The organism is Arthrobacter sp. TJ-58 (assembly GCF_058269295.1).
In genome coordinates, this window is the sequence record NZ_JBZCNM010000001.1 from 512,205 (window position 1) to 626,463 (window position 114,259).

The following is a 114,259-nucleotide window of genomic DNA, read 5'->3' on the forward strand; positions in this document are numbered from 1 at the left end:
GGCTGGCCATGATCTTCCTGACTCCTGTAGCGCTGCTGATGACCGGTTTCGTGTCAAGCCAGCCGGTCTGGGACCTCACTGTGGACCGGGCGGTGGAAACCACCATCGGCGCGGCGGTCGCCGTCGTCGTTGTCCTGCTCACCACCTCCCGCAAGGCGAAGGCATTGCCCTCCACAGCCGTCACGCAACCGGCAATTGGCCCCGGCCAACCCCCAAACCGGCACTGACACCGGACCCGCCGCGTGTCCGGCCAATAGACTTTCGGCATGACGGACCGACCCCGGATCCTCGTCGTGGAAGATGACCGCCGGCTGGCCAGGATGCTGGCGGACCTCCTGAAATCGGAGGGTTATCTGGTGACGCTGGCCTTTGACGGTCAGCGCGCACTGCACGAGGGCCTGACCCAACCCTTCGACGTCCTGCTGCTGGACCGCGGCCTGCCCGCTATCGAGGGACTGGACGTTCTCACGCGGCTGCGCAGCCGCGGTGTGCTGACACCGGCGCTCATCCTCTCTGCCCTGGGCAATGCCGCGGACCGGGTGGAAGGCCTGGACCGCGGGGCCGAAGACTATATGGCCAAACCGTTCGACATCGACGAGCTCCTGGCTCGGTTGCGGGCGCTGCGGCGACGGAATATTGCCCGGGTTCCGGTGCTGCCCGTGCCCGGCGGCACCCTGGACACCACCGGCCGCACGGTCACCACGGACGCCGGGGACGTGGTGCTGCTCTCTGACCGGGAAGGCGCACTGCTGGAGCATCTGGCCCGCCGGCCCGGTCAGGTGTTTCCGCGTGCCGACCTGCTGGAAGCGGTCTTTCCGGAAGCCGACGACGACGGCGTGGTGGACACCTATGTGCATTACCTGCGGCGGAAATTGGGTAAGGATGCTGTGCTGACGGTGCGCGGCATCGGCTACCGGCTCGGCGCCCGCACATGAGGTTCGGGCGGCCGGCGGCGAAGCGTGCCGCCGTGGCCCGGAAACAGCGCAGCCCGGAGGAAGCCGAGCTGCGGCAAGCCACCGGGCGCCTGGCAGCCCAGTTCACGGCGCTGACCGTCGTGCTGCTGGGTCTGGCCGCCGTCCTGGTTTACGGGTTGGTTTCCACTCAAACCCGTGAGGCCGCCGAGCAGACTTTGATGTCAGCGGTGCAGTTCGATTCTCCGCGGGAGGCGCCGCTGGACGTCTTCCTGGCTGTGTACGACGACGGCAGGCTGGCGGTTTCCCGCAACATGCCGTCGGGCCTGCCGGACCAGGAAGCGCTGGCCGAGGTTGCCGGTACGGACAGATCCCGGCGGGACACCGTGTCCGCCGGAGACCGGACGTACGAAGTCCTCACTGTGCGGCGCGGCGGTGATGTGGTGCAGGCCGCAGTCGATACGCATGAGGCCACGGAACAGCTCCGCCGCCTGGCACTGGCGCTGGTGGTGTCGGTGCTGGCTGCCGGGTTGGTGGCGGGCGCTCTTTCCGCCGCAGCGGCACGGGCTGCCATGCGGCCCATGGCTGAAGCGCTGGCTTTGCAGCGTCGGTTCGTGGCCGACGCCAGCCATGAACTGCGGACACCGCTGACCCTTCTCAGCACCCGTGCCCAGTTGCTCCGGCGCCGGTTGTCGAATTCCTCTTCGTCCTCAGCGACCCCCTCCGGCGGGGAGGCTGATGACTTGCAAGACGTCACTGTGAACGAGGGAGCACTCGAGGCTGCCGATGACATCGTGGAGGACACCAAAGTACTCACAGGCATCCTCGAGGACCTGCTGATGTCCGCGGATCCCCGGCACTCCGGACCTCCGGAGCCGGTTAACCTGGTGCCTCTGGCGCGGTCCGCCGTGAGCTCGCTGGAGCCCGAAGCCCTCCGGCGCGGGTTGACGCTCGAGCTGGACGCCCCGGCTCCCGAAATAACCGTGCTGGGCGGACAGTTTGCGCTGCAGCGGATCTTCACGGCGCTCGGGGCCAACGCCCTGGACTATGCCCGGTCGCTCGTGCGGTTCTCCGTGGGGAGCAGCGGACGCGTTGCTGTGATTCGCGTCGCCGATGACGGAGCCGGATTTCCGCCAGGCTTTACCCGGCAGGCGTTTGAACGGTTTGCCTCCGTACGAAACCGGGAAACGGGTGGCGCAGAGGGCGGCAGCGCCGACGGAGACGGCACCGGCACTGAAGGGAACGGCACTGAAGGGGACGGAACCGAAGGGGACGGAACCGAAGGGGACGGCACTGAAGGCAACGGCGCCGGCGTAGGAGAAGACAACGTGGCGCCGAGACACTACGGGCTGGGGCTCGCCCTCGTAGCGGAAATCGCTGCCCGCTATGGCGGCAGTGTCCGCGCCCTGCCGGCCGGGGGAGAACCCGCAGCCGTCGGCCGCTCCGGCGGCGTGGTGGAAGTTCGCCTTCCCCTGGCCGGGGGACGGCGCGGGGTCTAAGAATCTTCGAAGAATCGGCTCCGAAAATAAGAGTGTCAGCACATCCACTCTTCGAAAGGTGCATGAAACGATGGCATTTCGGGACAAGGCCAGGGGCCCGCTGGGATGGATCCTGGGCGTAGTTGGCGGTCTGGTCCTGTTGGTCGGCTCCTTTTTTGCCGGTATGGCCACGGCCGACACAACTGCGGATTCGGAACAGGCCTCTGTGACTGAACAGCAGCAGGAGCAGCAGGGCCAGGAGTCCGAATCGGAGTCTGAGTCCGACGCCGAGACGCGGCACGAGCGCGACGGCGGCGGCGACAAGGCAGAGAAGGACAAGGCAGACAAGCCAGACAAGGCGGATAAGGACAAGACGGATCAGGGAACTGAGACAGACCCGGACACCCAGGAGGAGAACTCAGACGGGGAATCCGCGCCGGATCAGGGCAGGAACGACGGCGACCGCAAGGTGCGCGACGATGACGGAGATGTCCGCGGCGACGGCGACGGGCCTGCCCGCGACGGCATGATCGAAGACGGTCCCGGGCACGGCCACGGCGGCCGGCATCACTCTGACGCCCCGGACTCCCAGGAACAGCAGGATGCCCCGGACTCCCAGGAACAGCAGGACAGCCCGGAACAGCAGGACGGCCAGACCGGTCCGGAAGCCTGACTTCCGGCGGACCTGACACTGCGCGCACATCCGCGCACGTCAAAGTAAACGCTCAACGGCAAAAAGGAACGCCCGGCCAGCTGGCCGGGCGTTCCTTTTTATGAATCCATCAGATTGCAGGTCCGTTCGCTTCCCGCGCTCCGATGGGAGCTAGTGCGTGATTACGCTACGCGGTAGTACACGGCGCCGGAACCAACGTTGGCGCTCTGCAGCACAGTCTGGTTGCCGCCCCATCCGCTGTGGATGGCCTGGCCGTTGCCTACGTAGATGGCGATGTGGGCAACGCCCATGCCGCCGTCGGCGTAGTAGGCGATGTCGCCCGGCTGGGGGTCGGAAACCGGGGTTCCGTAAGCAGCAAGCTGCGCGGGAGCCAGGTCGCCAACCGAGTGGCCGGCTGCCCGGAGGGCAACCTCAACCAGAATGGTGCAGTCCTGGACGGCACCCATCTGGGCGTATGCGGAGCTGAGCATGATGGCGTTGGTGCCGCTAGCAGCGGGAGCGGCAGCCGGCGTCACGGAGGAAGCCTGCGTGCTGAAGGTGCTGAAGTCGGCCACGGCGGCGGTCTCTTCCACCGGAGCGGCGTAGGAGGCTGCAGCGGGAGCGTCATAGGACACTGCTGCAGGAGCATCGTAGGACACTGCAGCCGGTGCGGCGTAAGCAGCTTCAACAGCAGCGCCGCCGGCGTACGTGATGACATCGCCGGGGTAGATGATGGAATCCAGCGAAAGGCCGTTCAGCGCCAGGATGTCGTCAAGGGTGACGGCGTAGGTGCTGGCGATGGCGCTCAGGGTGTCGCCGGACTGGACCACGTGGGTGGATGCTGCGGCGGGGGCAGGAGCCTCAACCGGAGCAGCTGCGGGAGCTACCGGAGCAGCCGGAGCGGCTACAGCAGCAGGGGCGGTGTAGGACTCGGTCGAGTCGTTGGCGACGACGCCTGCCGAAGCGGGGCCGGCCATGCTGAGGACCAGGCCGGAGCCTGCTGCCAGGACAGCTGCTGCGGTGCCGATGGTGCGGGCCTTGCCGGTGGTGGCGTTTGCAAGTGCAGTCCACAGTCCGGTGTTGTCGGCGCTGTGGGTTCCACGAGTATTGTTCAACAAAATAAGTTACCTCTCCCGATACCTGCGAGGTGAGCTGTCGGATGCGGATGGGAGTCATCCGGTCCGCCGAAGAAACCTCGGCTGACTTAACCCCAAGGATTCATAAGGAACCCGTAAGTGGTTCCCCCGCCTCTGCCGAAGTGTGAAATCTGTGGACCTTGACCAGCGGCAGAGCTAGGTAACAAGTCAAGGGAGCCGCTTCAGATAACGGCATGAGTACTACCGTACAAGACGGTTACGGGATGGTAACTATTTAGTAACGAAGCTCGCACGGAGGCGTGAGTGGCACCTCTGGAGTGGCCTGTGGGTGCCGGCACAGGAGGTTCCCGAACCCGCGTCAGCACGGGGATTTAGTGCCGTTTAGGTCCCCGGATACGCCTGGGTCCGCAGGTACGGCTAAGTCCGCAGATACGCCAACGTGGCCAGTACGCGGCGGTGGCCGCTGTCCGACGGCGAGAGGCCCAGTTTCGCGAAGATGTTGCCGATGTGCTTGCTGACCGCTGTCTCGGATACGGAGATGGTCCGGGCAATGGCGGTGTTGCCCAGGCCCTCGGCCACCAGCCCCAGCACTTCAAACTCGCGGGGAGTCAGCGACCGGATGGGGTCACGGGTGCTGCGCCGGCTGAACAGCTGGGCGATGACCTCCGGATCCATGACGGTTCCGCCGGCCAGGACCCGGCGCAGGCCCTCGACAAAATCGCCCACTTTGCCCACGCGTTCCTTTAAGAGGTAGCCCACACCCTGGGCGCCGGAGGCCAGCAGCCGGCTTGCGTACCGGTCCTCAACATAAGCGGACAGGACAAGGACCGGAAAGTCCGGCACCCGCGAGCGAAGTTCCAGGGCAGCGCGCAGCCCCTCGTTGGTGAAGGTCGGCGGCATCCGCACATCAAGGACGGCGCCGTCGGCACTGCCGGGTTCAAAGCCTGCCAGCAGGTCCTCGGCATTGTCCGCGGAGCCAACCACCTCAAATCCCTCGCCCTGCAGCAGCAGCTCAAGCCCGGCGCGCAGCAGAGCATCATCTTCGGCGATCAGAAGGCGCATGGAAGCTCCACCCTTAGTTCGGTTGGCCCGCCGGGCGGACTGGTCAGATACAACGTGCCGCCAAAGGCTGCGGCGCGGCGGGCAATTCCGGCCAGGCCGGTGCCGGACCCGGCCGCCGGATCGCCGGCACCCGCAACGGCAGCGCCGCCGCGCCCGTCGTCGTTCACCCGGACCACCAGCACATCCTCGCGCGGTGCGGTTTCTGTGCGCAGGAGCACTTCGATGTGCGAGGCGTCGGAATGTTTCGCGGCGTTGGTCAGGGCTTCGGCCAGGACAAAGTAGGCGGCGGATTCCACCGCTGCGGGAGCACGCTGCAGTCCCTGCACGTCCAGCGAACAGCTGATGGGGGACCTGCTGGTCAGTGCAGATGCCGCTCCGCCCAGGCCCAGCTCATCCAGGACCGGCGGATAAATGTCGTGCACCGCTTCCCGCAGACCGGCCAGGGCTTCGGTGGCGGCGTCCTGGGCACGCCCGATAAAAGGCATTGCGGCAGCCGGATTGGTCTCCGCCGCCCGCTGCGCCAGCCCGAGCATCATCACCACTCCCACCAGCCGGTTCTGCGCTCCGTCATGCAGCTCACGTTCGATGCGGCGCAGCTCTGCTGCGTGGGCCGTCAGTGCGCTGGCGCGGGCTGCGGAAAGATCCTGGATCCGGCGGGCGAGTTCGTCATACCGGCGGGGCGAGAGGATCGCCAGCGTGCCGCCGCTGAGCCGGCGGGCCATCCACGGCGGCAACAGCCAGGCGGCAACGCCGTAGACGAGGCCCAGCAGGACGGTGAATCCTGCGGCGGGCCAGCTGGTCACGGGAACTACAAAATCGAGCGGCGCGGACTGCGGAAACAGCGGCCACCACGGTGCCGTCCCTATATACAGCACGGCGGCCAGCGGCAGGGCCACCGCAAGGCAGCCGGCCAGCAGCGCAAAAGCACAGTGGAACAGCAGCCAGGAAACATCCCGCTTGGTTTCCGGTGCACTGACCAGCGCCGCCAGCTCGCCGAAATTCTTCCTGCCCTCCAGATAACGGCGGTCAAAGGGCACGACGGCGCCGGCATAGCGTGCAGCGCGGCCCTGGGCCCGGGCAGCGAGCAGATTGAGGGTTCCCAGCAGGCGGGGAACCGCGTACAGGCCAACGCCCAGCGGCAGGAACGGAAGCAGCACGACGCCGGCTACGAGGATTCCCAGCGACGCCGGCCAGTTCATGGCCTCGCGCAGGAGGAAGCCAATATCCCGAAGACGGGACTGCAGGCCGGCGCGGGAAAGAAAGCTCACCTGCCCGATTATGCCCTGCCCCCGTTCCACCGTGGGTATAGCCAGCTATACCCCGGATTGGGGTGTTGGCTGTATCGGCCGGCGCGGTCCTTCTCCGTAGCGTCAATGGCAGGAGAAAAGCGGCGGCAGCAGACCGCCCGCCAGAGAAGAGGATGAAGCCCATGTACACCGATACCACTGAGTTTTCCGGACCGGCTGCCCTGCAGCTGGAGGCGGTGGCCAAGAGCTACCGCACGGGAACCGCACGCGTGACCGCCCTGCATGAGGTGTCCCTTGCTGTTCCGGCCGGAACCTTCACTGCCGTCATGGGCCCGTCCGGGTCCGGCAAGAGCACCCTGCTGCAGATGGCCGCGGGACTGGACACTCCGGACAGCGGGCGGGTGCTGCTGGGGTCCACTGACATTTCGAAGCTGCGCCGGAGGGCGCTGACGGCGTTCCGCCGGGACCATGTGGGATTCGTGTTCCAGTCCTACAACCTGCTGCCCCAGCTGTCCGTGTCCCGCAATGTCACGCTGCCGCTGCTGCTGGGTGGCCGCAGCGTGGACCGGGAGTGGCTTGGCTATGTGCTGGAAGCTGTGGGGCTGAGCGGGCTGAATGACCGGATGCCGCAGGAACTTTCCGGCGGGCAGCAGCAGCGGGCCGCGATTGCCCGGGCGCTGATTACCCGGCCGGATGCGGTATTTGCCGATGAGCCGACCGGAGCTCTCGACTCGGGAACAGCCCGGCAGGTGCTTGACCTGCTGCGGCACACCGTGGCGGATCTGGGCCAGACCGTGGTGATGGTGACCCATGACCCGGTGGCCGCCTGCTCCGCCGATACCGTCATTTTCCTCGCCGACGGGCGCCTGGACGGCAGCCTGGCCAATGCCAGCGTCCGGGATGTCACCGAACGCGTGGCTTACCTGGGGGAGCGGTAGACATGCTGGCACTTGCCAAATCATCCATCCGGCACAACCGCGGCGGGTTCGCCGGCGTCTTTGTGGCCGTGTTCCTGTGCGCGGCGCTGATCACCGCCATGGGAGTCCTGATTGAATCCGGGCTGCGCGGAGGAACCGCGCCGCAGCGCCTTGCCGGTGCCGACGTCGTGATCGGGGCTCCGCAGTCGATGCCCGTTCCGGAGGACGTTGCGGTGCCTTTCGCCGAACGCGTCCTGCTTCCGGCCGACACGGTTTCTGCCGTTGCCGCCGTACCGGGGGTGGAGCGGGCGATCGGCACCGTTAGTATCCCGCTGGTCAGCGCCGAAGGCCGGAGCGTGGAGGCCGCGGCCTGGGAATCGGCGGAGCTGGCCCCGTATGCGCTGGTTTCCGGCCGTGCCCCGCAGGGAGCCCGCGAGGTTGTGCTGGACGGGTCCTTCGGAGTTGAACCGGGCGCACGTATCGTGCTGTCCCACGGGGGAGAGCCCGCGGAGTACCTGGTGTCGGGAGTAGCCGCCGCCGAGGATGCAGCCGAACAGGATGCCGCCGGCGCTGCCACACCGGCCGTCTTCCTCAGCTCCGCAGGCGCGGCTGCCTTGTGGCCGCACGGCGACAGCGTTGCCACGGTGGGTGTGATCGCCCGGGAGGGAACAACACCCGAAAAGCTCGCGGCGGCCATCGAAACGGAAGTGGGCGGCGTCGTCGGCTACACCGGAGACCGCCGCGGAGACGTGGAAACCCTGGGCGGTGCCGGCCGTTCAACACTGCTGCTGCTCAGCACCTCACTGGCGGGAACCGCCGTGATGACGGCGCTCTTTGTGACCGCCGGAACCCTGTCACTGTCCATCCTGGGCCGGCGCCGGGAATTCGCCCTCCTGCGTGCCGTGGGCGCCGGGGCGGGCCAGACCCTGGGCATGGTTGTTCGCGAGGTGCTGCTGGTGTCCGGAGCTGCCGCAGTCCTGGGGGCGCAGCCCGGATTCTGGCTGGCCCAACTCCTGGCACGGCAGTTCGCAGCCGGCGGTGTCATCCCGGAAGATTTCGCCCTTGCCTACAGCCCGCTTCCGGCCCTTGCGGCCGTGGTGCTCGCCTGTGCGGCCGCGGCTGGTGCCGCTTTGGTGGCAGCGCGCGGAGTGGTTCGGGCCACTCCAACGACGGCGCTTCGGGAAGCTGCCACTGAAACCCCTGCGCTGGGAAGGAAGCGGACGGTCACGGGACTGGTTCTGCTGGGTGCCGGACTGCTGGCGGCGCTCACGCCGCTGGCTGTTCCCGGATTGGGCGGGCTGGCCGCAGCAGCGGGAAGCGTTCTGCTGCTGATCATCGCTGCCGGCGTGCTCGGCCCGTGGATTGTTACCGGGATCCTCAAAGCAGTGCATCCGCTGCTGCGCCGCAGCCCGTCCGCGTCGATGGTTCTGGCCGAGGCGAATGCGTCGGCGTTTCCGCGCCGGCTGGCGGCGGGCATTGTTCCGCTGGCGCTGGCAGTGGCCCTGGGATCAGTGCAGCTGTTCATGCCCGCCACCGTGGAAAGCGAGGCCGTACGGCAGTCCCGCGACGGCATGGTGGCCCAGTACCTGGTGTCCGCTCCGGGCTCGGGGATCTCCGCGGATCTTGCCGGGGAGGTTGCTGCAGTGCCGGGAGTGCGGGCGGCAACACCCGTTGCCCGGTCGGCAGCCCTTGTCCCGACCACATTCATGGGAGTGGAGGAAACCGTTGAGAGCTACATGATCTCCGGATTGGGAACGCAGGATCCGGAGTCCGCGCTGGACCTTGGCGTACATGACGGATCGCTGAACCGGCTGGCCGAGCCGGGAACGGTGGCCCTCAGCGAAGACCTCGCCAGATCCACCGGCACTGACGTGGGCGGAAACTTCACCTTCTCCTACGGAGACGGAACCGAAGCAACCGCCGTCGTCGCCGCGACCTATTCACGGGGGCTGGGCTTCGGGGATCTGGCGGTGGCCAACGGCACGCTTCGCGAACACACCACGACGGGGCTGAGCGATTACGTGCTGGTGACCGCGGAGGACAATACGGACGCCGCACAGCTGACGGCGGACATTGCCGCGCTGGGCCTGAACACATCAGACAGCGGCCAGCTGGGTGCCGCCGGCGCTGCGGAACGCAAAGCCGAATCCTGGATATCCGTAGTGGGACTGCTGGTCCTGCTGGGATACGTGGGACTGTCCGTGGTCAACAGCCTGGTCATGGCCACGGCGCGGCGGCGTCCGGAGCTGATGCTGCTGCGGGCACTGGGCGCATCCAACAGCCAGCTGCGGCGAATGACGGGAATGGAATCGCTGCTGCTGGTGCTCGCCGCCGTCGTGCTGGGAACCGCCATGGCCCTGCCGCCGCTGATGGGTATTGCCGTCAACGTGTCCGGGTTGCCGCTGCCCACCATTGTGCCGTCCGTTTATCTTCTGCTGGCCGGAACGACGGCGGCGCTGGGCCTGGGGTCCGTCGCCGCCGCCACCCATGCAGCGCTGCGCGGGGCGCGGGAATAAACCGGTCAAAGAGCAGGTTGCCGCCTAGGCGGCGCCCTTACGGGAGCCGCCTGGGATTGCATCCCGGGCACGCCCCGATTTGACCGCACACCACTGTGAACAGGATTCCACCCTTTTGAGTATTGACCCGTCTTCCGTCGCCACCTCCGCGCCGCCGTCGTCCGGCACCTCCAAGCGCCGCACCGCCCCCGCCGCACCTGACGCCTTGGACCCGCGCACCAAGACCGTGATCGGGCTCCTGCTCGTCTCATCCTTCGTGGTCATCCTGAACGAAACCATCATGAGCGTGGCACTGCCGCGCCTCATGGCGGACCTGGACATCACCGCCGGCACCGCCCAGTGGCTCACCACCGGCTTCATGCTCACCATGGCCGTGGTGATTCCCTCCACCGGCTTCCTGCTCCAGCGCTTCTCCATGCGCGGCCTGTTTATGACCGCCATGTCGCTGTTCAGCGCGGGCACGCTGCTGGCCGCCCTGGCACCGGGGTTCGGTACGCTGCTCGGCGGCCGCATCATTCAGGCAGGCGGAACTGCCATTATGCTGCCGCTGCTGATGACCACCGTCCTGAACGCTGTCCCCGCCCACCGGCGCGGGCAAATGATGGGGACCATTTCCATTGTTATCGCCGTGGCTCCTGCCATCGGCCCCACCGTCTCGGGCATCATCCTCAACGCGCTGGACTGGCGCTGGATGTTCTGGCTCGTCCTGCCGATCGCCCTGCTCTCCCTGGCCGTGGGCGCCTGGAAGGTCCAGAACCTGACCGAGCCCCGCAAGGTTCCTTTTGACGTGCTCTCGATTGTGCTTTCCACCTTCGCCTTCGGCGGGCTGATCTTTGGCCTCAGCAGCATCGGCGAAGCCGCCCAGGGCAAAGCACTGATGCCGCTGTGGATTCCCCTGACCGCCGGAGTGCTGGCCATGGCCGGGTTCATCCTGCGCCAGCTGGTGCTCCAGCGGAAGGACCAGGCCCTCATGGACCTGCGGACTTTTGCCAGCAAGCCCTTTGTGGTTGCCATCGTCATGGTCCTGGTGTCCATGATGGCATTGTTCGGCTGCCTGATTGTCCTGCCGCTCTACCTGCAGAATGTTCTGGAACTGAGCACGCTGGACACTGGTCTGCTGCTCCTTCCCGGCGGCGCCGTCATGGCGATCCTGTCGCCGGTGGTGGGCCGGCTCTTCGATAAGTTCGGCCCCCGGCCGCTGGTCATTCCCGGTGCACTGATGCTCAGTGCCGCACTGTGGGGCATGACGACGCTGGACGAGACCAGCCCCGTCCCCGTGGTGATCGCGCTGCACTGCCTGCTGAATGCCGGCCTGGGATTCATTTTCACGCCGCTCTTCACCTCGGCTTTGGGCTCATTGCACAAGTCGCTTTACTCGCACGGCAGCGCCATTATCAATACGCTTCAGCAGCTGGCCGGGGCGGCGGGCACCGCGGTATTCATCACCCTGATGACGGCCGGCACCACCGCAGCAATCAACGACGGAGCAGCCGCTATTGAGGCCGCTGCTGCCGGTGTGCATACGGCATTCTTCTGGGGTGCGGTCATCTCCCTGGTGGCCCTGGCGGCGTCGTTCTTTGTGCGCCGGCCCGTCAATGAACTGCCCGACGGCGTGGCGGTCCACTAGGCCCGGAACATAACTGTCCGGAGCGGCCTTCCCGGTTAGTGGACACGTGCTTTAGACGGGTTCCACTTCCGGGAAATACTTGAGCATTTTCCTTTGCGCCGCCGGCCCGGTTCTTCCCGCGGCCGGCGGCCTGGGGGCCCTTTGGGGATTAGTTATCCACTGTTAAAGCTGAATTAGCCCTGCAGCCTATTCTGAGTGAGCCCGACGACTAAGCTGAATGACAGGGGTGGTTCAGGATTATCAGAAGAGGGACAAGATCACGTGGCCCAGAAACGACAAATCCTATTGATTGATGACCTTACCGGGGAAGATGCACAGGAAACTGTGCGGGTGGCCCTGGACGGTGCACAATACGAAGTTGACCTGACATCGGAGCATGCAGCTGAACTTCGGGAGAAACTGAGTCCCTATATTTCCGCCGGGCGCCGCCTGCGCGGCGGTTCAACCGGACGCAGTGCGCGGCGGGACGCCGCGCCCCGCAGCGATGACAGCCGAAAGATTCGTGAGTGGGCTACTGCCAACGGCTACAAGCCGAGTGCCCGCGGACGAATCAGCCAGGAAATCCGCGAAGCGTACAGCGCAGCGCAGCACTGAATAGCTCCGTATCTTTTTCCGCGGCAGTCAGCGCGGCAGCCCCGTCACGCGTTCGTTCGTGAGGCCGTGGACTGCCGCGCTGCGCCGTATTACCGAGCAGGGCAGTTTTACGGAGTTGGGCCGAGCAGGCCGTTTTACGGAGTTGGGCCGCTTTACCGAGCTGCGCAATACTCCGCCATATTTCTTGGGGTGCCGGTCATATAACGCGCCATTGGGATTTTTGGTCCCGTTCGGCCATGCTGGCTGCTAAGCCCTTCCGCTCGGCACCCGGGGAAACCCGGGGAGGGGACGCACCCGCGTTGCCGGTGGGAAAATTTAGTCCCACACCATCCAGAGCAGCTGAGAGACCTGCCTCCGCGACGCTGCAGCTTCCCCCGGGATATTCCTCCCGGAAAGGTGCTAATGGCAGGAACGATGGAAGGAATATGCCATGACGCACGACCACATTCCCACGAGCCATGCCGGTTCCCTGCCCCGGACACCGGAGCTTATTGCAGCCAATGCTGCGCGGACCTATGCCGACGACGGTTTCACCCTGGCGCGTACACCGGAGTTTGAATCATTGTTGACCGATGCCGTTGTTGACCTCGTCCAGCGCCAGAAGAGCCTGGGGATTACGATCCCCGGAGACGGGGAATACGGCAAGGCGATGTCCAATGCCGTGGACTACGGCGCCTGGTGGACATACAGCTTCCAACGCACGTCCGGGTTGGAACTTACCGAATTCAATCCCATCACGGCCGGCCCCCTCCGCAGCGAACCCGGAAACATTCGGCTCACGTCGTTTGCCGACCGGCGGGACTGGACCCGATTCTCCGGTGCCTACTCCGATCCGGAAAGCGGAATTCAGCTCGGCCGGAACGCCACGGCATTTCCCACAGCAACCGGACCCATCAGCTACAGCGGACATGACGCGCTGGCCGCTGATATTTCCAACCTCAAGGCCGGCCTGGAAGCTGCAGAACTTTCCACCGGTTTTATCACCGCCCTGTCACCGGGCTCGGCCAGCCGGATCGGCAATCAGCACTACAAGAGCGAGGAAGAGTTTATCTACGCGTGGGCTGATGTCCTGCGCGAGGAATACAAAGCCATTGTTGATGCCGGATTGACCGTTCAGATTGATGACCCCTCCATTGCGGAGAACTGGGACCAGATCAACCCCGAGCCCAGTGTCGAGGATTACCGGAGCTTCACGCAGATCCGCGTCGAAGCCCTCAATTACGCGCTGCGCGGGCTGCCGGAGGAGCAAATCCGCTTCCATGTGTGCTGGGGATCCTGGCACGGGCCGCACACCACGGACATTGAGTTCAGGCACATTGTGGATGTGGTGCTGGGAATCAACGCGGGTTCCTATTCCTTCGAGGCAGCCAATGCCCGCCACGAACACGAATGGGCCATTTGGCGCGAGACTGCACTGCCGGACGGGAAGCTCCTGGTTCCCGGTGTGGTGTCGCATGCAACCAACGTGGTGGAGCATCCGGAGCTGGTGGCGCAGAGGATAGAGCGGTTTGCCGGCCTTGTTGGCCGTGAAAACGTTATTGCGGGGACGGACTGCGGCCTGGGCGGACGCATTCATCCCGATATTGCCGTAGCCAAGCTGGAATCCTTGGGCCGCGGCGCGCAAATCGCAACGGACCGGCTTTTCGCCGGTGCATCGTCCATCCGGTAGCTGAATCGCCAGAGTGCGGGAGCCGGCCTTGCGGCTGTCTCCCGCATCTGCGGCGGCGGAAGGGCAGCCGCCCGCTCCCGCCCTGCACATCGGCCCTTGACGGCTCCCGGCATCACCCCCATACTCGGTTACTAAACGATCAGTTACCACTCAACGATGCGCTGGAGCCGACATGACGACCGCCGAAACAACTGAGCAGTTTGAGACCTTCGAGCAGCCGGAAAACACCGGTTTCAGCTTTGACCCAACGAACGTGCAGGACGTCGACAGTGACCTGTACCTGCTGGACAATCTCCTGGACGACCAGGCCAAGGACGTCCAGCGCCGGGTTCGCGCCTTCGTGGACAATGATCTGTTGCCGGTCATCAATGAGTACTGGGAGCGTGCAGAGGTTCCCTATGAACTGATTCCCAAGCTCGCCGCCCTGAACATCGCCGGCGGAACCATCAAGGGTTACGGTTGCCCCGGACTGACCCGGCTGGCAGCCTCCACTGCTGCTGCCGAACTGGCCCGGGGAGACGGTTCAATCAACACGTTCTTCGGTGTCCACTCCGGCCTGGCCATGGGCAGCATCGACATGCTCGGCAGTGACGAGCAGAAGCAGCGCTGGCTGCCGTCCATGGCCCGGTTTGAGAAGATCGGAGCGTTCGCACTGACCGAGCCGGGGCACGGATCCGACTCCGTTTCACTGGAAACGTCCGCCCGCCGCGAGGGGGATGTTTATATTCTCAACGGCAGCAAACGGTGGATCGGCAACGCAAGCTTTGCCGACGTCGTCGTCATCTATGCCCGCGATGAAGCCGACGGCGCGGTGAAAGCTTTTGTGATGGAAAAGGATGCCGACGGCAACCATCCCGCCGGCTACAACGCCACGGTTATTACCGGAAAGATGGGCAAGCGTGCGGTGCTCCAGCCCGACATTGTTATTGAGGGACTGCGGATACCGGCGGAAAACCGGCTGGAAAACTGTCATTCCTTCAAAGACGTCAATAAGGTGCTGGCAGCCACGCGCGGGGGAGTGGCTTGGGAAGCGCTGGGACATGCTGTTGCCGCCTATGAGATCGCCGTGTCCTACGCTAAGACGCGCGTGCAGTTCGGCAAGGAAATCGGGCGTTTCCAGCTCGTGCAGAACAAGCTGGCCAACATGCTGGCCCAGTTGACCGCCATCAAGCTGACCTGTTTTCGATTGAATGAGCTTGGCGACGAGGGCAATATGACCGGACCGATGGCTTCAATGGCTAAGATGTTCGCCGCGCGCCAGGGCCGCTGGATCTGCTCGGAAGCGCGCGACATCATGGGCGGCAACGGACTGCTCCTGGAGAACCACGTGGCCCGGCATCTGACGGACATGGAAGTGGTCTTCACGTATGAGGGCACGGACAGCATGCAGTCGTTGATCCTGGGGCGGCACATCACGGGGTTCTCGGCTTTTGCCTGAGGAGCCTTTGCCTGAGTGAGGGGCGCGGCGGTTGTTGAGCCGCCGAGCAGATTAGGAGAGCAGGCGCGGTCCGCGGAGCCATCCGAGGGCCGCGCCTCCCCTTTATTCATTTCGTATCCATTTCCATCCATTCATATCCAATTATCCGGATATAGCCTCATGTTCCAAACCGTGCCGAAACAGACAACGCGCACGACCCCCTCCACACCGGCACAAACATTTCTCTGACGGCGGGATCTTCTGGGTAGGCTGAGCGCAGAACAGGGAGCTGCAGATCGCCTTCAGGGAACGCAGGGGAGACATGGCTGATTGGAATGAAGTGCTCGCAGCGGTGGGTACAGCGCTTGGCGGGGACACCGTGGAAGGCAAACGGGTGCTCACGGCAAGCTGGGACAACACTGGGCGACGGATACCTCCGCCGTGGGCAGGTTGAACTGGCGGGCGAACACTGGGAGGCCGGCACATCGCACTGCCCGGATCTGCCGGAGGACGGGTACGGCGCTATGATCCGGAACGGCCTGGACAATCTGGGGAAGCGTATTTCCGGTGCCCGGGATCGAGAAACATCCGGCGGTGTCAGCCGAGCAGTTCCTTGACCGCCTGATCTATGAAGGCCGTATCGGCGGGGTTTTTCCCGCCGCCGGCAAAGTGTCCCCAGATGCCGGGAATTACCCGCACTTCGCTGTTGGGGATGTATTCGGACGCCCACACCTCATCCTCCGGCGGAAAGTAGAGGTCCTTTTCCGCCGGCATCTGGAGGGTCCGGGCTCGGATGGACTCAAGCGCGGCAATCGTGTCCCCGTCGAAGCCGGGTGTCTTTCCCACATCTCCGTGCTGCCAGGTCCAGAGCATAGTGAGCAGGTTGTTGGCGTCCCGGTTGTCCAGGAAGAAGTCTTCCCAGAAGCCCACCAGGAAGTCCTCCAGCGAGGTGAACCCCAGCTTCCGCCATTCCTGGTGCCAGTAGAAGGCCTGGGAAAAGCCCCAGCCGGCGTAAACGCGCGCAGCCGCCCGCAGGCCGATCTTCGGCTCGGCCTGGTACCACCCCTGCTGCCACGCTGAATCAGCGGTGATGGCCGCCCGGACCGCTTCGAGGAAAACGATGTTGTGCGGTGCCGTTCGGGGCGAGCCGCAGAAGGGAAGCAGTGCGTCCATCATGTCCGGATAGCTGACGCCCCATTGGTAGGTTTGGCCAGCACCCATGGACCAGCCCAGCACCAAGCGCAGATGGTCAATTCCGAAGTGCTCCGTCACCAGGCGGTGCTGGCAGGCGACGTTGTCAAAGAAGGTGATGTCGGGAAAACGAGGACCGTTTGAGGGCTCGGGGAAATTGCTGGGGGAGGAGGACAATCCGTTGCCGAGCATGTTGGGCACCACGATGAAATACTTGGTCGGGTCCAGTCCCATTCCTTCCCCGATAAGCCATTCATTGTCCCAGTGGCGACCGGAGAACCAGGTGGGGTAAAGGATGGCATTGCTGCGGTCGGAATTCAGAACGCCGTACGTTTTGTAAGCCAGTTGCGCGTTCCGCAGCGACATGCCGGACTGCAGCAGTACGTCACCGAGATCGTAAACGTCGTGATCCATGGTCATCGCGTCCCTCCCCTGTGGCTGCGGAGTGTCCGTGTCACTGCGGACGCAGCGGCATCAGCCGATGTTCCACAGCATGATCCCACCCTCATCCGCCGGTTACGTCAAGGGTGGATGCGCTCCTGGGCGCCCTTTCCCTGACCGGGCTCCACTGCGGTGTCGGCTTCGGCAACCCCGAGCAGGCGCAGGGCCATGCGGCTGTGGTGCTCACCGAGTTCGGCGGCACTGAGCCGCCCGTCTTCCCGGTACCACCGGGACACATCGATGCACAGGGACAGCAGGGTGACCACCGCCATTCCCGCATCCGGAACTGCGAATACGCCCTGTTCCAGGCCTGCCTCGACAAGCGCGCGGAATTCTTCTTCCACCTCATGGCGCATTCGGAGGACTTCGGCCAGATGCTCGGCGCTCAGAGCAGGAAGCTCAAAATTCACCACGCGGGAACTGGTGTGATTGGCCGCCTGCCACTGCACCAGGTTTCGCACCAAAACGGCCATTCGCAGGGCCGGGTCACCCGCTACGGAAGCGCTTTCCCGAACCAGGGAAAGAGTTTTCTCGTGGCCCAGTTTTGAAATGCTGTAGAGGAGATCTTCCTTGGAATTGTGGTGCACATACACGGCACCCGGAGTTACTCCGGCACCGTTGGCGATATCCCGGGTTGTGGTGCCATGGAAACCCTTGGAAGCAAAGGCGGCCGTGGCCGATGAGAGCAGCCGCTGTGCCGTATCAGTCATGGCCGATGCCCTCCCGTTGTTCCGGTCTTACAAGTTGCAGTCGTCGCAGTTCCGATTGGCGGCATTGCGTCCGCACGGCGCCCAGGCGCACTAACTAAGCGATCAGCAACCACCCTAGCAGTGGCACCTGCTCCTGGCACCGCCGTCGCATCCTCACCGCTTCGGCGCTTTCCCTAGCCGGAACACCTTGTGGTTCCGACCCGGAGGACTAAACTTCTCCGATATTACGCATCAAGGATGCACCGAGCCCGGAGGGCGCCGCCACGAACGGCAGCCGCCGGGAAATTCCTCCACCGGCCCTCGTCTCCGAGGTGCAGGCAGCATCCTCGCTAACGGCACCAACGGATCCAGACAAGGAAGTCATCCATGAAAATTCGTTCGCTTGCCGCGGCCGCGGCCATCAGCACGCTTGTCCTGACCACCGCCTGCAGCGGCGGAGACAGCGGCGATGGAGGTTCCTCCGACGCCGCCGGCAGCGGCGGGGAAACCCTGACTTACTGGGCCAGCAACCAGGGCACAAGCCTGGACAATGACAGGGAAGTACTGACTCCCCAGCTGGAAAAGTTCACCGAAGAAACCGGCATACCGGTGGAACTTGAGGTGATTGGCTGGAATGACCTCCAGACCCGCATCCAAACCGCCGTCACCTCGGGCCAGGCGCCCGACGTCGTCAACATCGGCAATACGTGGGCCGCGTCCCTGCAGTCCACCGGCGCCTTCATGCCCTTTGACGACGAGGCATTTGAAGCCATCGGCGGCAAGGACAAGTTTGTCCAGGCAGCCCTGGATACCGGCGGAGCACCGGGGGAGGACCCCACCTCGGTTCCGCTCTACGGTTTGGCCTACGGGCTGTACTACAACAAAGCCATGTTTGAGGAGGCGGGGCTGACTCCGCCCACTACATGGGAAGAACTCGTCACCTCCGCGAAGGCCCTCACCACCGGCGACCAGTACGGACTGGCACTGGCCGGAGGCAGCTACACCGAGAACGCACACTTTGCCTTCATCAATGCGGCCCAAAACGGTGCTGACCTCTTCGATTCTGATGGCCAGGCAACGTTTACATCCGACGGTGTGGTGGACGGCATCAAGCGCTACCTGGATCTCATGCAGACCGACAAGGTAGTCAACACCTCCAACGTCCAGTATGAAAACGCCATCCGGGCCGTCAATGACTTCGCCACCGGCAAGGTGGCCATGATCCTCAACCAGAACAACGCGAACAACAGCATTGCGGCCAACGGAATGACCGCCGATCAGTACGGTGTGGTGGCGTTCCCGGCGCCGGCTGATTCCGACACGGATATTGCCAGCCATGTCGCGGGCATTAACCTCTCCGTCTTTGCCAATACGGACAACGAAGACGGAGCCATGAAGTTCGTGGAGTTCATGACCAGTGAGGACACGCAGACCGCACTGGGACGTCCGTTTGCATCACTGCCGGTCCTCACCGGTGCACAGCCCAATTTCACGGACAATGCCGAAGAGGCCGCAACCTTCGCGGATATCTACGCCACCAAGTCCAAGCCGCTACCCCTGGTACCGGCGGAAGACCAGTTTGAAAGCACCGTCGGCAATGCGATGAACCAGATGTTCGCCACCATCGCCTCGGGCGGAACGGTGAGCACTGACGACATCCGCAACGCCATGCAGACCGCGCAGGAGCAGGTAGCAGCGGCAGGCTGATCCAGTGTCCCGGGTCCGCGAGCGCGGACCCGGGACGGCTTTTCCGGTGCAGGCAAGGAAAGGGGAGTGGGCTGTCATGGCCACTGCGATATCCGCTGAAGAAACCAAGGCTCCGGACGGCCCGGTCCGAAAGCCCCGCAGGCCTCGGCCGGCCGGATGGTGGCTGCCCTACGCACTGTTGGCCCCCGCCGTCGTTTTTGAACTGCTGATCCATGTGATTCCCATGTTCACCGGTATATGGATGAGCTTCCTCAAACTCACCAGGGCTTTCATTGCCAATTGGGGAGAGGCTCCCTTTGTGGGCCTCGCCAATTACCAGGTGGCACTGGACTTCAATGCGGCCGTGGGTGAAGCGCTGCTGCGTTCTTTCCTGATCACGTGCGGCTTCACCGTCCTGGTGGTGGGACTGGCCTGGGGCATGGGTATGGCGGCGGCGGTTGCCCTGCAGAGGAAGTTCCGGGGACGCGGCCTGTTCCGCACGCTGTTCCTGGTTCCCTACGCCCTGCCCATGTACGCCGGCATCATCGCCTGGAAGTTCATGCTGCAAAAAGACACCGGCGCCGTGAACCACTTCCTCTACGACAACCTGGGGTTGGGCGGGGACAAGCCCTTCTGGCTGATCGGTGACAACGCTTTCGTCTCCATTGTGGTGGTGGCCCTGTGGCGGCTGTGGCCCTTCGCCTTCCTGATGCTCATGGCCGGCCTGCAGTCCATTCCCGACGACGTCTACGAGGCTTCAGCCGTTGACGGCGCCAAGCCGCTGCGCCAGTGGGCTTCCATCACGCTGCCCATGCTCCGGCCGGTGAACCTGGTACTGATCCTGGTCATGTTCCTGTGGACGTTCAACGACTTCAACACACCGTTTGTCCTCTTCGGCACGGCCCAGCCGCCCGCCGGTGACCTGATCTCCTTCCACATCTACAACGCGTCCTTCCTGACCTGGAATTTTGGCTCCGGCGCCGCGATGTCGGTGCTGCTGCTGATCTTCCTGCTCATCGTTACCGGCATCTACCTGCTCACCATCAACAGGAGGTCACGCCGTGCGTGAAACAACCGGGGCAAAATACTTCCGCATTGTGGTCATCACTGTCCTGACCATCTTCACGGCTGTTCCCGTATACGTGATGATCACCTCGGCGCTGAAGCCGCTCTCCGATGTCCAGGGACCCTTCAGCTGGTGGCCGTCCAGCCTTACCTTTGCCCCGTTCATCGACATGTGGAAGACCGTGCGGCTGGCCGACTATTTCGTGAACAGCCTCATCGTCTCCGGCGCTGCCACCATCCTGAGCCTGGTGATAGCGATCTTCGCCGCCTACGCCATCTCCCGGTACCGCTTCCGCGGCCGGACCATCTTCTCCACCACGGTCCTGTCCACACAGATGTTTCCGGGCGTGCTGTTCCTGCTTCCCCTGTTCCTGATCTTCGTGAACATCAACTCCACACTGGGCGTCCAACTGGTCGGAACCCGGCTGGGACTGGTCATCACCTACCTGACGTTCTCCCTGCCGTTCGCCATCTGGATGCTGTCCGGATACTTTGACGGCATTCCCCAGGAGCTGGATGAGGCAGCGAAAGTGGACGGTTGCGGGCCGATGGGCGCACTGCTGCGCGTTGTTCTTCCCGCCGCCCGTCCGGGCCTGATTGCGGTGGCCATCTATGCCTTCATGACGGCCTGGGGAGAGGTCCTGTTTGCCTCCGTGATGACCACTGACGCGAACAGGACGCTAGCGGTGGGGCTACAGCTGTATTCAACGCAGACCAATGTCTATTGGAACCAGATCATGGCTGCGTCCCTGGTGGTCAGCATTCCCGTGGTGGTGGGATTCCTCCTGCTGCAGCGCAGCTTCGTTGCCGGCCTGACGGCGGGAGCCATCAAGTAGGCGGCGGCTATTTGACCCGCAGTCCCAGGATGCGGCCGGTGTTCCCGGCGGCGGGGTCCATGACCTGGGGCCACTGGGCCGTCATGATGAACAGGAGACCGCCGTCGTCGCCCCCGGCGGCACAGGAGAAACAGCCCTGCTCCAGCTGGACCGTGTCCCGAACTGTCCCGCCCCGGTCAACCCGGACGCAGCGCTCACCGGGCACTTCGGCAACCCAGATGCCGCCGCTGCCGTCCCAGCTGATGCCGTCCGGAGCGCCTCCTGCCAGATCCGCCCACACGGAACCCTCACTGAGGCTCCCGTCCTCCAGAATGGTGAATGACGTGAGACGTCCGGCATTGGATTCCGCCACCACCAGCATCCTGCCGTCCGCGGAGACCAGCATGCCGTTGGGGAAAGCCAGTCCCTCGGCCACCTGGTCCAGTGAACCGTCCGGCCGGAGCACGGCAATAACCCCGTTGTCCTGCGCATCGCCGGAATAGTCGTAGCCGATTCCGTTGACGTAGAGGTTCCCCGAGGGATGTGCCGCGATCTCGTTCCACGGATACTCGGAGATTCCCTGCAGATCGGCCAGGGGAACCAAGCCGGCATGGGGAATCTCCAGGAGGACCGTTGCATCGCTGCCGGACACCACGGCCATGCGTCCGTCCGGCAGCCAGTCAAAGCTGATGGGGGAGGACGGCACGCCCGCAACCCGGCGAACGGTCCCTTCAGCGTCCAGCGCCGAGATGGTTCCCGCCATCCAGTCCGCGAACCACAACTCGCCGAGGTGCCAGCGGGCAGATTCTCCCATTCCGAGTCCTGATACGAGGGTTTTCGCTTCGGCCATTTCCGCGCCTCTTTCCGTCCGTCACGGTGAACCCGCCGTGGAATTTCCAGTATGGCGCGGGAGCATGCCCGCGAACAGGGCAGCGCAGGAACCAGCATTTTCGAGAAACCGGCTCTGTCCCCGCACCCGATATGATGAGTGGCTGGTCAACGGGAGCAACCCGACCGCGCGGTCTTTCGCCCGCCGGCACCGTTCACCAGCTTCCATCCCCGAGAGGACACCCCCGAATGAGCCTGATCCGGCTGCAGGACGTCACCGTTGGCTTCGACAAGACGCAGATCCTGCGTGAGGCCTTCTTCCGCCTGGAACCGAAGGACCGGGTGGGGCTGATCGGCAAGAACGGTTCCGGCAAGTCCACGCTGCTCAAGCTGATCCTGGAACAGGTGGTTCCCGACTCCGGCACGGTCACGCTGGAACAGGGCCTGAAGATCGGCTACTTCTCCCAGTTCTCCGAGCTCAACGGTGAATCCACCATTACCGAGGTCCTGGACGCCCTGTTTGTGGAGATTAAGGCCACCGAAGCCGAGCTTGCCTCCATCGACGAGGCCATTGCCGCAGATCCTGAGCCCAAGGCGCTGGACAAGCTGATCCGCCGCCAGTCGGAACTGTTCGAAACCATGGACCGGCTGGACGGCTGGGACTATCCCCGGCGGATTGACGCCGCGCTGACCACTCTGGGTTTCAGTGAAGCGCACCGCACCTGCCCCATCGACGCCCTCTCCGGCGGCTGGCGCAACCGCGCTGCCCTGGCCAAGATCCTGCTGGAAGCCCCGGACGTGCTGCTGCTGGATGAGCCCACCAACTACCTGGACGTAGCCGGCGTGGAATGGCTGGAAGGGTGGTTCCGCGACTTCCGCGGCGCCGCCGTCGTCGTCTCCCACGACCGGAAGTTCCTGGACGCCGTGGTGACCCGCATCATCGAGGTGGAGAACTACCATCTGCACGAATACCCCGGAAACTTCGGCGAATATGTGATCCAGAAACAGTTCCGGCTCAAGGCGCTGGCGTCCCAGTTTGTGCACGAATCCGAGCTTCTGGCTTTTGAGGCCGAAGGGATTTCGGACCGACGAGAGGCAGCTAAATCCGGCAGCGGCGCCCTGGACAGCAAGCTCGCGAAGATCAAGAAGGCCCGCGCGCCGCGGCCGGTGGACCAGATCATCACGGAAATCTACGGCGGGCTGCACGTCAAGGACAACCTGTGCCGGGTGGAGTCCGTGGCCAAGTCCTACGGGGACAGGACGCTTTTCCAGGACCTGAGTTTCGAGATCCGCCGCGGTGACCGGCTGGTGGTCCTGGGTTCCAACGGCAGCGGCAAAACCACGCTGCTGCGGGTCCTGACGGGCGAGGAAAAGGCCGACGCCGGCAAGGTGGTGTGGGCAAACGGGGCGAAGATGGTCTCCTACAACCAGGTGCTGGCGGAGCTCGACGACGACGACACCGTCACCCACTCGGTCAACGCCATGCCCGACAGCTTGGCACTGACCGCCACCAAGAAATCCGTCAACCGGTTCCTGACCATGTTCCAGTTCTCCGAGGCGGACCTGAAGCAAAAGATCGGCAACCTCTCCGGCGGGCAGAAGGCGCGGGTTGCCATGGCCCAGTGCCTGCTCTCCGGCGCCTCCGTGCTGCTGCTCGATGAGCCCACCAACCACCTGGACCTCTCCAGCACGCAGGTCATGGAACGGGCACTGCTGCATTTCCCGGGAGCCGTGGTGGTGGTCAGCCACGACCGGTTCTTCACGGACAAAATCGCCAACCGGCATCTGGTGTTCGGTGCCGACGGCGCCGCGCCCGGAGAGATTGACCTGCGCGTCGCGTAGGCGGTCCTTCGGCGGGAGGCCGTCTCTCATGGAGAGCCGGCGAAACTTCTTTACCGCCACGTCATCGCTGTGCGTCACCGGACCGGGGGGCCGGGCCCATATCCTTTGCCTCGGCGGCGGCATCCCATCGATGGTCCTGGGTGTGGTGAAAATTTCCCTGCTGGTGGAAGTGTCCGCGGCCGTGCTGCTGACCGCCCGCTTCTGGCTCGGTTACAGCCAGCCGCCGGCGGAGGCCCTGTGGCTGCCGCTCCTCTGGTCCATGAACGCCAGACTTATCCTGGCCGGAGCAGCGGCGCCGTAGACAGCTCGTTCAATCATCGCCGCCGAAATCCGAGGCCGGCTGTATCTCCAGGTGCTCAATAAGACCCTGCCTCTCCAACCAAGTACTGGTCCAGATGGGCATATCGAAACCGCACCGTAGTTCCATGCCGCCACGGTAGGTGGCATCAATGAGTGCTCTTCGCCACATTCTTCCGGACGGATTTGACCTTCTCACTTATGGGAAGGTTGCACGATTGTTTCGTGAGTTCCCGAGATCTGTCCGCTCTGCCCGAGCCTGCTGTCGCGCACGAGCGGATTTCGGCCCCCACACAGCGCATCCACAACTCGCAGAAGTCTTTTCGACGATCTGGTGGAACGCAGCTCGACTACTCGTTCCCGAATCGCCCCCCATGCACGCCGGAAACTCGCCGTCGAGTGCGGATACACGATCCTGCGGCCGACTCCGTTTCCGAGACCCTTCCACAATCAGGAGAGCCCCATGCCGGCACCAAGCCCAAACGAGTCCACCTTAGAAGCCACTCCTCCAGGGACTGCTGACGGCACCCGCCCCGTCGGGTCCGATGATCGGATGGCGCCAGGCAGCGCGATGATCATCGGGCTGCTGATGGTTTCAACCTTCGTTGTCCTGCTGAACGAAATGATGCTCGGCGTAGCCCTGCCGACGCTGATTGCCGACCTGGACATCACTCCCACGACCGGTCAGTGGCTGACGACGGGTTACTTGCTGACATTGGCCGTGCTTATTCCTGCTACCGGGTTCGTGATGCGAAGGTTCACTACCCGTGCGATCTTCCTTGGTTCCATGACGCTGTTCCTGATCGGTACGGTCATCGCCGTTATCGCTCCGGGATTCAGTGTCCTCTTGGCCGGACGCATCATCCAGGCGGTAGGCACCGCGGTGTTCGTGCCTCTGCTCATCACGACCACCATGCGCCTGGTGCCCGTCTCGCGCCGGGGCAGGATGATGGCCCTGGTCACGGCGGTTCCCGCCATCGCCCCGGCGGTCGGCCCCGCGGTCTCCGGGCTGATCCTGTCCCAGCTGAGCTGGCGGTGGCTGTTCATCCTCATGCTGCCGATCATCGTCGCGACATTGATCCTCGCTGCCGTGAAGCTGCGGAACGTCACCGTACCTGAGCGCGTAACTCTGGACGGGGTCTCTCTGCTGCTGTCCATCATCGGTTTCGGCGGCTTGGTCTTCGGGCTGGCATCCATCGGCGAGTCAGTCTCCGGCCATGCACCTGTCGCGCCGTACATTCCGATCCTCATCGGAGTGATCGGCATCGGCGCGTTCGTCTATCGTCAGATCAGGCTGCAGAGGCACCGGGAAGCATTCCTGGACATGCGAATCTTCAAGACACGCGGCTACGTCCTGCCGACGATCGTGATGACCTTCGTCGCAATGAACGGCTTCGGAGTTGTCCTCGTTCTACCTTTGATCCTGACCGCCGTCCTCGGACTGAACACCCTGCAGATGGGCCTGTTCCTCTTCCCCGGGGGAGCCATGATCGCGATTGTCTCTGCACTGGGCGGGCGAATCTATGACAAGGTGGGGCCGAAGCCGCTGGCGATTCCCGGCTCGATCATCTGGGCGGCCTCCATCTGGTTCCTGACCACCATCAACGAAAACACCAGCGTATGGGTGGCTCTGGGTACGTATCTGGTGATCACCGGAACTCAGGCCTTGATGTGGGCTCCGATGACCACGTCAGCCCTGGGCTCATTACCAGCCGAGCTGTACTCCCACGGCACCGCGGCCTTCTCTACTGTCCAACAACTGGCCGGCGCCGCCGGCGGCGCGATCCTCATCTCCGCCTTCACCATTGGAGCGAACGCAGCCCACGCCGGAGCGCTCGACCTCGCCCAGAGCACCGCCGCCGGACGAAGCGCATTCACCGTCGCCGCGGTTCTCGCACTCGGTGCCGTCATCGGCACACTGTTCGTCAGTAAGGCCCGCCCCGCGACAGACGAATCCTGAGCAGAGCTGTGACGACAAAGCCGGAAGCGTCAGCGAGACGCTTCCGGCTCACTTGCCTCGGGATATCAGTGCTCTATCCCGCATGTGCTGATTGGTGCGGAGAGACGGCAGCACGGTCGATCGCTTCGATGTATCGGGTAATCGAGTCGCGGTTGTGAATGAGGAAGTCGATCTTCTCCGTCATGCGGTCCCGCTCCGTGGACAGGAGCTCGCGCAGCCCGGGTTCGGCGTTCCTCACAACGATCGTTTGTGGCTTATCGAGGCACGGCAGGATGTCAGCAATGATGCGCGTCGGGATTCCGGTATCCACCAGGCCCCGGATTTTCATCACTCGATCAACCAAATATTCGTCATACGCCCGGTAGCCATTAGCTAAGCGACGCGGTGAAATGAGGCCCTGTTCTTCGTAGTACCGCAGCATCCGGGCAGGAACGCCGGTCTTCTTCGCGAGCTCACCGATACGCACAAAACCCTCCCCGAATCTCCGCACCCAGCACAATTTGACCTTAACACTAATGGCAACGTTGACACTGGACAAGCTGGACATCCCTAAGGCGAATCCGTGGGGCCTCATTCCCGCCACATCCTGGACACCACACCAAGCACGACGTCGAACACCATCACAAGCAGCACATGAGAACAGCTGTACGAGGAGAGCCAATGACCAAGTCACACATGATTCTGGGTATGCATCTGGGTAACGGATATGGATCGCAGGGCTCCGCCTGGCGTGCACCAGGTGTGGACCCGGCAAACTACACCAGCTTCGACGCTCAGGTCCGCTACGCCCAGGCCGCCGAACGCGGGAAGTTCGCTTTCCTGTTCCTTCCGGATTTCCCCGGTCTGCAGTCCGGTCTGGATCTCGAAGCCCCCCAGATCACCCTCGAACCCATGATGACCCTTGCAGCGATCGCCCGCGCCACGGAGCGCATCGGTCTTGTCGCCACCGGCTCTACAACGTTCAACGAACCCTTCAATCTCGCCCGCCAGTTCAAGGCCCTTGACGTGATGAGCCACGGCCGTGCCGGGTGGAACGCCGTGACGACCAGCGACCCTAACGCTGCAGCGAACTTCGGACAGGCCATCGCGCCCCGGCCGCAGCGATACCAGCGCGCCCACGAAACCATCCAGATCGCTCAGGCTCTCTGGGGAAGTTGGCAGCAGGATGCGTGGATCAAGGACCGGGATACCGGTCGCTTCGCCGACCCCTATAAGATCCAGCCCATTAACCTGCAAGGTGAGTATGTCGCCTCACGCGGGCCGCTCCCCATCCCGCCCTCTGAGCAGGGCCAACCCGTCATCTTTTCCGCCGGTGGAGGCAAGAACGGGCTCGAACTGGCCGGCCGCTACGCAAACGGCGTCATTGCAGCAGTGTTCACCATCGAGGAAGCCCGCAACCAACGCCAGGCCTACCGTGATGCCGCCCAAAGGGCAGGCCGGAGCCCGGACGAGATCAAGTTCTTCGCAGGAGTGATGCCTGCCATCGGCAAGAACAAACGAGCCGCACTCGACCGACGTGTCCAATTGGGTGTGCTCACAGCAGCATCACGCGTGCCCTACCTCGGCTCGATGCTGAACCTGCAGCTCGACGCCGGTCAACTCGATGAACCCCTGACACCCGCCCAGCTGCAGACCGCCTCACCGAGTCCTTTCGATCCCCGCTCCGCTCGAGCACTGCAGGTAGCACGGGAAGGGTGGACTATCCGCGACATTCTGGCCCACGGGGTCATCGATTACCACCCCACCCCTGTCGGTGACGCGTCGGCCACCGCGGATCACATGCAGGAATGGTTTGACGCGGGCGCCTGCGACGGTTTCTGGGTCTCTATCGACGTCAACGAAGATGGCATCGACACCTTCGTTGACGAGGTTGTCCCCCTTCTGCAGGACCGCGGAATCTACCACCGGGACTACGAAGGCAGCACCCTCCGCGACCACCTCGGTGCACCAGCCCAGTACGGGCTCGACACACGCCTCACGGATCGCGTCACATAGCAAAATCCGCTTCGATCCATTGGCAGAGGAATCGTGTTCCGGTGCGGCGGCCTACTCAGCGATCCGGGTTGCCCGCACGACGACGTCGTGAAGGACATGGCCCGTTCCGTCCGGTCCCACCACGGTGCGCTCGTGCTCTTCCGCGGTATCGAGAAGCCAAATGGCAGGGTCCAGGGCGGCGGCCACGTCGGAGACCGTGACGGTTGCTTCCGGCGGTGGCTGTTCTCCGTGTCCTGCGCCGCCGTCGTGCCGGTGCCCGACAATGAGCACCGTGCCCCCGGGGGCGACCCAGCCGGCCACGCGCCGGTAGAAGGCCAGCTGCTCCATCACCGGGTGCGCATAGTGGGTGGTGACCAGGTCGAAGGGGTGCTCGGGTTCCCAGGACACGAGGTCCGCCTCAATCCAGGTGACTTCACCGCCCAAACCCTGTGCTGCCGCCCGGGCGGCAGCCTGATCCAGGGCCGTCCGGGAAATGTCGGCACCGGTCATCTTCCAGCCGTGTTTGGCCAGCCAGATGGCTTCAGTGCCGGTTCCGCAGCCGGCATCCAGCGCCGTGCCCGGCGTCAGGTCGGCTGTCTCGTGATCCAGGTACGGATTCGGTTGGTCCGCTTCCGGTGTTCCGGGCTCAATGCCGGGCTGGGCTTCGGCGCCCTGTTCCCAGTGATGTTCCCAATAGTCTTTGTCGAAATCGTGCACCATGGCAGATCCAGCTCCTTCCGGTCCACACGGCGCGGGGAGGGGGAGCGCCGGTCGACTCATCAGCTTTGATCGTCCCGAATCCACGAGCCTTTCTGCAAGCCGCCGTGCCATAACGGCAACCTGCAATTTCGGGCGCAAATCTGCGTCTGGGCTTATCCACAGCTCTGTCATAGGTCCCTGCGACAGGATGGTTCAGCACCTCACCTGACCTTTTGAAAGAGCCATTAATGAATATCCTGATCATGGTTGCGGCGGATATCGCCGCAATTTTTTTGCTGACCTTCGGCCTGTACCTCCGCCGTCACCGCCGCCGGGACTTGGCTGTCTCTTATCTGGGCATCAACATCGGAGTGTTTGCCGTGGCGGCATCGCTGAGCGGGTCAGCGGCGAGCGCCGGTCTCGGGCTGGGACTGTTCGGTGTGCTTTCCATCATCCGGCTGCGTTCCACCGAGCTGGAGCAGCATGAGGTGGCGTATTACTTCTCCGCACTGGCTCTGGGCCTCATCTCCGGTATCGGCAGCAGCCCGCTGTGGCTGGCTCCGGCGCTGATGGCACTGATCCTGGCCGTCATGTTTGTGGGCGACCATCCCTGGGTCCTCCCTGCCTACCGGCATCAAACCGTTGTCCTGGACCGTGCCATTGCAAGGGAAGACGAGCTGCATGCCCGCCTGGCCGAGGTGCTGGGCGGAAAGATCCATGCTGCCACCGTGACCGAACTGGACCTGGTCAATGACAAGACGTTCGTCAACGTCAAGTTCTCCATCCCCGCCGTTCCGTCCGGTTCTTTCAGCTCCGCCACGGATCCCGCGTACTCCCGGGTACCCGGCGCAGCACCTCTGGCCGACGACGACGCCGCCGGCGAGCGGGCGGATCCAGCCTTCCCCGCCCGCATCTCATGAACACGGCTCCTGCGTCCGGTCCGAACCTGCGGCTGACCTTTGCCGATACCCTCCCCGCCGTCGGGCTGGAGGAACTCAACGGGGCCGCAGCGCTCCAAACCCGGGTGGACCGTAAATATCTGGTGGATGCCGCTCTCGCAGACCGCATTCTGGGGACCCTGCCGGACCGTGCACTGGTCCTGGAAATGGGCGGGAGACGCTCCTTCACCTACGACTCCGTATATTTCGATACTCCCGGACTGGACAGCTATCTGCTGGCGGCATACGGCCGGCGGCGCCGCTACAAAATCCGCACCCGAACCTATGTGGACAGCGCAACCAGTTTCCTTGAGGTCAAGACCGAAGGAGCCCGTGCGGCCACCGTCAAGGAGCGGATTCCCTACGCCGGAGAAGACCGCAGCCGGATCACCGCCGAAGGGCTGGAATACATAGCGGAAACCCTCGCCGCTGCCGGGCCCCTGCCGGATCTTGGTGCTTTGCAGCCGGTGCTGGAAACCGGTTACGCGCGGACCACTCTGTATCTTCCCGGGTCAGGAAGCCGGGCCACCATCGATTCCGATGTCACCTGGGCCCTGCCGGGACGCCCCGGCTGGACGTTGGACCGGAAGGTGGTTGTCGAAACGAAATCGGGCTCCACCGCCGGAGCGCTGGACCGCCATCTGTGGGAATACGGTGTCCGTCCCTCCCGCATTTCCAAATTCGCCACCGGCCTGGCCGCCCTCACTCCACGACTGCCCGCCAACAGGTGGCACCGCACTCTCATGCGTGATTTTCCGCTGCGTCCGGCAACTGCCATTTAACTTTCTTTCCCCCTGCAAGGAGCAACACCGTGTTTTCATCCCTTTCGGCTTCCCCCGGATCCGCACTCAGCAGAGCAGTCCGTACCCCCTGGCCGCGCACCGTCCTGACTGCCACTGCCCTGGCCGCTGCCCTGGGTCTGGCCGCCTGCTCAACCTCCGGAGCCGGCAATTCCACTGGAGCATCCTCCAACGGAACATCCACCGGTGCAGCCTCATCGGCAGCAGTGGCTTTTTTTGACGACAGCCAGGTGCATGACGTGAGTGTGCACTTCAACGACGAGGACTATCAGGCAATGCTCGCTGCCTACTCCGAGTCACAGGACAAGGACTGGATTTCCGCGACGGTGACGATCGACGGAACCACGCTGGAAAACGTGGGGCTTCGGCTCAAGGGCAACTCCAGCCTGATGGGCCTGTCCGGCGGGCAGGGCGGCCCACCCGGTGCCGCTGGGGCCGATTCAGCGGCTGAAGCCCAAACTGGGACCGAAACCGAAACACAGACCGAGGCACCGGCGCCGGACAGCGGCGACGGGGACGGCACGTCTGACTCACCCGAAACGCTTCCCTGGCTTATCCGCACCGACAAATTCGTGGACGGGCAGCAGTACCAGGGGCGGACTGACCTGGTGGTCCGCGGCAACAACAGCGAGTCGTCCCTGAACGAAGCACTGGCCCTGGAGCTGACGGGCGCCGCTGATCTTGCAACACTCGAGGCCTCCGCCGCACGGTTCAGCGTCAACGACAGCAAGCAGGAGCTGCGCCTGATCATCGAGAACCCGGACGATGAGGAATGGAACGAGGAGACCTTCGGCGGGGACGGCAGCATCTACAAGGCTGAAAGCGGAGGCGACTACAGCTACCGCGGCGACAATGCCGAGGACTACAAGGATGTCTTTGAGCAGAAGACGGGCGAGGAGGACCTGCAGCCCGTCATGAAGTTCCTCGACTTCATCAACAACTCCTCCGATGAGGACTTCAACAGCCGGCTCGGGGACTATCTGGACACTGACGCTTTCGCCGCTTATCTGGCTGCCCAGGACCTCATGGGCAACATGGATGACATCGATGGGCCCGGCAACAATTCCTATCTGCGCTATGACTCCGGCACGGGCCTGATGACGGTTGTCACCTGGGACCTGAACATGACCTTCGGATCCATGGGCGGCGGCGGCATGCCGGGTGGAGCAGAGATGCCCGACGGCGGGCAGCGGCCGGAGGGGATGCAGCTCCCCGAAGGGATGCAACTGCCAGACGGGATGCAACTGCCAGACGGGATGCAGCTCCCCGAAGGAGCAGCACCGCCCGAGGGGATGCAGCCGCCCGAGGGCATGGGCATCCCCGGCGGTGCCGGCGGCGCCGGGATGAGCAAGGAGAACGCCCTGGCCAGCCGCTTCCTGGCCGATACCGAATTCAAGGCTCTCTACGAGTCCAAGCTGGCAAGCCTGCGGACCGAGCTCTACGATTCCGGGGAGGCGCAGGAGATCCTCGATAAGTGGACCAATCTGCTCACCGAACAGGCAACCGACCTGGTGCCCGCCGAAACGGTCCGGGAAGAAGCAGCGAACATCTCGAAGTTCTTCACTGCGGATGCGGCCCCGGCTGCGGAAGGCTGACCGATTCAACTGCCATCAAGTCAGCGGTAAATTGAGCGGCCCGGAAGAAATTCTCCGGGGCCGCTCGGCACCTTAAGCCAGATTAGGCCGGGGTTCCGATCATAGGCACCGTCTCGAGCATTGATCCGAGTTCGGCCATCAGCACCGGCGCACTGCCGAGCGAATATGCGTTCTGGCGGCCCCACAGGAAGTATCGGTGGATCGGGTAGTCAATGTCCGCGCCCATGCCGCCGTGCAGGTGCTGGGTGGCATGTACTACGCGCAGCCCGCCGTGTGCCGCCCACCAGGAGGCAACAAGCGATGCCGCTTCCGCGCCGTCGTCGTTCTGATCAACGAGCCAGGCAGCCCGCCGGGTGGTGAGCTTGATGCGCTCGGCGTCCAGATGCGCGTCCGCTGCGCGTGCCGACACTGCCTGATTGGCGGAGAGCGGGCGGTTGAACTGGATCCGCTCAGAGGTGTACGCCGCGGTGATGGCGATTGCTTCCTCGCAGACCCCCGACTGCACGGCGGCCAGGGCAATCCGCCCCAGCATGCGGGCCTGCGCAATGGCCGCCCCGCCGCCCGGAAGAACCTCGTCCACGCTGACCTGCACCGAAGTGAGCGTGACCGCCGCGGCAGCTGCATGGTTCGTCATGGAAACGCTCTCGCGCTGGACGCCATCCCGGTCCGTCGGCAGGAGCACGGCAATCACGCCGCCGTCCGTCATCACCGGAACCAGCAGGGCAGCGGACTGCAGTGCACCCGGCACTGCCGTCAATGTGCCGCTGATCCGCCAGCCCTCGCCGTCGCGTTCGCCGCGGACTGCGTTGTCACCGTCCACGCCGGCATCAATGGCTCCCACCATCAGGTGCTTTCCCTCCAGGAACCCGGGAAGCCAGCGGTCCCGCTGTGCGGGCGTTCCCCAGCGCACCAGGGGCAATGCGGCCATGGCGACGGCGGCCGCAAACGGAACGGGGGCAACCCGCCGTCCCTGCTGCTCCAGTACCGCTACGAGGCCCAGCATCCCCAGGCCGGAACCGCCGTGTTCCTCCGGCAGGGCCAACCCGAGGATTCCGGTTTCAGCGAGGATGCCCCACAGCTCCTCGTCGTGGCCGCCCTGCCGGGATTCCACGTCCCGGACCCGCACGGTGCTGGCCAGTTGTGCAAAGACTTCCCCTGCAAGCTGCGCTGCCTCGCGCAGGTCCTCATCGAGTTCGAACTGCATTGGTCTCTTCCTTCTTCTCCTGGCGGCGTGCCGCAACTGTCATTCCCAGCGCCTTGGCGGCAACCAGATCGCGAAGGACCTCGTTGCTGCCCCCGCCGAAGGTGTTGTTCTGGGCGCGGCGGGCAAGTGTTTCCACCCGGCCGTTGATGGCGGCGCCCGTGGAACCGGTCCGCAGGAGACCGGCCACCCCCAGCACTTCCTGCAGCTTGCCGTACACCTCCACCACGCTTTCCGTTCCGATCACCTTTGCTGCGGCTGCGTCGCCGCCGCCCAGGGTGCCGGCAGCGACGTCGGCCACCAGCCGGAGGTTCACGAGCTCGGTTGCCGAAAGCAGCGCGTACACCTCAGCGAGGGTGGAACGCACCCACGGTAGGTCCAGGACGTGGCCGGAACCGTAGGGTTCGGTGCGCGCCCATTCCAGGACCTGGCTGAACAGTTCGTTGGCGATCCCGCCGCGGGCCGCCAGTGCGACGCGCTCGTGGTTGAGCTGGTTGGTGATCATCCGCCAGCCCTCGTTGAGTTCGCCGACGACGTTGCTCAACGGCACCCGGACGTCCTCGTAGTAGGTGGCGGCGGTGCTGATGCCGCCCACGGTGTGGATCTCGGTGGCGGAGAATCCCGGGGCCGTGGTGGGTACCATGACCACGGAAATACCCTTATGGCGCGGTGCGTCCGGATCCGTGCGGACGGCAAGCCAGATCCAGTCCGCGAAAATGGCGGCGCTGGTGTAAAGCTTGTTGCCGTTGATGACCAGCTCGTCCCCTTCAATCCGCGCGGTGGTGCGCAGCGAGGCGAGGTCGGTGCCCGCACCGGGCTCGGAGTAACCGATGGCAAACATCAGCTCGCCGGCCAGGATCGGAGGCAGGAAGAACGCTTTTTGCTCCGCCGTGCCGTACTTCATCAGCGCGGGGGCCACCGTGTTGAGGCTGACCAGGGACAGGGGAGCGTTGGCCCGGATGACTTCGTCGTAAAACACAAACTGGGCCTCGGGATCCTCGCCGCGGCCGCCGTATTCCACGGGCCAGCCAAGTCCCAGCCAGCCGTCGGCGCCCATCTGCTTCAGGATCCGGCTGAAGGTCGGGCCGCCTTCGGTCTGTTCCACGAGGTCGCGGGCATCCTCCGCGCTGATGGTCCGGGCGAAGTAGGCACGCAGGTCAGCGCGCAGCTGCTTCGATGCGGGTGAAAGATCGGGGTTCATTGTCGCTCCTGGGCTTCAGTGGTCGGTGGCAAGGATGAGTGCGCTGTGCGGCACGGGTGAACCGCCGGTGACCAGCACGTTGGCAAGGTCTTTGGGCGGCTGGTTGACCGACGTGCCGCGGATGAGCCGTACGCCCTCCGCGATGCCGTTCACGCCGTGCAGGTAGCCTTCGCCGAGCTGCCCGCCGTGCGTGTTGATGGGCAGGGTGCCGGTAAGTTCCAATGCGCCGTCGGCAATCATGTTCTTGGCTTCTCCGCGCTTGCAGAAGCCGTACTCTTCGAGCTGGAGCAGGACCATGGGCGTAAAGGCGTCATACAGGATGGCGGCGTCAATGCCCTCGGGTCCGTGCCCGGCCTGCTGCCACAGCTGCCGGGCCACCAGCTCAACCTCGGGCATCTCGTCGATGTTCTCGCGGTAGTAGCTGCTCATCGAGATCTGCTGCGGCCCCACGCCCTGCGCCGCAGCGGTGATGATGGCCGGCGGATGCGGCAGGTCCCGGGCGCGTTCGGCACTGACGATTACCAGCGCCTGGCCGCCGTCGGTTTCCTGGCAGCAGTCCAGCAGGCGCAGCGGATCAGCGATCATCCGCGACGCCTGATGGTCTTCGATGGTGATGGGACGGTTGTGGAACCAGGCCCGCGGATTGTTGGCCGCATGTTTGCGGGACAGCACTGATATTTGGCCGAAGTCGGCGCTGGTCACCCCGAACTCCTGCATGTAGCGCCGGGCCAGAAACGCTTCCTGCGCCGCGGGCGTCAGCAGTCCGTACGGATTGATCCAGTTGCGGTACTCCTGGTCGGTGGTGTTGGCGTAGGCGAACTGCGGGGGCCCGGAGCCAAAGCGGTGGCCGGAGCGTTCGTTGAAGGCACGGTAAACGACGACGACGTCGGCAACTCCGCTGGCTACGGCCATGGCCGCCTGCTGCACCGGTGCGCAGGCCCCGCCGCCGCCGTGCGGAATGCGGCTGAAGAATTTCAGCTCCGGGATGCCAAGGGCCCGGGCCACGGCAATTTCCGGATTGTTTTCCATGGAAAACAGGGAAAAGCCGTCTACTTCCTCCACGCCGATCCGGGCATCGGCCAGTGCCGCCAGCACGGCTTCGCAGGCCAGCCGCCACTCGCTGCGCCCGGAGTCCTTGGAGAATTCGGTGGCTCCGATGCCGGCGATGGCAGCTTTGCCGGGGAAGCCGCTCATGCTGCGGCCTCCTGCTGCACGGCCAGCTTGACGGTTGCCGTGACATGGGTGCCGCGGGCATGCGAGCCGGTGACCTTGACGGTGACCGGCTCCTGGTCCTGCGCTTCACGCGCGGGGTGCAGGACCTCACCGGTGAGGTGCAGGACATCGCCGGGGTACAGGGGCATTCCGAGGCGGAGGGCAACCGACAGCAGCCGCGCGCCGGGCCCGGCCCAGTCGGTGATGTACCGTCCCACCAGGCCGTTGGACGTATTGATGCTGATGAAGGTGTCCGGAGATCCGCGGCGAACTGCCGCACCCGGGTCGTGGTGCACGTCTTCGAAGTCCTGCGAAGCGATGGCTCCGGCGACAATCAGGCTGCGGTCAACCGGAATGTCGAGCTCGGGCAGCTGATCTCCGGGGGTGAATCCGTTCATGCTTCTGACACTCCTTGCTGCGGTTCCACGTTTTCCTGCCGGCCGTTCCGCGCGAGCCGCAGCCGGGGCAGCATCTCACCGTGGGCGTGCTCGGCGAAATACACCTCCACAGGGCAGTCGGTCGAAAGGTCCGCCAGGTCAGTGGGTTCGAAATCGGCCACCAGACGGGTTCCGGTATCCAGATCGACAAGGCCCACCAGCAGCGGGTAGGTGAAGGCAGGGTCCTTGGGGTGATGCACCACGGCCCAGCTGTGGAGGGTGCCCTGCCGTGAAGATTCAACCGAGTCCCATTCGAAGGAGCGGCACCGGGGGCACGCGGGGGCCGGCGGATGGCGGAGCGTTTCGCAGCCGGTGCAGCGCTGGACAACCAGGCGGCCCTCGGCGGCGGCGTCAAACCAGAACACGTTGTCCTGCGTTCGGACGATCGGCGGAACTGCCGTGCCCGGCGCTGTCTGAGTATCTGGGGCTGTCATGAGTTCTCCTTGGGCCGGAACCGCAGCAGCGTGAACTTCTCGGTGGCAACGGTGTGCTGTTCGGCGTCTTCATAGCGTTTTCCGAGCGTGATGAAAAAGCCCTCGCCGAGTCCGGTCTTCTTGGGCCCGACGACGGAATCGATCGTGATGTGGCAGGTAATATCCACGCCCACGGTCAGCTCCAGCTCATAGTTCTGCTCCATCTGCGTGGCAACCACTGAGGTGTATCCGGCCTGGTCCAGTAGGAACAGCAGCTCTGCGTAGGGGGTGGCTTCCACCACGCCCTCAGCCCGGGCGCGCTGGACGTCGCGCCAACGGCGGTACCCGGACATGACCCAGGTGGAAACCATGGCCGGGGGAGCGATGATGCCGCTGCGGCCCCTTTCCCGTGCCGCGGCGCCGTCAACGTAGACAGGGTTCCGGTCATCGAGGGCTTCGGCCCAGTTGCGGATCATCGCCTCCGAGACCCCGTAACGGGCAACGCGGGGAGGTTCGGCAACGGTGCCGGCAAAGCGCTGGAGCTCCTCGGCGCTGAGGGTGCTGAGGGTGCTGAGGGCGCGATCCGAGTTGTCAGTGGTTGTCATCAGACACCTGCCCCGACGAGGTCCTGCGACGCGGCCGGGAGGGAATTGATACGTCCGGCGGCAACAAACTCCGCCCGGATGTCCTCGCGCTGCTCTTCGCTGAGCGGCCGGAACGGGCTGGTGCGGTCCTGCGCCCACCACACGCCGTCGGCCTCCCACGCCGTCCGGCGCAGCGGAGCCTTGTCGATCTTTTCGTTTGCGGTGACCGGAGCCTTGTCGATGATGCGGACGAAGGCGGGGCGCCACTTGGTGCCGAGGGCCGGCTGGGCGTCGAGGAAGGCAGCAAATTCTTCCGGATCGAAGCTGCAACCCGGGCGGAGGACCAGGGCGCACATCAGCCGGTCGCCGGTCTGCGGATCGGGAACGGCGAAGGCATGGACGCCGGATACCGGCGGATACGCCGAAATGATCCGTTCGACGGGAGCGGTGGAGAAATTCTCGCCGTCGACACGGAGCCAATCGGAGGTGCGTCCGGCGAAGTAGAAGTACCCGTCCTCGTCCCGGTACGCGAGGTCGCCGGTCCAGAAGTCCTCCCCGCCAAAACGCAGGCGGTCCGCCATCGCCCCGGGATTGTTGTAGTAACCCTCAAAGCGCGGGCCGGCTCCCACCACCACGATCTCTCCGATGGCTTCCTCCGCGTTGAGCAGCCGGCGGCCGGAGTCGAACCGGGCCCGCGGGCACTCGGCGCCGTCGTCCGAGCGGATCTCCACCGTCATCCCGGAAGCGGGAAGCCCCAGAGAGTCCGACGGCGCCCCCGGCACCGGGACAATGCGGACAATTCCCTCGCTGGAACCAAATCCTTCCCGCAGTTCGCAGTTGAACCGTTTGCGGAAGGCCTCGGCTTCGGCCGGGGATGCCTCCGAACCGAAGGCGACCTCCAGGGAGTTCTTGCCGTCGGCCGGGTCCTCGGGCTGGGCGAGCACATAGCTGAGCACGCGTCCCACATAGTTGAGGAAGGTGACGCCGTGTTCGCGGATGTCTCGGGAAAAACGGCTGGCGGAGAACTTCCGGACCATGACCACCGTGGCACCGACTTCGGCGGCGGTGGCGAGGTTCATCATGATGGAGTGGCCGTGGAACAGCGGCAGGTGCAGGTAACTGACCGACCCGCGGTGCAGTGAAATGCGGTCCTTCATGGTCAGGGTGAGGGCGCCAAGGCGGCCCTGCGTGCAAATCACTGCTTTGGGGGCTCCGGTGGAACCGGAGCTGAACAGGAGCAGATACAGCGAGGCGGGATCGGGAAGTTCGGCCGGCAGGGGAGCGCCGGCATGGGCGGCAACCAGCCGAGCGTAGTCTTTGGACTCGACGTCGAAGATACGGCCGGCCGGCAGCGGCAGCTCCGGGCGGTCTTCCGCCTCCAGATACAGAGGTTCGCTGATGAGAAGGTCGCAGTCGGCGTGCGCCATGTCGTGGGTGAGTTCGCTGCCGCGCCGGGTGGGATTGATGCCCACGGCTACGTCGCCGCTCAGCGCTGCCGCCAGGAGCCAGAAGACAAAGTCCGGCGTGTTCTGCAGCAGGATACCTACGTGGATCTGGCTGCGGCCGGCACCGGGCTCCATCCCGTCCAGAATGTCTGCCCTTGCCGAAGCCTCCGCGACAACCTCGGCCCAGGTCCAGCTCCGCCCCTCAAAACGAAGGCCGACATGCTCGTCCTGTGCGCGGCTTCGAACCACTTCTGCGTACGTTCGCACGGCATCCTCTCCATTTGTCACTGCTCGTTCCGGTTTACGCTAGGCGAAGTTTCACGGCGCTTGAGGTTGGTCCCACTGGGTGGAATTCGGACGACGGCGACCGGCAGCCAGCGGCTTCACGGCGGCGGGCGCCCTGCTAGCCTGACCAAACATGTGCTCGCTACAGAGGGAAGCCGATGCTCGCCGACCTGGCATTTTTTTCGTTCGTTGAACTCACCGATCCCTCCTCGCACGAGGCCTACAACCGCTGGCACCAGCTGGACCATCTGCCGGAGAACCTCGCCCTGCCCGGCGTGGCCTGGGGCGACAGATGGGCCCGGGTCCGGGAAGGGGACTCCGGGCCTGCGCCGGAATTCCCGCAGGAGCCGGCGGGGAAATCACCGGTCAGCGCCGCGGACTACGTCGCGATGTACTGGTTTCGAGATCCTGTCCGGGAGAGCGTCGCGGCGTGGGACCGCCTCGGTGAAGCCTCTTTCCAGTGGGGCCGCGGCCCCATCATTCCGGGTGTTCGGCGCCCGCTGCTGGCATTCTTCCGTCCGGTGAAGGGCTATGCGGCGTCTCGGGTCCTGGTGGGACCGGATGTGCTGCCCTACCGCCCCAACCGCGGCCTGCACCTCACCCTGACGCGCTATGCGGACCCGCACGGGCGCCGGACTCACGACTGCTTTGCGTGGGAGGATACCCGGCTGATTCCGGAGCTGCTCGACGTCAGCGGAGTGGCCGGAGCCTGGACTTTTTCCTTCAGCCACCCCCAGCAGCACGGCACGCTGCCGTTCAGCGGGGTGATGGAGGAACCTCCGGGCGGACTGCGCATCCGCCTGCTGTATTTGGACGGTGATCCGGTATTCACCGGCGAAGCCATCCGGGCTGCCGAACACAGTATCAACGCTGACCCCGCGGCGCCGAAGAGTGTCGGAGAGGTGCTGTTTTCCGCTTCGCTGTGCAGCATCAATCCTTGGGAGCAGTCATGACCGCGGGCAGAATCAGCAGTGAAGGTGTCCGGCCCACCAGCGCGGCCCAGCATGCTGCCCTGCGGGCCGGGCGGCTGCCGGAGCCGGAGCCGGTGGCACGGGATGTCTGGGCCATCGCCGCGCCCATCCCCGGAGGAGGCGTCAGCTATACGCTCACCTACGTTCTGATCTCCGGCAAGGCGTTCCACCTTCTGGACCCGGGCTGGGACTCGGCGGAAAACCTGGCTGCCCTCGTCGCGTCCCTGCAGTCAATCGGCCTGCCGCTCGAACAGCTCTCCACGATCATCGCCACGCATCATCATCCGGACCACCTCGGCATCGCTGACCGGCTCCGGAACATGACCGGTGCGCAAATTGCCTTCTCCCGGGCCGAACGTGAGGTGCTGGCTCATCAGCTGGGTCCGTGGCGGCGCGACAGGGAGGCTTATGCGCGGGTCCTGAAGGAATGGGGTGTTCCGGCGGAGCGCCGGGAAGAGCTGGAGGCCTCCTTCAGGCGGGCACCAATGTTTGCTGATGTTGAACCGGACATTTTGCTCGAGGATGGTCAAACGCTGGACCTGGGCGGCCACCGTCTGCTGCCGTTGGCGACGCCCGGCCACACCGGAGGGCATCTGTGTTTCGTGGACAATGACCGGCAGGTCATGTACGGCGGTGACCACGTCCTGCCGCAGATCTACTCCGGCGTGGGGCTCGGTGCCCTTCCCGATGCCGACCCGCTTCCTGATTTCCTGGCATCGCTGCAGAGGATGGGGCGGTGGAACGACTACGAGGTCCTGCCCGGCCACGAGTACCGTTTCCGCGGTTTGTCCGCGCGCGCAGAAGATATAGCAGCCCACCACCTGCGCCGCACCCGTTCCGTGGCGGACCTGCTGCCGGAGCTGGGGAACGCCCCGGTGTGGGAGTACGCGCAGCGCCTTCACTGGACTCCGGGCCGGGACCGGCTTGAGGGCTTCTTCCTGTACTCGGCCCTCCGCCAGACCGAGATGCACCTGGAGTTGGCGCGCAGCGGCCGGCTGGAGAAACTGCTGGCGGATCATCAGGGGTCAGCCGGCAAGGCACTGGCGCAGGATCCCGGGGATGCGGACGGGGCGCTGGTCCGCGGACACCGTAACCAGCCAAGTGGAGGCTGTGGCCACCAGGGTCTCATCGGCACGGCGCCGCATGTCGAAGTCGAAGCGCACCGAGGATGTGCCGATCTCGCCCAGCCTTAGTTCGATGGTGATCTCATCGAAGAGGCGGGCGGCGGCGAGGTAGTCGCAGTGCGTTGCCCGTGAGACGGTCCACCAGCCAAATCTCGCCAGGAGGGTGTCCTGACGCAGGTCCTGCAGGAACAGCCATTCCGTTAGCAGCGCTTCCATGCGGGGGAACCAGGCCGCGTAGTAGAGAATCCCGGCCGGATCGGTGTCCGCGTAGCTCAGCCGCCGGGTGTGCTCATGCAGCAGCGGCGGGTGTTCACCCGTCGTCGTTTCCGAAATACCTGCCATTTTTCCGTCCTCCCTGACCTTGTGGGGTCAGACCGTATCACCATGCGACAAACAAGCACTTGTTTGGTACGGTAAACCATCCGCACCGTTGCGAGAAGAGGGCAGGAAACCAATGTCGATCACAATCGATCTCACAGGATGGGTCGTACTTGTCACAGGAGGCGCCCGCGGCGTGGGTGCCGGCATTGTGGACGCCTTCGTCGCGGCCGGCGCCGTGGTGGAAACCTGCGGCAGGTCAGAGCCGGATCCGAAGTTCCCCGGGCCTGCATCACCCTCGGTGCACTTCAGCCGCCTGGACGTGCGCGACGACGAGCAGGTGCGAGGCTGGGTGGCCGACGTCGTCGAGCGCCGTGGGCGCATTGACGTGGCCGTCAACAATGCCGGCGGATCGCCCTTCGGCCGTTTCGAAAGCGGTTCCGCACGGTACCAGCGGGCCATCACTGAACTGAACTTCCTCTCAGCCGCACATGTGGTCAGCGCCGTGCACCCGGTGATGATGGGCCAGGAGCAGGGCGGGTCGATTGTCAACATCACCTCCATCAGTGCCCGCCGGCCCAGCCCGGGCACAGCCGTCTACGGTGCCGCAAAGGCAGCGCTGGAGAACCTGACCGGCAGCCTCGCGGTGGAGTGGGCGCCGCACATCCGGGTCAACGCCGTCAGCTGCGGGCTCGTGGCCACTGAAGGCGCCGCGGAGCATTACGGCGACGCTGAAAGCTATGCCCGGGTGGCGGCAACGATTCCCCGCGGAAAGCTGGCCGATCCCCGGGAGATCGGAGACGCCGTCGTCATGCTGGCGTCGCCGCTCTCCAGCCACATCACCGGTGCCGTCCTGGACGTAGACGGCGGCGGCGAGTGGCCGGCCTTCCTGGCGCACACTCCCAACGCAGATGTACTGAACCTCACAGAACCAGAAGGAGCACACTGATGACCGAAGCGGTAATTGTTTCTGCAGTCCGTTCGCCGATTGGCCGCGCCCACAAGGGCTCGCTGCGCGGAATGCGCGGCGATGACCTCGCAGCCCAGATGGTCCGTGCGGCACTCGACGCCGTTCCCGGACTGGATCCGGCCGGCATCGAGGACCTGATGATGGGATGCGCGCAGCCGGCGGGGGAGCAGGGCTACAACATTGCCCGCATGGTTGCCATGCAGCTTGGCCTGGACAGCGTTCCCGGAACCACCGTGCACCGGTACTGCTCCTCCTCGCTGCAGACCACAAGAATGGCGCTGCACGCCATCAAGGCAGGCGAGGGCGACGTGTTCATCTCCGCCGGAGTGGAGACCGTGTCCCGCTTTGGCCTCGGCAAATCCGACGGCATGCCGGACACCAAGAACCCGGCATACTTCGATGCAATGAACCGCACCGCCGCCCAGGCCAAGGACCCGGAGGCACGCTGGAGCGATCCCCGCGAACGCGGCGAGCTGCCGGACATCTACATTGCCATGGGTGACACCGCGGAAAACGTTGCCCAGCTGCGCGGCGTCTCCCGTGCCGCACAGGACGAGTGGGCGGTGCGCAGCCAGAACCGCGCCGAGGCGGCCGCGGCCCGCGGTTTCTGGAAGACAGACATCACGCCGGTCACCCTGGCCGACGGGACTGTGGTCTCCGAGGATGACGGCCCGCGTGCCGGCGTCACGCTCGAGAAGCTCTCCGCTTTGCAGCCGGTGTTCCGCGAGCACGGCACCGTCACGGCCGCCAACTGCTGCCCCCTGAACGACGGCGCCGCCGCTCTGGTGATTATGAGCGACCGGCGCGCCGCTGAGCTGGGCCTGACCCCGCTGGCACGGATTGTTTCCACCGGGGTTGCGGCCCTGACGCCGGAACTGATGGGACTGGGCCCGGTCGAAGCCGTGCGCCGGGCCCTGGGCAACGCGAAGATGTCCATTTCCGACATGGACATCATGGAACTCAACGAAGCCTTTGCCGCCCAGGTCCTGCCGTCCATTGATGACATCGGCATCGACCCGGACAAGGTCAACGTCAACGGCGGAGCCATTGCCCTGGGCCATCCGTTCGGCATGACCGGTGCACGCATGACCACCACGGCCATCCATGCCCTGCAGGAGCGCGACGAGCAGTTTGCGGTGGAAACCATGTGCGTGGCCGGCGGGCAGGGCATGGCGATGGTCCTGGAGCGGCTGAGTTAACGAAAAGGGAATCAGGGCCGCGAACGCTGCTGCGGCCCTGACCCTACTCCGCCGTGCTTTTGGCTGCGGCCGCCGCGGTGCCGGTGTTTTTGGCGCGTTCCCGGCCGGCGCCGCGGGACGTCAGTTCCGGCGCCGGCTTGGCGTAGAACAGTGAGGCCAGCAGTGCCACGATAATCACCGCTGCAGGCAGGTACAGCGATTGGCCCATGGCCTCGGAGTACCCGGCCTTCAGCGCTTCCGGGAAGGCACCCGCGGCCGGTGCCGTCCCGCCGTCGGCCGCGGCGCCGCCCAGGTGGGCGGTCAGCCGTGACGTCATGACTGCGGCAATGGCGCTGCTGCCGATCACTGCGCCGAACTGGCGGGTGGTGTTGTAGACGCCGGACCCGGCGCCGGCGACGTCAGGCGCCAGGTTGCGGGTGGCGGTCAGTGACACGGAGGGCCAGATGCAGGCGTTCGCCAGGCCCATCAGCAGCATCGGCAGGACCAGCTGCCAGTACGGCACATCCGGGCTGAGCAGGGCGCCGAGCCAGATCAGCGACGCCGCCATGGCGGCGAAACCGAACACGGCAATGAACTTGGGGTTGCCGCGCTGCACGGTTTTGCCGGCTATCGGCGCCAGGACGCCGGACAGAATCGCCATCGGGGCCAGCAGCAGGGCGGCCTGGGTGGGGCTCAGACCGCGCACGTTCTGGGCGAAGAGGATCAGGGGCAGGGAGAAGGCCGTCACCGCGAAGCCCATGCCGGTGATGGAGATGTTGGCCAGGGAGAAGTTACGGTCCCGAAAGAGCTTCAGCGGAAGCAGCGGTTCGGCGCGGTTCAGGCGCTGCCAGAGGACAAACAGGGCCAGCAGGACAACGCCGGCGATGATCAGCGACCAGACGGAGACGGGTCCGGCGATGGTGCCCCAGTTGTAGCTCTCGCCTTCCTGGATGCCGAAGACCAGCGCGAACATGCCCGCCGCGCTGAGCAGCACGCCGAGGTAGTCGAAGCGGTGTACGGCGGTGGAGAGCTTCGGAACCAGGCGGTAGGCCAGGATGAAGCCGACGACGCCGACGGGGACGTTAATGAAGAAGATCCATTCCCAGCCGAGCGCGTCCACCAGGACGCCGCCCAGGATGGGGCCAACCAGGGTGGCGACGCCGGCTGTGGCGCCCCAGAGGCCCAGTGCGGTTCCGCGCTTTTCCGGCGGGAAGATGCGGGTGATGACGGACATGGTCTGCGGGGTCATCAGCGCCGCACCGAAACCCTGGAAGACACGCGCCACGATAAGGGCGTCCACGCTGTGCGCGAAGCCACACCAGAGGCTGGACAGGGTGAAGACCACCAGTCCGATCAGGTAGACCCGGCGCGGGCCAAAGCGGTCGCCCAGCCGTCCCGTGATCAGCAGCGGCACCGCGTAGGCCAGCAGGTAAGCGCTGATCACCCAGATGACCTGGTCCAGGCCGGCACCCAGGTCCTCCATGATGGCCGGGGTGGCGATATTAACGATGGTGGAGTCCACCAGGATCATGAAGAAACCGATGACCAGGGACCAGAGGGCGGGCCAGGGCTTGATGGTGTCCGGCTGGAAAGCGCCGGGTTTGAGGTTGCTCAAAATGTGTAACTGCCGTTTCCGAGAGAAGTAGGTAGGGGACCCGAGGGATCCGGAGTCCATTGTGTACCTCATCTGCGGCCGAACAAACCCGTCGCCGGTAGCCGGGGTTCCAGTGAGCCGCCCAGTTTCTTAGCTGCGATCCCCGCCGGCGCTCAGCCGGCGCCCGGTTCCAGGCCCCGCAGTTCCGACTTCATGATTTTGCCCGTGCCGTTGCGGGGAAAGTCGTTGACGATCACGTATTCGCGCGGCAGCTTGTAGTTGGCCAGGCGGGTTTTGCAGAAGGCCAGGAGATCATCCGCCGTGGGTCTCGGATCTGCATCCTGCAGCAGGGCAACGTAGGCACGGCCCACCGATCCCATGCGCAGGTCGTCAATGCCCACCACCGCGGATTCGTTCACGGCCGGATGCTGGCGGAGCACGTTTTCGATTTCCGCCGGGTAGACGTTAAACCCGCCCACAATGAACATGTCCTTCAACCGGTCGGTGATTTTCAGGCAGCCGTGCTCGTCCAGCCGGCCAATGTCGCCGGTGTGGAACCAGCCCTGGTCATCCACGGCGTTGGCCGTGGCCTCGGGGTCATCGAAATACCCCAGCATGACGTTGTCGCCGCGGAGCAGGATTTCGCCGTCTTCACCGACAGGCAGGTCGTTCCCGGCTGCATCGGCCACGCGGATTTCGACGCCGTCGACTGCCGGTCCCGTGGTCTGCTTTGCATGCTCCAGGGACTCGCCGGGCCGGGACAGTGTTGCCACCACGCATTCGGTCATGCCGTACGCCTGCGCCACGGTTCGAAAACCGAGCACTTCCGACATGTCCCGGAACAGTGACTCCGGTGCCGTTGCCGCGCCCGCAATGGCGAAACGCAGGGATGAGGTGTCGTAGGTCTTCAGGTTCGGGTGGTTCAGCAGCGAGGTGAAGATGGTGGGCACGCCGGGCAGGACGCTGATGCGCTCTTTCTGGACCAGATCCAGCAGCGCCGAAGCATCGAAGGTCTCCACCGGATAGACTGTTGCCCCGGCCAGGAGCGCGGCGATCACGCCCGCTTTGTAACCGAAGCCGTGGAAGAACGGGTTGACGACGGCGTACCGGTCCTCGGCGGACAGCTCCGCACCCGCTGCCCAGGCCCGGGCAACGCCCAGTGTCTGCCGATGCGCACTCATGACCCCCTTGGGCAGGCCGGTGGTTCCGGAGGTGTACAGGATGTCGACGACGTCGTCGGGATGCACGGCGGAGGAGGCTGCCGTGAAGCGTTCCTCCTCGCCGGCACCGGCGGCGAGGAAGGACTTCCAGGTGCTTTCGCCGGGCTCGTCCGCTGTGCCGTCCAGCCGTACGACAAGCCGCACCGCAGGCAGGCCGGGCACCGGAACGGCAGGCGCCTCATGCCCACCGCCGTCGTGGTCGCTGTCGCAGTCGCCGTCGCGGTCCCCGGCCGCGGTGCGCACTGCGTCCAGCGGCTGCCGGCCCAGGAATTCGTCGGCAACCACGAGCACCGACGCGCCGGAGCGCCGCAGGATCATGGCCGCCTCATGGCCCGTGTAGCGGGTATTCAGGGGCACCACCGCCGCTCCGATCGACTGCGCACCCAGCATGGCGAGAATGAATTCCAGGCGGTTGGGGGCCCAGAGGCCCACCCTGTCGCCGGGGCCTACGCCGTGTGCCAGGTAGGCGCGCCCGGCCTCGCCGATCCGTCCGCTGAGTTCACCATAGGAAACGGCGGTGTCACCGGAGACCACGGCGGGGTGGTCGCCGAGCCTCGCCATGTCGGCAAGCAGCTGGGGAATGGTCCGAGCGTCAGAAAGATGCATCGAGGAATCCTTTCATTCCATGTGACAAAAAACGCAATGGCGCGGCTAATACATTAACGTGCCTAAAATACGGGAGAATTGAGCAAATGCTTGGGTGAATTCGTACATGAGGAGAAATGATGGCAACGCGCAAAAAACCGGAATCCGGTGCCGGCGAGCAGGGTCCCGACCGGCGGGAACAACTGCTGGCCATTGCCGCCCGCCTGATAGCCACCCGCGGATACTCCGCGACGACGGTGCGTGACATTGCCGATGAAGCGGGCATTCTCTCGGGCAGCCTCTACCATCACTTCTCCTCCAAGGAAGCGATCCTGGAGGAAATCCTGCGGTCCTTCCAGGGCGGACTGCGGCAGCGGTCGGAGGAGATTGCCGCCGCCGGCGGCGGGCCGCGGCACGTCTTTGACGAACTCGTCCGGACTGCATTTCTCACCATCGAGAAAGAACCGGATGCCGTTGGCATTTACCAGAATGAGGCGGCGTTTCTGGCCAACCTTCCCGGCTTCGAGTTTGTCGCCGAGGAAGGCGCCCGGATTGAAACGATCTGGCAGGACGTGATCCAGGAAGGCCAGCGCGAGGGTGTCTTCCGCGCCGACCTTGACTCCGCCATGACGTACCGCTTCATCCGCGACGGCGTCTGGTCCACGGTGCGCTGGTTCCGCCCCGGCGGCCGGCACTCTGCTGAAAGTGCCGGCCGCAACTTCCTGAAACTGATCCATTCCGGGCTCCTGCAGGACTGACCGGAGAGAAGGGCTAGTTCGCGACTTCGCGGGTCCTGGCCCCGCGGGGATCCAGGACCTCGCGGATCAGGCGCAGCTCCTCGTCCGTGGGGACGCGCGTCAGCGGAGCACCCCCGACGTCCAGGTGGAAGCCCGTGTTGTCCGCCACCGCCTGCGGGTCCACGCCCGGATGGATGGACAGGACGGTCACCCGGCCGTCGTCGTAGCCCAGCACCGCCAGGTTGGTGACGATGACCCCAAGGTGATGGAACCGCAGCACCTGTCCTGCAGCCCGCGCACGGTCATTGCCGACGCCGGAGACCATGTCCACCGTCTCCACAAACAGGCGCGTGCTGTGTCGGGAGACCCAGTAGTCCACGCGGTGATTGGCGGTGTTGCCGGGAGCGCCGCGCACCCCGATGAGCTGGCGCTTGGGCTTGTTCCAGTCGCCGATCAGTGAGATGTTCTGGTTGCCGTAGCGGTCAATCTGGCTGGCACCCATCATGCTCTGGCGCCGGCCGGTGGCCACTATGTCAAAGATGCGGCTGAACGGTGCCCAGCCCTCGATCACTCCGCCGGCGGCGGCGGCCTTTCCCAGGGGCGGCGGCTCGCTCATCATGAAAGCCTCGCCGTCGCTCAGCACGAGGTCCGGTGAATGGGTGAGTTTGGCCAGGCGGGCTCCGATGGTGGGAATAGTCCCGACGGCGTGGGCGAGAAGCTCTCCGGACTCCCGGTAGGTGTCGGAGCATGCCGCGATGCAGATTTCTGCGATGGTGGCTTCTGCGGTCATTTCTATTTCTCCTGTACGGCATGGAATCGGGCAACGGCGTCCTGGTAGCCTGCCTCGTCACCGCTGAGGAACTCGGCGACGAACTTCCGCCAGGTCTCGGGGTCCTTTGCCGAGCTGGCGTAGTGCCGCTGGAACGCCTCGTCCCGGCCGTAGTCCGGCTCGCAGGTGGTGAAGTGCGCGCCGCGCGGGGTCTCGATGACGCCGGTGACGTACATGCGGCTGAGCATCAGGGTGTGGAACGAGCCCTCATCCAGCAGGGCGTCCGTTTCGACAATCCGTTCGGTGGTCACAAAGGTGCGCTTGGCTGCCATTGCGAACAGATCGTCAAAGTAGGGGTCCGGACCGAGGAACTGGGCGTTGCCGCCGCTGTCCGCCCGGTTGACGTGGATCAGGGCAACGTCCAGCTCAATGGCGGGGACCGCGAGGTACTCGTCGTCCGAGTACGGGGAGGCCACCGTTTTCAGGTGCGGATTGGCGGCCACGACGTCGGAGCCGATTCCGGCCACGGTGGGCAGGAAGGAGAGGCGCTGCGCCGCGGCCCGCAGGCCGGTCACGAACATACCCTCGTCGTATTCGTTGATTTCCAGATCGCCGCGTTCGCGCGCCGCGGTGAAGAGCGGGTCCAGGGGAATGCTGTCCAGCGAGACGAAGCCGTAGATCAGCTTGCGCACCTTGCCGGCGGCCACGAGCAGGCCAACATCCGGACCGCCGAAGGCGACGACGGTGAGGTCGGTGACGTCGCTGCGCAGCAGCTCCCGGACGGCAGCCATGGGCTTGCGGCGAGACCCCCATCCGCCGATGCCGATGGTCATTCCCGACTCGATGGACGAAACCGCCTCAGTAAGTCCGATTCTCTTGTTGGGCATCCGCTCCTCTTTTCCCGCATCATTGCGAAACCTAGCGCTTGTTTGGCTGTCAGACTAGCACGGCCTGCCTGCTGGGGATGATCCCCAGCATCATGCCCAGGCGGCGGCGGTGGTCCCGGGCCGAGCCGAACAGCTGGCCGGTGGAATGGGCCCGCTTGAAGATGAGCTGTGCGTCGTGCTCCCAGGTGATCGCGATGCCGCCGTGGATCTGCACCGTTTCGGCGGCGACGGCTTCCAGGGCATCCGCGCACCAGGCGGCTGCCGATGCCGCCCGCTCCGGCAGATCGGCGGCATCTGTTCCGGCAGACCATGCCGCGGCCCAGGCAGTGGTGCGGGCTGTTTCCACCTGCACGAGCATGTCCGCCATCCGGTGTTTCAGCGCCTGGAAGGAGCCGATGGCCCGGCCGAACTGCACGCGCTGCTTGGAGTATTCAACGCTCATGTCCAGTCCGCGCTGCGCCGTCCCCACCTGCAGGCAGCTCACTGCCACGATGGCGATGTCGCGAATCTTCTCCAGCGACCTCTCGGCATCGAGCCGGAGGGCCCGGGCCGGAACCTGATTGAAGGTCAGTGCTGCGAACCGGATGGTCGTGTCGACGGCGGGAGTGTTCACCCGCTGGACCGCCGCAGGATCCAGTACTTCGAACAGGCCCACCCCCTCGGCGGTAGCCGCAACGGCGATCAGCGTATCGGCGCTGACACCGTCGAGCACCAGGGTTGCCGTTCCGTTCAGCGTCCACTGCCCACCGGCATCGGCGGCTTCAGCGGTGGCAACGATGCCTGAGCGCGTGGTGCTCCAGGCGCCGCGCTCATCCGCCCAGGCCAGGGTGGCGATGCTGCTGCCTTCCGCGAGGCCCGGAAGCAGCCGTTCCCGGGCCGCGTCATCATCTGCCTCCAGGATGGCAGCTGCGGCCAGCACCCCGGAGGCCAGCAGGGGGCTGGGTGCAAGGTTGTATCCGAGTGCTTCCAGGACCAATCCGGTTTCGAACCAGGTGAATCCGGCTCCGCCGTATTCCTCCGGCACGGCGAGGGAGGCCACGCCCACCTCTTCGGCCAGGGTGCGCCAAAGACCGGCGTCGTAACCCGCCTCCGACCCGGCGGCGCTGCGCACCGCAGCGGAGGAGGCGTGACGGCTCAGCACGGCGCGGACGGTTTTGACGAGCTCATTCTGCTCATCGGTCAGTGAGAAATCCATGGTGTCCTCAGTGGTGGGAGAGTTCAGCGGACGGGGGTGCGGCGGGGGAGAGCAGAAGGGAGGCAATGCGGGACCGGTGGTGGCGGGGAGTTCCCCAGACACCGAGCAGTGCGCGGACGCGGGTGATCCACAGTCCCAGATCGTGTTCCTCGGTGTAACCGATGGCGCCGTGGACCTGCAGCGCCACCCGTGCCGCGAGGGCCGCGGCATCGCCGGCGGCCACCTTGGCTGCAGATACGCTGCGGGCGCCGTCGGGCCCGCCGAGATCCAGGGCTGCGCCGTACATCAGCGGGCGTGCAAAGGTGAGGGCAATCCGCACATCGGCGAGCTGGTGCTTGAGGGCCTGATATTCGCCGATGGCGCGGCCAAACTGCTCGCGCATCTTGGCGTAGCTGACCGCTTCTTCCAGGAGCCGCTCTCCGGCCCCGAGCAGCATTGCCGAGCAGGCCAGCGTTGCCCGGTCCACGGCCAGCGCGCTTTGCTCCGGTTCCAGCGGTTCGGGGTCGCCGACGGCGGTGAGTTCGCTCAGTGTCCGGGTCCGGTCCACGGAGGCGGTGCCGGGCCCGGCGGATGCCCCGGACAGGGAATCGGAGCCGAGGATGAAGCAGCGGCTGCTGGCTGCGGCGTCGAGCGCGTACGGAACCAGGTCCTGCACGGCAGCCGTGGCAATCAGCGTTCCGTCCAGGATGCCGCCGAGCACGCTGGAGTCCACCAGGTCAGGCAGCAGCGCCGCGCTTTCAATGTAGGGTCCGGGAACTGCGTGATAGCCCAGCCGTTCAAAGGCAACGGCGAGGTCCACGGCGGTGCCGCCCATGCCGCCGTCGTCCTCCGCCACGCACAGGCCGAACAGGCCCAGCTCGGCGAGCTGGTTCCACAGTGCAAGGCCGGGTTCGGTGTTCCCCTCCGCCCAGGTCCGTGCCACCTTGGTTCCGCCGGCGCTTTCGATGATTTCGTCGAGGGCACCGGCCAGCGACTGCTGTTCTTCACTCAGTACGAATTTCAAGACACTCTCCTGCCGTCGCCGCCGCGGGGGAGGCCGAGTAGACGTTCTGCGATGATGTTGCGCTGGATTTCGTTGGTGCCGGCATAGATGGGCCCGGCAATGGAGAACAGGTAGTCATCCATCCACCGACCGCCGGCTGCGCCGGGCGCCCCGCGCAGTTCGGCTGCGGGACCGAGCAGGGTCAGCGCGGTCTCGTGCAGCGCAATGTCCAGTTCCGACCAGAACACCTTGTTGACGCTGCCTTCGGCGCCGAGGTCCCCGCCGTCCTGCAGCGTGCTCACGGTGCCCCAGGTGTACAGGCGGTAGGCCTCGGACTTGATCCAGGCGTCGACGACGGCGTCCTGGGCAAACGGATCCTCGTGCGACTGCGTGGCCCAAAGGTCGATCAGCCGTTCCGCGGCGGCGCAGAACCGGCCCGGTGCCCGCAGTGAGAGGCCGCGTTCGTTTCCGGCGGTGCTCATGGCGACGCGCCACCCGTCGCCCGGTGCTCCGAGGACGTCCGCATCGGGAACAAAGACATCCTCGAAGAACAGTTCGGCGAAACCGGTGGAACCATCCAGCTGGGCGATGGGACGCACCGTCAGGCCCGGGGCATCCATCGGAAACAGGAAGTAGGTGAGGCCGCGGTGTCGCTGGGCGGCGGGGTCGCTGCGGAACAGGCCGAAGCCGCGGTCGGCCCACACGGCGCGCGAGCTCCAGGTCTTCTGGCCGCTGAGCAGCCAGCCGCCGCGCTCGTCGTCCCGGCGGGCGGTACTGCGGATGGAGGCAAGGTCGCTGCCGGCGCCGGGTTCGGACCAGGCCTGCGCCCAGATCAGGGAACCGTCTGTCATCGCCCGCAGATACCGGCTGCGCTGGTCATCAGTACCGTGTTCAAAAAGGATGGGGGCCAGCAGCGAGATGCCGTTCTGGGCCACGCGCGTGGGTGCACCGGAACGGTAGTACTCCTCCTCAAAGAGCACCCATTCCACGAGGCCGGCGCTGCGGCCACCGAATTCCTCCGGCCAGGCAACGGCCGACCAGCGGCCTTCCGCCAGGCGGGCTTCCCACTCGCGGTGGGCGGCGAAACCCGCTTCGGTATCCATGGACGGCAGCGGCGCGGACGGGACGTTTTCGGCAAGCCAGGCACGCGCTTCGGCCGCGAAGGCCTGGTGGTCTTCGGTCAGGTCGAGGTTCACTTGGCCACCGCCGCGCTTCGCATGCCCTGAATGTTCATCCCGGCCAGCGAGTCCGCGCCGACCTCCGCGTTGTGGGCGTGGGCCGCGTGGTGCAGTCCGAAGACGGAGTCCATTCCGGCGCGCATGCCCTGCAGATCCTCCGACTGGTTGACGGCCTTCTTAGCCAGCGCCAGCCCCAGCCGCGGCATGGCACTGATGCGTTCGGCCATGGCCATCACCGTGTCCTCGAGTTCCCCGCGCGGCACCACATGGTTGACCATGCCCAGGTCATGGGCGCGCTGCGCGGTGAAGCGGTCCCCGGTGAAGAGGAACTCCTTGGCGGCGCGGGGGTTCATCACCCAGGGGTGGGCGAAGTACTCCACGCCCGGAATGCCCATGCGGACCACCGGGTCGGAGAAGAAGGCATCCTCGCTGGCCACGATGAAATCACAGGACCAGGCCAGCATCAGCCCGCCGGCAATGCAGGCACCCTGAACCATGGCAATCATGGGTTTGGGAATCTCCCGCCAGCGGCGGCACATGCCCAGGTACACCTCGGATTCACGGGCAAAACGGGAGTCGACGCCGGACGCGCCCACGTGGTCCCACCACATCACTGCCTTGCGCTCGAAGCTCTGGTCGATGTCCCGTTCAGGGGAGCCGATGTCATGTCCGGCCGAGAAGTGCTTTCCGTTGCCGGCGAGCACGATCACCTTTACGGCATCGTCCTCCACCGCTGCGGTGAACGCTGCGTCCAGTGCGTAAGTGACCTTCGAGTTCTGTGCGTTGCGGTATTCGGGCCGGTTCAGCCGCACGACGGCGACGGATCCGCGCACCTCGTAGGTTACAACTTCGTCGGAATCGTCCTTCTTCATCGTGGCTCCTCCCTGAGACACTTCCACCTGTGACACACTTCACCAAACAAGTGCTTGTTTTGCTAGCATAGGCGAAGCTCGACTTTATGACCAATGGCGGTGGCCGATGAAAGGTGTTTCGTGGATCTGATCTTTTCAGCGGAGGACGACGAGTTTCGTCGGGAGATCCGAGAGTGGCTGGAAGCCAATCTCGTCGGGAAATTTGCGCAGCTGCGCGGACTCGGCGGGTCCGGGCGGGAGCACGAAGCTTTCGAGGAGCGCCTCGAGTGGAACCGGCATCTGGCGGCGCACGGCTGGAGCTGCGTGGGCTGGCCCCGGGAATACGGCGGACGCGGCCTGAGCCTGCTGCAGCAGGTGATCTTCCACGAGGAGTACGCCAGGGCGGAGGCACCGGCACGCGTTAACCATCTCGGGGAGGAACTGCTCGGGCCAACCCTGATTGCCTTCGGCACCAAGGAGCAGCAGGAGCGTTTCCTGCCGCGCATTGTGGCCGTGGAGGATCTCTGGTGCCAGGGCTATTCCGAGCCCGGCGCCGGGTCGGACCTGGCCAACGTCTCCACCAAGGCCCGGCTTGAGGACGGCCGGTGGGTCATTGACGGACAGAAGGTCTGGACCTCACTCGCGCACCACGCGAACTGGTGCTTTGTTATTGCCCGCACGGGGTCAGGGCCGCGCAAGCACAACGGGCTCTCCTACCTGCTGGTGCCGATGAACCAGCCCGGCGTGGAGATCCGCCCGATCCTGCAGCTGACCGGCACCTCGGAATTCAATGAAGTGTTCTTCGACGGCGCCGTCACCGACCGGGATCTCGTGGTCGGAGAACCCGGTGCCGGCTGGTCCGTGGCGATGGGAACCCTGGGTCTTGAACGCGGCGTGTCCACCCTGGCACAGCAGATTGCGTTCCAGCAGGAACTGGATTCCGTCGTCGAACTGGCCCGCAGCAACGGTGCCATTGATGATCCGATCATTCAGGACCGGATTGTTTCGGCCCGGATGGGGCTGGAGATGCTGCGCCTGCACGGGCTGCGCACGCTCAGCGGGGAGCAGGGCATCGAAGCCTCGATCACCAAGCTGCTCTGGGCGCCGTGGCACAGATCGCTCGGCGAACTGGCCATGGCCGTCGCCGGACCCGCAGGCCTCACCGTTGCCCGCGAGCCCTATGAACTGGACGCGCTCCAGACCCTTTTCCTGTTCAGCCGGGCGGACACCCTGTACGGCGGCTCGGACGAAATCCAACGAAACGTTATTGCCGAGCGTGTGCTCGGCCTGCCTAAGGAGGCACGCGCATGATTGAAGCACGCGTTGCACAACCCGTTCCCGCCTACGTTGCCGGCCACGGGCTGCTGACCGGACGCCGCGTCGTCGTCACCGCCGCCGCCGGTGCCGGAATCGGCGCAGCGGCGGCCCGCCGCTGCCTGGAAGAAGGCGCAGCCCTGGTGGTGTTGGGCGACACGCACGCCGGCCGGTTGGAATCATCCGCAGCCGAGCTCGGTGCCGAGTTCGGAGCCGAACGCGTCCGCTGGGCGGTCTGCGACGTCACCGTGGAAGAACAGATTGAAGCCCTGCTGGACGTTGCCGAAGATGCCGGCGGCGTGGACGTGATGATCAACAACGCCGGGCTGGGCGGCACCGTTTCCATCCTGGAGATGTCTGACGAACAGTGGTCCAAGGTCCTGGATGTCACCCTGAACGGCACCTTCCGCAGTGTGCGTGCAGCGGCGCGGCGCATGGTGCGCAATGAAGTCAGGGGCGTGATTATCAACAACGCCTCGGTGATCGGCTGGCGCGCCCAGGAAGGGCAGGCCCACTACGCCGCTGCCAAGGCCGGGGTCATGGCGCTCACCCGTTCCGCCGCCCTCGACCTGGCACCGCATGGAATCCGGGTCAACGCAGTCTCACCGAGCCTGGCCATGCATCCGTTCCTGGCGAAGGTCACCTCCGAGGAACTGCTGGAGCAGCTCACGTCCCGCGAGGCCTTTGGCCGTGCGGCGGAGCCGTGGGAAATCGCCAATGTCATGGTGTTCCTCGCCAGCGGTTACTCGTCATACATGACGGGCGAAGTTGTGTCCGTCAGCAGCCAACAGGCCTAAGGGGAATAACCGCATGAGTACCGCATACATTGTTGACGCAGTCCGTACGCCCGGCGGGCGCAGGGGCGGATCCCTGGCCGGCATCCACTCCGCAGACCTCGGCGCCTCCGTCATTTCCTCGCTGGTGGCACGCACCGGAATCGACCCGGGAGCCGTTGACGACGTTATCTTCGGCTGTACCGATACCTTGGGATCGCAGGCCGGTGACATCGCCCGGACCGCCTGGCTGGTGGCCGGAATGCCGGACCATGTCCCCGGCGTCACCATTGACCGGCAGTGCGGATCAAGCCAGCAGGCCGTGCATTTCGCCGCCCAGGGAGTCATGTCCGGAACCGCGGACCTGATTGTTGCCGGGGGAGTGCAGAACATGTCCGCCATCCCCATCTCGGCAGCCATGACGCTTGGCGAACAGTACGGATTCACCACGCCCTTTGCGCAGTCCCCCGGATGGGTGGCACGCTACGGAACGCAGGAGGTCTCGCAGTTCCGTTCGGCCGAGATGATCGCGGAAAAGTGGAACATCTCGCGTGAGGCGATGGAGGAGTTTGCGCTGCAGAGCCACCTGCGGGCGATCGCGGCCACCGATGAGGGGCGCTTTGCCCGTGAAATTGTTCCGATTGCCGGACTGTCCCGGGATGAGGGACCGCGCCGGGGCACCTCACTGGAAAAGATGGCCACCCTTCCGGTCCTGACCGAAGGCGGCCGGATTACCGCCGCGGTGGCTTCGCAGATCACTGATGCGGCCAGCGCCCTGCTGGTTGCTTCGGAAGCTGCTCTGGAGACGCATTCGCTGACGCCGCGGGCCCGCATCCACCATATTTCGGTCCGGGCCGACGACCCGGTCTGGATGCTCACCGGGCCGATCCGCGCCACCGATTACGCATTGGAGCGGGCCGGCATGAAGGTCTCTGACATTGACCTCTTCGAGTGCAATGAAGCCTTTGCCTCCGTGGTGCTGGCCTGGTCGCAGGAACTGGGCATCGACCAGGAAAAGATCAACGTCAACGGCGGCGGCATCGCCCTCGGGCATCCCATCGGAGCCACCGGCACGCGCATCATGGCCACGCTGCTCAACGAACTGGAGCGCACCGGCGGACGGTTCGGGCTGCAGGTGATGTGCGAGGGCGGCGGCCAGGCCAACGTCACCATCATCGAGCGGCTGTGAACTGAGCAGCAAAACAGACAGAGCAGCAAAACGGACAGGGGAGGGGCGCAGCAGCCGGATCGGCTGCTGCGCCCCCTCCCTTTTGTATTGATTCTTTCCCGGGGCTTCCGTTTGTGCCGGGACCACCCGGCTTAGGCAACCACCGCTGCACTGTTCGCCCGCAGCCGCTCCACCGCTTCATCGATGATGCGGTCCACGAGTTCCCGGCAGGAAGGCAGCTCGTTGATGACCCCGACAACCTGCCCGGCCGCCAGCATTCCGGCGGTCGTGTCACCGTCCACGAGTCCGGCCTTCAGGAGCATCGGCGTGTTGGCTGCGAGCATCATCTGGTTCCAGCTTCTGCCGGTGCCGCGTTTCATCGAGATGCCGTCCTTCGCCAGACCCAGCCAGGACTGTCCGGACATCTCCTTGAACTGCACCGACCGGCGCAGGGTCGGCAGCAGCTGGCGCAGCCGGCCGCCGTCTTCGAGTCCCTTGACGAACTCGGTGCGCAGCAGCCGGTGCGGCATGCCGTCCGCCTTGGTGGTGACCACCGTGCCGTCCAGCCCGAAACTGAGGTAGCGCTGCTTGATGTCTTCGGGCACCGAACTGTCACTGGTGAGCAGGAACCGGGTGCCCATGCCTATGCCCACGGCACCGTAGGCCAGAGCCGCGGCCAGCCCGCGTCCGTCGAAAAAGCCGCCGGCGGCAATAACCGGAATATCCACGGCATCCACCACCGACGGCAGCAGCAGCGTGGTGGGAATGGCTCCCGTATGGCCGCCGCCCTCCCCGCCCTGCACCATCACGGCGTCCGCACCCCAGGCAGCCACCTTCTCGGCATGCCGCGCCGCTCCCACGGAAGGGATCACCACGGACCCGTTTTCCTTCAGCTTCTCGATCAGTTCCCGTTTCGGAGCCAGGGCAAAGGAGGCCACCTTCACCCCGTACTTGATCATCAAATCCACGCGCTCCGGGGCATCGGCGCCGTCGGCACGCAGATTGACGCCGAACGGCTTGTCGGTGTGCCTCTTCACTTCCACAATCGCGTGCTCCAGCTGGTCCAGCGTCATGGTGGCCGAGGCCAGGATGCCCAGGGCGCCCGCCTCCGCCGTGGCCGTGACCAGCCGCGGTCCGGCCACCCAGCCCATGCCGGTCTGCACAATCGGATGCTCGACGCCGGTGAGCTCGGTCAGGGGAGTCTTGATGCGGTTCTCGGTACTCATGCTGGGACCTCGTCTTCTCTGCGCTTGCGGGGGTCGAGAACCTCGCGGATGAGCTGCAGTTCCCGCTCATCCGGAAGGCGGGTGGTTGGAACGGTTCCGGCGGTGAGCAGCGGGAACCCGGTGGCGGCCCGGATCTCATCAATGCTTACACCGGGGTGTGCGGAAACCAGGGCCATGCCGCCGTCCGGAGCACTGAAATCGAAGACGCCAAGATTCGTCACCACCCGGTGCAGCCGGTGAAAGCGGGAAGCTGACGGACCCGCCGCACGTGCCCTGTCATTGCCGACGCCGGTCACAAAGTCCACGCTCTCCACGAACGTTCGGCGGCTGTGGCGTGGCATCCAATAGCTGGTCATATGGTTGACGGTGTTCGTTGCGGCCGCCCGGGTTCCCAGCAGTTGCTTGGCGGGTTTGGCATGGTCCCCAATTGCCGACAGGTTCTGGTTGCCCATGCGGTCAAGCTGCGCGCCGCCCATCACTACATGGCGGCGGCCTGCAGCGATCAGCTCGAACAGTTCCCGGTACGGCAGGTAGCCGGCGGAAACGGTGCTCGGCCGGTCGACGGCGGGAACGTCGCCCAGAATGGTCGACTCGCCGTCGCTGATCATCAGGTCGGGAGCATGGGTCAGCAGTGCCAGACGGACGCCGATGGTCGGCACAACGCCGGCAGGACTGGCCAGGATCTCCGCCTGCCCGCGGAACAGATCGCTGCAGGCGGCAACGGCCACTTCGGCCCTGGTGATCTCATTCATTGCCGACTCCCGAAAGACCCGCGATGCCCGCGTTCGCCCGGTAGGCGCCGTCGTCCACATCGAGGTAACGGGCACGGAATTGCTGCCATGCCGGCGCCGATGCTGCCGCCTGCGCATACGTCCGCTGGAACTCCTCGTCCCGCGGATAGTCCGGCAGGCAGGAGGTGAAGTGCGCGCCGTGCGGAGCCTCGACGACGTGGTCCACCATGGTGCGGTTCAGCAGCAGCGTGGAAGGATGCGCATCCCGGGTCAGTTCCGCCGTGGAAACGACCGCCTCCGCGCTCACCACGGTGCGGTCCGCGGCACGGGCGAACAGATCGTCAAAGTACGGATCCGGCCCCAGGCACGCAGCGTTGCCGAGTTCATCGGCGCGGTTCAGGTGCACCAGGGCCAGGTCCAGCGGGATTGCGGGCATGGCGACCAGCTCCTCGCCGTCGTCGTAGGGGGAGGTGACGGTGCGGATTTGCGGATTGCCCGCGAGGGCATCGGATCCGAGTCCGGAGCGCGTCACCTCAAAGGGAAGCCGGCGCCCGGCGGCGCGGAGCCCGGAGACCAGCAGGGATTCGTCCAATTCGACGACGTCGACAGCACCTGCCTGCCGGGCGGCGGCAAAGTGCGGCTCAACGGCAATCGAATCCAGGGTGGCGAAGCCGAACACCACGCGCTTGGCCTGTCCGGTGGCGCACAGCACCCCCACATCCGGGCCGCCGAAGCTGACGACGGTGAGGCCCCGCACGCCGGAACGGACCAGGGCCCGTACCAGGGCCATGGGTTTGCGCCGTGAACCCCAGCCGCCGATGCCGATGGTCATGCCGTCGCTGAACAGCCCGGAAATGTCCTCCGCAGCGAGGACCTTGCTGCTCACTCGGCCGAGGGGGCGGCGGCGACGAAGTCGTCGCGCAGTTCATCGGCAACGCCCCGGAGGTTGAGCTCAAAGGTGAAACCCTGTTCCCAGCGGTAGCTCTTCACTACGTCCACGGGGTCGATGCCGTTCAGGGCTTCCTTCGCTGCCCGGATCACCCGGGTGTCCTTGGAGGCGATTTCACCGGCAATCGCGAATGCTGCTGCATCAAGCCGGTCGGCGGGAACCACTTCGGCAACGCTGCCGAATTCGGCCAGCCGCTGCGCCGTAATGGTGCGGCTGGTGAAGTAGAGCGTGCGGAGCAGGTGTGCCGGCACGAGGCGGGAGAGGTGTGTCGCTGCCCCCAGTGCGCCGCGGTCCACTTCCGGAACACCGAAGTAGGCATCGTCGCTGGCAACTATGACGTCGGCGCTTCCGGCCAGGCCCACGCCGCCGCCAAGGCAGAAGCCGTTGACCGCTGCAATGACGGGCACGGGGCATTCGTAGATGGCTTTGAAGGCGAGGTAGCAGCCCCGGTTGGCCGCGAGGATGGCATTGAAACCCTCGGTGGCCTGCATCTCCTTGATGTCGACGCCGGCATTGAAGCCGCGGCCTTCGGCCCGCAGGACCACCACTCGGGTGTCGGGATCTTCGCCGGCGGCCTGCAGCGCTTCGGCGACGGCGAACCAGCCCGCCACGGGCAGTGCGTTCACCGGGGGATAGTCCATTGTTACCGCACGCACGCCGTCGTGGTGCATCTTCGATGTGATTGACATCTGGTACCTACCTAACGTTTGCTTGATAACCTAGCATTTGCTTGGTACACGGTACACTCCAAGCACCGCAACAATCTCAAAGGAGAGCAAGACATGACCGGCATCTGTGAAGGACGAGTCGCCATCGTGACCGGGGCGGGCCGCGGGCTGGGACGTGAGCATGCCCTCGAGCTCGCCCGCCAGGGCGCAAAGGTTGTTGTCAACGATCTCGGCACCACCCTCAACGGTGTTCCGGAGGCCTCGGGCCCCGCCCACGACGTAGTGGAGCTGATCCGTGCGGAGGGCGGAGAGGCGGTGGCCAACGGCGCCGACGTCGCCGACTTTGAGCAGGCCGCCGGACTGGTCCGGCAGGCCATTGAAACCTTCGGCCGCCTGGACATCCTCGTCAACAACGCCGGTTTTGTCCGGGACCGCATGCTGGTGAACACCTCGGAAGAGGAATGGGACGCCGTGATCCGCGTGCACCTCAAGGGGCACTTTGCACCGCTGCGCCACGCCGCCGAATACTGGCGCGGCGAAGCCAAAGCCGGCCGGATGCCGGATGCCCGCGTCATCAACACCTCCTCGGGCGCCGGGCTGCAGGGCAGTGTCGGCCAGGCGAGCTACTCCGCGGCAAAGGCAGGCATTGCCGGACTGACTCTGGTCGCTGCCCACGAGCTGGCCCGGTACGGCGTAACCGTGAACGCCATTGCCCCCTCGGCCCGCACCCGCATGACCGAAGGGGCCTTTGCTGAAACCATGGCCGCCCCGGAATCCGGCTTTGACGCCATGAATCCCGCGAATGTTTCACCGGTTGTGGCCTGGCTTGGCGCTGCTTCCTCCGCAGCAGTCACCGGCCGGGTGATCGAAATTGAGGGCGGCAGAATCTGCATCGAGGAGGGCTGGAATCACGGCCCCGCAGTTGACGCCGGGCAACGGTGGGAAGCAGCGGCTGCCGGTGAGGCAATCGAGAAGCTGCTCGCCGACGCCGCCGCACCCGAGGCGGTCTACGGCTCATGAGTGCCGGCACCAAGACTGGCGGCACGAAGACTGGCGGCGGCACGACGGCGGCAACTTGGGCCGGCAAACCGCTGGGGGAGCGCACCGTCGGCTACACCGAGACTGACGCCATCCTGTACGCCCTGGCCGTCGGGGCTTCGGCCACCGACCTGGACCTGGTATTCGAAGACCGACTGCGTGTCCTGCCCTCCTTCGGGCTGACGCTGGCACAGTGGGCCCCCGATGTTCTTGCTGAGCAGGGCGCGTTCGACAACCGCGCGGTCCACGGGTCCCAGGAGCTGACGGTCTTCAAACCGCTGTCGCGCTCGGGAGAATTCACCCTCAGCGCGCGAGTGGGAGACGTGTGGGACAAGGGCTCGGCCGCCGTGTTCAATGTGCTGGTGGAGTGCGAATACTTCGCGGCAACCTGGACCATCTTTGCCCCCGGCTTCGGTGGTTTCGGCGGAGACCGCGGCCCGGGACGGACAGCCGCGCCTGCAGGTGTTCCCTGCGCCAGCACAGGCTTCTCCTCAAGTCCCAACCAGGCGGCACTTTACCGTCTCCTTGGCGACCGGCACCCCATCCATATTGATCCGCAGGCGGCTCGGGGCATTGGCCAGGACCGCCCCATCCTGCACGGACTGGCCTCACTGGCAGGGGCCACACTCCCGCTGGCCCGCCTCGACGGAGCCCATCCGGCGGACCTGGTCCAGCTGGCGGGCCGGTTTGCCGGTGTCGTCTTCCCCGGAGATGACCTGACGGTCCGGACGTGGGACGGAGGCCGGTTCGAGGCACTGGCGGGGGAGCGCCCCGTCATCAGCGACGGACTGGCGGTGTTCGGGTAATGGCGCAGCCTGGCGGAACTATCCTGAACTATGACCCCGATCACAAACAAATGACACTTTTGGGATACGATCGCGGCGACGTCCGCCGAGCGGTGACTGAGGTCCTGGAGACCATCAACAAGGAATCGTTGACGACGATGCGAGAGGGAAAATGATGAGAATTGTTGTTCTAATGAAGGAAGTTCCGGACACCTGGGGGGACCGCACCCTGAACCTGGAGACCGGTCTGCTGGACCGGGCCGGAAGTGAACTGGTGCTGGACGAGATTACCGAGCGCGCACTCGAAGTGGCGCTGACGTACCGCGACACCCAAAAGGACGCTGAAGTGGTCCTGCTCGCCGTGGGCCCGGCAACGGTGCCGGCCAGCCTGCGCAAGGGACTGGCCATGGGAGCCGACCGCGCCGTGCACGTTCAGGACGACGCCCTGCTCGGCGCGGACATGACCCTCACCGCCGAGGTGCTCGCCGCAGCCGTCCGCCAGATCGGTTATGACCTGGTCATCGCGGGCAACATTTCCACCGACGGCGGCGGCGGAGTCCTTCCGTCCATGCTTGCCGAGTTGCTCGGAGTAGCCGGAGTGACCTCACTGAGTTCAGTGGACATCACGGAGACGGGCGTTGCCGGACGCCGGACCCTCGAGTCGGGCACCTACGAGGTGAGCACTGCCCTTCCGGCCGTCATCTCGATCACGGAGGCACTTCCGGACGCACGCTTCTCCAACTTCAAGGGCATCATGGCTGCAAAGAAGAAGCCGTTCGACACCCTCGCCCTGACTGACCTCGGCCTAGCCCTCGATGAGTCCGCCAGCCGGTCCATCGTCCTCGCTGTGGCAGAGCGTCCGGCACGCACCGCCGGAGTCAAGATTGACGACGACGGCGACGCCGGCCAGCAGATTGCCGAATTCCTCTCCCAGAACCGACTCATCAAAGGACGCTCAGAATGACCGGCTACCCCACAGACTCCGTTCTCGTACTCGTTGACGTCGCGCCGTCGGGCAAGCTGCGCTCCAGTGCTGCAGAAGTAATCGGTGCCGCCTCAGCGGTGGGCACACCAGTAGTCCTCGCCGTTGCTGCCCCGGGCACCGCGGACATCCTTGGAGCAGAGCTGGCCGCGCTCGGTGCTGCCCGCGTCCTGATCTCCGAATCGGCCGAGCTGGACACCGCCATGGTCTCTCCGGTGGTCGACGCCCTCAGTGCAGCAGCTGCTGCCGTTACTCCTGAGGCAGTCCTGGTCTCGAACTCCATTCAGGCCCGTGACGCAGTGGCGCGCTTCGCGGCCCGCTCAGGCTCCGCCCTGGCGGCCGACGCCGTCGGCATCTCCCGGGATGAGGAAGGCATCGTTGCCCACCACTCGGTCTACGGCGGCGCCTACTCCGTGGATTCGGCAGCAACCACCGGCTCCCTGGTGATCACGCTGCGCCAGGGTTCCTCCAGCGTCCGTGCCGAGGCCCGGGAAGCCAATATTGAACTGCTCGCTGTGCAGCCCTCCGGCGTGCCGGACGCGACCGTCTCCAGCTACGAGGAAACCTCCGTGGTCTCCGCCCGTCCTGAACTGCGGGGCGCCGAGGTGGTTGTTTCCGGCGGCCGCGGCCTGGGCTCCATGGAGAACTTTGTCCTCGTCGAGGAACTGGCGGACGCGCTGGGTGGCGCCGTTGGAGCCTCCCGTGCGGCAGTCGATGCCGGGTATGTCCCGCAGACGTTCCAGGTTGGCCAGACCGGTGTCACCGTTGCGCCGCAGCTGTACATTGCACTGGGCATCTCCGGCGCCATCCAGCACCGGGCAGGAATGCAGACCGCCAAGACCATCATCGCCATTAATAAGGATGCGGACGCCCCCATTTTCGAGATCGCCGACTTTGGCGTGGTGGGTGACGTATTCACTGTTGTGCCGCAGCTGGTCAAGGCGATCGAGGCGAAACGGGCAGCCAGTTGACCAGGCAGGGGCTTCCCCGGGTTCCCGGCGGTGGACCCGGGGCCGGCGCCCCCGCCAAGAAGAACCCTGCTGCGCCCCCTGCTGCTTCCGCTGAAGCGCCGGCAGCAATGCCTGGAACAACGCCTGCAGCAGCGAACGGTTCAGTGGACGGTTCAGTGGACGGTTCACTGAACGGATCCGTGAAACCGGAACAAGCGGGAACCCCGACACCGCCGCGGACACCATCGCGCCGGCAGGGCCTGCCCCGTCCCGGAGGTTCAACAACGGGAGGCGCTCCCACAGTGCCGGCCGCTTCTTTTGAGGCTGCGCCGTCGGCCCAGGCCCCCGCCGCAGCAACGCCGGACGTTACAACCCCGGTGACTGCGGCACCGACAGCGGGCAGGCGTCAGGGCTTGCCTCGTCCGGGATCTGCTCAGGCAAGCCCGGCTGCTGCAGTTCCCACGGATTCTGCAGCTCCCGGGGATTCTGCAGTGGTCACGGAGTCTGCAGCTCCCACCGCCGCAGCATCGGCGGCGGGGAGGCGTCAGGGAATGCCGCGTCCGGCGTCGACTCCTGTTGCTGCGTCCTCGGGATCCGGAGCTGCTGCAGCAGCAGCTGCGCCGGAGACTTCACCCGCTGCGGAGACTTCATCCGCTGCGAAAGCTCCGGCCGCCCCGGCCACCCGCACGCGAGCGCCGCTGAATCCTTCGGCGCAAAACGCCGCACCTGCAAAACCTGCGGCCCAGTCCGGAGGTTCACCGGCAGAGCGCAGCCGTCTGGGGCGGGCCGGATTGGCAGCGGCAGGCCTGCTGGTGCTGCTGGCCGTCGTCGTTCTGCTGGCCCGATGGCTCGTGACACTGGAGCCGGTACAGGGTTTCCTCACCCGGTATCCCGGTGAGACTGAACTTCCGCACGGCGCTCCCGTGGGACTTCCGGCGTGGCTGGGCTGGCAGCACTTCTTCAACGTGTTCCTGATGGTCCTGATCATCCGGTCGGGATGGCAGGTCCGCACGCAGCGCCGCCCGCCGGCCTCGTGGACCCCCAACCGGGGCAAGAACCCGAAGAAGATCAGCATCACGCTGTGGCTGCACCAGTCGCTGGATATCCTGTGGCTGGTCAACGGTGTTGTGTTTGCCGTTCTCCTCGCGGTGACCGGCCAATGGATGCGGGTCATCCCCACCAGCTGGGGCGTCTTCCCGAATGCCCTTTCGGCTGCCCTGCAGTACGTATCCCTGGACTGGCCCACCGAGAACGGCTGGGTCAACTACAACAGCCTGCAGGTGCTTGCCTACTTCGTCACGATCTTCATTGCTGCTCCACTGGCTGCTGTGACGGGGTACCGCATGTCCGCCATGTGGCCTGCAAAGGCGAAGCGGCTCAGCACCGCGTTCCCCATCGAGGCGGCACGGGCTCTGCACTTCCCCGTGATGCTCTACTTTGTCGCGTTCATCATCGTGCACGTGGCGCTGGTGCTCTCAACGGGCGCACTGCGCAACCTGAACCACATGTACGGCGGCCAGGATGCGGTGAACTGGTTTGGCTTCTGGATGTTCTTTGCCTCGCTGCTGGTCATCGCAGGAGGCTGGTTCGCAGCCCGCCCCCTGGTTCTGGCACCCATTGCCTCGCTGTTCGGCAAGGTGGGGCGCTAGCCCGGTGTGGCCGAAGGCCCCCGGCCGGCAGCGTTGTGCTGCTGACCGGGGGCCTTTTTGTGTGTGCTGTGCGGACGGAAGGCCTGCTAAGCCTGCTGGTGTTGCCGAACACCAAACACGGTCGAGATTTCCTCGCTGCGCCACTGCCGCAGCAGACGGTGGAACGCCACCGGGCCCGGCCCGTAGGAGAAGCTGACGGGCGGGGGATTACCCTCGCGGTTGTAGTACCCCGGAGTGCATTCTGCCTGGAACTGCTGGTTGTTCAGTGCGGTTTCCCGGATGGTCCGGCACCACTGCTCCTCGGCGTCGGCCGTCGGTTCAACGACGTCGGCACCCGCCTCACGGGCCGCGGATATGACGGCCGCGATGTGGTTGGCTTGTTCCACCAGGATGTGCACAAAGTTAACCGCGTTGGCATTCTGCAGCGACCCGAGGTGAAACAGGTTGGGGAAGCCGTGGGTGTAGAAACCATGCAGCGTCCGCGGACCCCGGCTCCACGCCTCCAGCAGCGTGCGTCCGTCCCGGCCCGTCACCGGCAGTGCGCCGGAAGTGACGCCGGAGACGCCGACGTGGAACCCGGTGGCAAAAATGACGCAGTCCACCTCATATTCGTCGTCGCCCACCACAATGGAAGTCTCGGTCATGCGGGTGATCCCGCCGGTGTCAGCCGTGTCCACCAGCGTGACATTCGGACGGTTGAAGGACTGCAGGTAGTAGTCGCTGAAGGTGGGCCGCTTGCACATGTAGCGGTACCACGGCTTCAGCACTTCGGCTGTCGCGGGATCGGTGACGACCTGATCCACGCGGAAGCGGATTTCGTCCATCTTGGCGAAGTCCACCAGTTCGTCCATGCGCTCCCGCTCTTCTGCCGACACGCTCGTATCGACGGCGCCGCTGACCACTTTGCGGTGCAGCTGCGGAACCGAAGTCCAGCCGTCCTGGGTCAAATCATGTTCCACCGGTTCCCCGGAGACCACGGCAAGGAAGTTCTCCATGCGTTCGTGCTGCCAGCCCGGCTTCAGCGACGCCGCCCAGTCCGGATCAGTGGGGCGGTTGTCGCGGACGTCCACGGAGGACGGGGTGCGCTGGAAGACAAGGAGCTGCTCGGCGTCGCGCGCCACCATGGGCACTACCTGGACGCCGGTTGCCCCGGTGCCGACCACAGCAACTTTCTTGTCCGCAAGCTTGTGCATGTTGCCGAACTGGTCCCCGCCGGTGTAGCCGTAGTCCCACCTGCTGGTGTGGAACGTGTGGCCCTTGAAGGAGTCGATCCCCGGAATGCCCGGGAGCTTGGGCTGGGTGAGGGTTCCGGAGGACGTGATCACATGCCGTGCCCGCATCCGGTCGCCGCGGTCTGTTTCAACAATCCATTCCAGGGACTCCTGGTCCCACACCAGAGAGGTGACGCGGGTGTGAAAGAGGGCATCGCGGTACAGGTCAAACTTTTCTGCGATCGCGACGGCGTGCCTGCGGATTTCTTCGCCTGGCGCGTACCGCTCGCTGGGCATGCCGCCAACTTCCTCCAACAGCGGCAGGTAAACATACGACTCAATGTCGCACCGGATGCCCGGGTAACGGTTCCAGTACCAGGTCCCGCCAAAGTCGCCGGCTTCGTCCATCATGCGAAGGCTGTCAATCCCGGCCTGCCGCAGGCGCGCGCCCGTGACCAGTCCGCCGAAGCCGCCGCCAATGACCAGCACCTCCACCGTGTCGTTGAACGGGATCCGCTCACTGCGCTCGGTGTAGGGATCGGTGGCGTAGTACCCGAACGTGCCGGTGGCGGGCTGGTACTGGGCGGCGCCGTCGGGCTTGATCCTGCGGTCACGTTCGGCTTTGTACCGGGCCCGCAGCTTCTCGACATCCGGGCCTTCCTGCGGCGCTTTAGCGGAGACAGCCGGAACAGGGTGATGCGTACTCATGTGTAGTCCTAACGTTGCATGAGAGCATTCCCGGCGGACCCCCACCCATCCGGGAAGCCGTGTACTCAACCATTGAGAAAATGGTTAGGACTAGCCTAACTATTTTCCTCAATGTTTCCCGAACCGCCGCTGCCAACTACGGTGAGGACATGACCGACGGAAACGACGCCCAACAGGAACGGCTGCGGCTGGTGCAAAGCCTTGAGGGCCTGGGAGCCGCTTTCCAGGCGACCACGCTTCCTGTCCTGCTTGACTCGCTTCTCTCCACGGAGCTGACCATCGCGCAGCTGAAGGTGCTGGCGGTGCTGGCCACCACGGAAAAAGGCGCCACGGGCAGGGGACTGGCCGACACCTTCGGAGTGTCCCTGGCCTCCATGTCCGGACTGGTTGACCGCCTCGTGGCGCAGGGAGCGGCCACCCGCACACCGGATGAAATGGACCGGCGGATACGCCGGATCCGGGCAACGCCGCTGGGGCTGGTGCTCGTCCGCCGCCTCATGGCCGCCCGGCCCGAACTGAGCCCGGACATCCTCGCCCGCCTGCCGCTGGAGGACCTGCGGGCGCTGGAGCAGGGGCTGCGCGCAGTCCAGCGCTGCTCCGCAGCAGAACCGCCGCGGAACCAGGAGATGTGAGCGAAGCGGTGCACTCTGGACAGTCCGTTCCCGGCGTGTGATCAGGCCGATGCGGTAATGGGGCAGGAAAATGAGATGATAAGAGATGTCCATAGGTTTTGGACCACTCCGCCCGTGCGGATCCCCGTTCGTTGAGCAGCAAAAACGACGGCGGTCTGCGGCCCGGGATGCGCACGGTTGCGCGGGCCCGGCGGAGTTGGCCACAGAACGGACCCTTTGACCTTTTGGTGCCGCAGCGCTGTGCCGCAGCACCCCAGTACAACCCGTACCCGACGAAAGAAACACCATCCGTGAATAGAACACCTGCCGCCTTGAAAGCCCCCCGGGAACTCGCCAATGGAACCATGCGCATTGTTGCGCTTGGTGGCATCGGTGAAATCGGCAGAAACATGACCGTATTTGAATACGACGGCAAACTGCTGATCGTTGACTGCGGCGTGCTTTTCCCCGAAGAAATCCACCCCGGCGTCAACCTGATCCTGCCGGACTTCTCCTACATCCGGGACCGCCTGGATGACGTTGTGGGTGTTGTCCTGACCCACGGCCACGAAGACCACATTGGCGGGGTTCCCTACCTGCTGCGCGAACGTGCAGACATCCCCCTGATCGGCTCCAAGCTGACCCTGGCGTTTGTTGAAGCCAAGCTCAAGGAACACCGCATCACCCCGAAGCTGATCCAGGTCAAGGAAGGCGACCGCCGCACCATGGGCGGATTCGACCTCGAATTCGTGGCCGTCAACCACTCCATTCCGGACAGCCTGGCCGTTGCCATCCGCACGCCGGCCGGCATGGTCCTGCACACCGGTGACTTCAAGATGGACCAGTTCCCGCTGGACCGCCGCATCACCGACCTGGCAGGCTTCGCCCGGCTCGGCGCCGAAGGCGTGGACCTGTTCCTCACCGACTCCACGAACGCCGATGTTCCCGGCTTCATGGCCTCGGAGAAGGAACTTGCTCCCGCCATCGACCAGGTGTTCCGCACCGCACCGCGCCGGATCATCGTCTCCAGCTTCGCCAGCCACATCCACCGCATCCAGCAGGTCATCGACGCTGCCGACCGCTACAAGCGCAAGGTTGCGTTTGTGGGCCGGTCCATGGTCCGCAACATGACCATCGCCGAGGAACTGGGCTACCTGAACATCCCCAAGGGCCTCCTGGTGGACTTCAAGCAGCTGCAGCGCTCGGATGACCACAAGGTGGTGCTGATCTGCACCGGTTCGCAGGGCGAGCCGCTGGCCGCACTGTCCCGCATGGCCAACAAGGACCACGCGATCCGCATCCACGAGGGCGACACCGTCCTGCTGGCCAGCTCGCTGATTCCGGGCAACGAGAACGCCATTTACGGTGTCATCAACTCCCTCACGAAGCTCGGCGCCAACGTGGTGCACAAGGGCAACGCGAAGGTCCACGTTTCGGGCCACGCCAGCGCCGGCGAACTGGCGTACTGCTACAACATCGTCAAGCCGCGCAACGTCATGCCGGTCCACGGCGAATGGCGCCACCTGAAGGCCAACGCAGCCATCGCCGTCGCCACCGGCATGGACCCGCGCGACGTCGTTATTGCCGAAGACGGCGTGACCGTTGACCTGCGCCGCGGCCGTGCCTCGGTCTCGGGCAAGATCCCCGTGGGCCTGGTCTTCGTGGACGGCGACAGCGTCGGCCACACCACCGAGGACGACCTCAAGGAGCGCATGCAGCTCTCCGAGCAGGGTTCCGTCACCGTCCTGGCCCTCATCGATCCGGACACCAATACGGTTGCAGAGCCGCCGGAGCTCTTCATCAAGGGCTTCGCCTGCAGCCCGGGCGACATCAAGAAGGCTGAAGCCGCCATCGAGAAGGCCATCAACGACGCCGCCGGCCGTGGCCGCGGCGGGCGCAGCGAGGAGCCCGAAGCCATCATTGAGCGCTCCACGGCCAACTGGATGCGCCGCTTCTACAACCGCACGCCGGCCATCACGGCCATTGTTGTGGATGCCTAAGGCAGCTGCTTTCCCGGAGCGGTAGCTGAAGGGAAACGAAGGAGGGGACGGTGTCGGACGACGACGCCGTCCCCTCCTTTTGGTGTCCGGGCCAGTTCGCTGATGACACACTGGTACAGGGACATTGACTCCAGGAACATTGGCGGCTGAAGGGAAATTTTAATGAGGACAACACCGGACTGGGTGCAGCACGCCATCTGGTGGCAGGTCTACCCGCTGGGCTTCACCGGCGCGGAGCCGACGGCGCTGCCTGCGGATGCGGAGCCCCGCCACCGGCTGGCCCGCCTCATCCCCTGGCTGGACTACATCGTGGAAATGGGTGCCTCCGGCCTGGCTCTGGGGCCGGTGTTCGCTTCGGAGACCCACGGCTATGACACCGCCGACTACTACCGGATTGATCCGCGGCTCGGCGATGACAGCGACTTTGACGAACTCATCCGCGAAGCCCGCTCCCGCGGCATCCGGGTGCTGCTGGACGGCGTCTTCAACCATGTCGGCCGCTCCTTCGGGCCTTTCACCGAGGCTCTGGAGCAGGGCCCCGGCGCAGCGACGGCAAACTGGTTCTCCTTCACCTGGCCCGACGGGTGGACACCCGGGACTGAGCCCGGTTATGCGGACTTTGAAGGCCACCACCAGCTGGTGGCCCTGAACCATGACGAACCGGCAGTGGCGGACTTTGTTGCCGATGTGATGAGGCACTGGCTGCGCCGCGGAGCCGACGGATGGCGGCTGGACGCGGCGTACGCGGTGCCGTCGTCGTTCTGGGCGCGGGTGCTGCGTACTGTCCGTGCCGAATTCCCGGACGCCTATTTTGTGGGTGAGTACATTCACGGCGATTATCCGGCTGAAGTAACGAACGGAACGCTGGACTCGGCGACCCAGTACGAACTCTGGAAAGCGATCTGGAGTTCTCTCGCGGACGCCAACTTCTATGAACTGGCTGCCGCCCTGGAGCGGCACAACACGTTTCTGGACACCTTTGTGCCGCTCACCTTCGTGGGCAACCACGATGTCACCCGCATTGCCAGCCGGTTGGAACCGGCCCCGGAGCAAAGCGCCTTCCGGCTGGCTCAGGCCCTGGTGCTGCTCTTCACCCTTCCGGGCACCCCTTCCGTCTACTACGGAGACGAGCAGGGCTACCGCGGCGTCAAGGAGGACCGGGCCGGGGGAGACGACGACGTCCGTCCTTCCTTCCCCGCCTCGCCGGATGAGCTTTCCGCGGTGGGCCAGCCGCTGTACCGGCTGCACCAGGAACTCATCGGGCTGCGCCGCCGCCATTCCTGGGTGCATGGGGCCCGGACCCGGGTGCATTCGCTCAGCAACGAGCAGCTCGTCTACGAGGTGTACGACGGCGGCAATTCCCTTTTCGCCGCGCTCAACCTTGCGGACGCGGAGGCCGTTCTTCAGGTGCCGAACACGGCCGGCGCGGTGCTGGCCGGCGAGGGCGGCCTGGATCCTCAGTCCGGACAGCTGACGCTTTCGGCCGGCGGCTGGGTTGTACTGGCCGGGGCGAATGCCGGGGTCGGTTCTTAGTCCGGTCAGCCCGGTCAGGCGGTTAGGCGGTCACGCGGTCACGCGGCTGCGGCGAGCAATAATCTGTTCGCGCAGAATGTCCGCGTGGCCGCAGTGCTGCGCCAGTTCGCGGAGAACATGAAGATAAATCCACCGCATCGGCAGCGGTCCGCGGCGGTTCCCGTACACAATGTCGTCAAGGTCCCGTCCGGCTGCTGCTTTTCTCGACTGTGCACAGACCCGGAGGTATTCGGACAGCACTGAGTCGATGGTGTCTTCCGGAAGCAGGTCGAAGGATTCGTCCGGGCCGGCGGGACAGCCGATATCAGCTCTGGAGTGGCCGGTAATGGCCTCATCAAACCAGACCTGCTCCACGAAGGTCGCGTGTTTGACCAGTCCCAGCAGCGTCGTCTTGGAGGGGACCAGGGGAGTGCGCGCTTCCTCCTCGCTCATGCCCTCCAGACAGAGGCCAAGGTCCCCGCGGTGGTGATCAATAAACAGATGCAGCTGCGCTGCCAGCGGTGCGGCGAAAGCCGCGGGCCCATCGCTTGATGACGTGCTTCCGCCGGAACCCGGCCGGCTCCGGAAAAGCTTGGTGTGCTTGCGGACCAGATCGGCATGCTGCGGGAGCAGCTCCGGGCTGCGCGGACCGAGCAGGTTCACCAGCGGCTCGTACCATCTCAGAACGCACAGCGCGTTCAGGCGGCCGAAGGCGATGATTTCATCCTTGGAGAGATCTTCTCCATTGATGAGGCGAACGACGGCGCCTTCGGCTCGGGCACCTTTGATGGCCAGAGCGAGATCAGCACCGGCAATGCGGGTGTCCTCCCAGGGGCGCAGGGGCTCGCCGGGGCGGTAGTTCGATGATTCCTGAATACCCGCGGGCAACTTTTCCATGCCTGATCCTAACAATCGTCTGCACGGCCATCCGGGGCCCGGAATCGGAGTACCCGCAAAGGTCTTCCAACGCCCGGAAGAGTATTTCGTTATGGTTCACCCTCGGGGCGTGAGGAATCCGTAAGGACTCCAAAAAGCGCCTCTGACTAGGGTTCTAATCGAAAAGGCGCTGATGGCGCCCATGCTGCCTGTCCGGCACCATGCGAACGAACCCCGGGAGTTTCCCTTGCTTGACGTAGTTATTGTGCTCGGTACGGCGGTTTTCTTCGCCGCCCTTGCCCTGGGCATCCGGGCGGTGGAAAAGCTGTGATGTTCTTCGACTTCCTGGCCCTTGCCCTGGCAGTGGCCGCAGCCGTCTACCTGGTGGCCGCGCTGATTCGTCCGGAGCGGTTCTGATGGGCGTTTGGCCGGCAGTGGCCTCTTTCCTGTTGGTGGCTCTGCTGTTGGCAGCGCTTTACCGGCCGCTGGGCGACTACATGGCCCGGTTTTACACCTCCACAAAAAATTTGGCCGTGGAACGCGGTTTTTACCGGGTCATTGGCGTTGATCCGGATTCCCGGCAGTCCTGGCAGTCGTACACGCGCAGCGTGATGGCCTTCTCCGCCGTCGGCATGCTCGTGGTCTACATGCTCCAGCGCCTGCAGCATCTGCTGCCGGGATCACTGGGCCTGCCCTCTGTACCCGAAGGCCTTGCGTTCAACACGGCAGCATCCTTCGTGGCGAACACCAACTGGCAGTCCTATTCGCCGGAAGTGACGGTGGGTTACACGGTCCAGATGGCAGGACTGGCTGTACAGAACTTCCTTTCGGCAGCTGTGGGCCTGGCCGTAGCCGTTGCCCTCGTCCGGGCCTTCGCGTCCCGGAAGGAAGCGACGATCGGCAACTTCTGGACGGACATGACTCGGTCTGTGGTGCGGCTGCTGCTGCCCATCGCTTTCGTCAGTGCGCTGCTGCTGCTTCTGGGCGGCGTCATCCAGAACTTCAACGGCTTCACCTCCGTGACCGGCCTCGCCGGCGGCACCTCGACGATTCCGGGCGGTCCGGTAGCCTCCCAGGAAGCCATCAAGCTCCTGGGCACCAACGGCGGCGGATTCTTCAACGCAAACTCCTCGCATCCGTTCGAGAACCCGTCCGCCTGGACCAACCTGCTGCAGGTGGTGCTGATGCTGGTCATTCCGTTCAGCCTGCCGCGCACCTTCGGAACCATGATCGGAGACCGGAAGCAGGGCTACGCGATCCTGGCGGCCATGGCCATCATCTTCACCGTTTCCCTCGCGGCCATGACAGCCCTCGAATACTCTGCTTCATCGGCTCTGGCCGGTTCCATGGAAGGCAAGGAACAGCGGTTCGGCATAGCCGGATCCACCCTGTTCGGGACCACCAGCACGGCCACCTCCACAGGCGCCGTGAACTCGATGCATGACAGCTTCAGTCCGTTGGGCGGCATGATGGCCATGCTGAACATGATGCTCGGCGAAGTGGCTCCGGGCGGGGTGGGATCAGGTCTGTACGGCATGCTGATCCTCGCCCTGGTGGCCTCCTTTATCGCCGGGCTCCTGGTGGGGCGCACGCCCGAATACCTGGGCAAGAAGATCGGCCCCCGCGAGATCAAGCTGGCCAGCCTTTACCTGCTGACCATGCCCACCCTCGTCCTGGCCGGCACGGCACTGAGCTTCGCCGTCCCCGGCATCCGCGAGGACATCACGGGGACCTCCATCTACAATCCCGGGCTGCACGGCTTCAGTGAAGTGCTGTACGCCTTCACCTCGGCGGCCAACAACAACGGATCGGCGTTTGCCGGCTTGACGGCGAACACTCCGTGGCTGAACACGGCGCTGGGCCTGGCCATGCTGCTGGGACGGTTCCTGCCGATGATCTTTGTGCTGGCCCTGGCCGGTTCGCTGGCTGCACAGGACCGCGTTCCGGTCACTGCGGGAACACTTCCCACCCACCGGCCCCAGGCCGTGCTCATGCTGTGCGGCGTCACCGTCATCGTGACTGCCCTGACCTTCTTTCCCGTACTCGCGCTGGGTCCCCTGGCGGAAGGGTTGCTCTGACCATGTCCACAGTGACAAGCAAAACCGACAAATCCGGCCGGCACTCGCCGGACCGCCCGCAGTCCGGGGACCCGGCCGGAAACCCGTCAGCCTCCCCGGAGGACCGGGCACCGGCCCGCGGCGGCTTCTCCGCCGCCCAGCTGGGGAAGGCTTTTCCCGGCGCCCTGCGCAAGCTCGATCCGCGCATCATGTGGCACACCCCCGTCATGTTCATTGTGGAGGTGGGCGCCGCGCTGATTACCGTCATTGCAGTGGCGGAGTCCATCACCGGCGACGCGGGAACCTCGGGCGGCAGCACTGTGCCCGGCACTTTCACCTGGCTGATTGCGGCGTGGCTCTGGCTGACCGTCATCTTCGCCAACCTGGCGGAATCCGTTGCCGAAGGCCGCGGCAAAGCCCAGGCAGCTTCACTGCGGGCAACCCGGACCACCACTCCGGCCCAGAGGGTGACCGGCTACGACGCAGCCGGCGACCCCTCCGCGTCCCGCGCCGCAGTGGAAGAAGTTGCGTCCGCTGATTTGGTGCTCGACGACGTCGTGGTGGTCACCGCCGGCGGGATCATCCCCGGCGACGGCGACATCATCGACGGCATTGCCTCCGTGGACGAATCCGCGATTACCGGCGAATCCGCTCCGGTGGTCCGGGAATCCGGCGGCGACCGATCCGCGGTCACCGGCGGAACCCGGGTGCTCTCGGACCGCATTGTGGTGCGGATAACCAGCAAGCCCGGTGAGACATTCGTGGACCGGATGATCCGCTTGGTGGAAGGGGCAGCCCGGCAGAAAACGCCGAACGAGATCGCCCTGGACATCCTGCTGGCCACCCTGTCCCTGATCTTCCTGGTGGTGGTGGTGACGCTGAATCCGCTGGCCGGGTACGCCGGCGCAGCGGTCAGCATTCCGGTGCTGGTGGCACTGCTGGTCTGCCTCATCCCTACAACGATCGGTGCACTGCTCTCGGCCATCGGCATTGCCGGCATGGACCGGCTGGTCCAGCACAACGTGCTGGCCATGTCGGGCCGCGCCGTTGAGGCCGCCGGTGACGTCACCACCCTGCTGCTGGATAAGACCGGCACCATCACCTACGGCAACCGGCAGGCTGCCGCATTCATCCCGGTGGCAGGAGCGGACCGCAACAAGCTGATCCTCGCCGCAGTACTGTCCTCGGCGGAGGACCCCACTCCCGAGGGCAAATCGATTGTGGACCTTGCCGCCGGCATGGGGGTCACTCCGGTCAAGGACGTCGACGCCGTCAGCGTTCCGTTTACCGCCCAGACGCGCATGAGCGGGCTGGACTATCCCAACGGAACGCAGGTCCGGAAGGGCGCAGGCTCGGCCATCATGGACTGGGTGGCCGAGTCCGGCGGAATCGACGTCGATGTACTGTCCGACCTGACCTACCAGGTGGACAAGATCTCCGCCGGCGGCGGTACGCCGCTGGTGGTGGCACTTCGGGAGGCCGACGGCGAGAACCGGATTCTCGGCGTCGTGCACCTGAAGGACGTGGTCAAGGACGGGCTGAAGGACCGCTTCGCCGAGCTGCGGCGGATGGGTATCCGCACCGTCATGATCACGGGAGACAATCCGCGCACCGCCAAGGCGATTGCCGCGGAAGCCGGGGTGGATGACTTCTTGGCCGAAGCCACTCCGGAGGACAAGATGGCTCTGATCCGCAGGGAACAGGCCAGCGGCCAGCTGGTGGCAATGACCGGGGACGGCACCAACGATGCCCCCGCCCTGGCCCAGGCCGATGTGGGCGTGGCCATGAACACCGGAACGTCGGCAGCGAAGGAAGCCGGCAACATGGTGGACCTGGACTCGGACCCCACCAAGCTGATCGATATTGTCCGGATCGGCAAGCAGCTGCTGATCACCCGCGGGGCACTGACCACGTTCTCGATCGCCAATGACGTGGCCAAGTACTTCGCGATCATTCCCGCCATGTTCATGGGCGTTTTCCCGGGACTGGCCGTCCTGAACGTCATGGGCCTGCATTCTCCGGCGTCGGCAATCCTCTCCGCGGTCATCTTCAACGCCCTGGTGATCATTGCCCTGATTCCGCTGGCGCTGCGCGGCGTGAAGTACCGGGCAGCCGGTGCCTCCGGAGTGCTGACCCGGAACCTGCTGGTCTTCGGCGTGGGCGGGGTGGTGGCGCCGTTCATCGGCATCAAGCTCATCGACCTCGCCGTGGCCCTGATTCCGGGGTTCTGATGACCGGCACCAACATCTCCAAACACAACGAACAGGAAGCATCATGAGTACTGCACGAACGTCGGCGCGCCAGGTGGGAGTGGCGGTCCGCAGCGTCCTGGTCCTGACAGCGGCACTGGGAATCGTTTATCCGCTGGCGGTGACGGGTGTGGGGCAGGTGGTGGCCAATCACCAGGCCAACGGCTCGGTGGTCTCCGTGAACGGGGAGGACGCGGGGTCCGCCCTCATCGGCCAGTCCTTCACCGATGCGGACGGCACTGCCCTGCCTGAGTGGTTCCAGTCCCGGCCCTCCGCCGCCGGCGACGGGTACGACGGCGGTGCCTCCAGCGGTTCCAACCTGGGCCCCACCAACCCGGATCTGGCTGCGGCAATCGATGAGCGGCGCGCCGCGGTCAGCGAGCTGGAGGGCGTGGATCCCGAGGACGTGCCTGCGGACGCCCTGACGGCGTCGTCGTCGGGCCTGGATCCCGACATCAGCCCTGAGTACGCCCGGCTCCAGGTGAACCGGGTGGCGGCGGAACGCGGCCTGGAACCCGCCGATGTGCGGGCGCTGGTGGACGCCGCGGTGGAGGGCCGGGACGGGGGTGTGCTGGGAGAACCGGCCGTCAACGTGTTGAAGCTGAACATTGCCCTCTCGGAGTCGGACAATTAGGGAATGACACGAGGACAACTTCGGGTATTCCTTGGCGCTGCGCCCGGAGTCGGCAAGACCTACACCATGCTCGAAGAAGGGCGGCGCCTGCGGGATGAGGGCAGGGACGTGGCGGTGGCGGTCGTGGAAACCCACGGCCGCGCCGCCACGGCGGCCATGGCTGAAGGCCTGGAAACAGTTCCGCCGGTTCGGGTTAACCACCGCGGACTGGCCCTGTCGGAACTGGACCTGAACGCCGTCCTCGCCCGGCGGCCGGACTACGCGCTGGTGGACGAACTCGCCCACACCAACGCCCCCGGGCTGGCCCATGCCAAGCGCTGGCAGGATGTCCGGGCACTGCTCGACGCCGGCATCAACGTCCTGTCCACCGTCAACATCCAGCACATCGAGTCCCTGAACGACGTCATCGAACAGATCACCGGCACCGTCCAGCGCGAGACGGTGCCGGATTCGGTGCTTCGGTCGGCGGACCAGGTGGAGTTGGTGGACATCGCGCCGCAGCTGCTGCGCGGCCGTCTTTCACAGGGCATCATCTATCCCGCGGGACGGGTGGATGCCGCGCTGTCCAATTATTTCCGGCTGGGCAACCTCACGGCGCTGCGCGAGCTGGCGCTGCTGTGGCTGGCGGATGAGGTGGACAGTGCGCTGAACAAGTACCGTGCCGAAAACGGAATCCGCAACAAATGGGAGGCACGGGAACGGGTTGTGGTGGCCCTGACCGGAGGACCGGAGGGACAAACCCTGCTGCGCCGGGGAGCCCGGATCGCTGCCCGGTCCGCAGGCGGACAGCTGCTGGCCGTGCACGTCAACAGCCCGGACGGACTGCGGGACGGGAATCCGGGCGAGCTCGCCTCCCAGCGGGCGCTGGCCGAGAAACTCGGCGGCACCTTCCACCAGGTGGTCGGCTCGGACATTCCGCACGCACTGGTGGACTTTGCCCGCGGCGTCAATGCCACCCAGCTGGTGATCGGTGTCAGCCGCCGGCCGCGGATCCAGGCCCTGCTCACCGGCCCGGGCATTGGCGCCACTGTGGTGCGCGAGTCCGGGGATATCGACGTGCATATCGTCAACCACGCCGCGGCCGGGGGACGGTCTGTCCTGCCGCGGCTCGGCGGCGCACTGACGATTCGCCGCCGGCTGTGGGGGTTGGCGCTGGCGGTGGCCGGCGGGCCGCTCCTGACCTGGTTCCTGGTATCCATGAGCACGCCGCAGACCATTACCGGCGACGTGCTCAGCTATCAGCTGTTGGTGATCCTCGTGGCCCTGGTGGGCGGCCTGTGGCCGGCGCTGTTCGCCGCGCTGCTCTCCGGCATTACCCTGGACTTTTTCTTCATCCAGCCGCTGTACACAGTGACCATCGCGACGCCGGCACACATGCTGGCACTGGGGCTGTACCTGGTCAATGCGATGTTGGTGAGCTTTGTGGTGGACCGTGCGGCCCGGCGTTCCCGAGCCGCACGCCGTTCAGCCGCAGAGTCCGAGCTGCTGGCTTCCGTAGCCGGAAATGTGCTGCGCGGCGAAGATGCCCTGGCCGCCCTGGTGGGGCGGACCCGGGAAGCCTTCAGCCTGGAGTCAGTGCGGCTGGTGGCCGACGGCGCGGAACTCGCCGCCGCCGGTCCCGTCACCTCGCAGAGCACCGCCGCTTTGGTTTTGCCGGTGGGCGAGCGGGCCGCCCTGGAGCTGCGCGGCCGGGACCTTGAAGCCACTGACCGCAGGCTGCTGGCCGTGATTACGGCCCAGCTGGAAGCGGCACTGGACTTTGGCGATCTCACGCAGACGGCCGAGGGGCTGGGCTCGCTCGCGGCGGCGGACAAGGTGCGCACCGCACTGCTGGCCGCCGTCGGCCACGATCTGCGCCGGCCGCTCACGGCAGCCACCGCTGCGGTAACCGGGCTGCGGGCACCGGACGTGCAGTGGAGCGAGCAGGACCGTGCCGAGCTGCTGGCCACCGCCGAAGAATCACTGGCCACCCTGTCGGAGCTGGTGACATCCCTGCTGGATGTCAGCCGGCTGCAGGCCGGGGTGCTCGGCGTCAGCCTCTCGCCGCTGGACACCGCCGATGCTGTGCTTCCGGCGCTCGAAGAACTCAACCTCGGTCCGGCGGAAGTGGAACTGGAGATTCCGCCGGACCTGCCTCCCGTCATGGCTGACCCTGTGCTGCTGCAGCGGGTGCTGGTCAATCTGCTGGCAAACGCCGTACGTTTCTCGCCGGCCGGCATCAAGGTGGTGCTGGCGGCAAGCGCGTTTGCCGGGCGGGTGGAACTGCGCGTCATAGACTGTGGACCGGGGATTCCCCCCGAGCGCCTCGACGAAGTCTTTATGCCGTTTCAGCGGCTGGGTGACACCGACAATCTCACCGGCCTGGGCTTGGGCCTGGCACTGGCCAAAGGCTTCATGGAAGGAATGATGGGGACGTTGGAAACCGAGGACACACCCGGAGGCGGGCTGACAATGGTGCTTTCCCTGCCGGCGGCTCCCGCCGGCGGAGAATCCGGAGCAGCTGCCCCGGTGTCTGCCGGGCCCGAATCCGCAGCGCCTGCAGCCGCCGCCCATGAATCCGGTGCAGCATGAAAATCCTCGTGGCCGACGACGACGTCCAAATCCTCCGTGCCCTGCGCATCACCCTTTCCGCCTACGGATATGAGGTGGTGACGGCGGCCGACGGCGCAGCGGCCGTGCGCAAGGCGGTGGAGACCCATCCGGACCTCATTGTCCTGGATTTGGGCATGCCCCGGCTCAGCGGCATGGAAGTCATTGAAGCGGTGAGGGGTTGGAGCCACGCACCCATCCTGGTGATTTCGGGCCGGACCGATTCCTCCGACAAGGTGCGCGCCCTGGACCTGGGGGCCGATGACTATGTCACCAAGCCCTTCTCCACTGAAGAACTGATGGCCCGGATCCGCGCCCTGACCCGCCGCGCGCAAGCCGCCCCCGAGCAGTCCGAGGTAGTCTTCGGCGACGTCCGGGTGGATTTGGCCGCCAAGGCCGTGGCCCGCGTCTCGGACGGCTCGGCCATCCGGCTGACTCCCACCGAGTGGCGGCTGCTCGAAGCCCTGCTGCAGCATCCGGGCCGCCTCATCACCCAGGCTGCCCTGCTCACGGATGTGTGGGGACCCGGAACCACGGACACCGGCTACCTGCGCCTGTACATGGCCCAGCTGCGGCGCAAGCTGGAAGCAGATCCGGCGGCTCCCGTGCATCTGCTGACCGAACACGGCATGGGCTACCGGTTTATCCCTGCTTCAGGGACCGTCTGACGTCTCCGCCGAACCCTGCGCTGAAAACATGTTGTGGTAATCCTCCACGATGCGCCGGGTTGCGGCACCGATGGCGCGGTACTCAAAGTCCGTGAGATTGGCCAGGGACACGCGGGCCGAGGGGCCGACGACGTCGAACCCCTTCCCCGGAAGCAGCACTACTGAAGTTTCCGAGGCCAGCCGCTGCAGGAACCGCAGTCCGAGATCCTCCTGCGCCCCCAACCATGAGGCGAATTCGGATCCGTACAGGCGTGCCCCGAGTTTCTGCAGGTCGATCAGGCTGTAGTACCCCACGTCGTCGGGCTGCGGAGTGGGAGGAATCCCCATGCTCCGGTACAGGGTGGCGTACCGGCCGCGGATCAGTGCCTTGGCGGCATCCTGGTACCGGTCCAGCCGGTCCATGAGGCCGTGCAGTGCAAAGAGCACCATGTGCAGCTGTTGCGGACCGGACAGTCCTGCGGTGTGGTTCAGTGCCACCGATCTGCTGTCCGCGACGATGCGGTCGATGAATTTCAGTCCGGGGACGTCTGTGGTCAGGGACGAGTAGCGGGTGTTCAGCCGCTGCTTTTCAGCCTCCGGCAGGGTTGCCAGCAGTTCATCGATGACGTTCTCACGGTGCAGGGCGATGGTTCCGAGCCGCCAGCCGGTGGCACCGAAATACTTTGAGAAGGAGTACACGCAGATCGTGTTTCGCGGGCAGACGGCAAAGACCGAGACGAAGTCATCGGCAAATGTGGCGTAGACGTCGTCGGTGATGATAATCAGGTCCGGACGCTGCTGCGCCACGAGGCGTGACAGCCGGTCCAGGACCGCGTGCGGCTGTTTGGCGGAGGGAGGGTTGCTGGGATTGACCAGGCAGAACACTTTGACGTCCGGATCCAGCAGCTTCTCCAGTTCCGAGTCGGGCAGCAGCCAGTCCTGGGCTTCGTCCATCATGATGGAGACCACTTCCAGCCCGTAGTCGGGCAGGGGCGGGATTTCCAGGTACGGCGAGAAGATGGGGGTGGCAAGGGCGACTTTGTCCCCGGGAACCACCAGTCCGTTCACGGCAAGGCTGGAAAAGATGTAGGTCATGGCGGCTGTGCCGCCTTCGGTGGGAAAGACATCGAACGCCCCTGCCGGAACCTCGCCGCCAAAGAGTTCCTCGCCCAGGTAAGCCCGCAGCACCTCCTGGGTCTTGGGCAGCACCCGCGGCGGGGTGGGGTAGAAGCATCCGAGATACGCGGAGACCATTTCGGCAAGGAACCCTTCCCGGTCCAGGCCCAGCTGATCGTGGACGTAGCTCACCGCGGAGCGGAGGAACTGCAGCCCCACGCGCTGCGGATCATTCACCACGAACGCGTTGAACCGCCCCAGCATGCCGTCCTGCTCCGGCAGCCCGCCAAACCCGCTGTCCAGATAGGAGTACGAACGCTCGGATTCGGAGACGGCAAAGTCTCCCAGCGCGAGGAACGCCCGGCGCGGAAGCGTTGCCAGGAAGTTCGGATTTCCCCGGCCCGCGTTCAGCATCAGCCGTTCCGTGTCCGAGGACGCGAGGGCTATCAGCCTGTCCTTGAGCTCGAAGGGGCTCAGCGCGGCCAGTGCTGCCGGATCCTGGTTGTCGGGGCTCTTCTCCATGCGGCTCCTTGGTGCTGGTGAATCGCTGCTGTGCATCGCTGGCGTGGGGCGGCTGTCCGGCCTGGCTCTCAGTGGCAAGATGTCAGGGGAAAGCTGTCAGTGACAGTCGGCCGGACGACGACGGCGGGAGGCGCCCGCCGTCGTCGTCCTCCTCCGGCTAGGTGCGGCTGTATGCGCGCGGAAGTTTCAGTCCGCGTTCCTCCATCACTGACCGCAGGACCGTCGGATAGTCGGTGATGATGCCGTCAACGCCCATATCCATCAGGGCGTTCATATCCGCGGCGGTGTTCACCGTCCACGGAATCACCAACAGGCGGGCCTTATGGGCGTCCCGGACCATTTCAGGGGTGACCGTGGTGGCAATGGGGGACAGGACGTCATATCCGGCGGCAGCGGCAGCCCGGGCAACGGAACCGTTGTAGTCGTCGATGTCGATCCCGCCCAGCTGGGGTGCAGCTCCCGGCTGGCCCACACCGAGATCTGCAGCATCCGAGGCCAGGGCCACCAGCGTCAGATTGGGTGCGATCTTCTTCACCAGGTTCAGGGAGGACCAGTCGAAGGACTGGATGGTGGTGTACCGTGCCCGGCCCGAGCGCTGGACCTCGCTGACCACGGCACGCGTCAGGGCTTCCATTCCCGGGCCGCCGGACTGGCCGTCCTCAACCTTGGTTTCCGCGTTGAACCGGATTTTCCGGGCGTCATAGGAGTCGGCCAGCTTGTAGACATCACGGAGTTCGGCAATGCGGTTGCCCTCAACCACTTCCTGCTCCGGGAAGCCGGGAAGCTGCTGGAACCCGCAGTCCAGGGTTTTCAACTGGGCCAGGGTCAGGTCCGCTACGCGGTCACCGACGTACGGGAACCTTCGATCGCCTTTCCGGACCGGCGCAGTGTCCCGGCACTTCTCGGGAACGATGGTGTCATCGTGCCAGACCACCACTTTGCCGTCTTTGCTCAGGTGCAGGTCCAGTTCCAGCGTTGTGACGCCCAGCTCCAGTGCACGGGCAAAACCGGCCAGGGACTCTTCCGTGTACTCGCCCCGGCCTCCGCGGTGAGCCTGCAGGTCAAAGCCGTGTTTGCGGGGATGTCCCTTCGGGGGAGTGCCGTCCCCGGAGTTGTCTCCTGCCCGCATGAGTTGAACCATGGTGTCAAAGATGTGCGTGTTCTCATAGACTCCCGTCAGCAGTTCGGAGCCCGGTCCCATGGCCGTGAGCGGAACGTCCAGGGCGGTGTGTCCTCCGGTGCTCCAATCCACCATGAATCTCTGGTCCGAATTGGCAACCGGCAGCGGACCGTCTTCGGCCGACTGGCCGTCGCCTGACTCATCAGGCTCTTCACCCGGTTCCGGAACATCTACGGATTCGATGGTCATTCCGCCGGTCTGATGGTCTCCGACGACGATCAGCAGGGTGTCGCCGTTCTCCTCCGCAAAGTCTTTGGCCAGTCCCACCGAACGGTCGAACTCGATTCCGGACGTGATAGTCAGCTCGGCGTCGTTGACGTGGCTGAACGAGTCGATTCCTTCTTCCTCCACCAGCAGGAAGAAGCCGTTCTCCGAGGGTTCGAGGGTGTCCAGGGCTTTGGCGGTCATTGCCGTCAGCGGGACTGTGGGCTGGTACCGTTCCTCGACGTCGTCGCCGTACTGGAACATTTCCTCATTGGCGAACAGGCCCAGCAGTTTTCCGGAACCGGCGTCCTGCAGCCCCTGCAAATCCGACACGTATTCATAGCCAAGGGACTGGGCCCGCTCCACCAGGTTTCCTTCAGTGCCGGCGCTTTCCTCAGCGGGATCTTCTGCGGGGTTGTCCGGGTGCCGGCCTGCGTTTCCGGCGGGATACCAGTAGTCCTCACCGCCGCCCAGGATCACTTCCGGCCGGCTGCTCTCCAGGAACTGCCGGGCAATGGCGCTTTGTTCATCCCGGTCCAGGACATGGGATCCCATTGCGGCCGGTGTGGCATCGGTGACGGTGCTGGTGGTGACCAAGCCGGTGGCCTTACCCAGCCCTTCTGCGACCTCAAGGACGGTGGTGACGGGCTGCTGATTGAGGTCGACGCCGATGGCGCCGTTGTAGGTTTTCACTCCCGTGGCCATGGCTGTTGCGGCCGCGGCGGAATCTGTCACAAAGGTTTCCGGGTCCGCCGAGTTGGTGTGCACCCTGCCGACAGACGGCATGGAATCCATCTCCAGCTCTCCGGTCAAACCCACCAGCCCCAACCGGATGGCTTCCCGCTGCCCCGGGCCCATTCCGTCGCCGACCATCAGGATGACGTTTTGGGCGGACGGAGAATCCTTTCCGCCGCCGTTCCCGTTTCCCTTCCCGTCTCCATTCCCGCCGCCGTGGTCTCCGCCCTCCACGGTGCTGGTGGCCGGTACCCGGTTTGACGGTTGCGGTCCTGTGCCCGAAACCGTTCCGGACACGACGACGGCGGCTACCGCCGCCGTCGTCACTGCCCTCATTGCGATATTTCCCGCACTTGTGTACCTCACAGCTTTTTCCTCCCAGATGCGATGACGGCCGGCAGTGTCCCGGCCGTTGGATGCACCCCCCCCGGTGCCCGTGGCGTCAACAGTGCCACGCACAGAGTCCGTGTCAAGGGAAAGGGCCCAGAATGGCGGTGACCATCGGTGGAAGCGCCGAAGTGAGGGCGCGCTATTGGACGCCACGTCCAGCTGCTCACATCCACTCATCCGGTGGATCCGGACCGCGGAAGGACAACCTGGAAGCCGCCAAACCCATCACCATTAGGAACAATGTGTGGATCGGCGGCGGCGCCATTCCTCTTGCCGGCGGTAGCTATTCTTCCCGGCGTTGGCGTGGAGGAGAGCTGCGCCCGTACGAGTTCCTAGGCCTGAACACCGGCGGGCACCGGAACCGGCGCAGCCGTTCGCGTCTGGGCGGCCGTCGCCGGGAGCGGCACGGTGTCCTGCCCGGTGACCACGGAGCGGTCTTGCGCGGCATCCGACGCGGAAGCTGGAAGCGAAAGGTTCTCCCGACGGTCGAGTTCCTCCGTCAGGAATTCAAGACGGAACCGGGTTTCCAGTTCGGATTCTCCGTCCCGCTGATATTCGAGCTCCGCTTGCCGGTGGATTTTGCTGTTCAGTATTTCCAGGGCCTCTGTGGTGAGGTCCCCAAGATGTTCGGGAAACGGATCTTGAGGAGAGATTCTGCTGGAGAAGTTCATGGCACCAATCAAAAAGTTGGACGCGCTGTTTGAGGGAAGGCGTCAGAGAAGAGGGGCACGGAATTTGCTTCCGGAGCTGCTGTGCAGCGGCAGGCGTTAATGCCTCGACAGGGAGAGTTGCGGTCCGCCGTGTTCTCAACGGTTACTCTTCGTCATTGACACTACCCGCAGTTAGCACCGTTGCCTAAGGCTTCCGAAAGATTCATTTGGGTCTCCAATTCCGGGTTGCAACCTCTGCCTCCGGGCCCTTGCGCTCTGATCAGGAGCCGATCCAGGCAGATCGCGGGATCAGAGGCCGGACCAGAGTCGGGCCAAGGGTCGGGATCAGTTGGCCGGGTCCAGAAGGGCCCGCAGCGTCAGGGCATTGCGGACGGCGTGGCCTTCGCCGTCGTTGTTGAAATACACGCACACATCCTTGCCCGAGGACTGCCATTCGCGGATCCGCTGCGCCCACCATTCAAGGTCCGCATCGCTGTAGGAGCCGGCATAAAGGTGTTCATGGTCAGGCCCGTGCATCCGGAGGTAGACGAACGGTGCCGTGGCTTTCAGGTTGCACGGCAAATGGGCACCGCTCATCACCGTGTAGGCCGCTCCGTGCCGTTCGAGCAGTTGGTAGACCTCTTGGGTTTCCCAGCTGGCGTGCCGGAATTCCACTGCAGTTTTGATTCCGTCCGGAAGCGAGGCCAGGAAATAGTCCAGGCGGGCGTCGTCGCGTTCCAAATCCGGAGGCAGCTGCACGATCAGTACTCCGGCTTTGTCTCCCAGTTCCTTCCAGCACCGGCTGATCCTGCCAATCCATTCTTCCGGTTCGCGAAGCTTCCGTGCATGCGTCAGACCCCGCGGAGCCTTGACGGAAAACTGGTAGCTTTCGGGAAGACGGTCACGGTACGCAGCGAATGCCGGCTCACGCGGCCACCGATAAAAGCTTCCGTTGTACTCCACCGTGTCGAATTCCGCTGCGTATGTCTCCAGCCAGCGGCGGCTCGGCAGCCCCGGCGGGTAGAGAACATTCCGCCAGTGGTTGTAACTCCAGCCGGAGGTTCCGATGTGCAATGCCATGGGCCTAGCCTGCCACGGTGATCAGTTCAAGCTTCGCGAGGCTGCGCTGCTGCGTGTTCTCACTCAACTTTTTGCTCACGCGCGTTCTTACTCGAAGCGGGTTGGATCTCCGGTGCCGCGGCGAACGACTTCAGGTTGTCCGCTGGAAAAGTCGACGACGGTGGTCAGATCCGGAGGACAGAAACCGGCGTCGAGGACGGCTTCCACCTGGTGATCCAAACGTTCCTTGATTTCCCACCCCTCTGTCAGCGGATCTTCCTCTCCGGGCAGCAGAAGGGTACTGGAGATCAGCGGCTCGCCCAGTTCATCAAGCAGCGCCTGCACCACCTTGTTGTCTGGGATGCGCACCCCGACCGTCTTCTTTTTAGGCTGGGAAAGCCAGCGCGGCACTTCTTTGACAGCCGGAAGAATGAAGGTGTAGCTGCCCGGGGTTACCGCCTTGATGCTGCGGAAGACATCGTTGTCCATCTTCACGAACTGTCCGAGCTGCGCGAAGTCCCGGCACATGAGTGTGAAGTGGTGTTTGTCGCTCAGCTGGCGGATGGAGCGGATCCGGTCCAGGGCGTCTTTATTGCTCAGCTGGGCGCCGAGGGCATAGCAGGAGTCTGTGGGGTAAGCGATCAAACCACCGGAGCGGAGAATCGCAGCCACCTGCCCGATGGTGCGTTGCTGCGGATTTTCAGGGTGAATGTCGAAGTATCGTGCCATGCCACGAGCTTACCGCCGGCAGGGTAAACAACCTCAGGGGAGGCGAGCCGAGGCGTCCCGGATTGGATGGGAAAGGTGCCCGTGACACGGCAGGTCAGATCAGCGGTGACCTTGGTGCGGCGGGTCCTGACTTTGGTGGTCCTCAACGGCTAGGGCGATACATCAGGTCAGAAGGGCGGGGGAGTGTCTCCGTAATCGTAGGGACCGGGGTCGTCGGGTGATCCCCAAAGCGACGACGACGGCGGACCTGAAGCAGTACCTGAGGCAGCACTTGAGGCAGTATCTGGCACGCCCGTGACAACCCCTGGCATGCCGGTGGGTGGAGAACCGGAATCCGTGCCCGAACTCGAGGCAAGGTGAAGATGCGGTTCGGTGCGGTAGGTCCGGCCGCCCGGTGAAACCCATTCGATAATCCCGGGTGAGTGCTGTCTGGCTGTCCAAAAACCTTGGGTTTTGAACATGTGGTGGCGTCGACACAGGTGTTCGAGGTTGTCATGATCCGTTGTCCCGCCATGGGACCAGGGTCTGGTGTGGTCGATCTCGGAAATCAGAACATTGGTCCGGCAGCCCGGGAACCGGCAGGTGCCGTCTCGTGCCCGCAGCCAACGCTGGAGTCCGGGCGGTACTTTGCGCCGGCGGCCGACCCGCAGGATCTCTTCGGTGTGCGGGTCGCGTTCCACCGGAGTCCACCGGGCCGCCTGGCGTGCGAGTCTGCGGGCTGTTTCGGCACTGATCGGCCCGTAACCGTGCAGTTCGGCAGGGTCCTCATTGGCTCCGAGGAGGGTTTCGGCGGTGATCAGGACCAGAATTTCAGTCCGGGCACCGGAACCGTGCCTGACGGGACCGTCCCCTCTGCCTTCACTGTCAGAGCGGTTGGGGGTCCGGCCGAGCCCATAGCCGAGGCCGCGACCAGTACTTTCAACACTGTCGGGACTGTCAGCGGTCTCGTTCTCGCCCCGGACCCACGCGCCGTCACCGTCACCGTTACTGCCCGGGTCTCCGGATTTGCCGCCGCTGGTCAGCAGGTCAGCAAGGATATCGGCACGTAACTGATCCACCGGACGGGGATCCCCGGCAGCCTGCTCGCCCCGGGCCGCAACACTGAGCTGGGTATAGATCGCCTGAGCTCTCTGCGCCGGAAGAAACGCTGACAACCAGGACATTCCGTCCGTGTCCGGCTGTAAACACACCCGGCGGGTTTCGAACGCACTCTTGTGCCGGACCGCAATGGTCTCCGGATACCGGGATTCGCGCATCCTGCGGGCTTTGACCCGGAACTGTGCCAGGGTCAGACCCCCGTCATACTGCCCGGCCACCGTCAGCAGATCTTTCTCGAATCCGGGCAGGTCGGTGGCGGGAATGTTCTGAGACTGCTCCAGCACGGTCTGCACCTGCCCGTAACCGAGGGTTCCCGCTTCCAGGCGCTGCAGGGTGGCCGTGTGGGTATCGCAGAGGGTTCCGGCGTCCATCATGAGCATCTTCGCGGTGCCGGTGGGCAGATGCAGGATCGCTGCTGCTTCCTCCGCCGCGAGACTGAAAGCCAGACCCGGATCCAACTGCCGGTCTTCCCCCGAGCCGACCTTCGGCAGGAAGCCGTTCCGGAAGATCCCTTCCAGCCGGTTCAGGACTCTGGCCTGCTGGGCCTGCGCCCACCGGACAAGGTGGTCCAACCGGGCCAGGACAGCACCTGCTTCGTCCTGGTCAAAGACTTCAACACCTTGCAGGGCCAGGCTTCCGGTGAAACCCTCCCTGCAGTCAGGATTGGACGTTGATGTGGCCTGGTTTCCACCCGGACCCGGAACGGAACGGACTTCACCTCTGCCGGGCTCGGCCGCGTACACGGACAGATTCCGCGGCGTTGATAGACGCTCACCTGCGGTGATGTCGCGGGCGGCCTGCTGCGCGCCAACCGGTGTGTTCCCTGAAGAAGATCCGTGCTGATCCATGTCCTCAGGCTTTCACCCGCCACTGACATTCCCGGCCCGAAAACAGCTCCGAAAGACGCAAAATCGGCCCTGCCGGTACGGGCCAAATACCCGTCTTTTTCGGCACTCCTTACGGCAGCACCATCAGCCGAACCACCAGCCATCCAGAGCGGAGTCCCGCGGAACATTCGCAGAAAAGGCAACTGCCGGCGTCGTCGGCCCGTGCCGGATGCAGAATGCATCTCAGCTCAGGCCACACGACGCCGGCAGCTCTGTTCTCGACAAAACGCCCGGAGTGTCCGGGCAGCCCTCTTAGTAGAGCTTGATGGTTCCGCCGTCGGCCATCAGCGTCTGGCCGGTCAGGTAACGGGATTCATCGCTGGCCAGGAAGGCCACGATCGGGGCGATGTCCGTCTCCGGGTCGCCCAAGCGGCCCAGGGGAACACCGTCAACAACTTCCTGGTACGCCTCGGGGTAGGCCTTGCTCCACTGGACAATGCCCGGAGTCAGCGCCACCGGGCTGACAACGTTGGCACGGATGCCGTCAGCGGCCCACTCGTTGGCAGCCGTACGGGTGATGGCACGGATGGCTTCCTTGGCGGCAGCATAGGCAACCTGGTTGGGAAGGCCCTTGATTCCGGCACCGGAGCCGAAGTTGATGATGCTGCCGCGGGTCTTCTTCAATTCGGGGTGTGCCGCCTGCATCAGGTACAGGGTGGCCATGGTCCCGGTGCCGAAGGACAGGTTCCAGATCTCAGGAGTGGTCTCCAGGATCGGAGCCTGCTTGGAGGCGTGAGCGTTGTTCACAAGGATGTTCAGGCCGCCGAAACGTGCCACGGTTTCCGCCACGATCTCAGCAGCGCTCTCGGGCAGCGAGATGTCCTTGCGGATGAAGATGAGTTCGCCGAGGTGCCCCAGGTCTGCGACGAGCTTGTCACCCTGCTCCTGGTCAATGTCCACAACGGCAACATTGGCGCCTTCCGAAAGGAAGTGGCGAACGATGCCCTGGCCGATTCCGCCGGCACCGCCGGTGACAATGGCAGTCTTGTTGCTGAGTTTCACTGTTGTTCCTTCTCTAAGCCGGACTGCTTTGCTTGCTGCATCCGGGCGTTTTTCAAAATGCGGTCCTCGATGCCGCGCAGGAAGCCGTCCACGGCAAAGTCCAGCGACTTGCGGGAGGCAGGGTAGGTGATGCCGCGGCCGCGGAGGCGGGCGGCAAGCGTGCCCGGCACAGCGGCGTCGTCGGCGTTCAGGGGTACGACGGCGTTGGGCCGGGTGGGGCGGTGGCGTCCGGGGCCGGGATTCGCAGCGAAGGCAAGGCTGGAGGTTCCGATCACGATGGCGGGAACGCTCAGGACACAGTCGAAGGATTCTTCGTCCGAGAGTCCGGCAGCGCTCAGCGTCTGGAGCAAAAACTCGAGGTCGGCGGTGGCAGCCATGTCCAGGAGCCTGCTGGGCCCCAGAACAATCTGCAGAAGCCAGGGGTGCTCAACAAACGCTTCCCATAGAGCGTCAGCCAGATGCCTCAGCATCTCCTGCCAGGAGGCAGGCGCCGGAGGAAGGAGAACAAAGTCGCGGCCGGCTTTGGATGCCATGGCAAGAAGCAGTGTTTCTCGGTTGTCCACATGGCGGTACAAGGCCATGGCGGAGACGCCCAGAGAGTCGGCCACGTGCCGCATGGAGACTGCTTCCAGTCCGTCCCGGTCAGCCAGGGCCACACCGCAGGCGGCGATGGCTGCGGCGGTAAGCGGTTCGCGGCTGCGTTCTGGACGGGACGACGTCATGCGTACAGCGTATACCCATGTGTTTACGTTGTACACACATCCGTTTACGTTGTACACACGTCTTCAGCGTGATGCAGATGCCACTCCCGGAGCGTCATGAGGCCCAGGGGACCGGCAGGAGTGTGATCTTCTTCTCACTCGCCCGGAGCTGCAGGTTCGCCCGGAACCAAGGGACACGCCCGGAGGTCAGCGAAATGTCGGAAAGGTTCTACCGTGCCGCGCGGCAGTCGTCAACACGCTTCCACAGAAACCCGTTGTATCTTGGTCGAATGCGAAAAAACAACTCCTCCATGCTGGGCAGACTCGGCACCTCCGGCCGGCTGGTGTTGTTCCTGGTGGTCAGTGCCTTCTGCGGAGCACTGGTGGCCGGCATCTTCATCCCCACAGCCGCCGTCGGCGCCAACGGCGCAAACCTCGTCATGGATTCCTTTGAGGATCTGCCGGACGAGCTCCAAACCGGCCCGCTGGATGAAGGGTCCAAGATCTTTTCGGCGGACGGCCAGCTGATCGCCACGTTCTATGCGGAAGACCGGATCCCGGTGACGCTGGACAAAATTTCTCCCTCCATGCAGGACGCCATCGTCGCGATTGAAGACAACCGTTTTTACGAGCACGGGGGAGTGGACGTCAAGGGCGTTGCCCGCGCCGTTGCCTCCAACTTGACCAAGGACAGCACCCAGGGTGCCTCCACGCTGACCATGCAGTACGTGAACAACGTGCTGATTGACCAGGGTGTCTCCGAAGGCAAGTCCGGCGATGACCTGACCATCAGCGGAACCAAGAACATCACGGACAAGATCCGCGAGGCCAAGTTGTCCTTCGCCGTGGAAAAGGAATTCACCAAAGACGAAATCCTGGAGCGCTACCTGAACATCGTGCTCTTCAGCGGCCGCACCTACGGCATCGAAGCGGCAGCGCAGAACTTCTTCGGCATCCCCGCCGCCAACCTGAACATTGCCCAGTCGGCGATGCTGGCCGGCATGGTGCAGTCCCCGAACAACTTCAACCCGGTGACCAACCCCGAGGGCACCCGGGACCGGCGGGACGTTGTCCTGGACGCCATGCTCAACTACGGGAAAATCACGCAGCAGGAGCACGACGACGCCGTCGCCTCCGATCTGCAGCTGAACCCGCAGCCCGCAGCGCACTCCGGCTGCGTGGGTGCCGAAATGGCCGACTACTTCTGCAGCTATGTGGAGCAGGTGGTTCTGGCTTCGGATGAGTTCGGCGCCGATGAGACTGCCCGCAACAAGCTGCTGGCACGCGGCGGACTGACCATCACCACCACCCTGGATTCCAGGCTCCAGAAGCAGGCACAGGAGCAGATCGAGGCACAGGTCCCCACCGGTGACGAGTCCGGAGCCGGTTCAGCAATGGTGTCGGTTGAACCGGGCACCGGAAAAATCCTGGCCATGGCCCAAAACACGGACTACTCGCCCGAAGAGGGCGCCGCAAACACCCAGCTGAATTTCAACGTCGACTCGGAAATGGGCGGCACGTCCTACGGCTTCCAGCCGGGTTCCACCATGAAGCCGTTCACCACCGTTGCGTGGATTGAGAACGGCGGAAGCATTGACGACATGATTGATGCCTCCCGCACCCAGTACCCGGCAGGTTACGACTGGACGGCAAGCTGCCTGCCCGAAGACGCATACTTCGATGAATGGAAATTCAAGAATGCCCAGGAGGGCTACGAGCGCGACATGACCGTCAGCGACGGCCTTACCTGGTCCGTCAACACGGCCACTGTTGCCGAGGCGTCCCAGATGGACCTCTGCGACATCCGCGACGCCGCCACCCGCATGGGTGTCCACCGCGCCGTCGACGGCGAACCCCTGGAAGTCAATAATCCCTCCTTTGTCCTGGGCGGGCAGGAGGTCTCTCCGCTGACGATGGCCGCGGCCTACGCAACGTTTGCCAGCGGCGGCCAGTACTGCGAACCGATAGCGCTCACCCAGGTCTCCGATTCGCGCGGCAACGCGTACGCCGTTCCGGAACAGAAGTGCGAGCGGGCGATCTCCGAGGAGACTGCCAAAGAGGTATCCGAACCGCTTGAAAACCTGGTGAACAGCGGCCCCGGAGCCATGGGGCCGCTCGGGGTGCCTGCAGCAGCAAAGACCGGCACCACCGACGTGTCGGAGCAGACCTGGACCGTGGGTTACACCAAGGGCATCTCCACCGCGTCATGGGTGGGCAACTGGAAGTCCTACTCGTCCCTGAACGACGTGCCGATCAACGGTGTCACCCGCAGCTATGTGGACGGCTCCACCATTGCCGGTGCGCAGTGGACCGACTACATGCGCAAGGTTGCACCCCTGTATGCAACAGGCGAGCTGACGGATCCCAACCGGGTGTCGAAGCCGTCGCGGGCGCCTCTGCGGCAATATGTGCCGCAGCCTGAGGCACAGCAGCAGCAGGTAAATCCGGCACCCGTGCCGGAAGCCCAGCCCACTGTTGAGCCAAGCCAGGCTCCCACCAGTGATCCTGCCCCGTCGTCGGCTGCCCCGGCGCCCGCACCGGAGCCCGCTGAGCCGGCCCCGACTCAGGCCCCTGCGCCGGCACAGCCGACAGCAAACCCGGAACCGGCACCTGCACCTGCGCCGGTGCCCGTGCCTACGCCTTCTCCTGCAGCGACTCCTGCTGCTCCTGCCGCAGGCACTCCAGGCGCAGCGGGATAATCCACCGGGACCCCACCGGGACCTCGAACCAACCACAAAAATGCTCCGCGCCACTGGCTGCGGAGCATTTTTGTCGTTAGGTGCTGCCTGGACATGTCAGGGCGCAGCGCGGAGCCCGGGGCCCAATTCCCTTGTTCCAGCCCCTGACCATTGCCTCGAATTCGAACCACACCCGCGGTACGCCTACGATGGTAAGGACACTTAGCACCACGCCGGTTCCCGCTGGGGACCGGACCATCCAAAGGAGTTCACTATGATCGGTTTCATCGTTGCAGGACTCGTCATCGGCGCGTTGGCGCGCCTCATCAAGCCCGGAAAACAGAATCTGAGCCTCATCGCCACTCTGCTGCTCGGCCTGGTTGGCTCCGTCATCGGCGGCGTCATTGCAAATCTTCTGGGTACCGGAGACATCTTCGAACTCAACATCCTCGGATTCATTGTTGCCGTTGTTGCGGCAGTCCTGCTGATCGGCATTGCTGAATCCGTGTCCGGCCGCGGCAAGGGCCAGGTCCGCCGCTAGTACCCGGCTCCGCTCAGCCGAGAACCTTCCGTGCCAGGAATGAATTGACGAACTTGCCCTGCGGATCCATCCGCCGGGCAAGGTCGGAAAAATCTTCGAAGCGCGGATAGAGCTCCTGCAGCTGCGGCCGCTGAAGGGTGAATACTTTCCCCCAGTGCGGCCGCGGCCGCAGCGGAGCAAGAGCAGTCTCCATGCGGGCCAGCAGGGCTTCGACGTCCGCCTGCATCGGCTTCCACGTAAAGTGGAACCCCACCGAGTCCGGTCCGTAGTTGGTGCTCAGCCACAGGTCGTCACCGGCCATGGTCCGGATTTCACAGACCTGCAGCAGGGGAGCAATTTCCGCAGACATCCCCCGCAGAATTTCGATCCCCTCCACGGCCAAACGCCGGTCCATGAGGTATTCGCTCTGGAGCTCATCTCCGTTGCTCGGAGTGAAGGCGAGCCGGAAGTGTGACAGGCGGTCCGACCACGGACCGGGCACGCCCATCTGCTGGGAGCAGTTCACCGCGCTGATCCCCGGCAGCGGGTGCATGGGTTCCGTCGCGGCAGTCCCGCCGAAGAACTCCGGTTTCCCGGCGTACGGCAGCTCGGCATCCGTACGGCTCTTGAGCCACACCTGTGAAGCGTTCGGACCGGCCAGCGAGCTGAAGATGCTCACGCTGTAGGCAGCGGACGTTATCTCGCTGAAGTTCTCCTCCACAGCGCTCCACGGCACGTCGGTGAAGACGTCCTGGCGCACCTCGTAAGCCGGTTCAATATCGAGCGTGATCCGGGTAACGATGCCCAGTGCGCCGAGGGAGACCACCATGCCGTTGAAATCGGGGCTTGACCGGTCCACCCGCAGAAGTTCGCCGTCGGCGGTCACCAGTTCCAGAGCGGCCACCGCGGTGGCAAGGTTCCCGTTTCGGTTGCCGGATCCATGGGTCGCCGTCGCGACGGCCCCTGCTACGGAAATGTGCGGCAGCGACGCCAGGTTGTGCAGGGCATAGCCGCGTTCGACGAGGAAACCGGCCAGATCTCCGTAACGGATGCCCGCGGGCACCGTCACGGTCATGGCAGCCTCATCCAGCACCGGAGCGCCGTTCAGCTTCTCCAGGTTGACCATCAGGCCGGAGGAGTCCGCTATGTCATTGAACGAGTGCCGGGTACCGACGGCCCGCACGGAAGGAGCTGCGGCCACCAGCGCCTGCAGTTCCTCCACAGTGGTGGGCTGTGCGATTTCCGCCGCGGAGTAGCGCAGGTTGCCGGCCCAGTTGTATTCCTCAAGCATTTTGATGCCCTTCATATGTGTAGGCCGGCAACCCGGCTGATGCAGCCGCTATCTATGGTGCCGCAGGCCTAGAACCCCTGTGCCAGGCGATAGTACGCCTGGTTCAGCTTCAATTCGTTGACGAATGCGATCGTGGTGGTGGACTCATCGATCATGGCCAGTTCCACATCAGCGATCTGTGCGAAATCCTCCCACACTTCCCGTCCCAGAGCCGTGGACATGACGGTGTGGTGCGCGCCGCCGGCGGAGAGCCAGCACTCGGCGGAGGTCTCCAAATCGGGAGCCGGCATCCAGACTGCGCGGGCCACGGGCAGGTTGGGGAGGTCCTGCTCGGGAACCACGTTCTCCACCAGGTTGGCGGTGAGGCGGAACCGCTCGCGCATATCCGCCAGGGACACGACGACGGCGGGGCCCGGGTCAGCGGTGAACACCAGGCGAACCGGGTCATCCTTGCCGCCGATGCCCAGCGGGTGGATCTCCAGCGCAGGCTTGGAGGTGGTCAGGGACGGGCAGATTTCCAGCATGTGAGCGCCGAGGATGACCTCGCTTCCGGGAACCAGATTGTAGGTGTAGTCCTCCATCAGGGACGCTCCGCCGGGCAGGCCCTCACCCATCACCTTGGCAATGCGGACCAGGACGGCGGTCTTCCAGTCGCCCTCGGCGCCGAATCCGTAACCGTCGGCCATCAGGCGCTGGACGGCCAGGCCGGGGAGCTGCTGCAGGGCACCCAAGTCCTCGAAGTTGGTGGTGAAAGCACCAAAGTTTCCGCTCTCCAGGAAGGAGCGCAGCCCCAGCTCCTGCCGGGCGCCGTAGCGCAGGGACTTGTGGCGTCCGCCGTCGCGCCGCAGTTCGGGAACGACGTCGTACTGCTCTTCATATTCGGCAACCAGGGCGTCGATGGCCTCTTCGGTCACTGCATCCATGGCCTCGGCGAGCTCGTTCACGGACCAGGTGTTGACGGAGACCCCGAACTTCACCTCGGCCTCGGTCTTGTCACCCTCGGTGACGGCGACGTTGCGCATGTTGTCGCCGAAGCGGGCCAGTTTGAGGTTGCGGATTTCATGCCAGCCGGCGGCGGCGCGTGCCCAGGAATCGATCTTGGCCTGAACGCGGGGGCTGGAGACGTGTCCCACCACGGTCTTGCGGCTGATGCCCAGGCGGGAGGCCATGTACGCGAACTCGCGGTCGCCGTGGGCGGCCTGGTTCAGGTTCATGAAGTCCATGTCGATGTCCGCCCACGGCAGCTCAACGTTGTGCTGGGTGTGCAGGTGCAGCAGCGGACGCTGCAGCTTGGTGAGGCCGCGGATCCACATTTTGGCGGGGGAGAAGGTGTGCATCCAGGCGATGAGGCCAATGCAGGCCTCCGAGGAATTCGCCTCCAGGATGGTCTCCAGGATGGCGTCGGAGTCCTTGAGGACGGGCTTGAAGACAATGCGGTACGGGACGGCGTCGGCGTCGTCCAGCTGACGGGCAATGTCGCCGGCCTGTTCGCGGACCTGGGCCAGGGTGTCTTCTCCGTAGAGTCCCTGGCTTCCGGTGAGGAACCAGATTTCGCGGGCGGGGGCAGTGCTGAGGGTCATGGGTACATCCTTTTCAGGCTGATCGTGCGGAGCTAAAGCGGGGAAGCTAAGCGGTTATTTCTGGCCGTAGACGTTCTGGTAGCGCTGGAACAGGCGGTCGATGTCCGCCTGCGGGATCGGCAGCAGTTCACCGAGCTGGCGGCTGATGTGCACGGTGCGTGCCACCTCTTCACACAGGACGGCCGACTTCACGGCGGAACGGGCGTCCTTGCCGATCGTGAACACGCCGTGGTTCTGCATCAGGATGGCGGTGGAGCGGTGCCCGTCCAGGACCTCAACAATGCCGCGGCCAATCGAATCGTCACCGATCAGGGCGAACGGGCCCACGGGGATCTCTCCGCCAAACTCGTCGGCCATCATGGTCAACACGCAGGGAATGGCTTCGCCGCGGGCTGCCCAGGCGGTGGCGTAGGTGGAGTGGGTGTGGACCACCCCGTTGACGGCGGGCATGTGCCGGTAGACGTAGGCGTGGGCGTCGGTGTCCGACGACGGCGAGCCGCCGCCGTCGACCGCGGTGCCGAACAGGTCGGTGAGCACCATGTTCTCGGGGGTGAGGTCGTCATAGGAAACGCCGGAGGGCTTGATGACCATCAGGTCCCGGCCCGGGACGCGGGCGGAAATGTTGCCCGCGGTCCACACCACCAGTTCATTGCGGGTCAGTTCGGCGTGCAGGTCGCTGACCTGGCGGCGGAGCTGGTCGACAGCGCCGAGGACGTCGGAAGTGAGAGTCACAGTGCCGGTTCCATTTCTTCAGTGTCTTCAACGGCTGCTGCGGAACGCCGGGCAGATGAGGCACGCTGGATGGCCTTGAGCCGGTGCATCACATCATTGGCGCCGCGGCCAAAGTAGTCATGCAGCGTCTTGTACTCCGTGAAGAGGGCATCATAGGCCTGAACGTTTTCCGGGATCGGCTGGTAGACCCCGCGCTTGACTCGGCCCATGGCGGCAGCGGCGGTCCGGACGTCCGGGTAGGCGCCGGCAGCAACGGCGGCATGGATGGCAGAGCCGAGGGCGGGTCCCTGCTGCGAGTCGATGACGGACAGCGGCAGGTTGATGACATCGGAGTAGATCTGCATCAGCAGGGGATTCTTCAGCAGGCCGCCGGCCACCACGAACTCCGTGACCGGAACACCGCTGGCGTTGAAGGCTTCAATGATGGTGCGGGTGCCGAAGGCAGTGGCTTCGAGCAGGGCGCGGTACATGTCCTGGGGCCGGGTGGCCAGGGTCTGGCCCACGAAAACCCCGGACAGCTCATGGTCCACGAGCACGGAACGGTTGCCGCTGTGCCAGTCCAGCGCCACCAGGCCGTGCTGGCCGATGGCCTGGGCGGAAGCCAGTTCGGTCAGGTATTCGTGGACACCGAGGCCGGCTTCGGCTGCGGCTTCCACGTACCGCGGCGGAACGCAGTTGTTTACGAACCAGCCGAAGATGTCTCCCACTCCGCTCTGTCCGGCTTCGTAGCCCCACAGTCCCTCCACAATGCCGCCCTGCACCGCGCCGCACATGCCGGGCACCTCGGAGAGTTCCTCTGCATTCATGACGTGGCACGTTGAGGTGCCCATGATGGCAACCATCTGACCGGGCTGGACGGCGTTGGCGGCAGGGGCGGTAACGTGCGCGTCCACGTTGCCGACGGCAACGGCGATCCCCACGGGCAGGCCCGTCCATTCCGCGGCACGGGCGGACAGCGTGCCGGCAGCAGAGCCGAGCTGCCCGATGGTGTGATCCAGCTTCTCGCTCACGAATCCGGCGAAGTCCGGATTGAGGGCGGCGAGATATTCCTCGGACGGGTACTCCCCGTCCTGGTAGATGCCCTTGTAGCCGGCGGTGCAGGCATTGCGTACGTAAGTGTCGGTCAGCTGCCAGACGATCCAGTCGGCGGCTTCCACCCAGTGGTCCATGGCGGCGTAAACCTCGGGGTCCTCCTCGAGGATCTGCAGGCCCTTGGCAAATTCCCATTCCGAGGAAATGAGTCCGCCGTAGCGGCCCAGCCAGGTTTCACCCCGCTCTTCAGCGAGGGCGTTGATGCGCACGGCCTGCCCCTGGGCGGCGTGGTGGCGCCAGAGCTTCACGAAGGCGTGCGGCCGTGAGGCGAATTCGGGGATCTCGTTGAGCGGGGTTCCGTCTGCCTTCACCGGAACCATGGTGCAGGCGGTGAAGTCGGTGGCGAGGCCGATGACGTCTGCCGGATTGATGCCCGCGGTGCGCAGGGCTTCCGGGACGGCCTTCTGCAGCACCTCAACGTAGTCCTGCGGAACCTGCAGCGCCCAGTCCGGCGGCAGCAGGGTGTCGGAACCGGGCAGGGTCTCGGTAACGACGGCGTGCGGGTATTCATGGACTGCGGAGCCAAGCTCCGCACCGTCGGAAACCCGTACCACCACGGCGCGCCCGGAAAGAGTGCCGTAGTCCACCCCAATCACGTACTGCTCCTGTGGCTGGATGCTGGTCATGGTGCCTCCTGCCGCGGCTGACCGCGGAAATCGTCTTTGATGGTGTTAGCGCTAACAATTAGATGTGTGTTGAGTCTCATTGTCAAGAGAGGCGGTTTCGATCCATCAACCGCGAGATAGCAGAAAGTGCCCGTCTCAGCTCTCGGAAGGACATCTTCTGCCATCTCGCCGGGAAATTGGTCAGGAGGCCGGGGGCGCGGTGCTGCCGCGGACTACAAGCTCCGGAACGGGAATGCCCTGCGGCTTGCCCTGTGAGGCCGGAGCCGGAGCCGACGCCGCTGGTTCAGCGCCTGCGGCGTTGGCATCATGGGCCGCCCTGGCGACATCGGAACCGGTGACCTGACCCAGCAGCAGGTCGATGCAGTAACTGCCCATGCTGCGAAAATCCTGGCGGATGGTCGTCAGCGGGGGCAGGAAATAGGCTGCTTCGGGCTGGTCATCGAACCCCACCACACTGACGTCATCCGGGACGCTGATCCCGCGCTCGTGCAGGGCCCGCATGAACCCCAGCGCCATCTGGTCATTGGCAACAAAGACTGCCGTGGCCGCGGCCGCATCAAATTCCAGGCCCATGCGGTACCCCGACTCGGCACCCCAGTCGCCCACCATGGGTGCAGCCGCGGGGAGACCGCGTGCGGCTAGTTCCTCCCGCCATCCGGCTGCCCGGCGCTGGGCATCCATCCACGGCTCCGGCCCGGCCAGATGGGCAATTGAGCGGTGCCCCAGGTCCGCGAGGTGCGCCACTGCGGTTCGGGCAGCCTGTTCCTGACTGCCCTCGGGAGCCAGGCCGCTGGCGACAATTTCCAGCGGAATCTTCAATTCCAAGGTGCGGAACAGGTCAACGCCGGCCTGCACGGGAGCCACCACCACAATGCCGTCCGGGGCCTGATTCAGCAGATGGTTGACGGACTCCAGCATGGCGGTCCGGGTCTTCTCCCGCAGGCCGGCAACGCTGACAAAATATCCGTTCCGAAACGCCGCCTCCTGCAGGCCCAGCAGGGTGCTCGCAGGCCCATACTGCTCCAGTTCGGTGATGATCACGCCAATCACCTTGGAAGACCGGGTGACGAGCGACCGAGCCGCCGCGTTGCGCCGGTACCCGAGCTCGGAGATGGCAGCCGAAACCCGTTCCTTCGTGTCCGGACTGACGTTGGGGTGGCCGTTCAACACACGTGACACCGTTTGGTGGGAGACACCGGCAACGCGGGCAACGTCCTCCATGGTCGGAGCGGATCCGGTCGGCCTGCGGCGTGACGGGGGCATGAACTTCTTTCGGTAGGGACCGGCGCGGCGGCGCAGGCGGGCAGTGGGAAGGAGGCGCGGGTCTATCCGGCGCTGATGGAATAGGAAAAAACGTGGTCCTCGCCCGGCTCCAGCACAATCAAATCGGTGCCCGTGTTGAAAGCATTGGGCGGGCAGGTCATCGGCTCCACTGCCATGCCGCGCCGTCCGAGCTCTTCGCCGGAATAGATCTGCAGCCACCCCGTTGCCCCTGCGCCGGCGGGGGAGGACAGGACGGCAGCTTTGCCCGTTGCGGGGTCCCGCAGGCTGACCTGCCAGCCGCCGTCGGGCAACCCGGTAAAGGCATGGTCCAGGCTCATCGAACCAAGGACGCGGGGATGTGAAAAGTCGAAGTCGGTGCCGGTTGTTTCCTTCAGCTCCAGCGGCAGCAGCCGGTCATCAGTCATCAACACCTGTGCTGCGGAGAAGGCCACCTCGCAATTATCCACCGAATTCCCGCCCACGGTGAGGTACGGATGCGAGGAGACACCGTAGGGTGCGGCCGTCCGGCCCGCATTTGCGGCCCGGACCCTCACGGTGAGTCCGCTCTCGACGTCCAGGGTGAACTCGGCGCGCAGCAGCAGCTGGTGCGGATATCCGGGCTGTCCGTGCAACACGTGTTCCAGGACCACCGCGTTGGCAGATCGGTCGGCGACCTCCCACTCGGACCACACCACCAACCCGTGCAGGGCCGTGCCGGTGGAGGCCTCGTTCACGGGCACCTCGTACGCCTGCCCGTCAAAGACATACCTGCCGCCGTCGATCCGGTTGGGCCAGGGGACCAGCGTCTTGCCGGCGTAGGCATGCGGTACGCGGTCCGGGTCAAAGGGCAGGACCAGATCCACGCCGTGATGGCTCAGGCTCTGGATCCCCGCCCCGACCGCAGCGATGCCCGCCCGGTAGCCGCCTGCCGTCAACGTAATGATCTGTCCATTCGGGCTGGCTGCTGGGCGGGTCATAGGGAGCTCCTGTCAGGGCGGGCGATCGCGTATGGGTTGAGGTCTGCCGGCACCCCTCAGGCTGCCGGACTCTGTTCGAGCTTAGCTGTGAGCGCTAACAAAAGCACCCGCTACGCAGCACCAACCCGCCCGAAGTTCGTCAGCACGTCGGCCTTCAGGCGGCCGTCGCGCATGACCGCCACGGCGTCGGTCAGCGGGACAAACTCCGTGTCATGCGTGACCATGACCGTGCCGAAGCCAAACTCCCGGGTCAGTTGCACGAGCAGCTTCACGATGCTCTCGGAGCGTTCATGGTCCAGAGCTGCCGTGGGCTCATCCACCAGCATCAGCGCCGGACGTCCCATCAGTGCGCGTGCAATGTTGACCCGCTGCCGCTGGCCGCCGGAAAGCTGGTGCGGGCGCTTGTTCGCCGCCGAAGCCAGGCCCACGAGGTCCAGCAATTCCAGTGCCCGCGCAGCGGACGCCGACGCGTGCACACCGCGCAGCCGGTCGGTGATGATCAGCTGCTCCGCCGCTGTGAGGGAGGGCAGCAAGTTGGGCTGCTGGAAGATCAAGCCCACCTTGCCGCGCCGCAGGGTGGTGCGGCCGGCGTCGTCCAGCAAAGCGGTGTCCGTTCCGGAGACAACCACGGATCCGGAGGTAGGGCGGATCAGTGTGGCTGCGACGGCCAGCAGCGAGGATTTGCCGGAGCCTGAGGGGCCCACTAGGGAGAGAGTCCGGCCGGCCGGAACGTGCAGGCTGACATTGTCCAGCGCCTTGAGTGTTCCCTCGCCGTCGGGGTATTCCAGAGTGACGCCGGTCAGGGACAGAGCAGCAAATGCAGACATGGGGTGATCCTTTCGGGAGGGGGTTGCGGAGGCGGGCATCGTCAGTTCCCGCCCAGGGCGGTCAGCGGGTCAACTTTGGTGACATTGCGGACGGCGAGCGCCGCGCCGGCCAGGCCCAGTACTATGATTCCCAGAATGGGCAGCACCGTGGTGGCTGTGCTGGTGAGGAACGGGGCAACCTGTGCTGCAACGGCCCCGATTCCCACACCCAGAAGGCCACCCAGGAGGGCGCCGCTGACCAGGACAATCGCTGCTTGCGCGAGCGCATCCCGGAGCAGGTAGGAAGAAGAGCCGCCCAGCGCCTTGAGCACCGCGATGTCCCTGGTGCGCTGTACGGTCCAAACGGTCAGGAACGCCACGATCACCAGTGCGGAGATTCCATAGAGGAACGCCTGCATCAGGAGCAGCGAGCCGTTCTCGGATTTGTAGGAGCCCAAGGCATTGAAAGAACCGCGGACGTCAGTGGAGACCGTCCCGGCGGCGGTATCAGCGGTTTCCGCTGCGCCGTCATCCGCGTCCGCGACGATGACGGTGGCGACCGGCGGCTCGGACAGGGACGCGTCACCGGTGTGGGCCACCTGCTGCCAGGTGTCCAGCGACGCCCAGGCCACCGGGGTGTGGCTGTACCAGGAATCTTCGGAGACGGCGCTCACCGTCAGGCTGCGTCCGCCCAGGTCCACCGTGCCGCCGACGTCAACGCCAAGGTCCTCCGCGGTGGAGGCACCGAGGATGACACCGCCGTCGGTCACCTTTTGGGGCGCCAGCGCGGATCCGGGCTCGACGCCGAAGACAGCAACATTGGCGGTGGAGCCTGCCACGGCTCGGGTCTGGGTAATGCCAAGCGGTTCAGCGTGGCCCACACCTTCAGTGTTCCGCCATTCCTGCAGTTGCCCGGCGGTGACCACTGACTCGGTGTAGGAGGCCTTCGCCCCGGTGTTCCCTGGAGCGCCGAACGCCACGGAATTGATCCCGTGGTCCGCAAGCCCGGCCACAGCGGCAGTGTTTTGGTTGCCCAGGCCAGCAGTGAGGCCGGAGAGCAGCACCAGCAGCAGGGAGATCAGTGCCACCACGGCGCCCATCAAGGCAAAGCGGCCCTTGGCAAAGCGAATGTCACGAAGTGCGAGATACACGATGGTTCCTTCCAGATCGCCGGCCGGAATGTCCGGCCTGTTGTCCTTGTCTTCCACCGTCCCGCGGAACCCGCACCATTCCATCCGACGGGCGGTCGATCCCCGCAAACTGTTGGGCTGAGCCGGCCCTCCACCAAACGGTTGATGTGCCCGGCATTGGCGCGGCCTAGGCTGGGGCATATGAGTGCCCCCTACACCCCCGCTGACGGCGCTTCCTCCGGGGACGTGGTGCTGCAGGCACTGCGCATCGCCCTGCACACCGCTTTTGCCGGACTGCTGGTGCTGGCGGTGGTTCAGACGAGCATCACGCCGCAGACCTGGCCCGTGCGTGTGAGCGCCTATGCGGGAAGTGCACTGCTGGCCGCGGTATACGTGACGGGCACCGTGGCTGAAAGCCGCCACGCCTCTACCGGGAGAGGGCCCGATCCCCGCCGCTACGGTGCCGCGTGGCTCGGTGCAGTGACGGTGCTGTGGCTGGGCCTGCTGATGATCAGCCCGGAGTTCTCCTGGCTGGCCTTCCCGCTGTTCTTCCTGGACCTTCAGCTGCTGCGAACCCTGCCGGCGCTCATCGCCGTCCTCATCACCACCGCCGCCGTCGTCCTGGCGCAGTGGGCCCGCACCGGACACCCCAGTGCGGCCGCCCTCCTGGGACCCGTAATCGGCGCCCTGTTCGCTGTGGTCATGGGCAGTGCGTACTCAGCCCTCCACCGCGAAAGCGTCAACCAGCGGCTGGCCCTCGCAGAGCTGCACCGCACGCGCGGCGAGCTGGCCGCATCCCAGCACTACGCCGGAGTGCTGACCGAGCGCGAACGGCTGGCACGCGAAATCCACGACACCCTGGCCCAGGGCCTTTCCAGCATCGTCCTGCTGTCCCGGGCGGCCGGAAGCGCCCTCGATGCGGGTGACCCGGCGCTCGCCAGGGAACGCCTCGCGCTGGTGCAGAGCACCGCCGCTGACAACCTCGCGGAGGCCCGGCAGTTTGTCCGCGGCCTCGCTGCGGCACCCCTGGAGCAGGGGTCCCTCGATGCACGCCTCGCCGCCCTGTGTTCGGATGCTGAGCGGCGGGTCGCTGCTGCCGGCGGATACCTGAAGTGCCTGTTCCGGGTGGACGGTGCCCCGGTTCCCCTGCACCCTGCCTATGAGACAACTCTGCTGCGGGCAGCACAGTCTCTGTTGGCCAATATTGAGGCACATGCCGGGGCGTCCAGTGCGGTCCTCACGCTGGAATACTCCCCGGATTCCGTGGCACTTGATGTGTTCGACGACGGCGTCGGCTTTGATCCGGCGATGCTCCCCGCCGGCCCCCGGGCCGATGGAACAGGGTTTGGCCTGCTCTCTTTGCGCGAGCGGATTTCCGATCTGCAGGGTTCCCTGAGCGTGGAGTCGGCGCCGGGGGAAGGAACCGTGGTGGCGTTGAGGCTGCCGCTGGATTCCGCCACAGATTCCACCGCGGCCCCCGCAGCTCCCGGAGGTGGCGCATGAACGGCATTCGTGTCCTGCTGGTGGATGACCACCCCGTGGTCCGTGCCGGACTGCGGGCGCTGCTGGGTGACTTCGACGGACTGGAAGTGGCCGCGGAAGCAGCTGACGGGGCTGCGGCCATCGCCGAGGTGGCCCGGCAGGAAACCTTGGGTACGCCGTTCGATGTGGTGCTGATGGATCTTCAGATGGGACCCGGTCTGGACGGCGCGGAGGCGACACGGAGGATCCGTGCTGCCGGCGGTCCGCCGGTTCTGATACTCACCACGTACGACAGCGACGCGGATATCCTTGCCGCCGTGGATGCCGGCGCTGCCGGTTACATGTTGAAGGATGCGGCGCCGGAAGACATCCGCGCTGCCGTCGCAGCAGCTGCGCAGGGGCGGACGGCACTGGCCCCCCAGGTCGCCGGACGCCTGCTCGGACAGCTGCGCAGCCCTGAATCCACGCTGAGCCCGCGGGAGCTGGAACTGCTGGAACTGCTGGCAGACGGAATGGCCAACCGTGCCATGGCCCGGAAGCTCTTTATCTCCGAAGCCACCGTCAAAACCCACCTGGTGCACATCTACGAGAAACTGGGTGTCGACAACCGTACGGCGGCCGTGAACGAAGCCCGGAAGCGGCGGATCATCCGGCGCTAGGGGAAGCTGAGGCTAATCCCAGGAGGTGGGAACTCCGGTCAGGCGGCGGACTCTGGCTTCCCACGGCCGCAGCAGGCCCGGGTCGCCGGGATCGGTGTAGTTGCCCAGCACCAGTTCCGGACCGCGCAGATAGGCGGGCACGGGAAGCAAACCGGCGGAGACGTTGCACATGATGGTCAGCTCCCCGTTGCCCAAGCGGCGCCGGAACGCAAAAAGCTGCGGGTCGTTGGGTTCCAGCATTTCAAAGTCCCCCAGGGATACCAGCATGGATTCGTGACGCAGCTGGATCAGCCGCTGATAGTAACGAAAAATCGATTTTTCGGCGGTCCTGTCCGCCGCGGCGTTAACGGACCGGTAATTGGGGTTGACGTCTATCCAGGGTTTGCTTGCGCTGAAACCCGCATTGGGGGAGTCATCCCACTGCATGGGAGTTCGGGCGTTGTCACGGCTGACCCTTCCCAGAGTGTCCAGCACATGTTCCTCGTCCATGCCCCTGGCGACCGCGTAGTCATAGTAGGCGAGCGATTCCACATCCCGGTACTGGTCCAGTGACGTGAAGCCGGCATTGGTCATTCCGATTTCGTCGCCCTGGTAAATGAACGGCGTGCCGCGCTGCAGATGGATCACCGTTGCCCACAGGGTGGCTGATTCATACCGGTACTGCGCGTCATCGCCGAAACGCGACACCGACCGGGGCTGGTCGTGGTTTCCCAGGTAAAGGCTGTTCCAGCCGCGGTCTGCCAGCGAGCGCTGCCACCGGTTCGCGATCGTCTTGAAGTCGCGCAGCTTCATGGGCAAGTAGTCCCACTTGCCGCCCGGCCCGTGATCCAGGCGCATGTGCTCGAACTGGAAGACCATGTCCAGCTCCCCGCGCAGGGAGTCGGTGAACAGCACCGCCTCCTCCACCGTCACGCCGTCGGTCTCTCCCACCACCAGGTACTCACTGGTCCGGTAATCAAAGACCGCCCGCATCATCTCCTGGATGAACTCATGCACCCTCGGACCGGAGACGTAGAAAGGAGCCCCGTTCGCGTACATCCCGCCGCTTCCCACCGGGCTGTCCGGCAGGGCGGGCCGTTTGGAAATGAAGTTGATGGCGTCCATGCGGAACCCGTCAATGCCCCGGTCCAGCCACCAGTTCATCATTTCGTAGACACGGGTACGCACACGGGTGCTTTCCCAGTTCAGGTCCGGCTGGTGGGCACTGAACAGGTGCAGGTAGTACTGCTCCGTTCGGGGGTCATATTCCCACGCGCTGCCGCCAAAGATGGATCCCCAGTTGTTAGGTTCGGCGCCCGGGTTATCGGGAGAAAATCCCCGCCGCGGATCCCGCCAATAGTAGGAGTCCCGCGACACGTTGCTGCGTGATGACGATGAGACCACAAAGGCCGAGTGCTCATCGGAGGTGTGGTTCACCACCAGGTCCATAATCAGTTTCATGCCGCGCCGGTGCACTTCGGCCAGCAGCTGGTCGAACTCCTCTTCGGTGCCGTACAGGTGGTCGATGCGCCGGTAGTTGGAGATGTCATAGCCGTTGTCATACTGGGGAGACTCGTGGATGGGGGAGAGCCAGATGACATCCACCCCCAGCTCGCTGAGGTAGTCCAGTCGCTCAATGACACCCGTGATATCGCCGATGCCGTCCCCCGTGCTGTCCGCGAAGCTGCGCGTATAGATCTGGTAGACGACGGCGTTGGTCCACCATGCCGGCAGGTACGGGTTCCTCATGGGGCGAAGATCCTTTCGCAGGCCCTCCAAGCGGCAGCGGGGCCCGCCGCACGGCGTGCTGCCGCCTGCCCCAAAAGTGTAGGGCCGGGCATGGACGGTCCAACAGGGACCGGCGGTACGCAACGGCCCGCACGGCGGAAACGGATCGGCCTGGCCGGGTAGTCAGCCAGTGAGAGAAGGAGCACATCCGGCGTCCCGGATTTCGATCGCATTTTCAGGAGGCGTAGCGTTGGTTGGCTGGTTCAGCCTGAACCGGCACCAGTTCCATCGACCACAAAACAACTCAACAGGAGAATGCCGGTGACGCACGGCGCCGAAACACCCGACCAGAAGCTATGGACCAAGGGGTTCGTCCTTGCCATCATCACCAATTTTTTCCTCTTCCTGGTCTTCTACCTTTTGATGACCACCATGGCGCTGTACGCCGTTGAGCAATTCTCCGCCTCAAACAGCGCCTCCGGTTTTGCCTCGGGCTCCTTCGTCGTAGGAGCGCTCGTGGCCCGGGTCTTCAGCGGCAAGTTCCTGGACTTCGTGGGCCGCCGCCGGCTGCTGCTGGGCGGGCTCGTGGTCTTCACCGCTGCGGCGCTGCTGTATCCGCTGGCGGACAGCCTTGCCGCACTGCTGGCCGTCCGGCTGCTTCACGGAGCCGCTTTCGGCGCGGCCAGCACGTCCATTTCCGCGTCCGTCATGGGGCTGATTCCGGTTCGCCGCCGGGGGGAAGGCACCGGGTACTTCGGCATTTCCACGACACTGGCCACCGCCGTCGGCCCCTTCCTGGCAGTACTGATCGTGGACACCATGACCTACGATCTCCTCTTCCTGGTCGGTGCCGCCTGCGCCGCCATGTCCCTGGTTGTGGCCCTGATGCTTCGCCTGCCCGAGCGCACTCCAACGCCGGCGGAGCAGGCCCGTAAGTGGCACCTTCGCTTTACGGACATCCTGGACCCGGCAGCGCTGGCGATTGCCTCCATCATGTTTGTTGCCGGCGCTTCGTATGCCGGAATCCTGACCTTCATGAACTCCTATGCCCAGGAGGAGAACCTGGTGACTGCGGCCAGTTCGTTCTTCCTGGTCTATGCCGCAGTGGTGCTGATTTCCCGCCTGTTCATGGGCCGCCTGCACGACGTCTACGGCGACAATGCGGTCATCTATCCCACCCTGGTCTCCTTCGCCGTCGGCCTGGCCATGCTGGCCTGGGCGCCCAACGGCCCGGTGCTCGCCGCTGCGGGAGTGTTTGTGGGCATCGGGTTCGGCACCCTGGTTCCCACCGCCCAGGCCATCGCCGTCACCATGGCGCCGCCTCACCGCATCGGCCTGGCCACCTCCACGTACTTCATCATGATGGACGCGGGAGTGGGCCTGGGCCCGCTGGCTCTGGGTGCCCTTGTCTCCGTGACTGGTTTCCACGGGATGTACTGGCTGCTGGCCGGCAGCATTCTGGCCACCACAGTCCTCTATCACTTTGTCCACGGCCACAAGAACTACCGCCGCAGTGCCGAACCCCCAGCAGACGCCCCGGCCTAAAAGCGGCGCAGGTCCCCGGGACCGTCCGGTGCTGTAGGTTATGGCCATGGCCGGCAAAGCAACCACCCTGAGTGTCCCTGGTCCGAACGGTGAACGCGAGATGCGCATCTCCAGTCCGGACCGTGTCCTGTGGCCCGAACTGGGGCTGACCAAGCTCGACCTGGCCAAGTACACGGCAGAGGTCGGTGAGGCGTTCATCGCCGCCAACGGCGACCGCCCGGTGTCGCTGCAGCGGTTTCCGGACGGGATCGACGGCGAACAGTTCTTCTCGAAAAATCCACCCAAAGGGGCGCCGGACTTTATCCGGGCCGTCACCGTCACCTACCCGAGTGCCCGGGCCCATCCGCAGCTGGTCCTGGATGAGCCGGCTGCCGCCGTCTGGGCGGTGCAGATGAACACCGTGGTGTTCCACCCCTGGCCCTCGCGGACCGAAAATACCGACAACCCGGACCAGCTGCGCATAGATCTGGACCCCCAGCCCGGCACCGGGTTCGACGACGCCGTTCCGGCCGCCTTTGAGCTGCGCAGCGTCCTGGCCGGAGCCGGATTGGATGCCTTCATCAAGACCTCCGGAAACCGCGGCCTGCATGTGTACGCCCCCATCACCGCGGACCACGAGTTCCTCGACGTCCGGCACGCCGTGATCGCCGCGGCACGGGAGCTTGAGCGCCGCATGCCGGAGGCCGTCACCACGGCTTGGTGGAAGGAGGAACGGGGGCAGAAGATCTTTGTCGATTTCAACCAGGCCAACCGGGACCGCACCATCGCCGGGGCCTACAGCCCCCGTGCACTGCCGCACGCGCCGGTGTCCACCCCGCTGCGCTGGGAGGAACTCGAGGGCGCCGACCCGCACGAGTTCACCGTGCTCACTGTTCCGGAACGGCTGCGCACCGTGGGGGATCCGTGGGCGGACATGGGCGCGAACCCCGGCAGCATAGACGTGCTGCTGCAGTGGTGGCAGCGGGACCTGGACAAAGGGCTGGGGGAGATGCCGTTTCCGCCGGATTACCCCAAGATGCCCGGCGAACCGATGCGGGTCCAGCCCAGCAGGGCGCGGAAGCAGGACTAGCCGGGCCTGCGCGGGTCCGGCTAGTCCTGGCAGTCGGGCATGGCAGCCGGGCCGGACCCGCACCTGTTGCCGGTTAGCCGGTAACCCCGGTCAGCTCGTTGGGGGTGTGCTCCAGCACACCGCTTCCGGTGACAGTTCCGGACTCAATGTCCACGGCTGAGATGGTGTTGCCGGCGGGATCCGTGACGTACGCAGTGTGGTCAACCACGGTCAGCGTGGGCCGCGGCTGCTGCCATTCCAGCGGCTCTTCCCACGCAGCAATGACCGGGGTGCTCGCCGTGATCTCACCGCTGTCAGGATCGATGCTGTGCAGCGCGCCGTCGGTGCCCAGCACCAAGGCTTCGCCGTGCGGACCGCGCGCCAGTGACCTGAAGCTGTAGCTGGTGCCCAAATCCACGAGCTGCAGCTGCTTGGTGGCGGTGTTGATCAGTGAGATCCGCTGCGGCCGTTCCAATTCGGCATCGGGATCGGATTTGTAGTCTCCCAGGGTCACCGGTGATTCCTCCGACCCGGCCTGGTTGCCGATCCTGCCGTAGGCATCCGGGCTGGAGATCTTGGTGATGGCTCCGTCGGCGTAGACCAGGACGCCGGTCTCGCAACCAATCACCACGGCTTCATTCGCTGCAGTGGCTTCCCCGTGCACTCCGGGGCAGTCCTCGTTGCGGAGGATTTCGCCGCGGTCCGCATCGAGGACCGCAATTCCCGGGCGCTGCTCATCGTTTCCGAGGGTGAGGACCAGCTCTCCGTTTGCCAGCTCCACAGCAACTCCGTGATGGGCCTGCGCTGCAGTGTGGATTTCGGTCTCCGGCCTGCCTCCGGCCAGATCGTCGGTTGCGAAGGATTCCACTATGCCCGTGCCGTCGCTGAAAAGAACGGTCCGGCCGGCATGGTGCACCACGTGCCCCGGTTTATTGGCAGTGAACTCAATGCCGGTCAGCACCGGTTCGGCAACATGGCGGGCGCCGTCGTCTTCAGTCCAGGCCCCGGTGTCCAGAACCTTGAAGGCATCGGCGGTGGAGATAATGACATGGCGGCCGTCACCGGCGGGATTGACGCGGTTGAAGCCGTCCATCTCGAACTCGGCCAGTACCTGCAGCGTCTCGGCGTCAAGGACAGAGACGCCGCCGTCGTAGGTGGTTACCAGCCGCGGTGATGCATCGGCGGCCGCGGCCCCCTGATGCGTATCCGAGGGATCCGCGGCTGCGGTTTCATCGGAGCGCTGTGCCGCGCAGCCGCCAAGCAGGAGCGCAGCAACGCAGAGCGTTGCCAGGCGGGAAAGGGTGCGGGTATTCATGGTTCCTTCTTTCGGTTGGGTCAAAACAGTGAGCGGTGCAGATGAGGGTCAGCTGGTGAGCGCGGCAGTGATGCGCTCGGTGTTGGTGCGCATCATGTCCAGGTAGGTCTCGGCGCCGGAGCCGGGGACGCCGAGGGATTCGGTAAAGAGGCCGACGACGGCGACGTCCAGCCCCGCCTCCTGGGCCAGCACCTGGGCCAGGCGGTCCGGCTGCGACGAGTCAATGAAGATGGCCGGCACGGCGGCCGCCCGGATCTTCCCCGCGAGCTCATCCAGGTCGGAAGAGCTGGGGGAGGCCAAAGTGGTGCCGCCGGGAATGGCAGCCCCCGTGACGGTGAAGCCAAACCGGGATGCGAGGTAGCCAAAGACGTGGTGGTTGGTGACGAGCTGTCGCCGCTGCGCGGGGATGCGGGAGAAGGAGGATTCCATCCGGGCATCGAGTTCATCGATCCGGTCGCCGTACACCGCTGCGTTTTCCCGGACCGTGTCCGGATCCGTGGACGGAACATTGGCGGTGACGGCGTCGGCGATCAGGTCAACCGCGTCTGATACGCGCTGCGGATCGGTCCAGAAGTGCGGGTCCGGCATGTCGGCAGCACCGTCTCCGGCACCGGTTTCGGCCGCGAACGGCAACGGGTCCAGGGCGTCAGCGACCGCAAGGACGGGCACACCCTGGTCCGCCGCGGCGCCGACGTGGCGCAGCACTCCCTCTTCCAGCCCGAGTCCGTTGCAGATCGGAAGATCAGCTGACTCCAGCTGGGCCGCCTGCTGCGCGGAGATGCCGAAGGAATGCGGATCTGCCCCCGGCTGCATGAGCACCACGACATCGGCCTCAGTGCCGACGATGTTGGAGACCAGATCCCCCAGGATGTTCGTGGTGACGACAATCGTTCCCGGTTTTTCCTCTGTTCCGGCGAGCGCCGCACAGCCCGTAAGCGCCGTGCATGCGGCGAGGACGCCGGCCAGGAGTCGGCCGGCCCTCATCGTCCCGTCTCCACGATCAGGCGGGCGGGGTGGCCGGGATCCAGTTCGCGGGCGGTCCGAAGGCCGTCGGCATAGTCGATCTCGACGATGGATCCGGACTGTTCGTCATTGATGTAGGCGCGTTCCGGGTCAATCTCCAGATCAGGCACGGTGCCCGGTGTGATCGGGCCGGCCAGGAGGTGCCGGCCGGTGTCTGCTGCGCTTCCCGCCGGGGCGGAGGCCGTGGTCAGGGCAAAGAGCGTGCCGCTGGCCCCCAGCGCCAGGACGCGGGTGCCGTCGCCTGCGGCTGCTGCTGTCACGAGCGGCTCGGGGGTGGCCAGCAGCTGCCAGGTTTCAGCGGCCGCGTCAAAATGCCATGCCCCTGCGGTTCCGGCCACGGCAGCCAATTCGTTGGAACCGGGGCGGTGGTCAAACGCGCGTGCCCGCTCGACGCCCAAGGCAGGACCGTCCCCTGCTGCCGGGTACGGGATGTGCCGGGCCACAGGAACACCGGAGTTCCCGGCGGTAATGACCAGGGCTCCGTCCGCACAGCCGAAGACAACACCCGTGCGGGTCACTGCGTGTCCCTCAAGTTCCGGACACCGTGCTCCGGTAATACCGGTCTGCTGACCGTCGGCGGAATAGAGCCCGACGGCGGAGGCACGTTCCGCTCCCCGCTCGGCAACCGAGACAAGGTAGGAATTCCCAAAGGGAACGGCCACCCCGCGGTGCGCCGCTACGGTAAAACGGGTTTCGGCAACGGTGCCGGCGCCCAGGTCTTCATGGTCCAGTACGGCCACGGTGCCGTCACCGAAGAACACGGCGGAACGGCCGTTGTTGCTCGCTATGCTCCCCGGCTCCGGGCCGGTAATCCTTCCCACCATGCGGGGCTCCGCGGAGTAATAATGCCGGTGGTCTCCGTGGTTGACGGTCCAGCCCCCTGCATCCACAACGTGGACCGTTCCGTATTCCGGGTTCGACAGGAAGACGAAGCGGCCGGTGCCGGTTGCCGCTTCCACGCCCGGGAACCTGCCCAGTTCGGTCACCGATTCATCGGCCGGATCGGTCACGCTGACATGCCCGTCTGCGCTGACCGTGGTCAGCCGCGCCTGGGGTTCGGCAGCCTCCGCGGCGCCGGCAACATAGCCGTGCGGGTTTCCTTTCAACGGCGGACCGGAAGAAGCGGACTCCGCAGGGCTGCCTGCCGGCACCATGCACCCCGTCAGCAGCAGGGCCGCGGCGGACAGGGCGGACACTGCGCCGCTAATCCTCGCCTGTGCGATGCGGCGGATAGAACCAGGGGCAGGACCAGGCGGCGGCAAAAGGGCCGGGGAGGGGGCGGCGGAATGATGCATCATGGGTGGCTCCTTGTGTCGGGGCGGGGGACGGGCAGTACTTCTGGAGTGGGAACTGATGTGGGATCTGGTGCTGGGTCTGCGCGGATGCCGGCGCCGTCGTCGCTCCTTCCGCAGATGCGGGGCGCGCGGGCCAGCAGCGGCCGGAGGGCCGCGGACAGGAAAAAAGCGAGGACTGCCACGGCCGTGATGCTTGCTCCTGCGGCAGTGGAGGCGTGCCAGGAGATCAGGAGCCCGGCGGCAACGGCCGCCGCTCCGATGGCTGCGGCGAGAAGCATCATCGCCGGAATCGTGGTGGTCCACAGCCGTGCAGCTGCGGGCGGGGCAACCAGCAGGCCGAACACCAGCAGTGTTCCGACCACCTGGAACGAGACAGAGACCGCGATGATCATCAGAGCCATCAGGGCGCCGTGCGCCAGGCCGGGGCGAAGGCCAAGAGTCTGTGCCTTGCGCAGGTCGAAGGCAGCCGCGGCAAAGGCGCGGTGGAAAGCCAGCGCCAGCACACCGGTGACCAGCAGGCCGGCGGCGAGGACGGCCAGGTCCCGT

At 65.1% G+C, this 114,259-nt stretch carries 101 protein-coding genes, 1 pseudogene and 1 riboswitch (2 of these 103 only partly in view); of the genes and pseudogenes, 50 read left to right on the forward strand and 52 right to left on the reverse strand.

Going from position 1 to position 114,259, the window contains the following annotated elements:
• From AC4D2W_RS02415 to AC4D2W_RS02430, 4 genes are all read left to right on the forward strand, one after another.
• Positions 1–227: the 3' end of an FUSC family protein gene (locus tag AC4D2W_RS02415; RefSeq protein WP_490925315.1), read on the forward strand. 841 nt of this gene lie to the left of the window's left edge; only the last 227 of its 1,068 coding nucleotides appear in the window; its start codon lies off the left edge, out of view; it ends in the stop codon at positions 225–227.
• Positions 228–266: 39 nt separating this feature from the next.
• The gene (locus AC4D2W_RS02420) at positions 267–935 is read left to right on the forward strand and encodes a response regulator transcription factor (RefSeq protein ID WP_490925316.1); all 669 of its coding nucleotides are present in this window, start codon (positions 267–269) and stop codon (positions 933–935) included.
• Positions 936–967: 32 nt separating this feature from the next.
• Positions 968–2,410 carry a sensor histidine kinase gene (locus tag AC4D2W_RS02425; RefSeq protein WP_490925317.1) on the forward strand — a complete coding sequence of 481 codons (1,443 nt, stop codon included), beginning with the start codon at positions 968–970 and terminating at the stop codon, positions 2,408–2,410.
• Between the two features lie 70 nt (positions 2,411–2,480).
• The gene (locus tag AC4D2W_RS02430) at positions 2,481–3,062 is read left to right on the forward strand and encodes a hypothetical protein (protein WP_490925318.1); all 582 of its coding nucleotides are present in this window, start codon (positions 2,481–2,483) and stop codon (positions 3,060–3,062) included.
• Between the two features lie 161 nt (positions 3,063–3,223).
• On the opposite strand, the gene AC4D2W_RS02435 is transcribed toward AC4D2W_RS02430, so the two are convergent.
• From AC4D2W_RS02435 to AC4D2W_RS02445, 3 genes are all read right to left on the reverse strand, one after another.
• On the reverse strand, positions 3,224–4,156 hold the full coding sequence (locus AC4D2W_RS02435; protein ID WP_490925319.1) for a LysM peptidoglycan-binding domain-containing protein: 933 nt from the start codon (positions 4,154–4,156) through the stop codon (positions 3,224–3,226).
• 8 nt (positions 4,157–4,164) lie between these two features.
• A riboswitch (cyclic di-AMP (ydaO/yuaA leader) is annotated at positions 4,165–4,317 on the reverse strand.
• A 238-nt stretch (positions 4,318–4,555) separates the two neighbouring features.
• Positions 4,556–5,200: a response regulator gene (locus AC4D2W_RS02440; RefSeq protein ID WP_490925320.1), complete on the reverse strand. Its 645-nt coding sequence runs from the start codon at positions 5,198–5,200 to the stop codon at positions 4,556–4,558.
• Positions 5,188–6,468 (reverse strand): sensor histidine kinase, encoded by a 1,281-nt coding sequence (locus AC4D2W_RS02445; RefSeq protein ID WP_490925321.1) that lies wholly within the window; start codon positions 6,466–6,468, stop codon positions 5,188–5,190. Before AC4D2W_RS02445 ends, AC4D2W_RS02440 begins: the two co-directional genes overlap by 13 nt.
• Before the next feature lie 161 nt (positions 6,469–6,629).
• Between AC4D2W_RS02445 and AC4D2W_RS02450 the strand changes: the two genes are divergently transcribed.
• The 7 genes from AC4D2W_RS02450 to AC4D2W_RS02480 all read left to right on the forward strand — a co-directional run bounded on the left by AC4D2W_RS02450 (position 6,630) and on the right by AC4D2W_RS02480 (position 15,641).
• Positions 6,630–7,385, forward strand: a complete 756-nt coding sequence (locus AC4D2W_RS02450; protein ID WP_490925322.1) for an ABC transporter ATP-binding protein — start codon at positions 6,630–6,632, stop codon at positions 7,383–7,385.
• 2 nt (positions 7,386–7,387) lie between these two features.
• Positions 7,388–9,880 (forward strand): ABC transporter permease, encoded by a 2,493-nt coding sequence (locus AC4D2W_RS02455; protein ID WP_490925323.1) that lies wholly within the window; start codon positions 7,388–7,390, stop codon positions 9,878–9,880.
• Between the two features lie 115 nt (positions 9,881–9,995).
• Complete coding sequence (locus AC4D2W_RS02460) at positions 9,996–11,507, forward strand: MDR family MFS transporter (protein ID WP_490925324.1); 1,512 nt, start codon at positions 9,996–9,998, stop codon at positions 11,505–11,507.
• 261 nt (positions 11,508–11,768) lie between these two features.
• Positions 11,769–12,101 carry a histone-like nucleoid-structuring protein Lsr2 gene (locus tag AC4D2W_RS02465; RefSeq protein ID WP_490925325.1) on the forward strand — a complete coding sequence of 111 codons (333 nt, stop codon included), beginning with the start codon at positions 11,769–11,771 and terminating at the stop codon, positions 12,099–12,101.
• Positions 12,102–12,531: 430 nt separating this feature from the next.
• Positions 12,532–13,770 carry a cobalamin-independent methionine synthase II family protein gene (locus AC4D2W_RS02470; RefSeq protein WP_490925326.1) on the forward strand — a complete coding sequence of 413 codons (1,239 nt, stop codon included), beginning with the start codon at positions 12,532–12,534 and terminating at the stop codon, positions 13,768–13,770.
• Between the two features lie 172 nt (positions 13,771–13,942).
• Positions 13,943–15,208: an acyl-CoA dehydrogenase family protein gene (locus AC4D2W_RS02475; protein WP_490925327.1), complete on the forward strand. Its 1,266-nt coding sequence runs from the start codon at positions 13,943–13,945 to the stop codon at positions 15,206–15,208.
• Between the two features lie 301 nt (positions 15,209–15,509).
• A complete protein-coding gene (locus tag AC4D2W_RS02480) occupies positions 15,510–15,641 on the forward strand; it encodes a hypothetical protein (protein ID WP_490925328.1) in 132 nt (43 codons plus the stop codon).
• A 143-nt stretch (positions 15,642–15,784) separates the two neighbouring features.
• On the opposite strand, the gene AC4D2W_RS02485 is transcribed toward AC4D2W_RS02480, so the two are convergent.
• Positions 15,785–16,798 carry an alpha/beta fold hydrolase gene (locus AC4D2W_RS02485; RefSeq protein ID WP_490925329.1) on the reverse strand — a complete coding sequence of 338 codons (1,014 nt, stop codon included), beginning with the start codon at positions 16,796–16,798 and terminating at the stop codon, positions 15,785–15,787.
• A gap of 101 nt (positions 16,799–16,899) precedes the next feature.
• The gene (locus AC4D2W_RS02490) at positions 16,900–17,529 is read right to left on the reverse strand and encodes a TetR/AcrR family transcriptional regulator (RefSeq protein ID WP_490925330.1); all 630 of its coding nucleotides are present in this window, start codon (positions 17,527–17,529) and stop codon (positions 16,900–16,902) included.
• A gap of 366 nt (positions 17,530–17,895) precedes the next feature.
• On the opposite strand from AC4D2W_RS02490, the gene AC4D2W_RS02495 reads away from it, so the two are divergent.
• The 3 genes from AC4D2W_RS02495 to AC4D2W_RS02505 all read left to right on the forward strand — a co-directional run bounded on the left by AC4D2W_RS02495 (position 17,896) and on the right by AC4D2W_RS02505 (position 21,095).
• Complete coding sequence (locus tag AC4D2W_RS02495; protein WP_490925331.1) at positions 17,896–19,215, forward strand: ABC transporter substrate-binding protein; 1,320 nt, start codon at positions 17,896–17,898, stop codon at positions 19,213–19,215.
• A gap of 76 nt (positions 19,216–19,291) precedes the next feature.
• Positions 19,292–20,263, forward strand: a complete 972-nt coding sequence (locus AC4D2W_RS02500; protein ID WP_490925332.1) for a carbohydrate ABC transporter permease — start codon at positions 19,292–19,294, stop codon at positions 20,261–20,263.
• Positions 20,256–21,095 (forward strand): carbohydrate ABC transporter permease, encoded by an 840-nt coding sequence (locus tag AC4D2W_RS02505; protein ID WP_490925333.1) that lies wholly within the window; start codon positions 20,256–20,258, stop codon positions 21,093–21,095. Before AC4D2W_RS02500 ends, AC4D2W_RS02505 begins: the two co-directional genes overlap by 8 nt.
• A 7-nt stretch (positions 21,096–21,102) precedes the next feature.
• Here AC4D2W_RS02505 and AC4D2W_RS02510 read toward each other — a convergent pair whose 3' ends face one another.
• The gene (locus AC4D2W_RS02510) at positions 21,103–21,888 is read right to left on the reverse strand and encodes an SMP-30/gluconolactonase/LRE family protein (protein WP_490925334.1); all 786 of its coding nucleotides are present in this window, start codon (positions 21,886–21,888) and stop codon (positions 21,103–21,105) included.
• A gap of 263 nt (positions 21,889–22,151) precedes the next feature.
• Between AC4D2W_RS02510 and AC4D2W_RS02515 the strand changes: the two genes are divergently transcribed.
• From AC4D2W_RS02515 to AC4D2W_RS02525, 3 genes are all read left to right on the forward strand, one after another.
• On the forward strand, positions 22,152–23,744 hold the full coding sequence (locus AC4D2W_RS02515) for an ABC-F family ATP-binding cassette domain-containing protein (RefSeq protein WP_490925335.1): 1,593 nt from the start codon (positions 22,152–22,154) through the stop codon (positions 23,742–23,744).
• Positions 23,745–23,772: 28 nt separating this feature from the next.
• Positions 23,773–24,045, forward strand: a complete 273-nt coding sequence (locus AC4D2W_RS02520) for a hypothetical protein (RefSeq protein ID WP_490925336.1) — start codon at positions 23,773–23,775, stop codon at positions 24,043–24,045.
• A gap of 549 nt (positions 24,046–24,594) precedes the next feature.
• Positions 24,595–26,001, forward strand: a complete 1,407-nt coding sequence (locus AC4D2W_RS02525; RefSeq protein WP_490925337.1) for a DHA2 family efflux MFS transporter permease subunit — start codon at positions 24,595–24,597, stop codon at positions 25,999–26,001.
• A gap of 73 nt (positions 26,002–26,074) precedes the next feature.
• Here AC4D2W_RS02525 and AC4D2W_RS02530 read toward each other — a convergent pair whose 3' ends face one another.
• Positions 26,075–26,467, reverse strand: coding sequence for a MerR family transcriptional regulator (locus AC4D2W_RS02530; RefSeq protein ID WP_490925338.1), 393 nt, complete (start codon positions 26,465–26,467; stop codon positions 26,075–26,077).
• A gap of 167 nt (positions 26,468–26,634) precedes the next feature.
• Between AC4D2W_RS02530 and AC4D2W_RS02535 the strand changes: the two genes are divergently transcribed.
• On the forward strand, positions 26,635–27,996 hold the full coding sequence (locus AC4D2W_RS02535) for an NtaA/DmoA family FMN-dependent monooxygenase (RefSeq protein ID WP_490925339.1): 1,362 nt from the start codon (positions 26,635–26,637) through the stop codon (positions 27,994–27,996).
• Positions 27,997–28,047: 51 nt separating this feature from the next.
• Here AC4D2W_RS02535 and AC4D2W_RS02540 read toward each other — a convergent pair whose 3' ends face one another.
• Positions 28,048–28,695, reverse strand: a complete 648-nt coding sequence (locus tag AC4D2W_RS02540) for a class I SAM-dependent methyltransferase (RefSeq protein WP_490925340.1) — start codon at positions 28,693–28,695, stop codon at positions 28,048–28,050.
• A 227-nt stretch (positions 28,696–28,922) separates the two neighbouring features.
• On the opposite strand from AC4D2W_RS02540, the gene AC4D2W_RS02545 reads away from it, so the two are divergent.
• From AC4D2W_RS02545 to AC4D2W_RS02555, 3 genes are read left to right on the forward strand one after another with little or no spacing between them, the layout of a single operon-like run.
• Positions 28,923–29,594: a DUF4956 domain-containing protein gene (locus AC4D2W_RS02545; RefSeq protein WP_490925341.1), complete on the forward strand. Its 672-nt coding sequence runs from the start codon at positions 28,923–28,925 to the stop codon at positions 29,592–29,594.
• The gene (locus tag AC4D2W_RS02550) at positions 29,591–30,394 is read left to right on the forward strand and encodes a polyphosphate polymerase domain-containing protein (protein WP_490925342.1); all 804 of its coding nucleotides are present in this window, start codon (positions 29,591–29,593) and stop codon (positions 30,392–30,394) included. Before AC4D2W_RS02545 ends, AC4D2W_RS02550 begins: the two co-directional genes overlap by 4 nt.
• A 29-nt stretch (positions 30,395–30,423) precedes the next feature.
• A complete protein-coding gene (locus AC4D2W_RS02555) occupies positions 30,424–32,007 on the forward strand; it encodes a CotH kinase family protein (RefSeq protein ID WP_490925343.1) in 1,584 nt (527 codons plus the stop codon).
• Between the two features lie 82 nt (positions 32,008–32,089).
• On the opposite strand, the gene AC4D2W_RS02560 is transcribed toward AC4D2W_RS02555, so the two are convergent.
• Genes AC4D2W_RS02560 through AC4D2W_RS02590 form a run of 7 tightly spaced genes read right to left on the reverse strand, consistent with a single transcriptional unit; the run spans position 32,090 to position 38,767 of the window.
• On the reverse strand, positions 32,090–33,211 hold the full coding sequence (locus AC4D2W_RS02560) for an acyl-CoA dehydrogenase family protein (RefSeq protein ID WP_490925344.1): 1,122 nt from the start codon (positions 33,209–33,211) through the stop codon (positions 32,090–32,092).
• Complete coding sequence (locus tag AC4D2W_RS02565) at positions 33,192–34,409, reverse strand: acyl-CoA dehydrogenase family protein (protein WP_490925345.1); 1,218 nt, start codon at positions 34,407–34,409, stop codon at positions 33,192–33,194. The genes AC4D2W_RS02560 and AC4D2W_RS02565 overlap by 20 nt, the downstream gene beginning before the upstream one ends.
• A 15-nt stretch (positions 34,410–34,424) precedes the next feature.
• Entirely contained in the window at positions 34,425–35,603 is a 1,179-nt protein-coding gene (locus tag AC4D2W_RS02570; protein WP_490925346.1) for a lipid-transfer protein, read from the reverse strand.
• On the reverse strand, positions 35,600–36,019 hold the full coding sequence (locus AC4D2W_RS02575; protein WP_490925347.1) for a hotdog family protein: 420 nt from the start codon (positions 36,017–36,019) through the stop codon (positions 35,600–35,602). The genes AC4D2W_RS02570 and AC4D2W_RS02575 overlap by 4 nt, the downstream gene beginning before the upstream one ends.
• The gene (locus AC4D2W_RS02580) at positions 36,016–36,492 is read right to left on the reverse strand and encodes a Zn-ribbon domain-containing OB-fold protein (protein WP_490925348.1); all 477 of its coding nucleotides are present in this window, start codon (positions 36,490–36,492) and stop codon (positions 36,016–36,018) included. Before AC4D2W_RS02580 ends, AC4D2W_RS02575 begins: the two co-directional genes overlap by 4 nt.
• On the reverse strand, positions 36,489–37,076 hold the full coding sequence (locus AC4D2W_RS02585) for an FAS1-like dehydratase domain-containing protein (protein ID WP_490925349.1): 588 nt from the start codon (positions 37,074–37,076) through the stop codon (positions 36,489–36,491). Before AC4D2W_RS02585 ends, AC4D2W_RS02580 begins: the two co-directional genes overlap by 4 nt.
• Complete coding sequence (locus AC4D2W_RS02590) at positions 37,076–38,767, reverse strand: AMP-binding protein (protein WP_490925350.1); 1,692 nt, start codon at positions 38,765–38,767, stop codon at positions 37,076–37,078. Before AC4D2W_RS02590 ends, AC4D2W_RS02585 begins: the two co-directional genes overlap by 1 nt.
• A gap of 176 nt (positions 38,768–38,943) precedes the next feature.
• On the opposite strand from AC4D2W_RS02590, the gene AC4D2W_RS02595 reads away from it, so the two are divergent.
• Together AC4D2W_RS02595 and AC4D2W_RS02600 are read left to right on the forward strand one after the other, a co-directional pair.
• Entirely contained in the window at positions 38,944–39,738 is a 795-nt protein-coding gene (locus AC4D2W_RS02595; protein WP_490925351.1) for a hypothetical protein, read from the forward strand.
• Positions 39,735–40,511, forward strand: a pseudogene (locus AC4D2W_RS02600) (MBL fold metallo-hydrolase); the annotation flags it as partial. The gene AC4D2W_RS02595 and the pseudogene AC4D2W_RS02600, both read left to right, overlap by 4 nt.
• 270 nt (positions 40,512–40,781) lie before the next feature.
• Here the strand turns inward: AC4D2W_RS02600 and AC4D2W_RS02605 are convergent.
• Positions 40,782–41,222 (reverse strand): acyl-CoA thioesterase, encoded by a 441-nt coding sequence (locus tag AC4D2W_RS02605; RefSeq protein ID WP_490925352.1) that lies wholly within the window; start codon positions 41,220–41,222, stop codon positions 40,782–40,784.
• 112 nt (positions 41,223–41,334) lie between these two features.
• Between AC4D2W_RS02605 and AC4D2W_RS02610 the strand changes: the two genes are divergently transcribed.
• Both AC4D2W_RS02610 and AC4D2W_RS02615 read left to right on the forward strand, forming a co-directional pair.
• A complete protein-coding gene (locus AC4D2W_RS02610; RefSeq protein WP_490925353.1) occupies positions 41,335–42,147 on the forward strand; it encodes an SDR family oxidoreductase in 813 nt (270 codons plus the stop codon).
• Positions 42,147–43,367, forward strand: a complete 1,221-nt coding sequence (locus AC4D2W_RS02615; protein WP_490925354.1) for an acetyl-CoA C-acetyltransferase — start codon at positions 42,147–42,149, stop codon at positions 43,365–43,367. The genes AC4D2W_RS02610 and AC4D2W_RS02615 overlap by 1 nt, the downstream gene beginning before the upstream one ends.
• Positions 43,368–43,410: 43 nt before the next feature.
• On the opposite strand, the gene AC4D2W_RS02620 is transcribed toward AC4D2W_RS02615, so the two are convergent.
• Both AC4D2W_RS02620 and AC4D2W_RS02625 read right to left on the reverse strand, forming a co-directional pair.
• On the reverse strand, positions 43,411–44,961 hold the full coding sequence (locus tag AC4D2W_RS02620) for a DHA2 family efflux MFS transporter permease subunit (protein ID WP_490925355.1): 1,551 nt from the start codon (positions 44,959–44,961) through the stop codon (positions 43,411–43,413).
• Between the two features lie 152 nt (positions 44,962–45,113).
• Positions 45,114–46,766, reverse strand: coding sequence for an AMP-binding protein (locus AC4D2W_RS02625; RefSeq protein WP_490925356.1), 1,653 nt, complete (start codon positions 46,764–46,766; stop codon positions 45,114–45,116).
• A gap of 119 nt (positions 46,767–46,885) precedes the next feature.
• Here AC4D2W_RS02625 and AC4D2W_RS02630 point away from each other — a divergent pair, with 119 nt between their 5' ends.
• Complete coding sequence (locus tag AC4D2W_RS02630) at positions 46,886–47,503, forward strand: TetR/AcrR family transcriptional regulator (protein ID WP_490925357.1); 618 nt, start codon at positions 46,886–46,888, stop codon at positions 47,501–47,503.
• A gap of 13 nt (positions 47,504–47,516) precedes the next feature.
• Here AC4D2W_RS02630 and AC4D2W_RS02635 read toward each other — a convergent pair whose 3' ends face one another.
• From AC4D2W_RS02635 to AC4D2W_RS02660, 6 genes are read right to left on the reverse strand one after another with little or no spacing between them, the layout of a single operon-like run.
• On the reverse strand, positions 47,517–48,272 hold the full coding sequence (locus AC4D2W_RS02635) for a CoA-transferase subunit beta (RefSeq protein ID WP_490925358.1): 756 nt from the start codon (positions 48,270–48,272) through the stop codon (positions 47,517–47,519).
• A 2-nt stretch (positions 48,273–48,274) separates the two neighbouring features.
• On the reverse strand, positions 48,275–49,138 hold the full coding sequence (locus AC4D2W_RS02640; protein ID WP_490925359.1) for a CoA transferase subunit A: 864 nt from the start codon (positions 49,136–49,138) through the stop codon (positions 48,275–48,277).
• A 49-nt stretch (positions 49,139–49,187) separates the two neighbouring features.
• On the reverse strand, positions 49,188–50,333 hold the full coding sequence (locus AC4D2W_RS02645) for an acyl-CoA dehydrogenase family protein (RefSeq protein WP_490925360.1): 1,146 nt from the start codon (positions 50,331–50,333) through the stop codon (positions 49,188–49,190).
• 7 nt (positions 50,334–50,340) lie between these two features.
• The gene (locus tag AC4D2W_RS02650) at positions 50,341–51,336 is read right to left on the reverse strand and encodes an acyl-CoA dehydrogenase family protein (RefSeq protein ID WP_490925361.1); all 996 of its coding nucleotides are present in this window, start codon (positions 51,334–51,336) and stop codon (positions 50,341–50,343) included.
• Complete coding sequence (locus AC4D2W_RS02655; RefSeq protein ID WP_490925362.1) at positions 51,333–52,511, reverse strand: acyl-CoA dehydrogenase family protein; 1,179 nt, start codon at positions 52,509–52,511, stop codon at positions 51,333–51,335. Before AC4D2W_RS02655 ends, AC4D2W_RS02650 begins: the two co-directional genes overlap by 4 nt.
• A complete protein-coding gene (locus AC4D2W_RS02660) occupies positions 52,508–53,365 on the reverse strand; it encodes an enoyl-CoA hydratase (protein WP_490925363.1) in 858 nt (285 codons plus the stop codon). Before AC4D2W_RS02660 ends, AC4D2W_RS02655 begins: the two co-directional genes overlap by 4 nt.
• Before the next feature lie 120 nt (positions 53,366–53,485).
• Between AC4D2W_RS02660 and AC4D2W_RS02665 the strand changes: the two genes are divergently transcribed.
• The 3 genes from AC4D2W_RS02665 to AC4D2W_RS02675 are packed head-to-tail and all read left to right on the forward strand — an operon-like array spanning position 53,486 to position 56,620.
• The gene (locus AC4D2W_RS02665) at positions 53,486–54,655 is read left to right on the forward strand and encodes an acyl-CoA dehydrogenase family protein (RefSeq protein ID WP_490925364.1); all 1,170 of its coding nucleotides are present in this window, start codon (positions 53,486–53,488) and stop codon (positions 54,653–54,655) included.
• Positions 54,652–55,455 (forward strand): SDR family oxidoreductase, encoded by an 804-nt coding sequence (locus AC4D2W_RS02670; protein WP_490925365.1) that lies wholly within the window; start codon positions 54,652–54,654, stop codon positions 55,453–55,455. Before AC4D2W_RS02665 ends, AC4D2W_RS02670 begins: the two co-directional genes overlap by 4 nt.
• A gap of 13 nt (positions 55,456–55,468) precedes the next feature.
• Positions 55,469–56,620 (forward strand): acetyl-CoA C-acetyltransferase, encoded by a 1,152-nt coding sequence (locus AC4D2W_RS02675; RefSeq protein WP_490925366.1) that lies wholly within the window; start codon positions 55,469–55,471, stop codon positions 56,618–56,620.
• Positions 56,621–56,751: 131 nt separating this feature from the next.
• On the opposite strand, the gene AC4D2W_RS02680 is transcribed toward AC4D2W_RS02675, so the two are convergent.
• From AC4D2W_RS02680 to AC4D2W_RS02695, 4 genes are read right to left on the reverse strand one after another with little or no spacing between them, the layout of a single operon-like run.
• Positions 56,752–57,825: an NAD(P)H-dependent flavin oxidoreductase gene (locus tag AC4D2W_RS02680; protein WP_490925367.1), complete on the reverse strand. Its 1,074-nt coding sequence runs from the start codon at positions 57,823–57,825 to the stop codon at positions 56,752–56,754.
• Positions 57,822–58,577, reverse strand: a complete 756-nt coding sequence (locus AC4D2W_RS02685; RefSeq protein ID WP_490925368.1) for a CoA-transferase subunit beta — start codon at positions 58,575–58,577, stop codon at positions 57,822–57,824. Before AC4D2W_RS02685 ends, AC4D2W_RS02680 begins: the two co-directional genes overlap by 4 nt.
• Positions 58,570–59,442 carry a CoA transferase subunit A gene (locus tag AC4D2W_RS02690; protein ID WP_490925369.1) on the reverse strand — a complete coding sequence of 291 codons (873 nt, stop codon included), beginning with the start codon at positions 59,440–59,442 and terminating at the stop codon, positions 58,570–58,572. The genes AC4D2W_RS02685 and AC4D2W_RS02690 overlap by 8 nt, the downstream gene beginning before the upstream one ends.
• On the reverse strand, positions 59,439–60,194 hold the full coding sequence (locus AC4D2W_RS02695; RefSeq protein ID WP_490925370.1) for an enoyl-CoA hydratase family protein: 756 nt from the start codon (positions 60,192–60,194) through the stop codon (positions 59,439–59,441). Before AC4D2W_RS02695 ends, AC4D2W_RS02690 begins: the two co-directional genes overlap by 4 nt.
• Before the next feature lie 93 nt (positions 60,195–60,287).
• Here AC4D2W_RS02695 and AC4D2W_RS02700 point away from each other — a divergent pair, with 93 nt between their 5' ends.
• The 4 genes from AC4D2W_RS02700 (at position 60,288) to AC4D2W_RS02715 (ending at position 63,949) form a co-directional block, all read left to right on the forward strand.
• The gene (locus AC4D2W_RS02700) at positions 60,288–61,193 is read left to right on the forward strand and encodes an SDR family oxidoreductase (RefSeq protein ID WP_490925371.1); all 906 of its coding nucleotides are present in this window, start codon (positions 60,288–60,290) and stop codon (positions 61,191–61,193) included.
• Positions 61,190–62,017 carry a MaoC/PaaZ C-terminal domain-containing protein gene (locus AC4D2W_RS02705; protein ID WP_490925372.1) on the forward strand — a complete coding sequence of 276 codons (828 nt, stop codon included), beginning with the start codon at positions 61,190–61,192 and terminating at the stop codon, positions 62,015–62,017. Before AC4D2W_RS02700 ends, AC4D2W_RS02705 begins: the two co-directional genes overlap by 4 nt.
• A 154-nt stretch (positions 62,018–62,171) precedes the next feature.
• Positions 62,172–62,960 (forward strand): electron transfer flavoprotein subunit beta/FixA family protein, encoded by a 789-nt coding sequence (locus tag AC4D2W_RS02710; protein ID WP_490925373.1) that lies wholly within the window; start codon positions 62,172–62,174, stop codon positions 62,958–62,960.
• The gene (locus AC4D2W_RS02715; protein WP_490925374.1) at positions 62,957–63,949 is read left to right on the forward strand and encodes an electron transfer flavoprotein subunit alpha/FixB family protein; all 993 of its coding nucleotides are present in this window, start codon (positions 62,957–62,959) and stop codon (positions 63,947–63,949) included. Before AC4D2W_RS02710 ends, AC4D2W_RS02715 begins: the two co-directional genes overlap by 4 nt.
• Before the next feature lie 523 nt (positions 63,950–64,472).
• On the opposite strand, the gene AC4D2W_RS02720 is transcribed toward AC4D2W_RS02715, so the two are convergent.
• On the reverse strand, positions 64,473–64,616 hold the full coding sequence (locus tag AC4D2W_RS02720; RefSeq protein WP_490925375.1) for a hypothetical protein: 144 nt from the start codon (positions 64,614–64,616) through the stop codon (positions 64,473–64,475).
• 103 nt (positions 64,617–64,719) lie between these two features.
• Between AC4D2W_RS02720 and AC4D2W_RS02725 the strand changes: the two genes are divergently transcribed.
• The gene (locus AC4D2W_RS02725) at positions 64,720–65,577 is read left to right on the forward strand and encodes a cytochrome b/b6 domain-containing protein (protein WP_490925376.1); all 858 of its coding nucleotides are present in this window, start codon (positions 64,720–64,722) and stop codon (positions 65,575–65,577) included.
• 86 nt (positions 65,578–65,663) lie between these two features.
• On the opposite strand, the gene AC4D2W_RS02730 is transcribed toward AC4D2W_RS02725, so the two are convergent.
• On the reverse strand, positions 65,664–67,496 hold the full coding sequence (locus AC4D2W_RS02730) for a flavin-containing monooxygenase (RefSeq protein ID WP_490925377.1): 1,833 nt from the start codon (positions 67,494–67,496) through the stop codon (positions 65,664–65,666).
• Between the two features lie 149 nt (positions 67,497–67,645).
• Here AC4D2W_RS02730 and AC4D2W_RS02735 point away from each other — a divergent pair, with 149 nt between their 5' ends.
• From AC4D2W_RS02735 to AC4D2W_RS02745, 3 genes are all read left to right on the forward strand, one after another.
• Positions 67,646–68,128, forward strand: a complete 483-nt coding sequence (locus tag AC4D2W_RS02735; RefSeq protein WP_490925378.1) for a MarR family winged helix-turn-helix transcriptional regulator — start codon at positions 67,646–67,648, stop codon at positions 68,126–68,128.
• A gap of 344 nt (positions 68,129–68,472) precedes the next feature.
• Positions 68,473–70,107 (forward strand): ribonuclease J, encoded by a 1,635-nt coding sequence (locus tag AC4D2W_RS02740; protein WP_490926002.1) that lies wholly within the window; start codon positions 68,473–68,475, stop codon positions 70,105–70,107.
• Between the two features lie 162 nt (positions 70,108–70,269).
• Complete coding sequence (locus tag AC4D2W_RS02745) at positions 70,270–71,640, forward strand: alpha-amylase family protein (protein ID WP_490925379.1); 1,371 nt, start codon at positions 70,270–70,272, stop codon at positions 71,638–71,640.
• 30 nt (positions 71,641–71,670) lie between these two features.
• On the opposite strand, the gene AC4D2W_RS02750 is transcribed toward AC4D2W_RS02745, so the two are convergent.
• Positions 71,671–72,138, reverse strand: a complete 468-nt coding sequence (locus tag AC4D2W_RS02750; RefSeq protein ID WP_490926003.1) for a DinB family protein — start codon at positions 72,136–72,138, stop codon at positions 71,671–71,673.
• Between the two features lie 550 nt (positions 72,139–72,688).
• On the opposite strand from AC4D2W_RS02750, the gene AC4D2W_RS02755 reads away from it, so the two are divergent.
• The 7 genes from AC4D2W_RS02755 to AC4D2W_RS02785 are packed head-to-tail and all read left to right on the forward strand — an operon-like array spanning position 72,689 to position 80,692.
• The gene (locus AC4D2W_RS02755) at positions 72,689–72,826 is read left to right on the forward strand and encodes a hypothetical protein (protein ID WP_490925380.1); all 138 of its coding nucleotides are present in this window, start codon (positions 72,689–72,691) and stop codon (positions 72,824–72,826) included.
• Entirely contained in the window at positions 72,826–72,912 is an 87-nt protein-coding gene (gene kdpF, locus AC4D2W_RS02760) for a K(+)-transporting ATPase subunit F (protein ID WP_400932521.1), read from the forward strand. Before AC4D2W_RS02755 ends, kdpF begins: the two co-directional genes overlap by 1 nt.
• The gene (gene kdpA, locus AC4D2W_RS02765) at positions 72,912–74,573 is read left to right on the forward strand and encodes a potassium-transporting ATPase subunit KdpA (RefSeq protein ID WP_490925381.1); all 1,662 of its coding nucleotides are present in this window, start codon (positions 72,912–72,914) and stop codon (positions 74,571–74,573) included. The genes kdpF and kdpA overlap by 1 nt, the downstream gene beginning before the upstream one ends.
• A gap of 2 nt (positions 74,574–74,575) precedes the next feature.
• Positions 74,576–76,783: a potassium-transporting ATPase subunit KdpB gene (gene kdpB / locus AC4D2W_RS02770; RefSeq protein WP_490925382.1), complete on the forward strand. Its 2,208-nt coding sequence runs from the start codon at positions 74,576–74,578 to the stop codon at positions 76,781–76,783.
• A 43-nt stretch (positions 76,784–76,826) separates the two neighbouring features.
• Positions 76,827–77,435: a potassium-transporting ATPase subunit KdpC gene (gene kdpC, locus AC4D2W_RS02775; RefSeq protein WP_490925383.1), complete on the forward strand. Its 609-nt coding sequence runs from the start codon at positions 76,827–76,829 to the stop codon at positions 77,433–77,435.
• A 3-nt stretch (positions 77,436–77,438) separates the two neighbouring features.
• The gene (locus tag AC4D2W_RS02780; protein WP_490925384.1) at positions 77,439–80,006 is read left to right on the forward strand and encodes a DUF4118 domain-containing protein; all 2,568 of its coding nucleotides are present in this window, start codon (positions 77,439–77,441) and stop codon (positions 80,004–80,006) included.
• A complete protein-coding gene (locus tag AC4D2W_RS02785) occupies positions 80,003–80,692 on the forward strand; it encodes a response regulator (RefSeq protein ID WP_490925385.1) in 690 nt (229 codons plus the stop codon). Before AC4D2W_RS02780 ends, AC4D2W_RS02785 begins: the two co-directional genes overlap by 4 nt.
• Here the strand turns inward: AC4D2W_RS02785 and AC4D2W_RS02790 are convergent.
• The 8 genes from AC4D2W_RS02790 to AC4D2W_RS02825 form a co-directional block, all read right to left on the reverse strand.
• On the reverse strand, positions 80,678–82,309 hold the full coding sequence (locus tag AC4D2W_RS02790) for a bifunctional aspartate transaminase/aspartate 4-decarboxylase (RefSeq protein ID WP_490925386.1): 1,632 nt from the start codon (positions 82,307–82,309) through the stop codon (positions 80,678–80,680). The two genes, AC4D2W_RS02785 and AC4D2W_RS02790, sit on opposite strands and share 15 nt — an antisense overlap.
• A 157-nt stretch (positions 82,310–82,466) precedes the next feature.
• Positions 82,467–84,764, reverse strand: coding sequence for an alkaline phosphatase (locus AC4D2W_RS02795; RefSeq protein WP_490925387.1), 2,298 nt, complete (start codon positions 84,762–84,764; stop codon positions 82,467–82,469).
• A gap of 386 nt (positions 84,765–85,150) precedes the next feature.
• Complete coding sequence (locus AC4D2W_RS02800; RefSeq protein ID WP_490925388.1) at positions 85,151–85,489, reverse strand: hypothetical protein; 339 nt, start codon at positions 85,487–85,489, stop codon at positions 85,151–85,153.
• Positions 85,490–85,813: 324 nt separating this feature from the next.
• The gene (locus AC4D2W_RS02805; protein WP_490925389.1) at positions 85,814–86,548 is read right to left on the reverse strand and encodes a DUF72 domain-containing protein; all 735 of its coding nucleotides are present in this window, start codon (positions 86,546–86,548) and stop codon (positions 85,814–85,816) included.
• An 87-nt stretch (positions 86,549–86,635) separates the two neighbouring features.
• Entirely contained in the window at positions 86,636–87,256 is a 621-nt protein-coding gene (locus AC4D2W_RS02810; protein WP_490925390.1) for an L-threonylcarbamoyladenylate synthase, read from the reverse strand.
• A 167-nt stretch (positions 87,257–87,423) separates the two neighbouring features.
• On the reverse strand, positions 87,424–89,202 hold the full coding sequence (locus AC4D2W_RS02815; RefSeq protein WP_490925391.1) for an HNH endonuclease signature motif containing protein: 1,779 nt from the start codon (positions 89,200–89,202) through the stop codon (positions 87,424–87,426).
• 291 nt (positions 89,203–89,493) lie between these two features.
• The gene (locus tag AC4D2W_RS02820; RefSeq protein WP_490925392.1) at positions 89,494–90,243 is read right to left on the reverse strand and encodes an SDR family NAD(P)-dependent oxidoreductase; all 750 of its coding nucleotides are present in this window, start codon (positions 90,241–90,243) and stop codon (positions 89,494–89,496) included.
• Positions 90,240–90,965, reverse strand: a complete 726-nt coding sequence (locus tag AC4D2W_RS02825) for a TetR/AcrR family transcriptional regulator (RefSeq protein WP_490925393.1) — start codon at positions 90,963–90,965, stop codon at positions 90,240–90,242. The genes AC4D2W_RS02820 and AC4D2W_RS02825 overlap by 4 nt, the downstream gene beginning before the upstream one ends.
• A gap of 269 nt (positions 90,966–91,234) precedes the next feature.
• Between AC4D2W_RS02825 and AC4D2W_RS02830 the strand changes: the two genes are divergently transcribed.
• Positions 91,235–93,643, forward strand: a complete 2,409-nt coding sequence (locus tag AC4D2W_RS02830; RefSeq protein WP_490925394.1) for a transglycosylase domain-containing protein — start codon at positions 91,235–91,237, stop codon at positions 93,641–93,643.
• A gap of 253 nt (positions 93,644–93,896) precedes the next feature.
• On the forward strand, positions 93,897–94,163 hold the full coding sequence (locus tag AC4D2W_RS02835) for a GlsB/YeaQ/YmgE family stress response membrane protein (RefSeq protein WP_490925395.1): 267 nt from the start codon (positions 93,897–93,899) through the stop codon (positions 94,161–94,163).
• 13 nt (positions 94,164–94,176) lie between these two features.
• On the opposite strand, the gene AC4D2W_RS02840 is transcribed toward AC4D2W_RS02835, so the two are convergent.
• The 8 genes from AC4D2W_RS02840 to AC4D2W_RS02875 form a co-directional block, all read right to left on the reverse strand.
• Positions 94,177–95,448 carry an FAD-binding protein gene (locus AC4D2W_RS02840; protein ID WP_490925396.1) on the reverse strand — a complete coding sequence of 424 codons (1,272 nt, stop codon included), beginning with the start codon at positions 95,446–95,448 and terminating at the stop codon, positions 94,177–94,179.
• A gap of 53 nt (positions 95,449–95,501) precedes the next feature.
• Positions 95,502–97,013: an L-arabinose isomerase gene (araA, locus tag AC4D2W_RS02845; protein ID WP_490925397.1), complete on the reverse strand. Its 1,512-nt coding sequence runs from the start codon at positions 97,011–97,013 to the stop codon at positions 95,502–95,504.
• A 54-nt stretch (positions 97,014–97,067) separates the two neighbouring features.
• Positions 97,068–97,745, reverse strand: coding sequence for an L-ribulose-5-phosphate 4-epimerase (locus AC4D2W_RS02850; RefSeq protein WP_490925398.1), 678 nt, complete (start codon positions 97,743–97,745; stop codon positions 97,068–97,070).
• On the reverse strand, positions 97,742–99,463 hold the full coding sequence (gene araB / locus AC4D2W_RS02855) for a ribulokinase (protein ID WP_490925399.1): 1,722 nt from the start codon (positions 99,461–99,463) through the stop codon (positions 97,742–97,744). Before araB ends, AC4D2W_RS02850 begins: the two co-directional genes overlap by 4 nt.
• Positions 99,464–99,643: 180 nt before the next feature.
• Entirely contained in the window at positions 99,644–100,726 is a 1,083-nt protein-coding gene (locus tag AC4D2W_RS02860) for a LacI family DNA-binding transcriptional regulator (RefSeq protein ID WP_490925400.1), read from the reverse strand.
• 62 nt (positions 100,727–100,788) lie between these two features.
• On the reverse strand, positions 100,789–101,703 hold the full coding sequence (locus tag AC4D2W_RS02865; protein WP_490925401.1) for an aldose-1-epimerase: 915 nt from the start codon (positions 101,701–101,703) through the stop codon (positions 100,789–100,791).
• Positions 101,704–101,813: 110 nt separating this feature from the next.
• Positions 101,814–102,530: an ABC transporter ATP-binding protein gene (locus tag AC4D2W_RS02870; protein ID WP_490925402.1), complete on the reverse strand. Its 717-nt coding sequence runs from the start codon at positions 102,528–102,530 to the stop codon at positions 101,814–101,816.
• 41 nt (positions 102,531–102,571) lie between these two features.
• Entirely contained in the window at positions 102,572–103,660 is a 1,089-nt protein-coding gene (locus AC4D2W_RS02875) for an ABC transporter permease (protein WP_490925403.1), read from the reverse strand.
• A 180-nt stretch (positions 103,661–103,840) separates the two neighbouring features.
• On the opposite strand from AC4D2W_RS02875, the gene AC4D2W_RS02880 reads away from it, so the two are divergent.
• Both AC4D2W_RS02880 and AC4D2W_RS02885 read left to right on the forward strand, forming a co-directional pair.
• Positions 103,841–105,142: a sensor histidine kinase gene (locus tag AC4D2W_RS02880; protein WP_490925404.1), complete on the forward strand. Its 1,302-nt coding sequence runs from the start codon at positions 103,841–103,843 to the stop codon at positions 105,140–105,142.
• On the forward strand, positions 105,139–105,780 hold the full coding sequence (locus AC4D2W_RS02885) for a response regulator (protein ID WP_400929419.1): 642 nt from the start codon (positions 105,139–105,141) through the stop codon (positions 105,778–105,780). Before AC4D2W_RS02880 ends, AC4D2W_RS02885 begins: the two co-directional genes overlap by 4 nt.
• 12 nt (positions 105,781–105,792) lie before the next feature.
• Here AC4D2W_RS02885 and AC4D2W_RS02890 read toward each other — a convergent pair whose 3' ends face one another.
• Entirely contained in the window at positions 105,793–107,508 is a 1,716-nt protein-coding gene (locus tag AC4D2W_RS02890; RefSeq protein WP_490925405.1) for an alpha-glucosidase, read from the reverse strand.
• Positions 107,509–107,808: 300 nt separating this feature from the next.
• Here AC4D2W_RS02890 and AC4D2W_RS02895 point away from each other — a divergent pair, with 300 nt between their 5' ends.
• Together AC4D2W_RS02895 and ligD are read left to right on the forward strand one after the other, a co-directional pair.
• Positions 107,809–109,032, forward strand: coding sequence for an MFS transporter (locus AC4D2W_RS02895; protein ID WP_490925406.1), 1,224 nt, complete (start codon positions 107,809–107,811; stop codon positions 109,030–109,032).
• A 46-nt stretch (positions 109,033–109,078) separates the two neighbouring features.
• On the forward strand, positions 109,079–110,101 hold the full coding sequence (gene ligD, locus AC4D2W_RS02900; protein ID WP_490925407.1) for a non-homologous end-joining DNA ligase: 1,023 nt from the start codon (positions 109,079–109,081) through the stop codon (positions 110,099–110,101).
• A gap of 73 nt (positions 110,102–110,174) precedes the next feature.
• Here ligD and aztD read toward each other — a convergent pair whose 3' ends face one another.
• From aztD to aztB, 4 genes are all read right to left on the reverse strand, one after another.
• Positions 110,175–111,395 carry a zinc metallochaperone AztD gene (gene aztD / locus AC4D2W_RS02905; protein WP_490925408.1) on the reverse strand — a complete coding sequence of 407 codons (1,221 nt, stop codon included), beginning with the start codon at positions 111,393–111,395 and terminating at the stop codon, positions 110,175–110,177.
• A gap of 48 nt (positions 111,396–111,443) precedes the next feature.
• Positions 111,444–112,379: a zinc ABC transporter substrate-binding protein AztC gene (gene aztC, locus AC4D2W_RS02910; protein WP_490925409.1), complete on the reverse strand. Its 936-nt coding sequence runs from the start codon at positions 112,377–112,379 to the stop codon at positions 111,444–111,446.
• The gene (locus tag AC4D2W_RS02915; RefSeq protein WP_490925410.1) at positions 112,376–113,614 is read right to left on the reverse strand and encodes a hypothetical protein; all 1,239 of its coding nucleotides are present in this window, start codon (positions 113,612–113,614) and stop codon (positions 112,376–112,378) included. The genes aztC and AC4D2W_RS02915 overlap by 4 nt, the downstream gene beginning before the upstream one ends.
• Positions 113,615–113,712: 98 nt before the next feature.
• Positions 113,713–114,259, reverse strand: the 3' portion of a protein-coding gene (aztB, locus tag AC4D2W_RS02920) for a zinc ABC transporter permease AztB (RefSeq protein WP_490925411.1). It continues 395 nt past the right edge of the window; the window shows 547 of its 942 coding nt (coding positions 396–942); its start codon lies off the right edge, out of view — the gene reads right to left on this strand; its stop codon occupies positions 113,713–113,715.

Bases quoted from the DNA above. Each gene is read 5' to 3' on its own strand.
- AC4D2W_RS02535 (WP_490925339.1), top strand. From the start codon at position 26,635: ATGAGAACAGCTGTACGAGGAGAGCCAATGACCAAGTCACACATGATT.
- AC4D2W_RS02780 (WP_490925384.1), top strand. From the start codon at position 77,439: ATGACACGAGGACAACTTCGGGTATTCCTTGGCGCTGCGCCCGGAGTC.
- AC4D2W_RS02625 (WP_490925356.1), bottom strand. From the start codon at position 46,766: ATGCATCTTTCTGACGCTCGGACCATTCCCCAGCTGCTTGCCGACATG.
- AC4D2W_RS02485 (WP_490925329.1), bottom strand. From the start codon at position 16,798: ATGACCATGGATCACGACGTTTACGATCTCGGTGACGTACTGCTGCAG.
- AC4D2W_RS02825 (WP_490925393.1), bottom strand. From the start codon at position 90,965: ATGACGTCGTCCCGTCCAGAACGCAGCCGCGAACCGCTTACCGCCGCA.
- AC4D2W_RS02575 (WP_490925347.1), bottom strand. From the start codon at position 36,019: ATGAACGGATTCACCCCCGGAGATCAGCTGCCCGAGCTCGACATTCCG.
- AC4D2W_RS02705 (WP_490925372.1), top strand. From the start codon at position 61,190: ATGAGTGCCGGCACCAAGACTGGCGGCACGAAGACTGGCGGCGGCACG.
- AC4D2W_RS02550 (WP_490925342.1), top strand. From the start codon at position 29,591: ATGAACACGGCTCCTGCGTCCGGTCCGAACCTGCGGCTGACCTTTGCC.
- AC4D2W_RS02835 (WP_490925395.1), top strand. From the start codon at position 93,897: ATGATCGGTTTCATCGTTGCAGGACTCGTCATCGGCGCGTTGGCGCGC.
- AC4D2W_RS02810 (WP_490925390.1), bottom strand. From the start codon at position 87,256: ATGGCACGATACTTCGACATTCACCCTGAAAATCCGCAGCAACGCACC.
- AC4D2W_RS02480 (WP_490925328.1), top strand. From the start codon at position 15,510: ATGGCTGATTGGAATGAAGTGCTCGCAGCGGTGGGTACAGCGCTTGGC.
- AC4D2W_RS02745 (WP_490925379.1), top strand. From the start codon at position 70,270: ATGAGGACAACACCGGACTGGGTGCAGCACGCCATCTGGTGGCAGGTC.
- kdpC (WP_490925383.1), top strand. From the start codon at position 76,827: ATGAGTACTGCACGAACGTCGGCGCGCCAGGTGGGAGTGGCGGTCCGC.
- AC4D2W_RS02420 (WP_490925316.1), top strand. From the start codon at position 267: ATGACGGACCGACCCCGGATCCTCGTCGTGGAAGATGACCGCCGGCTG.
- AC4D2W_RS02610 (WP_490925353.1), top strand. From the start codon at position 41,335: ATGTCGATCACAATCGATCTCACAGGATGGGTCGTACTTGTCACAGGA.
- AC4D2W_RS02565 (WP_490925345.1), bottom strand. From the start codon at position 34,409: ATGAACCCCGATCTTTCACCCGCATCGAAGCAGCTGCGCGCTGACCTG.
- AC4D2W_RS02630 (WP_490925357.1), top strand. From the start codon at position 46,886: ATGGCAACGCGCAAAAAACCGGAATCCGGTGCCGGCGAGCAGGGTCCC.
- ligD (WP_490925407.1), top strand. From the start codon at position 109,079: ATGGCCGGCAAAGCAACCACCCTGAGTGTCCCTGGTCCGAACGGTGAA.
- AC4D2W_RS02865 (WP_490925401.1), bottom strand. From the start codon at position 101,703: ATGACCCGCCCAGCAGCCAGCCCGAATGGACAGATCATTACGTTGACG.
- AC4D2W_RS02890 (WP_490925405.1), bottom strand. From the start codon at position 107,508: ATGAGGAACCCGTACCTGCCGGCATGGTGGACCAACGCCGTCGTCTAC.
- AC4D2W_RS02795 (WP_490925387.1), bottom strand. From the start codon at position 84,764: ATGAGGGCAGTGACGACGGCGGCGGTAGCCGCCGTCGTCGTGTCCGGA.
- AC4D2W_RS02520 (WP_490925336.1), top strand. From the start codon at position 23,773: ATGGAGAGCCGGCGAAACTTCTTTACCGCCACGTCATCGCTGTGCGTC.
- AC4D2W_RS02470 (WP_490925326.1), top strand. From the start codon at position 12,532: ATGACGCACGACCACATTCCCACGAGCCATGCCGGTTCCCTGCCCCGG.
- AC4D2W_RS02525 (WP_490925337.1), top strand. From the start codon at position 24,595: ATGGCGCCAGGCAGCGCGATGATCATCGGGCTGCTGATGGTTTCAACC.
- kdpA (WP_490925381.1), top strand. From the start codon at position 72,912: ATGGGCGTTTGGCCGGCAGTGGCCTCTTTCCTGTTGGTGGCTCTGCTG.
- AC4D2W_RS02700 (WP_490925371.1), top strand. From the start codon at position 60,288: ATGACCGGCATCTGTGAAGGACGAGTCGCCATCGTGACCGGGGCGGGC.
- AC4D2W_RS02515 (WP_490925335.1), top strand. From the start codon at position 22,152: ATGAGCCTGATCCGGCTGCAGGACGTCACCGTTGGCTTCGACAAGACG.
- AC4D2W_RS02740 (WP_490926002.1), top strand. From the start codon at position 68,473: ATGCGCATTGTTGCGCTTGGTGGCATCGGTGAAATCGGCAGAAACATG.
- AC4D2W_RS02605 (WP_490925352.1), bottom strand. From the start codon at position 41,222: ATGGCAGGTATTTCGGAAACGACGACGGGTGAACACCCGCCGCTGCTG.
- AC4D2W_RS02755 (WP_490925380.1), top strand. From the start codon at position 72,689: ATGGCGCCCATGCTGCCTGTCCGGCACCATGCGAACGAACCCCGGGAG.
- AC4D2W_RS02645 (WP_490925360.1), bottom strand. From the start codon at position 50,333: ATGGATTTCTCACTGACCGATGAGCAGAATGAGCTCGTCAAAACCGTC.
- kdpB (WP_490925382.1), top strand. From the start codon at position 74,576: ATGTCCACAGTGACAAGCAAAACCGACAAATCCGGCCGGCACTCGCCG.
- AC4D2W_RS02510 (WP_490925334.1), bottom strand. From the start codon at position 21,888: ATGGGAGAATCTGCCCGCTGGCACCTCGGCGAGTTGTGGTTCGCGGAC.
- AC4D2W_RS02885 (WP_400929419.1), top strand. From the start codon at position 105,139: ATGAACGGCATTCGTGTCCTGCTGGTGGATGACCACCCCGTGGTCCGT.
- AC4D2W_RS02805 (WP_490925389.1), bottom strand. From the start codon at position 86,548: ATGGCATTGCACATCGGAACCTCCGGCTGGAGTTACAACCACTGGCGG.
- AC4D2W_RS02785 (WP_490925385.1), top strand. From the start codon at position 80,003: ATGAAAATCCTCGTGGCCGACGACGACGTCCAAATCCTCCGTGCCCTG.
- AC4D2W_RS02440 (WP_490925320.1), bottom strand. From the start codon at position 5,200: ATGCGCCTTCTGATCGCCGAAGATGATGCTCTGCTGCGCGCCGGGCTT.
- araB (WP_490925399.1), bottom strand. From the start codon at position 99,463: ATGACCAGCATCCAGCCACAGGAGCAGTACGTGATTGGGGTGGACTAC.
- AC4D2W_RS02540 (WP_490925340.1), bottom strand. From the start codon at position 28,695: ATGGTGCACGATTTCGACAAAGACTATTGGGAACATCACTGGGAACAG.
- AC4D2W_RS02595 (WP_490925351.1), top strand. From the start codon at position 38,944: ATGCTCGCCGACCTGGCATTTTTTTCGTTCGTTGAACTCACCGATCCC.
- AC4D2W_RS02660 (WP_490925363.1), bottom strand. From the start codon at position 53,365: ATGAAGAAGGACGATTCCGACGAAGTTGTAACCTACGAGGTGCGCGGA.
- AC4D2W_RS02680 (WP_490925367.1), bottom strand. From the start codon at position 57,825: ATGAGTACCGAGAACCGCATCAAGACTCCCCTGACCGAGCTCACCGGC.
- AC4D2W_RS02840 (WP_490925396.1), bottom strand. From the start codon at position 95,448: ATGAAGGGCATCAAAATGCTTGAGGAATACAACTGGGCCGGCAACCTG.
- AC4D2W_RS02640 (WP_490925359.1), bottom strand. From the start codon at position 49,138: ATGCCCAACAAGAGAATCGGACTTACTGAGGCGGTTTCGTCCATCGAG.
- AC4D2W_RS02585 (WP_490925349.1), bottom strand. From the start codon at position 37,076: ATGACAACCACTGACAACTCGGATCGCGCCCTCAGCACCCTCAGCACC.
- AC4D2W_RS02730 (WP_490925377.1), bottom strand. From the start codon at position 67,496: ATGAGTACGCATCACCCTGTTCCGGCTGTCTCCGCTAAAGCGCCGCAG.
- AC4D2W_RS02570 (WP_490925346.1), bottom strand. From the start codon at position 35,603: ATGAGCGGCTTCCCCGGCAAAGCTGCCATCGCCGGCATCGGAGCCACC.
- AC4D2W_RS02695 (WP_490925370.1), bottom strand. From the start codon at position 60,194: ATGTCAATCACATCGAAGATGCACCACGACGGCGTGCGTGCGGTAACA.
- AC4D2W_RS02790 (WP_490925386.1), bottom strand. From the start codon at position 82,309: ATGGAGAAGAGCCCCGACAACCAGGATCCGGCAGCACTGGCCGCGCTG.
- AC4D2W_RS02860 (WP_490925400.1), bottom strand. From the start codon at position 100,726: ATGCCCCCGTCACGCCGCAGGCCGACCGGATCCGCTCCGACCATGGAG.
- AC4D2W_RS02475 (WP_490925327.1), top strand. From the start codon at position 13,943: ATGACGACCGCCGAAACAACTGAGCAGTTTGAGACCTTCGAGCAGCCG.
- AC4D2W_RS02685 (WP_490925368.1), bottom strand. From the start codon at position 58,577: ATGAATGAGATCACCAGGGCCGAAGTGGCCGTTGCCGCCTGCAGCGAT.
- AC4D2W_RS02710 (WP_490925373.1), top strand. From the start codon at position 62,172: ATGAGAATTGTTGTTCTAATGAAGGAAGTTCCGGACACCTGGGGGGAC.
- AC4D2W_RS02670 (WP_490925365.1), top strand. From the start codon at position 54,652: ATGATTGAAGCACGCGTTGCACAACCCGTTCCCGCCTACGTTGCCGGC.
- AC4D2W_RS02450 (WP_490925322.1), top strand. From the start codon at position 6,630: ATGTACACCGATACCACTGAGTTTTCCGGACCGGCTGCCCTGCAGCTG.
- AC4D2W_RS02490 (WP_490925330.1), bottom strand. From the start codon at position 17,529: ATGACTGATACGGCACAGCGGCTGCTCTCATCGGCCACGGCCGCCTTT.
- AC4D2W_RS02880 (WP_490925404.1), top strand. From the start codon at position 103,841: ATGAGTGCCCCCTACACCCCCGCTGACGGCGCTTCCTCCGGGGACGTG.
- AC4D2W_RS02580 (WP_490925348.1), bottom strand. From the start codon at position 36,492: ATGACAGCCCCAGATACTCAGACAGCGCCGGGCACGGCAGTTCCGCCG.
- AC4D2W_RS02735 (WP_490925378.1), top strand. From the start codon at position 67,646: ATGACCGACGGAAACGACGCCCAACAGGAACGGCTGCGGCTGGTGCAA.
- AC4D2W_RS02870 (WP_490925402.1), bottom strand. From the start codon at position 102,530: ATGTCTGCATTTGCTGCTCTGTCCCTGACCGGCGTCACTCTGGAATAC.
- aztD (WP_490925408.1), bottom strand. From the start codon at position 111,395: ATGAATACCCGCACCCTTTCCCGCCTGGCAACGCTCTGCGTTGCTGCG.
- AC4D2W_RS02430 (WP_490925318.1), top strand. From the start codon at position 2,481: ATGGCATTTCGGGACAAGGCCAGGGGCCCGCTGGGATGGATCCTGGGC.
- AC4D2W_RS02495 (WP_490925331.1), top strand. From the start codon at position 17,896: ATGAAAATTCGTTCGCTTGCCGCGGCCGCGGCCATCAGCACGCTTGTC.
- aztC (WP_490925409.1), bottom strand. From the start codon at position 112,379: ATGAGGGCCGGCCGACTCCTGGCCGGCGTCCTCGCCGCATGCACGGCG.
- AC4D2W_RS02560 (WP_490925344.1), bottom strand. From the start codon at position 33,211: ATGCAGTTCGAACTCGATGAGGACCTGCGCGAGGCAGCGCAGCTTGCA.
- AC4D2W_RS02615 (WP_490925354.1), top strand. From the start codon at position 42,147: ATGACCGAAGCGGTAATTGTTTCTGCAGTCCGTTCGCCGATTGGCCGC.
- araA (WP_490925397.1), bottom strand. From the start codon at position 97,013: ATGACCCTCAGCACTGCCCCCGCCCGCGAAATCTGGTTCCTCACCGGA.
- AC4D2W_RS02545 (WP_490925341.1), top strand. From the start codon at position 28,923: ATGAATATCCTGATCATGGTTGCGGCGGATATCGCCGCAATTTTTTTG.
- kdpF (WP_400932521.1), top strand. From the start codon at position 72,826: ATGTTCTTCGACTTCCTGGCCCTTGCCCTGGCAGTGGCCGCAGCCGTC.
- AC4D2W_RS02675 (WP_490925366.1), top strand. From the start codon at position 55,469: ATGAGTACCGCATACATTGTTGACGCAGTCCGTACGCCCGGCGGGCGC.
- AC4D2W_RS02815 (WP_490925391.1), bottom strand. From the start codon at position 89,202: ATGGATCAGCACGGATCTTCTTCAGGGAACACACCGGTTGGCGCGCAG.
- AC4D2W_RS02800 (WP_490925388.1), bottom strand. From the start codon at position 85,489: ATGAACTTCTCCAGCAGAATCTCTCCTCAAGATCCGTTTCCCGAACAT.
- AC4D2W_RS02715 (WP_490925374.1), top strand. From the start codon at position 62,957: ATGACCGGCTACCCCACAGACTCCGTTCTCGTACTCGTTGACGTCGCG.
- AC4D2W_RS02500 (WP_490925332.1), top strand. From the start codon at position 19,292: ATGGCCACTGCGATATCCGCTGAAGAAACCAAGGCTCCGGACGGCCCG.
- AC4D2W_RS02830 (WP_490925394.1), top strand. From the start codon at position 91,235: ATGCGAAAAAACAACTCCTCCATGCTGGGCAGACTCGGCACCTCCGGC.
- AC4D2W_RS02635 (WP_490925358.1), bottom strand. From the start codon at position 48,272: ATGACCGCAGAAGCCACCATCGCAGAAATCTGCATCGCGGCATGCTCC.
- AC4D2W_RS02455 (WP_490925323.1), top strand. From the start codon at position 7,388: ATGCTGGCACTTGCCAAATCATCCATCCGGCACAACCGCGGCGGGTTC.